This window comes from Pseudomonas sp. Irchel s3b6 (assembly GCF_900187415.1).
Classification (GTDB): Bacteria; Pseudomonadota; Gammaproteobacteria; order Pseudomonadales; family Pseudomonadaceae; genus Aquipseudomonas.
In genome coordinates this window covers 346,029-461,371 of the sequence record NZ_FYDM01000004.1, presented here as the reverse complement: position 1 = coordinate 461,371, position 115,343 = coordinate 346,029, and the positions used below count along the sequence as shown (strand labels likewise).

The following is a 115,343-nucleotide window of genomic DNA, read 5'->3' as shown; positions in this document are numbered from 1 at the left end:
TGTCGGCGGGCTTGATCGGTACATCGCTGCCCTTGAGTTCCAGGGCCAGGCGCTCGGGCAGGAAGTCTTCCACCAGGAACTCGTAGAGCTGCGGTTTGCCGTCACCCAGGTCGAACACCAATTGCCAGCGCCCGGTCGGTGCTTCAGCGGCCAGTTGCAGTTGATACTGATAGAGGCCAGACGCATCGGCATCCCAGACAAACTTGCGGCTGACCTGCTCATCCGGGCGCCGCACTTCAACGCTGACCGGCTGCGGCTTGACCGCGTTGCCGTCCTTGTCTCGCAACAAGGCATTGAGCAGTACGGTTTCGCCGGGACGGTAGAGGTCACGCGGGCCAAACACGAAAAACTGCAACGGGTGGGCCTGCGGGCCGGCAATGTTGAACTCGGCCAGATCCAGTGCTGCACTGTTGAGTCGCAGCAGGCTGGTCTGTTCGCCCTGATGGGCCAGCAGCACTTCGGCCTTTTTCGGCAGCGGCAACTCGGCATGGCCGCCCTGCCCGGTCTTGCCTTGGGCAACCATCCGGCCATCGGCGTCGAGCAGCTCCAGGCTGATGCCGTCGAGGGCCTTGCCGCCATCCAGCGCCTGGGTGAACACGTCCAGGCGATTCTGGTAACGGTGCACCGAGAGGCCAATGTCACTGAGGGTGAACAGGGTAGCCGGTTGCGAGTAGTTGTACGTACCGGAGGCACGCATCACCGCCAGATAGACGCCTGGCTGCTGCAACGGCTTGAGGCCGGAAATCGGCAGCAATAGGGTTTCGCGAGTGTTGCGTGCCGGGTTCAGGTCGAAACGACCGCCATACACTAGCTCGGCCATGGGCAGCAGTTCGCGGGATTCGTAGCTTTGCAGGCTGTTGTTGCGGCCCCACTGGGCGAGGAACGCCGGCAGCGATTCGGATTTGATACGGAAGAACTCGACATCGATCTTGTCGACGTTCAAGGCAATCACAGGTAACCCTTCCGCCAGGCGGGTCGGCAACAAGGTGCCACGACTGGCAAAGCCCACGGTCGGTTGCAGGTCACGGGTTTCCAGGCGGCTGACAAATTCGGCGGCCAGCTTCGCGTCGTTGACCCCCACCAGCCCGGCATCGACGGTGAGTACCAGTTTGCGCTGCGGCTCAAGGTGACGCAGGCGCAGTTCCATCAGGTTGTCGGCAAGCTCCCACGCGCCATCGACCTTGCCGCTCTTGCTGTCCACCAGGTGCAATTTGTCCGCGAATTTCTGCTGCGGGTCCAGCGGCACCGAGAAACTCACCGACAAGGTGCTGGCGCCATCGAGCTGGATTTCCGAGACATCCACCACGCTCAGTTCACGCCCGACATAACGCTGTTTCAGCACGGCCATGTCCTGCACGGCCTTGGGTGCCGTGGCCGTTGCAGCTGGCGCGGCGGGGGCCGCTGTCTTGTCGGGGGTCGATGAATCGCAGGCGCTGAGCAGTGTCAGTACACAAGCCAGGAACAATCCTTTGTTAAGCATGGGGCACTCGCGGGCAGGAGTATCGAAGGGGGTAACTATAGCCCAAGCGCTTGCAGAGCTGATCAGATTGACCGACGGCGGGGGAGATGGGTTCTCAAGCACGACCTGCCCCTTTCCGACTTCCACCCCCTTTCAGGATCTACCGCTACAATACCCGCTCTCGCAAGGAGCCTGAATGTCTACCCTGATCACCGACTGGCGCGATCGTGCCACCCATCGTCGTGTCTGGGCGCTGGCCGCGCCGATGATTCTTTCGAACATTTCCGTGCCGCTGGTGGCGCTGGTCGACAGCACCGTGATCGGCCACCTGCCCCATGCCCATCAATTGGGGGCGGTAGCGGTGGGTGCCAGCCTGTACACCTTCCTGGCCTGGGCCATGGGCTTTCTGCGCATGGGATCCACCGGCTTCGCCGCGCAGGCCGCGGGACGGGGCGACGGCGCGGCGTTGCGGCAGATCCTGCTACAGGGCTTGTTGCTGGCGCTGGGCCTGGCCTTGCTACTCGGTGCGCTGGGCGTGCCGCTCAGTGGCGTGGCGCTGCACTTCATGCAACCGTCCGCCGAGCTTGACCAACTGACCCGGGACTTTTTCCATACCCGTCTGTTTGGCCTGCCCGCCGCCCTCGCCAGCTATGCATTGGTCGGCTGGTTCCTCGGGACCCAGAACGCCCGTGCGCCGCTGGCGATACTGTTGACCACCAACCTGGTGAACATCGCCCTGAACCTGTGGTTCGTCATTGGCCTTGAGTGGGGTGTCGTCGGCTCGGCCCGCGCCTCGGTGATCGCCGAATGGACCGGCGCCCTGCTGGGCCTGGCCATGACCCGCAGCGCCCTGCGTGCCTACCCCGGGCACATCGCCTGGGCTGCACTGGCGCTCTGGCAGAGCTGGCGCCCCCTGTTGGCGGTCAACCGCGACATCTTCATCCGCAGCCTGCTGCTGCAATCGGTGTTCTTCATGGTCACGGTTCAAGGCGCGCGCCTGGGCGACGCGACGGTCGCCGCCAATGCCCTGCTGCTCAACGGTTTGCTCCTGACCGCCCATGCCCTGGATGGCCTGGCCCATGCCGTGGAAGCACTCTGTGGCCACGCCATCGGTGCCCGTGACCGTGAGACCTTGCGCCGTTCACTGGTCGTGGCCTGCGGCTGGTCATTGATCGCCAGCCTGGGCTTTGCCCTGCTATTCCTGTGCGCCGGCCATCTGTTCATTGCCCTGCAGACAGACATACCGAGTGTGCGCGACACCGCCTTCGTCTACTTGCCGTACCTCGCGGTATTGCCGTTGATTGCGGTCTGGAGCTACTTGCTCGATGGCCTGTTCATCGGCGCTACCCGCGCGCGGGAAATGCGCAACGGCATGCTCTTGACGGTCATCCTGCTGCTGCCATTTGCCTGGGCGCTGCAAGGGTTGGGCAACCATGGACTCTGGCTGACCTTCCTGCTGTTCATGGTGCTGCGCAGCCTCACCCTGGCTGCCTTCGCCTGGCACTTGCGCAAGCACGACGGATGGTTTGCCGGCCACGCCCACTGAGCCGGCCACAAATACCCGCCAGGGTCCGAGTTTCAGGATGGGCCGTTCTGCCAACGGTTGCGCAAACTGTCGAGCCGCTCCTGCTGAGTGCGTCCCGGCAACGGCGCATCCAGTGCAACTGACGGGTACTGCAAGCGCAGTCGCAGCCAGCCATCCAGCACGGCTCTGTCGCTGAAGCCCTGCTCGAGCCCTTCCTGCACACAGGACCAGATCAAGCCGTAGTCATACCCTGTAGTCTGGCTCCAGCACCAGGCGTGCCGTTCCAGCATGCACGCCTGCAATTGGCCCTGCTGACGCAAGCTGAGGTTGTCTTCGATCGCCAGTTCGCTGACCGACAAGGGCGGACGGCTCAATTGCTGCCACCCCAGGCAGCCCAGCGCCCGGTCCGCCCAAGTGCCGCCGTACCAGTACAGCTTGTCGATCGGCCCCAGCCAGCGGCTCAAATCGCGGGCATCGCAGCCATCAAAGAAGTAGCTGGCAGTGTAGGGGTTGTAGTAACTAAGCAGGCCTTTGTAGTGAAGCCCGAACGTGACCGTGAGCATCCGTCGCAGGTGTCCGAGCAACGGCTGCGCCGAGGCCGATGTCTCCAGCAACAGGCCCGGCCAGTCCAGCGGCGCCTCGTGAACGCATTGCGCCAGTGTCGGTTGGCTCGACAGTTCAACCAACTGCGGCCCCTGGTCACGCAAGTCATGCAGATCGGTGTTCTCGAACAACCCATGGCACGGCGCTTCGGCAAAGCACTGCTGCAGATTCCGCCCGGCGTCCGGCGCACCCGGGACATCCAGCAAAAACCATTGAGCCGCCTGGGGCGCACTCATGCCACACCACTTTGACCAAACCCGGTGGCCATGCGACAGACGCAGATCGTTAGCCGGCAATAGCGCAAGCTCCCCCCTCCCGGCAACAGGCAGAGCAGCACCAGCGGTTGACTGCACCGGACCTGTGCCAGCCAATCATGGTGCGCAGCCGGAGTTAGCGCCGCACTCTGCGCAGTCATTACCTTGACCGGTGCTGGCTTCGAAGCCTTGAGATGAATGTTCGGGCTGGACAAGCGAATGTCGGCACCGTCAAAACGCACCTCACTGCACCCTACCTTGAAGTGCCGCTGTGAGTGGGGATCAACAGTCAGCGCCTGACCACCGGAGAGCTGAACCTGCTGCTCGGTGCCCACAAACATCGCCGCGTTGATCTGGAGTTGCAGCAAGGCCTCGCTGCCTGAGGCCGGACGGGTTTCAGAAGGCAGCACTGCGTCCCCAGGTCGTATCGACGGCTGAAATATCCCCGTGATCAATGGCTGGTCAGGATCGCCATCGATGAAGCTCACACAGACCTCCACCCCAGCGGTGAGGCCTGCAACCGCCTCGTCCGACAACAGAGTGGAAACCGGTAGCCAGCAATGACTCGGGCTGGCGCCTTCGCCCTGATACAACCAGTCGAACTGCACCGCGACCCGCCTCGCCGAGTCGCTGTGCGCGCCCTCGACATCGACTATCCAGCCACGCTGGATGCTGCTCATTCGAGGTTTCGGGTGTGGCTCGCCAGGCTCGAACGGCCTGTCAGCAGGTATCGCCCACAGGCGGTTGCAGTAATGTGGCACCGGCATGGAGCGGCCGGTGTGCTCGACCCGGGTCAGCAACCACTGACCGTTCCACGCCGCACAGGGATGCTCCGACAACGCCAGAACCTGACCGCTGCGCAGCGTCGACAGGTCTGTTTCGGCTTCTGCGTGGATCGATGCAGGGTACTGCGGGTCACCCTCCCGTGTTTGCGCATGCACCTTGAAGTGCTTGACTGCAAGTGCGGCACCCTCGACATCAAAGGACTCGCTTGTAACAACGGGTTCGCGACTCAGGGTGTCGGTAAAGACCAGGCAATGACTACCCCTGCAATGCAGGAAGTAGTAATGAATCCGCGCCTGTTCGCACAGGCGCTGAACAAATGCCAGGTCGGACTCACGGTACTGCGTACAGAAATCCAGCGCCGGGTAATCGTCCTGAAGCACAAACCGACAGGCCTCCCCACCGATACCATGCTCCCTCAGGACCTGGGCAAGGATCTGCGGGACCGACTGCCGGCTGAAGATCCGTTGACTGAAACGTTGCCCCAGACAGGTCAGCTTCGGTCCAAGCGACACCCGCCAGAGTCCCGGATTCGCGCCGCTGTGAAGCTGCACCAGGTCATGAATCTGTCCGTGGATACCGACGCCCGCCTCCCCCAAGCACAGATAGGCCGGGCGATACATCAGGCTGGCAAGGTCCAGTTGCTTTTCATCGAGTTGCAATTCCAGCCTGAAAACAAAGGGCGTACTGATGGACTCGTAGCCGGTAAAGGCGACAACCGTAAAGGCTTGGGACTGGCCCGCTATCTCCAGGCGAAATGACGGCTCGTTGACTGGATCGGACATCGACGTATCTCTACAGGAGGGCGGCCGGGGATTCTCGCTGAGAGACATGGCCGAGTAGAGTGCCGAAATACAACTTGGGAAAAAGACTACGCGAAATGAAGAAGCGCCAACATTGATTGTGCGACGCAACTAAATATCTCTATAAAAATGAAGAACCGCCGCACCGGGCTATCTGAAACTTCCGTAGCGTACGGAAAACTTTCAGACAGCCTGGTCACAGCGGTGACTGACCTCAGGAAGACAGGTAAGACGAACGAGTCAGGCCCAGACGCAACGCGTCGAGGAACTGAGTGCGCTCGGAAGCACTGATTCGGGCGCTGGCTACCTTGTCGCGGTAGTGCGTCATCAGTTCTTCTGGCGACAAGTGCACATAACGCAGCATGTCTTCGATGGTGTCGTGGGTCTCGATACCGGCGTGGTAAACACTGCCATCGGCATTCTGGTAGATGTTCACCGAGTCGGTGTCACCGAACAGGTTATGCATATCGCCCAGGATTTCCTGGTAGGCGCCCACCAGGAAAATCCCCAGCAGGTAGTCTTCACCGTCGTTCAGTGCATGCACCGGCAAGCTGGTTTCAATGCTCTGCTCGTCGACGTACTGCTTGATCTTGCCATCGGAGTCGCAGGTCAGGTCTTGCAGCACGGCGCGGCGCAGCGGCTCTTCGTCGAGACGGTGCAGCGGCAGGATCGGCAGGACCTGGCCGATGGCCCAGGTGTCGGGCAGGCTCTGGAATACCGAGAAGTTGCAGATGTACTTGTCGGCCAGCTTGTCATTGAGTTCATCGAGCACCTGGCGGTGCGAGCGCTGACGTGCCTTCAACGAGTTGTGCAGGCGACGGCACACGGCGAAGTAGCATTGCTCGGCCAGGGCTTTTTCGGCCAGGGTCAGCTTGCCATCGGCGTACTGGGTCGCCACGTCGCTCATGTAGTGAGTCGCGCGCCAGTAGGTTTCGGTGACCATCTCGATGTCGGTCGGGCCCAGCAGGTCCACCAGCCACTGTACGGTTTCCGGCAGTTCCTCCTTGTTGGCGATCTTCGGCACGTCGTCGTTGTGCTTCTCGACGTCCGTCACTTGCACCACCAGCATGGCATGGTGAGCGGTCAGGGAGCGGCCACTCTCGGAGAAGATGTTCGGGTGCGGCAGGCTCTGCGCGTCGCAGAATTCCTTGAGCATACCGACCACGACACCGGCGTAATCGTCCATGTCGTAGTTGATCGAACTGGCGTTACGCGAGTGCGTGCCGTCGTAGTCCACGCCCAGCCCGCCACCGACGTCGATGTGATCGACCGGCAGGCCCAGATTGCGCAATTCACCGTAGTAACGGATCGCTTCCTTGAAACCGTGCTGGTAGTCCGCCAGGTTGGCGATCTGCGAGCCCATGTGGAAGTGCAGCAGGCGAATGCCCTGGTCCAGGCCCGCCGCGCGGAAGCGCTCGACCACCGACAGCAGCTGCGCCGCCGACAGACCGAACTTGGATTTCTCGCCACCGGTGTCGGCCCATTTGCTCGATGCCAGGGACGACAGGCGAACCCGCAGGCCGACCTGAGGCTTGACCTTCAGCGAGGCGGATTCCTCGATCACCAGGCCGACCTCGGATTCTTTCTCGATCACGATGAACACGTTGTGGCCCAGCTTCTGGCCCATCAGCGCCAGGCGGATGAACTCACGGTCCTTGTAACCGTTGCAGACGATGGTGCCGCCCTTCGGCGCCAGGGCCAGTACGGCCAGCAGCTCGGGCTTGGAGCCGGCCTCCAGGCCGATGGAAACGTTCTGGGTAGCGATGATGTTTTCGATCACCGCTTCCTGCTGGTTGACCTTGATCGGGTACAGCGCGGTGTACTTGCTCTGATATTCCAGGCGTTCGATGTTGGCATCGAAGGCACCGGTCAACTGGCGGACACGGTCTTGCAGGATGTCCGGGAAACGGACCAGCAATGGCAAGGACAGGCCGCTTTTACGCAGCTGGTCGACTTGCTCGAACAGGTCGATAGGCGAACTGGTCGGACCGTTCGGACGAACTTCGACGCGACCGGCGTCATTGATCGCGAAATACCCGGCCCCCCAATGGCGAATCCCGTAAACACTGCGGCTGTCCGCAACTGTCCATTGGCTGCCATCGTCTTTGCGTGTGCGTCGTACGGACATCGAAGTCCCCTATAAATAAAGTCAGAGAGCGCCTCCCGGGTTGAGGGCTGGCGCAGCTTAAAGAATGTAAATGACGATTAGCCTGCAACGAGGGAATAGACCCCGGATGCAGCGCTGAGTTTAGAAACCGGTCAGAACAGGCTCTGTGAAAACCCTGGAGACGACACCACACCTGAGTCGGATCAGGCCTGCATCAAGTCGGAGTGGTCTTCACAGAGGCTGCTAGCCGCCGGATTTCTTCGCTTTGAAACCGTGCTTGATCAGCTCAGCCAAGAGTAGCTCGACATGATCACCCTGGATTTCGATGACCCCGTCCTTCAACGCGCCACCGGTACCACAGCGTTTTTTCAACGTGGTGGCCAACTCCTTGAGCGCGTCTTCAGCCAACGGCACACCGCTGATGGTGGTCACCGTCTTGCCGCCACGGCCCTTGCTTTCGCGACGCACGCGCGCGATGCCGTCGCCGGCCGGGATAACGGTTTGTTTGCAGATGCAGGCTGCCACCGGCTGGCTACAGTCCGGGCAATGTCGACCTGCGTCGGTGGAAAATACCAAGCCACCAAGGGCGGCGAAGGATGCGGCTTTTTTGGCCACCGGCAATCCTCTTGGGAGGACAAAGACTGGTCGCAGCAACGTAGGCACGTGCTATCGACCGCGAAGCCCCACTCAGGCAGGGGCAGCGCTACTGGACCGGTACAACCCTGCAGGAGCGAGCTTGCTCGCGATGGACGTCAACAATAACGCGTGCACTCAGACAGCACCCGTCATCCTTGCGTTCTTCGCGAGCAAGCTCGCTCCTACAAAAAGCAACCCGGTCCAGCTTGAAAAGGTCGCGCAGTGTAACGACAAAAAGCGTACTTGCTAAGAGCCAATCGGCGCCAATTTATACATCTTTTGCGACGTCGGCCCCGATCGAGCGCAGATAGCGTTTCAAGGCCGCCAAAGAGTCCGGGCAGTAAGGCTTTTGGTGGATTTCCTGCATGACCTGTTCGATCGGAATAAAGCGCGCCTGGAGTACTTCCTCCGGCTGCAGGATCAAAGGCCCGTCCCAGACCGCCGAAAATGCCGAACACCAGAGCCGGTTACCGGTGTCTTCGAAGAAAAAGTGGTCGTGGGCGGTCAATGGCACACCACTCACACCCAGTTCCTCCGCCAGTTCCCTGGCCGCCGATTCGGCGTAGGTTTCCGTCGCCAACACCATGCCGCCCGCCGCCACATCCCAGAACCCCGGGTAGATGGCCTTGCTGTAGGTGCGCTGGTGCACACACAGGTCGCCCGCGGAGTTGAACAGCATGATGTAAGTGCCGCGCCCGATCAGGCCGCGCGCGCGCAAATCCGCACGCACCAGGGAGCCGAGCAGATTGTCCTGCTCGTCGACCCAGGCAATCTGCTCGGCATCCGAGGCCGCGCGATGGGCGGCCTCCCGGGAGTTATCGACCATGACTCAGCCCTGGTTGAGCAGTTGGCGCAGGTCGATCACCGCCGCATTGGCCCGCGAAATGTAGTTGGCCATGACCAGCGAGTGGTTGGCCAATGGACCGAAGCCGCTGCCGTTGAGGATCATCGGGCTCCAGAGTGTCTCCTGGGATGCTTCCAGCTCACGAATGATCTGTCGCACGCTGACGGTCGCGTTCTTCTTCGCCAGTACGTCGGCAAAGTCGACTTCAATGGCGCGCAACAAATGCGACAGCGCCCAAGCCTGGCCGCGCGCCTCGTAGAATACGTTGTCGATCTGCATCCAAGGGGTTTCCACCACCTCTTCATCCAGTTGTGGCACCTGGCCCGGGGCCACGACTTCGGTTTTCAACGCTGTGTTGAGTTTGACCCGGCCGACACTGGCCGACAGGCGTTGCGACAGCGAGCCCAAACGGGTGCCCACATCGCCCAGCCAGTTGTTCAGGTTATCGGCACGGGCGTAGAACAGCGCGTTCTTTTGCGTTGGGTCCGACAGGCGTGCCTGGTAGCGGCTCAGGGAGTTGATGCCCTCCTGGTACTCCGACTCACTGGACGGCAGCACCCAGCTCTTGTTGTCGAAGTTGAAGCGCGGCTCGGCCTTGGCCAGGTCGGCGTCTTCCGCCGATTGCGACTGCGAGCGGGCGAAGTCTTTACGCATGGCACGGGTCAGGTCGCGCACCTGCACCAGCACGCCGTACTCCCAGCTCGGCATGTTGTCCATCCACAGGCCCGGCGGGAAACGGTCGTTGGAGATATAGCCACCCGGCTTGTCGAGCAAGGTACCGGCAACGGTCTTGAGGGTTTCCACCGTGGTGTACCCGACAACCATCTGTTTGCCTTCTTTCTCGGCGGCGATTTGTGCGTTCTGCTGAACCGCAAACAAGGCCGGCTCCTTGCTCCAGTACCAACCCAGGGCAATGGTCACCACCAGGTAAAGGCCGATCAACGTGGCCAATGCGCGGCTGAACAGCAAACCACCAAAATAGCTGCGGGTTGCCGACTTGGGTTCGGCGGCACGTTCAGGCGCACTGCCTGCGCGGTTCTTCCAGTCCAGCATGGCGATATCCTTTCAATCACTTGAGTTCATCGGTTCGACCGCAACCCTGCGCCTTCGTGCCTGATGGTGAGCGGATCAATCCTGCCCCGGCACGGCGCTGCATGCATCACAGTCGAGCCGCCACTATAAAGGAAGCGCGGCTCAGAGCCTACGCGACCAGTCGGTCATAAACTGAATAACGTCGCTTTGCAGATTATTGACTTACGACACTCATGCCATCGAAAAGAGGTGCTAGCATAGAGCCACCAGTCGACCTCAGCATGCACCCTCACTAGTAGTCAGGATATGACCGAGCCAGAAGACCCCAGCCGTGAGCGCCTCAAGCAGCACTTTGCCCAGCGGGTAATTCATCAGGCACGTCAGATTCTTGAGATATGGCAGCGCCTGCAACGCAGCGAATGGTCGGCGACCGATCTGTCGGAGCTCAGTGAGGCGAACCTGCGCCTGTTGCGCTTTGCCGAGCGCTTCGAACAGACCGAACACACCCAACTGGCCCACAGCATCATCCAGTCACTGCAGGCCGTCGACGCCAACCGCGGACGCCTGAGCAGCGGGCTGATCACTGACCTGAATCGGTTGATGCAACGCTTGTCACGCACCGGCCTGCGCCAGGGCGACCAGCTCGAACAAACCTTCCTGCCGCCATTGCGCAAGCCAATCTATGTCTTGCTGCAGGATCACGACCGGGCCGAACGCCTGGCCAAACAACTGGAATTCTTTGGCCTCAGTGCCCAGTCCCTGGACAGTGTGGCGGCCTTTCGCTCATCCATGGTCGAGCGACTGCCGGCGGCGATTGTCATGGATGTCGACTTCGCGGGCCCGGGCCTGGGCCTGCAACTGGCGGCCGAAGCCCAGGCCGGGCTGGAGCATAAGCTGCCGCTGCTGTTTTTCAGCCTGCTGGAAACCGACACCCCGACACGCCTGGCGGCGGTACGCGCCGGCGGCCAGGAGTTCCTGACCGGCACCCTCGAAGCCTCGAGCCTGCTGGAAAAAATCGAGGTCCTGACCTGCGTCGCCCAGTACGAACCTTACAAAGTGCTGATCATCGATGACTCTCGCGCCCAGGCCCTGCACACCGAGCGCCTGCTCAACAGCGCCGGGATCGTCACCCGCACCCTGATCGAACCGATCCAGGCGATGGCCGAACTGGCCGACTTCCAGCCTGACCTGATCATCCTCGACATGTACATGCCGGCCTGCACCGGTACCGAACTGGCCAAGGTGATTCGCCACAACGACCGTTATGTCAGCGTACCGATCATTTACCTGTCGGCCGAAGACGACCAGGACAAACAGCTCGATGCCATGAGCGAAGGCGGTGACGACTTCCTGACCAAGCCGATCAAGCCCCGCCACCTGATCACCACCGTGCGCAACCGCGCCGCCCGGGCACGCAATCTCAAGGCGCGGATGGTCCGTGACAGCCTGACCGGCCTGTACAACCACACCCATATCCTGCAACTGCTTGAGGACTGCTCATTCCGCGCACGCCGCGAACAGAAGCCACTGAGCTTCGCGATGCTCGATATCGATCACTTCAAGCGGGTCAACGACAGCCACGGTCACCCCATGGGCGACCGGGTGATCAAGAGCCTGGCGCTGTTTCTCAAGCAACGCCTGCGCAAGACCGATTTCATTGGCCGATACGGCGGCGAAGAGTTCGCCATCGTCATGCCGGACACCGATATCGAATCGGCCTGCAAAGTGCTCGATGAAATCCGCCAGCGCTTTGCCGAGATTCACTACCCGGCCCAGCCGCAGGACCTGTGGTGCACCTTCAGCGCCGGCGTGGTCGACCTGCAGGAAGACTCCGACAGCCTGATAATGGCCAGCCAGGCCGACGCGGCGCTGTACCGCGCCAAGGACGCCGGACGCAATCGGGTTCAGGCGGCACGCCGATCAAGGCAAAGTGCTATCTTTTCATCCGAATCCACTGAATCGGTCATAACGCTGTAACGCAAGCGCAATAACTTCAGGCGCCTCCCTTCTGTCGTTGGTTGCCCACGATGCGTCTGAAGTTGCTGACCAATCTCAATACCCTGCTGTTAGTCGCGGTGTGCATCGCACTCGGCGCCACATTGTGGTGGTCGCAAAAGGCCCTGGAACGCCCTTATCTGTTGATGGAGCGTTACCTGGGCCTGTCGCAGCTGTTCCATAATCATGTGGCGCGCAATGTCGAAGACTACCTGGCCAGCGGCGATGCCCTGCGCCTGAGCGGCGCCAGCCAGGCCCTCGACACCCTGCAAAAAGAGCTGAACGAGATGCCGGTGGACCTGGCACAAAGCCTGCGTCCAAGCCTTGCCGACCTCGATGAATTCAGCAGGACCGAGCTGCTGGCCGCGGGCAAGCTGGCCGGTGACCCGCAAGCCCTACTGCTACAAGCCGAACGCGAACTGGGCGCGAGCCTGGAACAACTCAGCCAATACGCCACCGGCGCCAACACACCCGAGACCGCGGCTTACCTGGTGCCACTGCTGGCCGCCGCGCAGCACCTGGGCAAGCTCTCGCTGGCCCGCGACAAACTGGTCAGCAGCGGTCGTAGCGAACTGGCCGGCGACGTGGAGCGTGAACTCGCCAACATCCGCGCCCAGGCCGCATTGATCGATGCCTTGCCGTTGCTCGGCATCGCCACCCGTCAAGCCTCCAACTCCGATGACTTCGCCGCGATGATGGGCCTGGAAAGCAGCGAAAAAACCGTCGTCGAAGATGCCGGCCCTGGCTTCAAGCGTGAACTGTCCAGCCTGCTTGCCCGCTACCCCGCTGAACTGGCCCGCACCCGCGAGCAGATCCAGAAACGAGCCGACCTCAGCGCCGCCGCCCACGTGAAGCTGGACGCCGTGCAGCAAGCCATTGCGGCGCTGGAGCCGGCCGTCCGCGCACAGCATGGACAAATCCAGAGTGAAGTGCGGCTGATCCAGGGCGTGATGATTGGCCTTATCCTGTTGATTGCGCTGCTGATCGATACCTTGCAACGACGCCTTGCCCGGGTGCTGACCAACCTGGCTCCGGCGCTCTCGACCTGGGCTGAAGGCGACTTCAGCCGGGACATCCAGTTGGGCTCGACCAACCGCGAACTGCACGACATACAGGAGTCGCTCAATCGCCTGCGCGTGTATCTGGTGGACCTGGTGGGGACCATCCGGCAAAACGCCGAGCAAGTGGCGGGCAGCAGTCGCGTGCTGGCCGAACTGAGCCGCGACCTGCACAGCGGCGCCGAGCATCAGGCCGGCGACACCGCGCTGATCCGTGATTCCCTTGGCGAATTGGAGGCGACTATCCAGCAAGTGGTCGGCGATGCCAGCCAGGCTGCCGAAGCCAGCCGTCATGCCGGCCTTGCGGTCGAGCATGGGCAGCAGGTGATCGGCTTGAGCCTGACCGGGCTTCACGCCTTGGTCGGCGAAGTCCAGGGCAATGCCCAAATGATCGAGCACCTGGCCGAGGAATCGGCAACCATCGGCAGTGTGCTGACGGTGATTCGCTCGATTGCCGACCAGACCAACCTCCTGGCCCTGAACGCGGCCATCGAAGCGGCCCGCGCCGGAGAGATGGGCCGCGGCTTCGCGGTGGTCGCCGAAGAGGTTCGCTCGCTGGCGCAACGCACTGCCGGTGCCACGGCCGAGATCCAGACCTTGATTGGCGCACTGCAACTGGCGGCAAGGCAATCGGTGGAGGGCATGCGCGCGCAGGTCGAACACGCCGAGGCCACTGCCAGTCAGGCACAAGCGGCAGACGGCGCGCTGGATAAAATTGTCGGCGCGATCCAGACCATCGCTGACACCGCCGCACGCATCGCCGATGTCACCGCGCAACAAAGCGGCGCGGTCAGCGAAATCCGCGACCACAGCGAACGCATTCACCAACTGGGCGGGGAGAATCTGGTGCGCATCGGAGAGGGCCGCAGCCAGGGCGAGAATCTGCTGGCGCTGGGCGGGCAATTGCATACTGCCGTGCAGGCCTTTCGTGTCTGACGCCTGTTTCGTGGCAAGGGGCTTGCCCCCGTTGGCTCGCGAAGCGCGGCCAAAACCGGCAACCGCATTTCACCTGACAGGCCGCGAGTCCTGAATTTACGGTCGCTGCGCAACCGAACGGGGGCAAGCCCCCTCGCCACAAAGCTCATCGGCACACCCTGGCGCCGTCCGCTATCATGCCCACACTATCGATACGCGAGATTGTCATGCGCCGCCTGCTCTGCCTGATGCTGTTGATCCTGGCCCTACCGGTAAACGCTACCGGCCTGCTGGACAGTCGTCCCAGTTCGACCCTGGGCGCGATCAACAACAGCGCCGATTTCCTGCCAGTGCGCGAAGCCTTCCAACTGAGCCTGGTGGAAGCCACGCCGCAGTCGATCAAGCTGCGCTTCGTCGCCACCGAGGGGTACTACCTCTACCGCCATCGCTTCCAGTTTCGCAGCGAGCCCGCCGATATCGACCTTGGTGCCGTTCAACTGCCCCCGGGCGAGAAGAAGCACGACGAGTACTTCGGCGATGTCGAGGTCTACCACGGCATTCTCGACGTAGAACTGCCTCGCAACAGCGCCGACTCGCGCGCCTTCACCCTGGTCGTCACCTATCAGGGCTGCGCCGACAAGGGTTTGTGCTACCCACCGGAAACCGAACGCCTGCAGATCGATGGCGCAACCGGCAGCAACGCACCCGGCGCAGCCTGGAGCTGGCGTGAACTGGCGTTGTTCTTCCTCGCAGGCCTGGGCCTGACCTTCACCCCTTGTGTGCTGCCTATGCTGCCGATTCTCTCCGGCGTGGTGCTGCGCGGGCAGGTTGGCGGGCTGCGTGGTTTTAATTTGTCGCTGGCTTACATATTGCCGATGGCCGCCTGTTTCGCCCTGCTCGGGGCCTTGATGGGAATGTTCGGTGCCCAGTTGAACCTGCAGGCACGCCTGCAATCAGCCTGGGTGCTGGTGCCGTTCGCCCTGTTCTTCGCCATTTTTGCCCTGGCGATGTTCGGGGTGTTCGAACTGAAACTGCCCCATGCCATCAGCAGTCGCCTGGACCGCATTGCCGGTCGTACCGAGGGTGGATCGCTATGGGGCGCGGCGGTGCTTGGCGTGGTCTCGAGCCTGTTGGTCTCACCTTGCGTGTCGGCCCCCCTGGCCGGAGCGCTGCTGTACATCAGCGCCAGCGGTGACGCACTGGGGGGCGCGTTGAAGCTGTTCGTGCTGGGCCTGGGCATGGGCGCCCCCTTGTTGCTGGTGGCCACCGGTGGGGCCGCCTGGCTGCCGAAGAGTGGGCCCTGGCTGGTCTATGTGAAGAACGCGATCGGCGTTTTGCTGCTGGGACTGGCGATCGGGTTGCTCAGTCGCGTGCTGCCGGGGCAAGTCACCTTGCTGCTAATCGGCTTGCTGGCGGCGGGAGTTGGATTGTTTCTTGGGGCGCTGGAATTCGTCTACAAGCCACCGCGCAAACGCCTCGGCCAATTGCTCGGAATGTTCCTGATATTTTATGGCCTGGCCTGCTGGTACGGCGCCTTCAGCGGCCAGACCGATCCCTTCAACCCGATTGGCCAGCCCCGGGTCATCAACGCCTCCGGTAGCCCACAAGCACCAGATGCCGGCCAATGGCAGACCATCAGCACCCCGGCGGAACTCGACCAGGCCCTCGCCGAGGCGAAAGCCGCCAACACCCCGCTGCTGCTCGACTGGTACGCCGACTGGTGCATCAGTTGCAAAGTCATCGAACATGAGGTGCTCAACGATCCCATGGTCGTCGAACGCCTCAACGGCTACCGGCTGATCCGCTTCGATATGACAGCCAGCAACGCCGAACAACGCGCCCTGCTCGACCGCTACCGGTTGTTTGGGCCACCGGCCCTGATGTTTTTTGGCAAGGACGGCAACGAACGCACCAACGTGCGGGTGATTGGCGAGATCACGGCGCGGGAGTTCGCCGAACGTGTCGCCAGAGCGAATGACCAGATTTAATCAGTTGGTCATATAATTCGCGCAATCATCGGTCATTGTGCTGGCTATTGCAGAGAACTGGACAGTCACAAAGGCTTTGCGGCATAGTCGCCGGGTTCTGATAACTGCACATAGATAACAAGGAACAGCAGATGGCGACCCTTTTGGTGCTGCACGGACCCAACCTGAACCTGCTCGGCACCCGTGAACCGGGCGTCTACGGCGCAGTGACCCTGGCCCAGATCAATCAGGACCTGGAACAACGGGCCCGTAATGCCGGCCACCATTTGCTCTACCTGCAAAGCAACGCCGAGTATGAATTGATCGACCGCATCCACGCCGCCCGCGACGAAGGCGTGGACTTCATTCTGATCAATCCAGCAGCTTTTACGCATACAAGTGTCGCATTACGTGACGCGCTGCTGGCGGTGAGCATCCCATTCATCGAAGTGCATTTGTCTAACGTGCACAAACGCGAACCTTTCCGCCATCACTCTTACTTCTCCGACGTAGCGGTGGGAGTGATCTGCGGCCTTGGCGCCAGCGGTTATCGACTGGCCCTGGAGGCCGCACTAGAGCAGCTTGAAAGACCGGCAACGGCTTGAACAACAAGCGTTAAACGCCCCTGACCGACCCTTGGGAGTTGATGATTCATGGATATCCGTAAAGTTAAGAAACTGATCGAACTGCTGGAAGAGTCCGGCATCGACGAGCTCGAGATCAAGGAAGGCGAAGAGTCCGTACGCATCAGCCGCCACAGCAAGACCCCGGCCCAGCAGTACTACGCACCGGCTCCAATGGCAGCGCCTGTCGCCGCACCGGCCGCTGCTGCTCCAGCCGCTGCCGCTGCACCTGCCGCTCCAGCCGCGCCAGTGCTGAACGGCACCGTTGCCCGTTCGCCGATGGTAGGTACGTTCTATCGCAAATCTTCGCCTACCTCGCCGTCCTTCGTTGAAGTTGGCCAGAGCGTGAAGAAAGGCGACACCCTGTGCATCGTCGAAGCCATGAAGATGATGAACCACATCGAAGCTGAAACCAGCGGTGTGATCGAGTCCATCCTCGTCGAAGACGGCCAGCCGGTTGAGTACGACCAACCGCTGTTCACCATCGTTTGAACCGCGGAGAGCCTTTGATGACTGCGAAGTTGGAAAAAGTTCTGATCGCTAACCGCGGTGAGATCGCCCTGCGGATTCTGCGTGCCTGCAAAGAGATGGGCATCAAGACCGTCGCCGTTTACTCCAAGGCCGACAAAGAGCTGATGCACCTGGGCCTGGCAGACGAATCCGTCTGCATCGGTCCGGCATCGGCCGCCCACTCCTACCTGCACATCCCGGCGATCATCGCGGCTGCCGAAGTGACGGGCGCCACGGCCATTCACCCTGGCTACGGCTTCCTCGCGGAAAACGCCGACTTCGCCGAGCAGGTCGAGAACTCCGGCTTTGCCTTCATCGGCCCGAAAGCCGAGACCATTCGCCTGATGGGCGACAAGGTATCGGCCAAGCACGCGATGATCGCCGCTGGCGTTCCAACCGTTCCAGGCTCCGACGGCCCGCTGCCGGAAGACGAAGAAACGGCGCTGCGCATCGGCCGTGAAGTCGGCTACCCGGTGATCATCAAGGCCGCTGGCGGCGGCGGTGGTCGCGGCATGCGTGTGGTGCACAAGGAAGAAGACCTGATTTCCTCGGCGCAACTGACTCGCTCCGAAGCAGGTGCGGCGTTCGGCAACCCGATGGTCTACCTGGAGAAATTCCTGACCAACCCACGTCACGTGGAAGTCCAGGTACTTTCCGACGGTCAAGGCCATGCCATCCACCTGGGTGACCGCGATTGCTCGCTGCAACGTCGCCACCAGAAAGTCCTCGAAGAAGCGCCGGCACCGGGCATCGACGAGCAGGCTCGCCAGGAAGTCTTCGCCCGCTGCGTCAAGGCGTGCATCGACATTGGCTACCGTGGCGCCGGCACGTTCGAGTTCCTGTACGAGAACGGCCGCTTCTACTTCATCGAGATGAACACTCGTGTCCAGGTAGAGCACCCGGTATCGGAAATGGTCACCGGCATCGACATCGTCAAGGAGATGCTCAGCATCGCCGCCGGCAACAAGCTGTCGTTCACCCAGGATGACGTGGTCATCCGCGGTCACGCACTGGAATGCCGGATCAACGCCGAAGACCCGAAAACCTTCATGCCGAGCCCGGGCACGGTCAAGCATTTCCACGCACCAGGCGGCAACGGCGTTCGCGTTGATTCGCACCTGTACAGTGGCTATGCCGTGCCGCCGAACTACGACTCGTTGATCGGCAAGCTGATCACTTACGGGACCACCCGTGACGAAGCCATGGCGCGCATGCGCAATGCGCTGGACGAAATCGTGGTCGACGGCATCAAGACCAACATCCCGCTGCACCGCGACCTGACCCGCGACGAAGGCTTCTGCAAAGGGGGCGTGAACATTCACTACCTCGAGCACAAGCTGGCTGGCGAAAAGCACTAAGCTTTAGTCGGTACACGACAAGGCCGCCTTCGGGCGGCTTTGTTGTTTCTGGAGACATCACCCCCTGTAGGCGCGAGCTTGCTCGCGATGGTGGTCAACGATAACGAGGGTAGCTGAAGCATAGCGGCGTCTTGTCGATCATCGCGAGCAAGCTCGCTCCTACAAAGTGCCGCGCCAACCGGAAGGCCGTACGGCGAGCACCGAAGTCAACCCACTCCCACAAAACCTCCACTCTCGCGTAAACTTGCGCGCTTCTCGCAGCCCGCTAGGCTGCAATCAATATTTTTCAAAGGTGCCCGCCATGCCTTGGCTGCAAGTCCGTCTCGCCATCAGCCCAGAACAAGCCGAAACCTATGAAGACGCTTTCCTTGAAGTGGGCGCCGTATCGGTGACCTTCATGGACGCCGAAGATCAGCCGATTTTCGAGCCTGAACTCAACACCACCCCGCTGTGGTCGCACACCCACCTGCTGGCCCTGTTCGAAGGCGGCACCGAAGCCGCCGCAGTACTGGCCCATCTGGAGTTGCTGACTGGCAGTCCACTGCCTGAGCATCAGAGCGAAGTCATCGAAGACCAGGATTGGGAACGCAGCTGGATGGACGGCTTCCAGCCGATGCGTTTCGGCCAGCGCCTGTGGATCGTGCCGAGCTGGCACGCGGCCCCGGAGCCTGATGCCGTCAACCTGCTGCTCGACCCGGGTCTGGCCTTCGGCACTGGCACCCACCCGACCACCGCCCTGTGCCTGGAATGGCTCGACAGCCAGGACCTGAAAGACTGCAACGTGCTGGACTTCGGTTGCGGCTCCGGGATCCTTGCGATCGCCGCCTTGCTACTGGGCGCCAAACAGGCCGTCGGCACCGACATCGATGTGCAGGCGCTGGAAGCCTCCCGCGACAACGCCGGACGCAACAACATCGCCGAAGCGCTGTTCCCGCTGTACCTGCCAGAAGACCTGCCACAGGTTCCGGCCGACGTACTGGTGGCCAACATCCTTGCCGGCCCGCTGGTTTCCCTGGCGCCGCAACTGTCCAGCCTGGTCAAGGCCGGCGGTCGCCTGGCGCTGTCGGGCATCCTCGCCGAACAAGGCGAAGAAGTTGCAGCGGCTTACGCCAAGGACTTTGACCTGGATCCGATCGCCAATCGCGATGGCTGGGTGCGCATTACCGGTCGCCGGCGCTAAAATGAGCCTCTGCAGACTCCGGATGGCCGCATGACCGATAGCTTCGTCACCCAATGCCCGCATTGCAAGACCAGTTTCCGCGTCAGCCACTCTCAATTGAGCGTGGCCCGTGGCGTGGTGCGCTGCGGCTCGTGCCTGCAAGTGTTCAATGCTGCACGGCAGTTGCTCGAGCAGCGCATGGGCGAACAGGCAAGCGCGCTCAGCACGCCGCCATCGGTCGAACCGGCACCCGAGCAACGGGCCATTAGCCAGAAGCAGTGGACCGCCTCCGAGCTCGACCTGGACCACCTCGACCTCGACGAAGAACTCGCCAAGCTCGAACAGCGGGAAATCCAGCCCGCCAAGGAGTTTGGCCAGGAGCACAAGCCCCGGGAAGACTCGCTCAGCGCACACCGTGATTCCAGCGAAAGTGAAGCGCCGTGGCCCGACAGCTTGTTCAGCGAGCCCGCAGCCGAACGCGCCCTGTCCAGCGACACCTCCCTGACACCTGCGACAAGCGGGAGGCTGGACGAGGACGCGGGCGAATCGGCAAAACCTTCACGCACCGAACCTTCCCTGTCCCTGGAACTGGTCGACCTCGACGACGAACCCGAGACGCCGCCACTGCGCCTGGAACCCCAGGAAGAGGACGAGGAACTGAGCGCCTCGCACGAACGCTTCAGCGCAACCGACGACGATCCCGAACTCCCCCCGCAGACTGCCGAACCCGCACGCAAGCGACGCGCGCGAGGCGAATCGGCCAGGCACGACGACGTGCTGCAAGACCTGGTCGACGATCCGCTGCAACTGGACTGGCAGCAACGCCGCTCCCCCTGGGGACGCCGGCTGTTCTGGAGCCTGATGGTGCTACTGGCCGCCGCCGCCCTTGCCGGCCAGTACATCGCCCATCACTTCGACGAACTGGCTCGCCATGACCAGTACCGCCCCTGGTTCCAGCAACTGTGCCCGCAGATTGGCTGCAGCGTTCCGTCCAAGGTCGACATCGCGAAAATCAAGAGCAGCAACCTGGTGGTGCGCAGCCACCCGGATTTCAGTGGTGCCCTGGTCGTAGACGCCATCATCTACAACCGCGCGCCCTTCTCCCAGCCGTTCCCCCTGCTGGAACTGCGCTTCGCCGACCTCAACGGCCACTTGATCGCCAGCCGTCGCTTCAAACCGGGTGAATACCTCAATGGCGACTTGGCCGACCTTGCGGAAATGCCCCCGCAAACCCCTATCCATATTGCCCTGGACATCCTGGATCCCGGCCCGAAAGCAGTAAATTACAGCCTCAGTTTTCATTCGCCGGAGTGAATCGGTTCAGTCACGCCAGATGGATGGCGACCTTCCGAGCGCCTGTGAGCTGAGTCAAACTGCTGGCAATAACGGATTAACTGTTCAGATTTTATCCAGTTCAGCCTTTATCCAGTCATCGAGAGCGGGTATCATGCCAACCCTTTTTCGAACTCTCATGATCCTACCCCACAACAGGGAAGACCTATGTCGGCGGTACGCATCGGCCCATATACATTGCACAACGGCTTGATTCTCGCCCCCATGGCGGGTGTCACCGACCAGCCCTTTCGTCAGCTGTGCAAGCGACTGGGTGCAGGGCTTGTAGTCTCGGAAATGGTCACCAGTGACATGAGCTTGTGGAACACCCGCAAATCACGTCTGCGCATGGTCCACGAAGGTGATCCCGAGCCGCGCTCGGTACAGATCGCCGGCGGTGATGCGCAGATGCTGGCGGATGCGGCCCGGGCCAACGTCGAACTGGGTGCACAGATTATTGATATCAACATGGGTTGTCCGGCGAAAAAAGTCTGCAACAAAGCCGCCGGTTCTGCTTTGCTCAAAGATGAAGACCTGGTGACCGAGATCCTGCAGGCCGTGGTGGCTGCGGTTGATGTGCCGGTGACCCTGAAGATTCGCACCGGCTGGGACCGGGCGAACAAGAACGGCCTGACGGTGGCGAAGATCGCCGAACAGGCAGGTATCACGGCGCTGGCGGTGCATGGCCGCACCCGTGCCGACCTGTATACCGGTGAAGCCGAGTACGAGACCATTGCCGCGATCAAGCAGGCGGTGTCGATTCCGGTCTTCGCCAATGGCGATATCGACTCGCCTGAAAAGGCCCGGCACGTGCTTGACGCGACCGGGGCCGATGGCCTGTTGATAGGTCGGGCCGCCCAGGGGCGGCCATGGATTTTTCGTGAGATCGAGCACTACCTGCGTACCGGTGAAAAACTGCCGGCGCCGGAATTGATCGAGGTGGAACGTATTCTGCTTGAGCATCTGGCCGCGCTGCATGCCTTCTATGGGGATGTCATGGGTGTACGCATTGCACGCAAGCATGTCGGCTGGTATCTCGCAACCCTGCCGGGCGCCAGGGAGTTTCGCGCCCACTTCAATCGTTTGGATGGTACGGAAGCACAATGCGCCAACGTTCGGGAGTTCTTCGCCGAACGTTACAAGAGCCTGACAGGGGACGGAGAAGGGGTGGCCGCATGACGATGATGACCGAGACTTTAGTGAGTGGAACAACACCCGTGAGCGACAACGTGAATTTGAAACAGCACCTCAATACGCCGAGCGAAGAAGGCCAGACCCTTCGCGGGAGTGTCGAGAAGGCGCTGCACAATTATTTCGCCCACCTTGAAGGCGCCGCCGTCACGGATGTGTACAACCTGGTGCTCTCCGAAGTCGAGGCGCCCCTGCTCGAAAGCGTGATGAGCTACGTCAAGGGCAACCAGACCAAGGCCAGCGAGATGCTCGGACTGAACCGTGGCACCTTGCGCAAGAAACTCAAGCAGTACGATTTGCTGTAAGCATTCAATCAAACCAGAAAGGCGCCCGCGTAAAACCGGTCGCCTTTTTTGCTGACTTCCTTTGCTTTTGATGGAAATTGAGATGACCGACCAGACTACCCGCCTGCCGATCCGCCGCGCCTTGATCAGCGTTTCCGACAAGACCGGGATCCTCGAATTCGCCAGGGAGCTCGAAGCGCTCGGCGTCGAGATCCTCTCCACCGGCGGGACGTTCAAGCTGCTGCAGGACAATGGTGTAGCCGCTGTGGAAGTCGCGGATTACACCGGTTTCGCCGAAATGATGGACGGCCGGGTGAAAACCCTCCACCCGAAAATCCACGGCGGGATCCTGGGTCGTCGCGGCATCGACGATGCCATCATGAACGAGCACGGCATCAAGCCGATCGACCTGGTCGCGGTCAACCTGTACCCGTTCGAAGCCACCATCAGCAAGCCTGGCTGTGACCTGCCGACCGCCATCGAGAACATCGACATCGGTGGCCCGACCATGGTTCGCTCGGCAGCCAAGAACCACAAGGACGTGGCCATCGTGGTCAATGCCGGCGACTACGCCAACGTCCTGGATAACCTCAAGGCCGGTGGCCTGACCTACGCCCAGCGCTTCGACCTGATGCTCAAGGCGTTCGAGCACACGGCCGCCTACGACGGCATGATCGCCAACTACATGGGCACCGTGAACCAGGCCGCTGATACCCTCAGCACAGAAGGTCGCAGCGAATTCCCGCGCACCTTCAACAGCCAGTTCATCAAGGCCCAGGAAATGCGCTACGGCGAGAACCCGCACCAGAGCGCGGCGTTCTACGTGGAAGCCAAGCCTGCCGAAGTGGGCATCGCCACCGCGACCCAACTGCAAGGCAAGGAACTGTCGTACAACAACGTGGCCGACACCGACGCGGCGCTGGAATGCGTGAAGAGCTTCGTCAAGCCGGCGTGCGTGATCGTCAAGCACGCCAACCCGTGCGGCGTTGCGGTCAGCCCTGACGCCGAAGGCGGCATCCGCCAGGCCTACGAACTGGCCTACGCCACCGACACCGAGTCGGCTTTTGGCGGCATCATCGCGTTCAACCGCGAACTGGACGCTGAAACGGCCAAGGCCATCGTCGAGCGTCAGTTCGTCGAAGTGATCATCGCCCCATCGGTCAGCGAAGAAGCTCGCGCCATTGTGGCGGCGAAAGCCAACGTGCGCCTGCTGGCGTGCGGCGAGTGGTCGGCTGACCGCGCCGCTGCCTGGGACTACAAGCGCGTCAACGGCGGCTTGCTGGTGCAGAGCCGTGACATTGGCATGATCGGCAGTGAAGACCTGAAGGTCGTGACCCAGCGTGCACCGACCGAGCAAGAGATCAACGACCTGATCTTCGCCTGGAAAGTGGCCAAGTACGTCAAATCCAACGCCATCGTCTACGCCAAGAACCGTCAGACCATCGGTGTCGGCGCCGGCCAGATGAGCCGCGTGAACTCGGCACGTATTGCCGCGATCAAGGCTGAACACGCCGGCTTGCAGGTAGTCGGCTCGGTGATGGCTTCCGATGCGTTCTTCCCGTTCCGCGACGGCCTGGACAATGCGGCCAAGGCCGGCGTGACGGCGGTAATCCAGCCAGGCGGCTCGATGCGTGATGCGGAAGTCATTGCAGCGGCTGATGAAGCCGGCATCGCGATGGTATTCACCGGCATGCGCCACTTCCGTCACTAATATGACAACGGCCGCACTGAAGCCGGCATCTGCTGCGTTGGAGCCGACCTCGATGATGCTCATTGCCAGAAGGCAACTCCGCTCATCGAGGCCGACTCCGCCTTGCATCTACCGACTTCAGTGCGCCCTCCTACAGCGTAAAGCGCTTTAGGCTCTAAACAGCATTAGCGTCATCCGAGGTTTTTGAAATGAATGTTTTGATCATTGGCAGCGGTGGCCGTGAACACGCCCTGGCCTGGAAAGTGGCTCAGGATCCGCGCGTGCAGAAAGTTTTCGTTGCCCCGGGCAACGCCGGTACGGCCATTGAGGCCAAGTGCGAGAACGTCGCCATTGACGTCCTGGCGCTTGAGCAACTGGCCGACTTTGCCGAGAAGAATGTCTCCCTGACCATCGTCGGGCCGGAAGTCCCGCTGGTGGCTGGCGTGGTCGATCTGTTCCGCGCCCGTGGCCTGGACTGCTTCGGTCCAACAGCCGGCGCTGCCCAGTTGGAAGGCTCCAAGGCCTTCACCAAGGACTTCCTGGCTCGCCACAAGATCCCGACCGCCGATTACCAGAACTTCACCGAGATCGAGCCAGCCCTGGCTTACCTGCGTGAAAAAGGTGCACCGATCGTGATCAAGGCCGACGGCCTGGCCGCCGGTAAAGGCGTGATCGTTGCCATGACCTTGGCTGAAGCCGAAGATGCCGTACGCGACATGCTCGCCGGCAACGCCTTTGGTGACGCTGGTTCGCGCGTGGTGATCGAAGAGTTCCTCGACGGCGAAGAAGCCAGCTTCATTGTCATGGTCGACGGCAAGAACGTATTGCCGATGGCCACCAGCCAGGACCACAAACGTGTTGGCGACGCCGACACCGGCCCGAACACCGGCGGCATGGGTGCTTACTCCCCTGCCCCGGTCGTCACCAGCGACGTTCACCAGCGCGTCATGGACCTGGTGATCTGGCCAACCGTGCGCGGCATGGCCGAAGAAGGCAACGTCTACACCGGCTTCCTCTATGCCGGCCTGATGATCGACAAAGCGGGCAACCCGAAAGTCATCGAGTTCAACTGCCGCTTTGGTGATCCGGAGACCCAACCGGTGATGCTGCGCCTGCAGTCGAGCCTGGTGTTGCTGGTCGAAGCGGCACTCGCCCAGGCGCTGGACAAGGTCGAAGCGCAATGGGATCCACGCCCAAGCGTCGGCATCGTACTGGCCGCCGGCGGTTATCCGGGCGACTACGCCAAGGGTGCCGCCATCGAAGGCCTGGATGCAGCCGCAGCACTGGAAGGCAAAGTGTTCCATGCAGGCACCGCCCTGAAGGACGGCAAGGTGGTGACGGCCGGTGGTCGGGTGCTGTGTGCTACCGCCATGGGCGCGAGCGTCGATGCGGCCCAGCAACAGGCTTACAAGCTGGCCGCGAAGATCGACTGGCAAGGCTGCTTCTATCGCAAGGACATTGGCTACCGCGCCATTGCCCGCGAGCGTGGCGAAAATCAGGAATAAGCCAGCCATTCGGCCAGGCAAGGGCCCAGGGCCCTTGCCTGATTATTCCAACGCCGCGCATAGTTATAATCTGGCATCAATCTACGAAGGGATTTCGCCTTGCGCTGGCTCAGGATCGCCATAGGACTCACCGTCACATTGTTGACCCTGCTCTGCATGCTCCCGGCCCAGGCCGTCGCGCAAGGCAGTGGCTGGGCGGTATTGCTCGACGAACAGGGCACCCTGCAACTGGGCGACATTCGCTCGGCGCGCTACACCAACCAATTCAGCCCGATTGAACCCGACCAGATCACCGCCGCCGATCCCGATGGCGCATTGTGGCTGCGCTTTCGGCTCAATCCTGGCAAACACGAACAACTGCTGCGTATCTTTGCCCCCGACCTGTTGCATCTGGATCTCTACGTTCTGGACGGTGACACACTGATCGACCAGACCACCAGCGGCAACGATCAACCACTGGCCGAACGTCCGCTGCCCAGCACCGACTTCATGGTGCCGCTGCCTCAGAGCAGCAAGCCCCTTGACGTGTATCTGCGGCTGGTTTCCGAACACCAGTTACGACCCTACATCACCCTGCAATCAGCCGTACTGACCGCCGCCAATCAGACCCAGACACTGATCTACGGCTTGCTGTTCGGTTGTATTGCGATGCTGATCCTGCACAACCTCACGCGCTATGCCTATACCCGCTCGCGAAGCTGCCTGTGGCTGGCGGCCTGTGAAGGCTTGTTGTTGCTCGGGGTGCTGTTGCTCCTGAACCTGGCAGGGCCATGGTTACCCGACTGGAATGCCGTACAAGCCCCTGAAGCCTACCTGGCCCTGCTGCTGACGGCGCCTTGCGGCCTGATGTACACCTACTGCTTCTTCAGCCGGCTTGGGCCACACCCGCTCAACAAACTGCTGATGGGCGACATCCTGTTCATTGTCGCCTGCTGCCTGCTGCTATTGTTCGTCGACACCCTGCCGCTGAACATCATGACCTATGGGCTGGTCGCTCTGGCTGGGCTGAGCATGCTCTTCGTCGGCGCCTATCACTGGCATAAAGGCTATCGCCCGGCACGCCTGTTCGTGGCGGCCATGGTGGTGTTCAACGCCGGTACGCTGATCATCCTGCCCGCATTGCTGGGGCTGACTCTCGTCGCGCCACAAGGCCTGATCATGGCCTTGCTCGCGTTCATCTGCCTGAGCGGCCTGTTGATGGGCATCGCCTTGAGCGAACGCCAGCGCAGCATTATCGAGAGCCGCTTCAGCATCAGCCGTGACCTGGCGGCGAGTAATGCCGAGATCAACGCCAAGGCCGAGTTCCTGGCAAAAATCAGCCATGAAATCCGCACCCCCATGAACGGTGTACTGGGCATGACCGAACTGTTGCTGGGCACGCCGCTGTCGGTCAAGCAACGCGACTACGTGCAAACCATCCACAGCGCCGGCAACGAACTGCTCACGCTGATCAATGAAATCCTCGACATCTCAAGGCTCGAGTCAGGGCAGATCGAACTGGACGACGTGCAGTTTGACCTCAATGCGCTGATCGAAGACTGTCTGAGCATCTTCCGCGCCAAGGCCGAACAACAGAACGTCGAACTCATCAGCTTCATCCAGCCCCAGGTTCCCCGGGTGATCAGCGGTGACCCGACGCGCCTGCGCCAGACGCTGTTGAGCCTGCTGGAAAACGCCATGAAGAAGACCGAGGAAGGCGAGATCCTGATCGTCGTGGCCCTGGATGACCTGAGCGATACAGCGCGCTTGCGCATTGCCGTGCAAGACAGCGGGCAACCCATGGAAGCCGAAGAACGTGAGGCCTTGCTGCACGCTGAACTCAATAGCAAGAACGTCCTCTCCGCCACTCGCCTGGGGGGCAATCTGGGGCTGGTGATCGCACGCCAGCTGATCCTGTTGATGCACGGTGAGTTTGGCATCAAGAGCGGCAGCAGCCAGGGCAGCACGCTGTGGCTGACCTTGCCACTGGACCCTGACCGCCTGGAACATCCAACCTGCGACCTGGACGGCCCACTGCAAGGTGCACGGGTACTGGTCGTGGACGACAACGACACCTGCCGCAAAGTCCTGGTCCAGCAATGCAGCGCCTGGGGCCTGAACGTCAGCGCGGTGGCATCCGGCAAGGAGGCCCTGGCCTTGCTGCGCACCAAGGCGCACCTGCGGGACTACTTCGACGTGGTCCTGCTCGATCAGAACATGCCCGGCATGACCGGCATGCAACTGGCGGCCAAGATCAAGGAAGACCCGAGCCTGAACCACGATATCCTGCTGATCATGCTCACGGGCATCAGCAATGCGCCGAGCAAGATCATCGCGCGCAATGCCGGTATCAAAAGGATCCTGGCCAAACCCGTGGCCGGCTATACCCTCAAGACCACCCTGGCGGACGAGTTGAACCAGCGCAGCAAAGGGCAGGCCACCGCTACGCACATGCCCTCCCCGGTCCCCGCCGCGATCAACGTCCCCTGCGACTTCCGTATTCTGGTGGCAGAAGACAACAGCATCTCGACCAAAGTCATTCGGGGCATGCTCGGCAAACTCAATCTGTCGCCCGACACCGCGAGCAATGGCGAAGAGGCCTTGAAGGCGATGAAGGCTCAACGTTATGACCTGGTGTTGATGGATTGCGAAATGCCGATCCTCGACGGTTTCTCGGCCACGCAGCAATTGCGGGCCTGGGAAGTCGGCAATCAACGCTCCCGCACGCCGGTAGTCGCACTGACCGCGCACATCCTTGCCGAACACAAGGAGCGCGCACGTCAGGCCGGCATGGATGGGCACATGGCCAAGCCGGTCGAACTGTCGCAGTTGCGCGAGCTGATCGAGCACTGGGTCGCCCAGCGCGACCAACTGGATCGGACCTCGGCCCAACCTTCCTGAGCCGACTGTCCTAACCCCTGATAGACTCCTGACGACTTCCATCGCCAGTGAGCTCGCATCATGCTCCACGTGTTGTTCAGTGTTTACCTGAAGATGCTGGTGCTCTACAGCCCGTTCTTCGTGCTGTCCTGCTTCATCAGCCTGACCCGTGGCTATTCCAACAAGGAACGCCGACGACTGGCCTGGAAGGTCGCTTTCGCGACGCTGATCTCCAGTGTCCTGCTGTACCTGTTCGGTCGAGTGATTTTCAGCGTGTTCGGCATCACCGTAGACGCCTTTCGCATCGGCGCCGGCAGCGTACTGTTCATCTCGGCGCTGGGCATGGCCCAGGGTAAATCGGCGGTGCAGACCGATAACGTGCAGCAGGACGTGACCATCGTTCCGCTGACCATCCCGCTAACCGTCGGCCCCGGCACCATTGGTGCCCTGTTGGTCATGGGCATCGGCCAGCCGCACTGGGATGACAAACTGACCGCCATCCTCAGTATCGCCCTGGCCAGCTTCACGGTCGGCGTGGTGTTGTACCTGTCCAACCGCATCGAGCAGATTCTCGGCGACCAGGGGCTGCAGATCGTCAGCCGGTTGATGGGGTTGTTCGTGTGTGCGCTGGCGGCGCAGATTATCTTTACCGGGGTCAGAGGGTATCTGGTGCCGTAATTCATTGCGCTTGCTCGCGAAAAAAACAAGGCCTTGTGTGTCACTCACAAGGCCTTGCCGTTTTGCTGCAAACCCCATCATTCAAAAAACCAAAGTTCATTCCAACCGTCACGACACCTTCAACGCACACACTTTGTTGTGCGCTGCGTAGCAAAACGTCTATTGCGCGACCTGATCATGCGGCCTCCAGAGGAGGCCGCAGTTATTCAGGAAGCCGGCTTGGTGCCGTACCAGCGCGGTGTATAGACCCAGTCACCGCCTTCGACGCGCGGAAACACGCAGGTCGTGGACGAGCCAATCAATACCATCGTGCGCATGTCCACCTGATCAGGTGTCAACGCACCGAGCGTGGTGACACGCAGTGTCTGTCCGGGACGGCCGATATCACGCCCCAACACCACCGGAGTTTCCGGCGTGCGGTGCTGGGCGACGATCTCCAGCGCACGGCCCAACTGCCAAGGCCGCGAACGGGAAATCGGATTGTAGAAGGCCAGCGCAAGGTCAGCCTGGGCGGCCAGGTCCAGACGTTTCTCGATGATCGACCAAGGCTTGAGGTTGTCCGATAGCGACATTACGCAGAAGTCATGCCCCAACGGCGCACCGGCCTGGGCGGCGGTCGCCAGCGAGGCCGAAACCCCCGGCAAGATCTCCAGATCGACGCGGTGCCACATCGGGTCGCTGGATTCGTGCAAGGCTTCGAGCACCGCGGCCGCCATGGCGAACACGCCCGGGTCGCCGGACGACACCACGATCACTGAACGTCCCTGGGCGGCCAATTCAAAGGCGTGGCGGGCGCGCTGCATTTCTTCGCGGTTGTCAGTGCAGTGCAGCACCTGATCGGGACGGAAAGGACCTGCCATGCGCACGTAGGTTTCATAACCGAGTACGTCGGTGGCCCGTGCCAGTTCGGCTTTCACCGCCGGCACCATCAGTTCGGCAGCGCCAGGACCGAGGCCGATCACCGCCAGACGCCCGCGAGGGCGGCCGATCTGCGCAACATCCAGTGGCTGATCGGCAACGGCGATGGCGATGTCGTGCGTCGTCGCACTGATCGTCGCATCAGGCACCGCGCTACGCGCCAATGCGCCGATGTCGCTCGCCGCCGCGACAAAGCGCAAAGGCACACCCAACTCAAGGGCTGCTTCACGCAAGGCCGGACAGGCCATCCCGGTGTCAGCCGCGACCAGACAGGCCAACGCCTGCACCGCCACTTTCGCTTGTTGCAGCGTCGCACGAATGGTGTCCGGCAAATCCGCCACCCCGGTACTCACCGCCACCGCGACGCTGCGTGGATAGATCTGCAATTCATTGGCGCTTGCCTCACGCTCGCCACTGCCGACATGGATCGAACGCTGCGCCTGCGGATTTTCCGGCAACTGCGCCTGATCCAGCCACGGCGCGACGCCGTCAATGCGCACGCTGTGCCCGGCCAGCAGATCGGACACAAAACGCTTGCCCAGTTCCAGATCACCGAGGGCGTAACCGCTGGGCGGGTTGAGCAGGCAAGTGCCGAAGCGCAGTTCGCCGCTGGTGGTGATGGCTGCTGCGACTTCAAGCGCCGCAGCGATCTCACGGGCCATGACATTCACCCCGCCGAGACCGCCGAGCAATGGCACCACGGCGCTGCCGTCTTCGGCCACGGCCAGCACCGGGGGTTCGGCGCCTTTTTCCAGCAGCAGCGGCGCCAGGGTGCGGATGACAATGCCTGCCGCGCACAAGGCAATGATCGGCGTGCCTTGCTGATAGAGCTGACGCAGGGTCGCGCCGAACTCATGGTAACGACGATCCACGTCCTCGACCCGCTCGGCCAGACCGTGGATCAGTGCATCGGGATAGCGCTGCTGGATCTTGCGCGCGGTTGCAAGGCTGCCATTACCGAGAATGACAATCGCCGGAACGGGACGTGTCATCAACCTTGCCACCTCTCACCGGGAACGATGATCAATGAGAAATATGGCGAAGACATCGGCTCGACCTGATCCAGGGGCACGATCTTCTGATTGGCCATGGTGGCGCGCTCGACGTACAACGCCCGCTGCGCCAGACCGAGTTCTTCCAGCACCTGCCGGACCTTCGCAAAGTTACGCCCCAGCTTCATCACCACCGCAGCATCGGCATCGGCCAGGCGTCGTTTGAGCTCTTCATGAGGCAGCACACCGGACAGCACCGACAGGCTCTGATTGCGATACACCAGCGGCGCGCCAAGCACCGACGCACCGCCAAGCATCGAGCACACACCCGGCACCACTTCGGCCTCATAACGCTCGGCCAGGCGATCATGCAGGTACATGTAGGAGCCGTAGAAGAACGGGTCGCCCTCACAGATCACCGCGACATCGCGACCGGCGTCCAGATGCGCGGCGAGTTCCTGGCCGGCGGCGTCGTAGAAGTCGCTGATCACTTGCTCGTAGGACAACGGTGGCGCCAGGGTCTCGGTGGTCACCGGGTACACCAGTGGCAGCAAGGTTTGTGCGTCCTGCAAATGCGCCTCGATGATGCCGAACGCATTGCCCTTTTTACCTTTGGCCACGAAGTACGCCACCACCGGCGACTCGCGCAGCAGGCGCAGGGCCTTGACGGTAATCAGCTCCGGGTCACCGGGGCCCACGCCAAGACCGATCAAACGTCCAGGTTGCTGCATCATTCAATCTCCGTGGCGAGGGCATTGATCGCTGCGGCGGCCATGGCGCTACCGCCCAACCGGCCTTGCATGATCACAAATGGCACGCCACGGCTGTCCGCCGCGAGCATGGCCTTGGATTCGGCGGCACCGACAAAGCCCACCGGGAAGCCGAGGATCAGCGCCGGCTTGGGCGCACCGGCATCCAGCATTTCCAGCAGGTAGAACAACGCGGTCGGCGCGTTGCCAATCACCACCACGCTGCCTTCCAGGTGCGGGCGCCACAGCTCCAGCGCCGCCGCCGAACGGGTGTTACCCAGTTCACGGGCGAGGTCCGGGACACTGTCGTCACGCAGGGTGCAGATCACCTCGTTATTGGCCGGCAAACGGGCGCGGGTCACGCCTTCGGAGACCATGCGCGCATCACACAAAATCGGCGCACCGGCCGCCAGTGCATCGCGCCCGGCCTTGCCCGCCCCTTCGGAAAACTGCAAACCATCGATGGCCTCGACCATGCCACAGGCATGGATCACGCGCACCGCGAGCTTTTCCAGATCGGCGGGAATCCGCTCAAGGTTGGCCTCGGCGCGAATGATCGCAAAGGAGTTGCGATAGATCTCCTGACCGTCGCGGATGTAATCAAGCATCAAGGGGGCTCCGTGGGTGGGCATCAAGCAATGCGCCGACCGCTTCAATAGTGAGGTTGCGTGCTTGCAGGGCGCCGAAACCCGGCTGCCCCGCATCGCGAAAATAGAGGTCGTAGTGACCGGGGGACACAGCCAGCAAGGTGGCCGGGGCAATGTGGGCCGCCGCGCAGGACCGCGGGCAACCGGACAGGTGAACCTGCAGTGGATCGCCCTTGCCTTGCCGTTGCCTGGCCAGGAGCCGCGCATCCGCCTTGGTATCCGCCAGGCCTTTGCCGCACCCGGCAGAGCCGGTGCAGGCAACCAACTGGGTCAACGCCTGGTCGGCACTCAGCAAAAAGCCCAGGTCTTGCAGGCGCAGGCTGAGCACGGGGGCATCCGCGGCCTGGATGTTCGGCAGCAGCAGGCTTTGCCAAGGGGTCAGCCGCAGGCTGGCGTCACCGAACGCTTCGGCCAGACGCGCCGCGCCTTTGAGCATGGAAGGGTCAAGACGCCCCAGAGGCGGGACAGCCCCCACATAGACCTGACCGTCCTGGCGCTGTGGATAAGTGCCGATAGGCGAACTGGAATACGACAAGGCACGCTGCCGGCCGCAGAACGGAGTCAGGGCCACACGCGTGGCCAAGGCCAGCAGGAACGACTCCTGCGAATGCTCGTCCAACAAATGACGCATGCGGGTTTGATCCGGGCGGGCGAGCTCAAGAAACAGCTCCAGCACCGCCACCACCAAGGCATGCCCATCGCTCAACAGCACAGCCCCGGCGGGCGGGTCTAGCGGGCATCCCGCCAGACCGAACGCCAACTGTTGCTCACCCTCGCCCTCGACAACGCTCAGCCATAGGTCATGGGGGTGCTCAAGCATGGCCAGGGCCTCGCCACCGTCCAGTTGTACCGCGAACTTGGCCGACAAGTCGTGAAAACGGGCGTTGCTCTCCAGCGTATTGAGGATCTGCGCAGCCAATGGGCGAGTGTCGATGCGCAGGTGGCGATCAATCCCCGCCGTCGGACTGAGCATCAGGTTGCGCACATCGTCACCCGCCGCCGAGCGCGGGCCCAATCCAGCCGCCAACAGGCTGTCGATCAGCGCCCCGTGTTGGTTGCCGACCCCGCGTATCTGCAGGTTGGCGCGATTGGTCGCCTCGATCACCCCGCCGGCGAAACGCTCGGCAGCATCGGCGACCGTCACGGCCTGGGCGGTGCTGATCGACCCACCATTCAACTTGATCCGGCAGATACCGCCGTCCAACGCCTGCACGATACGCAGCAACCCCGGGCAGGCCGAGGGGCGTAAGGCAGTATGCTGTTGACGTTTGTTCAAGGGGGCGACCGGTTCAAGAGGTAGAAGCGCTTCGCGGACAAAGGCGCGGTATTATGCCTGCTTTGTCTGACAGCATGAAAAGCCTGCCTGTCGGAACATTCATGTTTGAGGAATATAGATGGCTCCCTGGCTGACAGTAGTAGGCATCGGTGAAGACGGCTTCCAGGGTCTGGGCAAGCAGGCTCGGCGCGCGTTGCTGGGTGCCTCGCGAATTGTCGGGGGCCAACGGCAACTCGATCTGCTGCCGGTGTGCATTCGCGGCGAGCGTCAGTCCTGGCCCAGTCCTTTTTCCCTGGAACCCCTGCTGGCGCGGCGTGGCGACCCCGTCTGCGTGCTGGCCAGCGGCGACCCCATGCTGTTCGGCGTGGGCGCCAGCCTGGCGCGGCAAGTGGCGTGTGACGAGATGCGAGTCCTGCCGGCACCCTCTTCCTGCTCACTCGCGGCCGCGCGGATGGGCTGGCCGTTGCAGGATGTGGTGACGCTTTCGGTGGTCGCCCGCCCGGTCGCCGCCCTCAATGCCCAGCTGTTCAGTGGCGTTCGCCTGCTGGTGCTGAGCAACGACCGGCACAGCCCGGCGGCGATAGCCGCCCTGTTGCGCGAGCGCGGCTTCGGGCCGAGCAGGATCAGCGTGCTGGAACACTTGGGGGGCGAGGCGGAGCGGCGCCTCGAGGGTCTCGCCAGCGACTGGAACGAGCCGTCGGTGGCCGACCTGAATGTGGTGGCCATCGAATGCATCGCCCAGCGGGATACTCCGCGCTGGTCACGCCTGGCCGGCCTGCCGGACTCAGCCTTCAAGCACGACGGCCAGTTGACCAAACGTGACGTGCGCGCCATCACCCTGGCCCGTCTGGCCCCGGTGCCCGGCGAGTTGCTGTGGGACGTTGGCGCGGGCTCTGGCTCGATCGGCATCGAATGGATGCGCGCGCACCCGAGCTGCCGCACGCTGGCCATTGAAGCCGATGAAGGCCGTCAGCAACTGATCGAGCACAACCGCGACGCACTCGGCGTACCGGGCCTGCAATTGATCCGCGGCAGTGCACCGCAGGCGCTGGCCGGACTGGAACGACCCGACGCGATTTTCATCGGTGGCGGGGTCACCCGTGACGGCGTACTGGACAACTGCTGGGAACAGCTCAAGCCCGGTGGACGGCTGATTGCCAATGCGGTCACCCTGCAAAGCGAAATGACCCTGATGGCCTGGCGCGAAAAACACGGCGGCGAACTGACGCGGATTCACATTGCCCAGGCGCAGCCGCTGGGTGACTTCGACACCTGGCGCCAGGCGCTGCCCATCACCTTGCTGGACGTGGTCAAGCCCTTCGATGCGTGACGAAACCGCCGAACAACCCGCCCCTCTGCGCAGCGGCCTGACCACCGGCAGCTGCGCCACGGCCACCAGCCTCGCGGCGGCGCGCTTGCTGCTCGGCGGCGTGAGCAGCGATGCGGTAGAAATCGTCTTGCCCAAAGGCAAGCAAGTGCAGATGCGCCTGGAGTTTTGCCGGCTCACGACCGAAGGCGCCGAAGCCGGGACCTTCAAGGATGCCGGCGACGACCCCGACGTGACGCACGGCGCGCTGCTCTACAGCCAGGTCCGTCTGACCCCTGAGCCCGGCGTTCTCTTTAGCGCCGGCCAAGGCGTCGGCACCGTCACCCGTCCGGGGCTGGTGCTGGGCGTCGGGGAACCTGCGATCAATCCGGTGCCGCGCAAGATGATGACCGACCACCTGTCATCGTTGGCACTGGAGCTGGGCTACAGCGGCGGTTTTGCGGTGACGGTCAACGTCGAAAATGGCGAAGCCCTGGCGCTCAAGACCATGAACCCGCGCCTGGGCATTCTGGGCGGGCTGTCCATACTCGGTACCAGCGGTATCGTGCGCCCCTTTTCCTGCGCGGCGTACATCGCCTCGATCCACCAGGGCATCGACGTCGCCAGGACCAACGGCTACCTGCACATCGCCGCATGCACCGGCAATGCCAGCGAAGACACCATGCGCCGGGTCTATGACCTGCCGGAAATCGCCCTGATCGAAATGGGTGACTTCGTCGGTGCCGTGCTCAAGCACCTGCGCAAAGTGCCTGTGGATAAACTCAGCCTGTGCGGTGGCTTTGGCAAAATCAGCAAGCTCGCCGCCGGGCACATGGACCTGCACAGCCGTCATTCGAGCATCGACCTGCCACAACTGGCCGAATGGGCTGCGGCCATCGGGGCCGACGAGGCGTTGCAGCAGAGCATTCGCGAGGCCAATACCAGCCAGCAGGCCCTGGCGATGGCCAGCGCCGCCGGTATCGCCCTGGGTGATGCGGTCTGCCAGCACGCGCTGGATTTCGCCCGCAGCGTGGTGCCCCGACAGGTACAGGTCGAGGTGTTTGCCATCGATCGTCAGGGCGGCATCGTCGGCCATGCGGGAGCATTGCAATGAAACGTCTACTGCTGCTCGGTGGCGTCACCGAAGCCTTGGCGATTGCCCGCACCCTGGGCCCGCGCCACCTCTACAGCCTGGCCGGTGTGGGCAGGGTGCCCACCGACCTGAACTGTCAGGTGCGGGTGGGTGGCTATGGCGGCGCTGAAGGCCTGGCGCGCTTCATCCAGGAGCAAGGCATCGACTTGCTGCTCGACGCCACTCACCCCTACGCCGCGCAGATCAGCCAGAACGCCGCGACTGCCGCGCAACACAGTGGCATCCCGTGCTGGGCCTTGCGCCGTCCTGCGTGGCAAGCGCAGGCCGGGGACGATTGGCGGGAAGTCAGCGACTGGGCCGAACTGGTCAAGGCGCTGGAACCCTTCAAGCGCCCGTTGTTCACCCTGGGTCGCGAGCCGCTGCAGCACCTGGATGAAATCCCGCCCGAACAGTTCTGGACCCTGCGCGCGCTGGAGGTTTACCCCGGCAATGAACGCTGCGAAGTGATCGGAGCCCGCGGGCCGTTCCACATTGAAGACGAACGCGCGCTGTTCGAACGTCGACAGATCGACGTGCTGATCAGCAAGAACAGCGGCAGCAGCGCCACCGAACCCAAGCTTGAAGTGGCGCGTGAGTGTGGCGTACCGGTGTTGATACTCAAGCGACCGGTGCTGCCGGAGGTTGAGCGGGAGTTTGATTGCGTAGCGCAGGTACTGGAAGCACTGTCGCTGTCAGACCGTTCCTGACATTACCTCACATGAAAGAACAATCAGGCAAAACACCCAGAAAGGGCTGTCTGGCCTGACTTAACACGCCTGTTCTACATTGCTGCACCCTCTCGAAACACCTCAGGCTCTCAAACAGCATGAACTCTCTGCGATGGGCAACCGTGATTGCCCAGAGAAAAGTGTCGCTTGCCAACCTGTATCCCAAGGAATACGATCCAGCATGATCGACTTCGAACAGTCACAAGCATTTTCCGACTGGCTTGACTCAATCAAGGACACCATCGGCAAGGCCCGTCTTCTTGCCAGGCTTCGAGCCGCCGAACACGGAAACTTCGGCGATTGTGAGGCAGTCGGCGAAGCTGTTCATGAAATGCGTGTTCATTACGGTCCCGGCTACAGGATGTACTTCACCCGTAAGAACAAGGTGATTTACCTGTTGCTGGCGGGAGGTGACAAGTCGACGCAAAAACGTGACATCAAGCGCGCACAACATATGGCGCGAAACATCGGTAGTGAGGAGTAAGCCATGGCCGAACAATTTACCCGCTTCGACGCCGCCGAATATCTCAAGACACCAGAGGACATGGCGGCCTACCTGGACGCTTGCTTCGAAGAGGATGCAGGCGACGGCGTGTTGATACGGGCCGCACTCAATGACATTGCGCGAGCAAAGGGCATGACACTGGTTGCCCGTGATGCCGGACTGGGCCGAGAAAGCCTGTACAAGGCATTGGGCAGCACTGGCAATCCGGAATTCGCGACTATCATGAAGGTCATGAAAGCCTTGGGCCTCAAGCTTCACGCTACAGCCATCTGAGTGAGCTGCGACACCACACCGCACAACGGATTTTTACTTATCAATCCCGATCAGGCTAAATACGCCACCTGATCTCCCACTCGACCGGATATGACCATGTCCCGACAACGGCTCGCATTTGCCTGGATCGCCTGCTTCGCAGTGCTGTTCAACATGCTTGCCATGCCGATGTCCGGTGCGATGAGCAAAGCGTCCGGCCAGTCGACGACCGAGCAGTTGTTGTGGGGCAGTTTCTGTTCGTCCAGCGGCACCAAGCTGGTGGCGATATCCCTCGGTGATCTCGAGCAAAAAGCCCCGCAAAACGACGACCACTCCAACATGCAGCATTGCTGGTGCTGCTCCGGCTCGGCGCCCTTGATGGCGCTGCCGGGCCATGCGCCACACCTGTACTTCGCGCACTTCGAGAGCAATCGAAGCCTGCCGCCGCCGACCCTCGACACTCCCACGCCTCGCCAGCAATGGCCCAGTCTCAACCCGCGCGCCTCTCCCCTGGTCTGATTCGATTCGCAATTGACCTGCGTTTTAAATCGTTCTGGAGAACTGCCATGTTGAAACTATCCCTGGTCAAGCAGTCGCTACTGCTGGCCGCGTTGCTGTTGCCTGCCTGCTTTGCCAATGCGCACGAATACACCGTCGGCGACCTGCAGATCGCCCACCCCTGGTCGCAAGAGTTGCCACCCAATGCACCGAACGTGGCGGCCTACTTCGTGATTCAGAACCACGGTAAAACCGCTGATCGCCTGCTCAGCGTCGCGTCGCCGATTGCCGGCAAGGCCGAGCTGCACGAGCACGTGATGCAAAACGACCTGATGAAAATGCAGCAGGTCCCGAGTGTCGAAATCCCGGCTGGCGGCACCGTCACCTTCGCGCCAATGGCGTACCACGTCATGTTGCTGGAGCTCAAGGACCGTAGCCTGCTCACCGACGGCAAGCGCTTCGCGCTGACCCTGCATTTCGAAAAATCCGGCGACGTGACCGTTGAGGTCGCGGTGCAGAAGCAACCGCCTGCCGGCAGCCAAGTGCACCAGCACGCCCAGTAGTCGCCGCCCGGGTTTCCCGTGAACGCATTGCGCTCACGCGGCCGCAGGCGATCCGTGCCACGCAAGACCTCGTTGACGGTCGCGCGCGGCAGCTGGATCAGCCTGTTCGCCATGCTGATGATCTTTATCGGTCCACTGATCTCTCAGTCGATGCCGATGGATCAACGCGCGCCGATGTCCATGAGCATGTCGATGGACATGAGCATGGACATGTCGCCCACCGCCCATGCCGGGCATGACGTACAACCGGCCGCCGAACACTGCCCGCCGCAATCCGACCATCACGCCATCTGGGAAAAGTGCGGCTATTGCAGCCTGCTCTTCAACTGCCCCGCCCTGCCCGGCAGCCTGTCGCTGGCGCTCTTCGACACACCACCCGACCCTCACTTCATCAGCCCTTCCCCACGCCTGGGCCATGCCCGGCAAACCGTCTTCCCCGGTGCCCGCACCCGCGCCCCGCCCATCGTCACGTAAACCCCTTCACCACAACCGACACGGCCGACTGTCCAGTTCGACAGCCTAAGGCGGCTGGCCGTGTGTTTACGACCGATTGATGGAACCTTTATGTCCAGGTTTTCTGCTGACACACGCTTGAGCGCTGCTCAAGCATCCTTCACCCCGAACCCATGCCGGGTTCGTATCAAACAGGCCGTCACCGTGCTCTGCGGTGCCCTGCTCGCGCCAATGGCCGGTGCCGCCGAGTCAGCGACCGATCACAGCCAGCACGCCGAAGAGCTGAGTCCGACGGTGATCACCGCCATCGCCCCCAGTTCGCCGCTGACCATCGTCACCAACCCCAAGGACCCGCGCCAACCGGTGCCGGCCAGTGACGGCGCTGACTACCTGAAAACCATTCCCGGCTTTGCCCTGGTGCGCAATGGCGGCACCAACGGCGATCCGGTGTTGCGCGGCATGTTCGGCTCGCGGCTGAACATCCTCACCAACGGCAGCACACTGCTGGGTGCCTGCCCAGGTCGAATGGACGCACCGACCTCGTACATCTCGCCAGAGACCTACGACAAGCTGACGGTCATCAAGGGCCCGCAAACCGTGCTCTGGGGCCCTGGCGCTTCGGCTGGCACCATCCTGTTTGACCGTGAGCCAGAAAGCTTCGGCGAGCTCGGCAGCCGGGTGAACGCCAGCGTGCTGGGCGGCTCCAACGGGCGCTTCGACAAAGTAGTGGATGCCGCCGCCGGTGGCCCGCAGGGCTATGTACGAGTGATCGGCAACACTGCCCACTCCGACGATTACCGCGACGGCAACAACGACACCGTGCCGTCGCGCTACGACAAGTGGAACGGCGATGTGGCCGTGGGCTGGACCCCGAGCGCCGACACACTGCTGGAGCTGACCGCTGGCAAGGGTGACGGTGAGGCGCGTTACGCTGGACGCGGTATGGATGGCTCGCAGTTCAAGCGCGAAAGCCTCGGCCTGCGTTTCGAGCAGTCGAACCTCAGCGACGTGCTGGAAAAACTCGAGGCACAGGTCTACTACAACTACGCCGACCACGTGATGGATAACTACACCCTGCGCTCACCGTCCGGTACCGGGATGATGGCGGGGCCCATGGCCTCGAACGTCGACCGTCGCACCCTCGGCGCGCGTATCAAGGCCACCTGGCGCTGGGCCGACCTGCAACTGATCAGCGGCCTCGACGCCCAGACCAACGAACATCGCCAGCGTAAGGCGATGGGCATCGACACCTACAAGGACGTGCCACGCAACAAGGATGCGGACTTTCACAACTATGGCGCGTTCGGCGAGCTGACCTGGTACGCCGCCGACCGTGATCGCCTGATCACCGGCGCACGACTGGACCGCGCTTCGGCCAAGGATTTTCGCCAGACCCTCGGCTCGGGAATGACCACCCGGCCCAACCCGACCGCTGACGACACCCGTGCCGACACCCTGCCCAGCGGCTTCGTGCGCTATGAACACGACCTGGCAGACAGCCCGACCACCCTGTACGCCGGGCTGGGTCATGTCGAGCGCTTCCCGGATTACTGGGAGCTGTTTTCGCCCAAGTCCGGCCCGGTCGGCTCGCTCAATGCCTTCGATTCGATCCAGCCGGAAAAAACCACTCAGCTCGACGTCGGCCTGCAATACAAGACCCAGGACCTCGAAGCCTGGGCGTCGGCCTACATCGGTGAAGTACACGACTACATCCTGTTCGACTACACCCCGACCCCGATGGGCACGACCTCACGGGCCGAGAACGTCAACGCCCGGATCATGGGCGGTGAACTCGGTGCGGCGTACAACCTGACCGCCAACTGGAAAGCCGACGCGACCCTGGCCTACGCCTGGGGCAAAGACACCACCCACGACACGGCATTGCCGCAGATGCCACCACTGGACGCACGCTTCGGCCTGACCTACAGCGAAGACAAGTGGAGCACCGGGGCCTTGTGGCGCGTGGTGGCGGCACAGAACCGCATCGACCTGAACAAGGGCAACGTGGTGGGCAAGGACTATGGCAAGAGCTCGGGCTTCGGGGTGTTCTCGCTCAATGGCAGCTACCGGGTCAATCAGCACTGGAAGGTCAGCAGCGGCGTCGACAACCTGTTCGGCAAAAACTACGCCGAGCACCTGAACCTGGCCGGCAATGCCGGGTTCGGCTATCCGGCCAATGACCCGCAAGCGATCAACGAACCGGGGCGCACGCTCTGGACCAAGGTGGACATGAGCTTCTGACGCATCGCGGACAAGCCCGCGCATGAACACTGCCCTTGTGGCGAGGGCGCCTGCTCCCTCGCCACAGGTGTGCAGTTCGAGAACAACGAAAAGATCCAAGCCCAGCGGAGCACATGTAATGAAGCAACCCACACCGAACTTCTACAACCTGGCCTGGCGCTGGCATTTTTATGCCGGACTGTTCGTCGCGCCGTTCATGGTGATGCTGGCCCTGACCGGCATCATTTACCTGTTCAAGCCGCAACTCGACCCACTGATGTACGGCAGCCTGATGAATGTGCCGGCCGGCCATCACAGCCTCAGCGCCGACACGCTGCTCAACCGTGTGCAATCGGCTTATCCACAAGGCCAGGTCACCCAGTACCTGCCGCCGATCAACGCCGAACGCAGCGCGCAATTCGTCGTGAAAAACGCTGGCAGCGAACTGAACGTGTTCGTCGACCCGTATCAGGGCGATGTCCTGGGCGAGCAGGACGCGAAGAACAACCTGCAAGCCATCGCCCGGGCCATTCATGGCGAGCTGATGATCGGCACCGTCGGCGATCGATTGATCGAGATGGCGGCGGGCTGGGGCATCGTGCTGGTAGTGTCCGGCGTCTTCCTGTGGTGGCCACGAGGCAAGGGTGGCGCCGGAATTCTGTGGCCACGGTTGAGCAGCAAAGGCCGCGTGCTCTGGCGTGACCTGCACGCGGTCACCGGATTCTGGGGCGCCGCACTGCTGCTGGTGATGCTGCTCAGCGGCATGACCTGGACCGGTTTCTGGGGCGCGAAATACGCTGAAGTCTGGAACCGCTTCCCTGCCGCGATGTGGGACAACGTGCCCAAGTCCGACGAACAAGCGCGCAGCCTCAACACCGCCACCCGCCAGACCGTACCCTGGGCCATGGAAAACACGCCGATGCCGATGTCCGGCGACCATGCCGAACACATGGCCCACGGCGGTGCCAGCACTGCACCGGCAGCACCAACCATCAGCCTGCAGGATGTGCAGGACATTGCCGGGCAACGCCAGGTCGAACCGGGTTACAGCATCACTTTCCCGAGCACCGCCAGCGGCGTGTTCACCATCGCAGTGTTTGCCGACGACCCGCGCAACGACGCCACCCTGCATGTCGACCAGTACAGCGGCGAAGTCCTCGCCGATGTGCGCTGGGAGCACTACGGCAACGTCGCACGCGCCACGGAACTGGGAGTGATGCTGCACGAGGGCAAAATGTTCGGCCTGTTCAACCAGATCGTCATCCTGCTGATCTGCCTGATGATCCTGCTCAGCGCCATCAGCGGTGTGGTGATCTGGTGGAAGCGTCGTCCCCTGGGCAAGTTCGGGGTGCCGCCGCTGCGCCATGACCTGCCGACCTGGAAAACCGGAGTGCTGATCATGCTGGCCCTGGCCGTGATGTTCCCGTTGGTGGGGGCATCGCTGGTGGTGGTGTGGCTTCTGGACCGTGTGCTGCTGATGCGCGCTGGTCACCAGACTGAATCGGCTTCATCTTCATCCTGAACACCGCGAGATGCGCGCGGCGGCCGGAGCTGTAGAATGCCCGGCTGCAGAGCGGTTGCTTGATCGTTCCCATGCTCCGCGTGGTAATGCAGCCCGGGACGCTCCGCGTCCCAAAGGCGGACGCAGAGCGTCCATAGAAGCGTTCCCACGCGCGAGCGTGGGAACGATCATAGGGAAATGGCATGACCTCGCTGAACCTCACCCGACTGGCCTGGACACCCCTGGGCCATGGCCACTGCCATCACCAGTTCCAGCTGCGAGAGGCCAGTCTGCACGTGGGTGCCGGGGAATTCGTCGGCCTGATCGGGCCCAACGGCAGCGGCAAGACCAGCCTGCTGCGTTGCGCCTACCGTTTCACGAAACCGGAGTCCGGTGAGGTTGAGCTGGCCCATCACAACGTATGGAAGCAGTCGTCACGCTGGTGTGCGCAACGCATCGCCGTAGTGCTGCAGGAATTTCCCGATACCTTTGGCCTGACGGTCGATGACGTGGTCGCCATGGGACGTACCCCGCATAAGGGTCTGTTCGATGGCGATACCCTTGAAGACCGGCGCATCGCCGAACAGGCATTGGCATCGGTGGGCCTCAAGGGCTTTGAAGACCACGCCTTCGCCACACTGTCCGGAGGTGAAAAACAGCGGGTGATTCTCGCCCGCGCCCTGGCCCAGCAACCGCAACTGCTGATCCTCGACGAGCCGACCAACCACCTTGATCCACGTTATCAGCTGGAGCTGCTGCAACGGGTCAAGCGCTTGCAGATCGGCGTCCTGGCCAGCATCCATGACCTGAACCTGGCCGCCGCATTCTGCGATCGGTTGTACGTGATGAACCACGGACGCATCGTCGCCAGCGGTACGCCCAAAGACGTGCTGACTGCCACCCTGCTGCGAGACGTGTTCGGGGTCGAGGCGCTGATCGATGAACATCCGCTGTCCGGCTACCCGCGAATCACCTGGATAACCCAACCATGACCCTGCCTACCCTGCTCCGCTCCAGCCTCTTCGTCGCCCTGCTGCTGGGCAGCGCCCAGGCGTTCGCCGAAGCGACGCACTATCCGTTGACCATTCAGAGCTGCAACCGCGAAGTGATCTTCGAGCAAGCCCCCAGGCACGCCCTGAGCCACGACATCAACATGACCCAGATGATGCTCGCCCTGGGCCTCAAGCCGCGCATGGTCGGCTACAGCGGTATCAGTGGCTGGAAAGCCGTCACGCCCCCGATGCAGAGCATCCTCGATGACCTGCCGGAGTTGGCGGCCAAGTACCCGTCCGTGGAAACCCTGCTCAACGCCAATGTCGACTTTCTCTTCGCCGGCTGGGATTACGGCATGCGCATCGGCGGCGACCTGACCCCACACACCCTCGGCCCGCTGGGCATCAACGTCTATGAGCTGACCGAGTCCTGTGCCTTTGTGATGAAGCGCCCGGCGGCCAGCCTCGACGACACCTACAACGACCTGCGCAACCTCGGCAAAATCTTCGACGTGCAGGACCGCGCCAACCAGTTGATCGCCGACATGCAGGCGCAAGTGGCTGCGGCGCGCAAACACCTGCCTGCCGAAAAGCCTCGGGTGTTCCTCTACGACAGCGGTGAAGACCGCGCCATGACGTCGGGCCGCCTGGGCATGCCACAAGCGCTGATCGACGCGGCCGGCGGGCAAAACATTCTCGACGACGTTGACGCGAGCTGGACCCGGGTCAATTGGGAAACCGTGGTGGAGCGCAATCCCCAGGTCATCGTGATCGTCGACTATGGCGAAGTCACCGCCGAACAAAAACAGCAGTTCCTGCTCAACAACAAAGCCCTGCAATCGGTGGACGCGATCAAGCACAAGCGCTTCATCGTCATTCCTTATGTGCAAGCCACGCCGGGGATCGACAACGTGCTGGCGGTGGAAACCCTGGCCAAGGGTTTCCTGGGCACATGATCAACCATCGTTATGCCTGGCTGCTCACCGCGCTGGGCGCGCTGTTGCTGGTCTCGTGCGTGGTGTCGCTGGGCTTTGGCTCGGCACGGGTGCCGGTGGACGTGGTCTGGGGGATCGTGCTGCACAAGGCGTTCGGTATCGGCGAGGTGGACTGGAGCGCCGGTCACGAACACATCGTCTGGCTGATCCGCGTACCGCGCATGCTGCTCGGCGCCTTGGTGGGCGGCGGCCTGGCGCTGATCGGCGCGGTGCTGCAGGCGGTCACGCGTAACCCGCTGGCCGACCCGCACTTGCTGGGCGTGACCTCCGGCGCCACTCTGGGTGCCGTGATCGTGATCCTCCATGTGGGTGAGATCGTCGGCCTGCTGACCTTGCCCATTGCTGCGTTCGCCGGCGCACTGCTGAGCATGCTGATGGTACTGGCCATCGCTAATCGCAACGGCCGGCTCGACAGTGACCGCTTACTGCTGTGCGGAGTGGCGGTGTCGTTCGTGATGATGGCCGTCGCCAACCTGCTACTGTTTCTCGGCGATCACCGCGCAAGCTCGGCCGTGATGTTCTGGATGCTCGGCGGCCTGGGCCTGGCACGCTGGGAACTGCTCCCCTTGCCCGCCGCCTGCGTAGCGCTCGGGCTGACACTGCTGGTGGGCATGGCCCGGCCACTGAACGCCTTGATGGCCGGCGAACAGACTGCCGTGACCCTGGGCCTGAACGCTCGCACGGTGCGTTTACAGGTGTTCTTGATTGCCTCGCTGATGACCGGGGTGCTGGTGTCCATCAGCGGTTCCATCGGTTTTGTCGGACTGATGGTGCCGCACATCGCCCGGCGCCTGGTCGGCGCCGAACACCGGCGTTTACTGCCGGTATGCGTATTACTGGGCAGTGTATTTCTGGTCTGGGTCGACGTCGCGTCGCGCACCTTGATCGCCCCCGAGGACTTGCCCATCGGCGTGGCCACGGCGGCGATTGGCGGACTGTTCTTCATCGGGTTGATGCGCAGGCGCTAACGCCACACATCACCACTGCCCGATTGCACGACCGGATGACAACTCATCCCGGCAAAAAAATGATCGATCCGAAGGGATACTCCTGGAGTGCCATCCACCATTTGTTGTGGCAAACAATCACCTCGCAACCACGAAAAATCTTGTGTTAAGTCAACACTAAACAATTAAAAAGTTAAAACTCATAATCCGACTATTTAAACGAATACTTAGTTACATCCACACACCAAAAAACAACTTCCTACAACTTAATAATCATATTCCCTACAAAAACAACGCGAGATCAACATGCTCAAGAAAATCATCGTATCCATCGCATTCCTTTCGGCACCCGCCTGGGCGGAACAGCCGCCCTTCACCGGCACTGATTACAGCGGTCGATATGAATGCACCGGCATGGACAGTCATGTCGGCGAATACAAAGGTGTTGTCGAGATGAAACTCGATCCGAGGCAAAGTACGGGTGAACACGGAGCGTATGGTTTTACTTTGACCCTGGTCGACAACTCCAGATACGACGGTTTTGCTATCGCCAACATGAACGCACTGGCGACCTACTTTGCATATACGGATCCGATACCAAAAGATTATGCAGTCGGTATCGCCAAGATCACTTCGACTCCTAACGGAAAAGTCTCCTTCACCAAACACTACTACGCCCCCGAGTACCAAGGCGGCGGTTACGGCGTGGAAACCTGCGTCAAAGGTTAATCACTTATAGCTCCCGCGCCAGTATGGAGTGCCATGAACAGCACCAATCTGGCGCACCTCGCTGCACCCGCACACTCGACACGTCCTCTCATGGTGCGCCCATTTAACGCATAGACGCTCTAACCCGACATTTACCTGCCTTTGCCCGACCGGGCACAGCCTTTGCTAAAGACCCTTCAGTCGTCCGCATCTGCCCACCAAGAAAACTCAAGAGTTCATGGAGATCGCACAATGAAGCGTCGTAGCTTGATCAAGGCTTTCACACTATCGGCAAGCATTGCCGCGATGGGTATGACCTGGAGCCTCCAGGCCGCCGAGACCATCAAGGTCGGGATCCTGCACTCGTTGTCAGGGACCATGGCGATCTCTGAAACGTCGCTCAAGGACATGGCGCTGATGACCATCGACGAGATCAACGCCAAGGGCGGGGTCAATGGCAAGCTGCTGGAAGCGGTGGTGGTGGATCCTGCATCGAACTGGCCGTTGTTCGCCGAAAAGGGCCGCCAGTTGCTGACCCAGGACAAGGTCGCGGTGGTGTTCGGCTGCTGGACATCGGTGTCGCGCAAGTCGGTGTTGCCGGTGTTCGAAGAGCTCAATGGTCTGCTGTTCTATCCGGTGCAGTACGAAGGTGAAGAGATGTCGCCAAACGTCTTCTACACCGGCGCCGCGCCAAACCAGCAAGCGATCCCGGCCGTTGAATACCTGATGAGCGAAGAAGGCGGCAGTGCCAAGCGCTACTTCCTGTTGGGTACCGACTACGTCTACCCGCGTACCACCAACAAAATCCTGCGCTCGTTCCTGCACGCCAAGGGTGTTGCCGACAAGGACATCGAAGAGGTCTACACCCCCTTCGGTCACAGCGACTACCAGACCATCGTCGCCAACATCAAGAAATTCTCGGCCGGCGGCAAGACGGCGGTTATCTCCACCGTCAACGGCGACTCCAACGTGCCGTTCTATAAAGAGCTGGCCAACCAGGGCCTGAAAGCCACCGACGTCCCGGTCGTGGCCTTCTCCGTCGGCGAAGAAGAACTGCGCGGCATCGACACCAAACCACTGGTGGGCAACCTCGCGGCGTGGAACTACTTCGAGTCGGTGGAGAATCCGGTGAACCAGAAGTTCGTCGCCGACTGGAAAGCCTACGCCCAGAAACACAACCTGCCGGGCGCCGACAAAGCGGTGACCAATGACCCGATGGAGGCCACCTACGTCGGCATCCACATGTGGGCGCAAGCGGCGCAGAAAGCCAAGTCCACCGATGTCGACAAAGTCCGCGAAGCCCTGGCTGGCCAGACCTTCGCCGCGCCGTCCGGCTACACCCTGACCATGGACAAGACCAATCATCACCTGCACAAGCCGGTGATGATTGGCGAGATCCAGGCCGACGGCCAGTTCAACGTGGTGTGGCAGACCGAAGGGCCGATCCGTGCCGAGCCGTGGAGCCCGTTCATTGTCGGTAACGACAAGAAGCCGGATTACGCGGTCAAGAGCAACTAAGCCACTGGATGTCGGGCCTGAACACCACGCCAGGACCCGACACAACCCCTGTGGGAGCGAGCTTGCTCGCGAAGTCGGCGGCACATCCAGCAACGATGTGACTGACACACAGCATTCGCGAGCAAGCCCGCTCCCACAAAGTCCGCGCAAGGCCACTGATATGCCCACCCCTCTTTACCGCTTGATCCTCGCTTGCCTGCTGTTGCTGTCTCTGGCGGTACAGGCTGGCGACGCTGAGGATTTCGCCGCGGCCAATCCCGCACAGCAGGCCAGGCTGCTGGAAGCCTGGGCCGCGCAACCCGATCCGGCACGTATCGAGTTGATCAACGCCCTGCAACAAGGGCAGTTGATGGTCGATGGCCAAGCCAAAACGTTGCGCCTGAACAACCGCCTGCGAGGTCTGATCGACACCGCGCTGGCCAGCCATCAATTGCTCTCCCTCGACGGCAGAGTCCGTCTGGCGGCCGCGCAACACCTGCAAAAAAGTGCCAAACCGGCGCAACTGAAATTCCTCGACCAGCGACTGGCGGGCGAACACGATGAATCGGTTAAAGCCGCGCTGAGCCTGGCCCTGGCCAACCTGCAACTGGTGGACAGCGACCCGACCGTGCGTCTGGCCGCCGTCCGACTGCTCGGTGAAACAGGCGATCCGCTGGCCCGCACCCGTCTTGAAGGCTTGCTCGAACCCGGCGTCGAAGCCGATGCCGCCGTGCTCACCGCCGTGCAAACCAGCCTGGGCCAGGTCAAGCGCAAGCTGTTGATGGGTGAACTGCTTGGCCAAGCCTTCAGCGGCCTGTCACTCGGCTCGATCCTGCTGCTGGCGGCCTTGGGACTGGCCATCACGTTCGGTCTTCTGGGGGTGATCAACATGGCCCACGGCGAGATGCTGATGCTGGGCGCCTACTCCACGTACATGGTGCAGATACTGCTCCAGCGCTTCGCCCCGAATGCCATCGAGTTCTACCCGCTGATCGCTCTGCCCGTGGCGTTTTTCGTCACCGCCGGGATCGGCATGGCGCTGGAGCGTACGGTGATTCGCCATCTCTACGGCCGCCCGCTGGAAACCCTGCTCGCCACCTGGGGCATCAGCCTGATGCTGATTCAGCTAGTGCGTCTGATGTTCGGTGCGCAGAACGTCGAAGTCGCCAACCCGGCGTGGCTCTCGGGGGGCGTTCAGGTTTTGCCCAACCTGGTGCTGCCGTACAACCGTATCGTGATCATTGCCTTTGCCCTGTTTGTCGTGGTGCTGACCTGGCTGCTGCTGAACAAGACCCGCCTGGGTCTGAACGTGCGTGCGGTCACCCAGAACCGCAACATGGCTGCTTGCTGCGGCGTGCCCACCGGACGCGTCGACATGCTCGCCTTCGGTCTCGGCTCGGGCATCGCCGGCCTGGGTGGCGTGGCGCTCAGCCAGATCGGCAACGTCGGTCCTGACCTCGGCCAGAGCTACATCATCGACTCATTCCTGGTGGTGGTGCTGGGTGGTGTCGGCCAGTTGGCCGGCAGCGTGTTCGCCGCCTTCGGCCTTGGCATCGCCAACAAGATTCTCGAGCCACAGATCGGCGCCGTACTCGGCAAGATCCTGATCCTCGCGCTGATCATTCTGTTCATCCAGAAACGTCCGCAAGGCCTCTTCGCACTCAAAGGACGGGTGATCGACTGATGAACCAGCCCCTGCTCGTTACCGCCACACAAAAAGCCGGTCCCGGCGTGACGATTGCCGTCGGCGCAGTGATTTTCGGACTGCTGCTCGCGCTGCCATTGCTCTCGCTGTTGCCCGCCGACAATACGCTGCACGTCTCGGCCTACACCCTGACCCTGGTGGGCAAAATCCTTTGCTACGCCATCGTCGCCCTCGCGCTGGACCTGGTCTGGGGCTACGCCGGCCTGCTATCGCTCGGGCACGGCCTGTTCTTCGCCCTCGGTGGTTACGCCATGGGCATGTACCTGATGCGCCAAGCGTCGGGCGATGGCCTGCCGGCATTCATGACCTTCCTGTCGTGGACCGAACTGCCCTGGTACTGGACCGGTACCAGCAGCTTTATCTGGGCCCTGTGCCTGGTGGTGCTGGCACCGGGTCTGCTGGCGTTGGTGTTCGGTTTCTTCGCCTTCCGCTCGCGGATCAAGGGTGTGTACTTCTCGATCATGACCCAAGCCCTGACCTTCGCCGGGATGCTGCTGTTTTTCCGCAACGAAACCGGCTTTGGCGGCAACAACGGCTTCACCAACTTCCGCACGATCCTGGGCTTCGGCATCACCGAACCCGGGACGCGCGCCGTGTTGTTTCTGGCCACGGTGCTGTTGCTGGTGGCCAGCCTGTACATCGGCTGGCGCCTGGCACGGAGCAAATTCGGCCGGGTGCTGACCGCCCTGCGCGATGCGGAGAACCGCCTGATGTTCTGCGGCTACGACCCGCGCGGTTTCAAGCTGTTCGTGTGGGTGTTGAGCGCGGTGTTGTGCGGTCTGGCCGGTGCACTGTATGTACCGCAAGTCGGGATCATCAACCCGAGCGAGATGTCGCCCACCAACTCCATCGAAGCGGCGGTCTGGGTGGCCCTTGGAGGGCGCGGCACACTGATCGGGCCGTTGCTCGGTGCCGGTGTGGTCAACGGCATGAAGAGCTGGTTCACCGTGGCGTTCCCCGAGTACTGGCTGTTCTTCCTCGGTGCGCTATTCATCATCGTGACCCTGTACCTGCCCAAAGGCGTGATCGGTCTGTTGAAGAAAAGAGGTGAGCAATGAGAGTGACAGCGAGCGCCGAATTCATGCTGGAACCAGCCTTCTTCCCGCCCCTGGAGCCGAACAAGGACGCCGGCAGCAGCCGTGACGCCATCGGCCTCGGCCAGCGTGTCGGCCCCGGCCTCAACACACGCCACGGCACAATCCTGACCCTGGAAGACATCAGCGTCAGCTTCGACGGCTTCAAGGCACTCAACGCACTGAACCTGTACATCGGCGTCGGTGAACTGCGCTGCATCATCGGCCCCAACGGCGCCGGCAAAACCACACTGATGGACGTGATTACCGGCAAGACCCGTCCCAGCCACGGCAAGGCCTGGTTCGGTGAAACCCTGGACCTGACACGAATGAACGAAGTGCAGATCGCCCAGGCCGGGATCGGCCGCAAGTTCCAGAAGCCGACGGTGTTCGAGGCCTTGAGCGTGTTCGAGAACCTGGAGCTGGCGCAGAACACCGACAAGTCGGTGTGGGCCAGCCTGCGGGCCAGGCTCACGGGCGAGCAGAAAGACCGCATCAGCGAAGTGCTGGACACCATTCGCCTGACGGCTTCAGTCAATCGCCCGGCCGGCTTGCTGTCCCACGGTCAGAAGCAGTTTCTGGAAATCGGCATGCTGCTGATGCAAGACCCGCAACTGCTGCTGCTCGATGAGCCGGTAGCCGGCATGACCGACGCCGAAACCGAATTCACCGCCGAACTGTTCAAACGCCTGGCCGGCAAGCATTCGCTAATGGTGGTGGAACACGACATGGGCTTCGTCGGCTCGATTGCCGACCACGTCACCGTGTTGCACCAGGGCAGCGTGCTGGCCGAGGGGTCGCTGGCGCAGGTGCAGGACAACGAGCGGGTGATCGAGGTGTACCTGGGCCGCTGATGGCTAACGGTAGGCGCGAGCGTGCCCGCGCCTACAGGGAATTGAGGAGAATTCGAACATGCTCCACGTCGAAAAACTGCACCAGTACTACGGCGGTAGCCACATCCTGCGGGGCCTGACGTTTGAGGCGAAGGTCGGTGAGGTCACCTGCCTGCTCGGACGCAACGGCGTGGGCAAGACCACCTTGCTCAAATGCCTGATGGGCCTGCTGCCGGCCTCGGACGGCTCCGTGAACTGGGAAGGCAAGACCATCACCGGGTTCAAGCCGCACCAGCGGGTACATGCCGGCATCGCCTACGTGCCGCAAGGCCGGGAGATCTTTGGTCGCCTGACCGTGGAAGAAAACCTGTTGATGGGGCTTTCTCGCTTCGGCGCCAAAGAGGCCCGGGAAGTACCGGCGTTCATCTACGAGTTGTTCCCAGTGCTGCTGCAAATGAAGCAACGCCGGGGGGGTGATCTCTCGGGTGGCCAGCAACAACAACTGGCTATCGGCAGGGCACTGGCCAGTCGGCCGCGCCTGTTGATCCTCGATGAGCCCACCGAAGGCATTCAGCCGTCGGTGATCAAGGAGATCGGCGCGGTGATCAAGCAGCTCGCGGCTCGCGGTGACATGGCGATCTTGCTGGTGGAGCAGTTCTACGATTTCGCCGCCGAACTGGCCGATCAGTACCTGGTGATGTCCCGGGGTGAAATCCTCCAGCAAGGTCGCGGAGCAAACATGGAAACCGAGGGTGTACGCGGGCTGGTAACGATCTAACCTGAAGCCTCCTGACGATAATGAGAAATGATGACTGCCGCTGCCCCTGACACCGTGTTCACCCCCAACTGGCACGCCGAGCTGGAGCTCGGCTACGCCCGACTCGGCGACAGCACGCGCCCGGTTCAACGCCGTCACAAAGGCCCGCTGCGGGTGCAAAAACACCTGTACGCCGAGGGCCCGCAAGTATGCCAGCACATCATCGTGCACCCGCCGGGCGGAATTGCCGGCGGTGATCGACTGGATGTCAGCGTCAACGTCGGTACCGACGCCTGGGCGCAACTGACCAGCCCCGGCGCCGCCAAGTGGTATCGCGCCGCTACCCCCGCCTATCAGCAGCTCGACGTGAAGGTGGCCGCTGGCGCCACACTGGAATGGCTGCCGCAGGAAACCATCGTCTTCAGCGCCGCCCAGGCCGAACTCGCCGCCCGGATCGATCTGCAAGGCGATGCCCGGTTGTTCTATTGGGATGTGGTCGCTCTGGGGCGTCCGGCCAGTGGCGAACGCTTCGCGTGCGGGCACTTTCAATCACGACTCGATATCCGCCGCGACGGCCAGTTGCTCTGGCATGAACGTCAGCGCATTGTCGGCGGGGATGGACTGCTCGATTCGCCGATCGGGCTGGACGGCTCACCGGTTTGGGCGACCTTGCTGGTGACCGGAGAGATTGACACTGAACTGCTCGAACAATGCCGCTCGCTGGCCAGCGACGTGCGCGGCGATCTGACCCAGCTGCCCGGGCTGTTGGTCGCCCGCTGCCTGGCCAGTGAGGCACTGCTGGCACGGAACTGGCTAATTGCATTATGGACGTTGCTTCGCCCGGCCCTGCTCGGCCGCGAAGCGGTGCCGCCAAGAATATGGAGCACCTGACTCATGCTGTTGCCTGCATTTGCAGACCACCATTTTTTATCTGCCCTGACGGATTGCCCATGGACCTGACCCCACGCGAAAAAGACAAGTTGCTGATCTTCACGGCCGGCCTGGTTGCCGAACGACGATTGGCCCGTGGCGTGAAACTCAACTACCCGGAAGCCATGGCCTACATCAGCGCGGCGCTGCTCGAAGGCGCACGTGACGGCCAGACAGTCGCCGAGCTGATGCATTACGGCACCACCCTGCTGACCCGCGAACAGGTGATGCAAGGCATCCCGGAAATGATCCCGGAGATCCAGGTCGAAGCCACCTTTCCCGACGGCACCAAACTGGTCACCGTCCACCAACCCATCGCCTGAGACCGCGCCATGACTTTTCACATCCGCGACGCCCTGCATGACGACCTGCCGGCGATCCGTGACATCTACAACGATGCGGTCCTGAACACCACGGCCATCTGGAACGAACAGGCCGTGGACCTGGACAATCGCCAGGCCTGGTTCGTCGCCCGCCAAGCCCAGGGCTACCCGGTCCTGGTGATCGTCGACGCCGACCACAACGTACTCGGCTATGCCTCATTCGGCGACTGGCGGCCCTTCGACGGATTCCGCCACACCGTCGAGCATTCGGTGTACGTACGCAGCGACCAACGCAGCAACGGTCTTGGCCCACGCCTGATGGAAGTGCTGATCGAGCGGGCCAGGGACTGCGGCAAACACGTGATGGTCGCCGCCATCGAAAGTGGCAACGCCGCTTCGATTCGCCTGCATGAGCGGGCAGGCTTCGTCATCACCGGGCAAATGCCCCAAGTGGGCACCAAGTTTGGTCGTTGGCTGGACCTGACCTTCATGCAATTGACCCTCGACCCCGGTGCCCAGCCACCGGTCTTTCACAAGGAGTGAAACACCATGAACGCCGCCCAACTGCGACACGTCAATGCCGAGAGTTTTGCCCACTACCGCCAGGGCCTGACCGAGCTGCTGTTCGATGCCGTCAATCACGGCGCCTCGATTGGCTTCATGGCCGACCTCGACGACAACCAGGCCCGCGCCTACATCAAGGCGCTGCAGGCTGACCTTGAGAGCGGCAGCCTGTTGCTGTGGGTGGTGGTGGATGAAGAGAAGGTCCTGGCCAGCGTGCAACTGGGGCTGTGCCAGAAAGCCAATGGTCGCAACCGCGCCGAGGTGCAAAAGCTGCAAGTGCTGTACGAGGCGCGGCGCCGTGGTCTTGGTCAACAGCTGATGAGCACCCTGGAGCTCGCTGCACGCCAGCACAAACGCGGCCTGCTGTACCTCGATACCGAAGCCGGTTCGCCGGCCGAGGCGTTTTATCAGTCTCTGGGGTACACCCGTGTCGGTGAACTGCCCAACTACTGCCAAAGCCCGGACGGTCGCTACACCCCGACCGCCATCTACTTCAAGACCCTGGGGCAACCTGAATGATTCCTGGCCAATATCAGATCGCACCCGGTGACATCGAGCTCAACGTCGCTCGTCGCACCCAGAGCCTGACCGTCGCCAACAGCGGCGACCGGCCGATTCAGGTGGGTTCGCACTTCCACTTTTTCGAAACCAACGACGCCCTGACCTTCGACCGCGCCGCCAGCCGCGGCATGCGCCTGAACATCCCCGCCGGCACTGCCGTGCGCTTTGAGCCGGGACAAAGTCGGGAAGTCGAACTGGTGGACCTGGCCGGTCATCGGCGGGTGTTCGGTTTTTCCGGGCAGATCATGGGTGACCTCGACTGACAGACCTCCCTCGCCACCATGGACGCGGACTGCCGCACCTCACTTTCAAGGCAAGCACATGAAAATCTCAAGACAAGCCTATGCCGACATGTTCGGCCCCACCGTAGGTGACAAGGTCCGCCTGGCCGATACCGAGCTGTGGATCGAGGTCGAAAAGGACTTCACCACCTACGGCGAAGAAGTGAAGTTCGGCGGCGGCAAGGTGATCCGCGACGGTCAAGGGCAAAGCCAGTTACTGGCTGCCGATGTCGTCGACACCCTGATCACCAATGCGCTGATCATCGACCACTGGGGCATCGTCAAGGCCGACGTCGGCCTCAAGGACGGACGCATCGCGGCAATTGGCAAGGCGGGCAACCCGGATATCCAGCCCGACGTCGACATCTCCATTGGCGCCAGCACCGAAGTGATCGCCGGCGAAGGCATGATCCTCACGGCGGGTGGCATCGACACCCACATCCACTTCATCTGCCCGCAACAAATCGAAGAAGCGCTGATGAGCGGCGTCACCACCATGATCGGCGGCGGCACGGGGCCCGCGACCGGCACCAACGCCACCACCTGCACCCCGGGCCCCTGGCACCTGGCGCGGATGCTTCAGGCGGCCGATGCCTTCCCGATGAACATCGGCCTCACCGGCAAGGGCAACGCCAGCCTGCCGGAGCCGCTGATCGAGCAGGTCAAGGCCGGCGCCATCGGTCTCAAGTTGCACGAAGACTGGGGCACCACCCCGGCCAGCATCGACAACTGCCTGAGCGTCGCCGACCGGTACGACGTGCAAGTGGCGATTCACACCGACACCCTCAACGAATCGGGCTTCGTCGAGACCACCCTCGCCGCCTTCAAGGGCCGGACCATCCACACCTACCACACTGAAGGTGCCGGTGGCGGCCACGCGCCGGACATCATCAAGGCCTGCGGTTTCACCAACGTGTTACCAAGCTCGACCAACCCGACCCGACCGTTCACCCGCAACACCATCGACGAACACCTCGACATGCTCATGGTCTGTCACCATCTGGACCCGAGCATTGCCGAAGACGTGGCCTTCGCCGAAAGCCGCATCCGCCGTGAAACCATCGCCGCCGAAGACATCCTCCACGACCTCGGCGCGTTCTCGATGATCAGCTCCGACAGCCAGGCCATGGGCCGGGTCGGCGAAGTCATCACCCGCACCTGGCAGACCGCCGACAAAATGAAAAAACAGCGCGGCCCGCTACCGGGAGATGGCGAGGGCAACGACAACTTCCGCGCCAAACGCTACATCGCCAAGTACACCATCAACCCGGCGATCACCCACGGCATCAGCCATGAAGTCGGCTCGATCGAAGTGGGCAAGTGGGCCGATCTGGTGCTGTGGCGACCGGCGTTTTTCGGGGTGAAGCCGACGCTGATCCTCAAGGGCGGCGCCATCGCCGCCAGCCTGATGGGCGACGCCAACGCCTCGATCCCGACGCCGCAACCGGTGCACTACCGCCCGATGTTTGCAAGCTTTGGTGGCTCGCTGCACGCCACCTGCCTGACCTTCATCAGCCAGGCAGCCCACGACGCCGGCCTCCCCGAAGCGCTGGGCTTGAAGAAGAAAATTGCCGTGGTCAAGGGATGTCGCGACGTGCAGAAAACCGACCTGATCCACAACGACTACCTGCCGAGCATCGAGGTCGATCCGCAGACTTATCAGGTCAAGGCTGACGGTGAGTTACTGTGGTGTGAGCCGGCAGAGACCTTGCCGATGGCGCAGCGGTATTTCCTGTTCTGAGGTGGTCTTCCTGCGCAGTGCCATCGGCGAACCATCCAGCGGGTTCTGGCGTTCCCGCTTATGTGGCGGAGAGGGCTTGGCCCTCCCCCTTGCTCAGGCGTCGCGATGGGCGGCTATTCGACGACCAACCGCCCCAACCGCTGCTTGAGCATCCGGTTCTCGGCACGCAACTGCTGCACTTCTTCAAGCAGGTCCAGCGCCAGGGCGACGCCTTCCCATTCCAGCTCCAGGTCGCGCCGCAATTTCGCGGCGCGTTTGGCCAGGGCCAGTTCGACGTCGTTGAAACGCCAGTCCCCGGGCTGTGCGCCCTGAGGTTCGAGGATGCCGTGCTCGACGATTTCGATCACGTAGACGTCGGGTAAACCGGTCGCCTCACAGAATTCTGCCATGTCCAGTTGAACGATCAGGGGACTGCTCATAGTCAATGACTCCATTGCTCAGGCGCTGGAATATGCGCCGATCAAAAGTGTTCTCGCGGATTGAACGCCGCCTTCTTCGCCAGTTCCTGCCACAAGGCCTTGACCTCGTCGTCACTGTGCTTGGGCATCACCGCCTTCAGCTGCACGAACAGGTAACCGCGTTCGCCCGCCTTGTTCAGCAGGCCATGGCCCTTGGCGCGCATGCGCTGGCCGTTCTGGCTACCGGCCGGGACCTTGAGGTTGATCTTGCCCGTCAGGGTCGGCACTGCCACCTCGGCACCCAGCGCCAGTTCCCATGGCGCCAACGGCAAGGTGATGATCAGGTTTTCGCCTTCCACATCAAATTTCGGGTGCGGTGCAAAGCGAATGGTCAGGTACAGGTCGCCATTGGCGCCACCACCGATACCCGGTGCGCCCTGGCCCTTGAGCCGGATGCGCTCGCCATCGGTGACACCGGCCGGGATCTTCACGTTCAGGCTCTTGCTGGTGTTGCTGACGTGCTGACCGGCAGCGTTGTACTGCGGCACCTGGAAGCTGATCTTCTTCGACTCGCTCGACAGGGTCTCTTCAAGAAAGACCGCCAATTCCATTTCCACGTCCTGCCCTCGCCGACCGGCGCTACGGCCAGGCTGTCCACCACCGAAGCCCGGGCCACGGTTACCGAAGATCGAACTGAAGAAGTCCGAGAAGTCACCTGCGTCCTGACCGCCGCCAAAACCACCACGGCTCTGCCAGCCCGGCGGCCCCTGGAACGGCTGGCCATGCTGGCCGTAACGGCGCAACTCATCGTATTCGGCGCGTTTGTCGGCGCTTTTCAGCGCCTCATACGCCTCCGAGGCGTCCTTGAACTTGGCTTCAGCGTCCTTTTCCTTGCTGACATCGGGGTGGTACTTGCGCGCCAGCTTGCGATAGGCGGCCTTGATCGCCTTGTCGTCAGCGGTCGGCTCCACACCGAGTATCTTGTAATAGTCTTTGAAGTCCATCGCTCGAATCACCATCCGTTATCGATACGCGCCGCCTGCCAGCTTGCACCGATGGGTCGCAGCAGGCTTGACCGATCTCAAGGTTGTGACCGGACAGCGCGTCAGAAGTTTATCGGCAGCCGGGCGAATCCGTTGATCGCGCCGTGGCTGCCAAGCCATGCCTGTAAGTTTGGGGAACAAGGATAGTCTTTCAAGGCGCGGAAAGCTGAGATTTAGCGGATAGTCGGCCTTCGGTTCTGTGCCGCACTGGCATACACTGCGCGGCCGTTTTTTAACCGGAACTCGAAAGACATGAAAAACGCATCTGCGGCCCGTGCCTGCGGTATCGACTTCGGCACGTCCAACTCCACTGTCGGCTGGCTGCGCCCCGGCATGGAAACGCTGATCGCGCTGGAGGACGACAAGATCACCCTGCCTTCGGTGGTCTTCTTCAACATCGAAGAACGCCGCCCGGTGTACGGCCGCCTGGCGTTGCACGAGTACCTGGAAGGCTATGAAGGCCGCCTGATGCGCTCGCTCAAGAGCCTGCTGGGTTCCAGGCTGATCAAGCACGACACCAGCGTGCTGGGCACGGCCATGCCGTTCAAGGACCTGCTGGGGCTGTTCATCGGCCAACTGAAGCAACGCGCCGAGGCCGCCGCCGGTCGGGAGTTCGAAGAAGTGGTGCTGGGTCGTCCGGTGTTCTTCGTCGACGACGACCCGGTCGCCGACAAGGAAGCCGAAGACACGTTGGTGGAAGTGGCGCGCAAGATCGGCTTCAAGGAAGTGTCGTTCCAGTACGAACCGATTGCCGCGGCATTCGACTACGAGTCGACCATCGAGAAAGAAGAGCTGGTACTGATTGTCGACATCGGCGGTGGTACCTCCGACTTCTCGCTGGTGCGCCTGTCGCCTGAGCGCCGTGGCCTGGACCAGCGCCAGGACGACATCCTCGCCACCGGCGGCGTACACGTCGGCGGGACCGACTTCGACAAACAGCTGAGCCTGCAAGGCGTGATGCCGATGTTCGGCTACGGCAGCCGGATGAAAAGCGGCGCCTACATGCCCACCAGTCACCACATGAACCTGGCGACCTGGCACACCATCAACTCGGTCTACTCGCAAAAATCCCAGATTGCCCTGGGCAGCATGCGTTACGACATCGAGGACACCGGTGGCATCGACCGTCTGTTCAAGCTGATTGAGCAACGCGCCGGGCACTGGCTGGCGATGGAAGTCGAAGAAACCAAGATCCAGCTGACCCACGCGGACAACCGTCATGTGCCGCTGGATCGCATCGAATCGGGTCTAAGCGTGGAGCTGAGCCGGGCACTGTTCGAATCGGCCATCGATGGCTTGCTCGAGCGCGTGCGCAATAGCGTCACCCAACTGCTGAACGACGCCAACGTGGGTGTCGAGCAAGTCGACACGGTGTTCTTCACCGGCGGTTCGAGCGGGATCCCGGCCTTGCGCAATAGCGTCTCGGCCATGCTGCCGAACGCGCGCCATGTGGAAGGGAACATCTTTGGCAGCATTGGCAGCGGTCTGGCGATTGACGCCATGAAGCGGTATGGCTGAGGGGCAGCTACAAGTTGCAAGCTTCAAGCGGCAAGCAAGAGCAAGTGCGGTGTTCGCAAGCTACTTGCAGCTTGAAGCTTAAATCTTGCAACTGCTCTTATACCAATCCCGCCTGCTTCAATTCGCTCTTCAGGTACGCGTAGTAAATCGGCCCTGCCACCACCCCCGGCAGGCCGAACGCGGCCTCGAACACCAGCATCGCCAGCAGTAACTCCCACGACTTGGCACTGATCTGCCCACCGACGATCCGCGCGTTGAGGAAGTACTCCAGCTTGTGGATAACAATCAGGTAACCCAGCGCCGCGACGGCCACCCAGATCGACAATGACAAACCGACGATGGTGATCAGTGTGTTGGAGATCAGGTTGCCGATCACCGGCAGCAGGCCCAACAGGAACGTCAGCACGATCAGGGTCTTGGTCAACGGCAGCTGGATCCCGAACATCGGCAGCACCACCGCCAGGAAGATCCCGGTGAAGACCGTGTTGAGCAGGGAGATCTTGATCTGGGCGAAGACGATATTGCGAAAGGCTTGCACCAGCAGATGCAGGCGATCGAACAGGGCGGCGGCTAAAGGTTTGCGCTTGGTGACATCCGGTATGCTCTGCAAGGCAATGATCGCCCCCAGCACCATGCCAATCAGCAACGTGACGAACATATGCGCAGCGTCCTTGCCCACCAGTTGCAGATCACTCAGGTGTTTGCTCAGCCATTCACCGATCGCCACGCGAAACTCCGCGGCACTGGCGGGCAGGTAGGCGTCGACGAACGGTGGTAGTTGCCCGCGCGCCTTGTCGACCACGCCCATGAATTTGTCCAGGGAGGCCCCGGGATTTTCCGCCTCATGCAACAAAAAGCTGAACGCACCGGCAAAGATCAACGCCAGCACACTGACCACCAGGGTGCCAAGCAACGCCACGGCGAGCCAGCGTGCTCGCCGCCCTTCTATCAGCCGTTGCAGCTGTGGCGTGAGCATGTTGACCAGCTCGAACACCAGTAATCCGGCCAGCAGGCTCGGCAGAAGTCGCAACGGCAATACCAGCAACAAACCACCAAAAATGATTACCCAACTGACTGACAGCAACACGTGACGCTGAGAAAACGTTGGCATACAGCCTCAAAACAAACGGCGTGAAAGGATCGGCAGTCTGCCAGCGTTCGGATGTCAGCACTAGGTATTGTGTCGGCAGACTTTTGGGCCTTAGTGTAGATAAAGCCTGCAACAGGTTCATCAACTATCCAGGCTGGTACGGCGATAGTGCTCGGGGGTGCAACCGGCCTGGCGCTGAAACATCGCAATAAACGCCGAGGCTGTGCTGTAGCCCATGTCAAAGGCGATTTCCTGAATGCTGCGAGGACTGTCCAGCGCCTCGATCGAGGCCAGGAACCGCAGGCGCTGACGCCATTCGCCGAAGCTCATGCCCAGCTCACGCACACACTGGCGCGCCAGGGTTCGCTCACTGACGTGGATCTGCTCAGCCCATTGCGCCAATGGCCGGTTGTCCCCAGGGTCGGCCTGCAAGGCTTCCAGTATGCCCAGCAGTCCGGCGCTGCTGGCGTAAGGCAAGTAACACTCATGCACCGGCGCCAGGTGCAACTGGTCCACCAGCACCTGGGCCAGGCGAACGTCGGCTGGGTGCTGCGCGATCTTCACGTCACGGGCGGCAAAGTCCTTGAGGATCGCCTTGAGGATGTCGCTGATCGCCAGGGTGCAGGCCTGCTGCGGCAGATCACGGCAGATCTCCGGTGCCAGGCACACCGCGCGGTAGGTGATCGGTTGAGCACTGTAAAAGCTGTGCTCGGTGTGCGGAGGCACCCACACCGCGTATTGAGGGGGCGACATGAAGCGACTGCCGGCGATGTCCATGTGCATTACGCCGTGCGCCGAATACTCGAGGGTGCCCCAGGGGTGGCGATGGGCCAATGCGTGGCTGTGGGCGTCGAAGTCGGCGTAGCGGAAGTACACCGGCGCCGGTAAACCGCTGAAATCCAGCAGATCGATAGGCTTTCTGTTCATGCTGTCCGGATTCAAGGGCGGGTTGTCTGGATCGAAGTATAGGCATTGATCCAGACAGGGGATAATCGCGCTTCATCAACGTTCTGGTTTTTCCCATGCAATACGCTTATCCCCTGCTGGCCATTTTCATCTGGGCCGGTAACACCGTGATCACCAAAATGTCGGCCGGTGCGATTTTCCCCGCCGAGATCGGTTTCTATCGCTGGCTGCTCGCCGGGATACTGTTCACGCCCTTCATGCTCAAACCGGTGATCAACCATTGGCCAGTGATTCGCCCGAACCTGACGAGGATCTTCATCCTCGGCGTACTGGGCATGGCGATGTATCAAAGCCTGGCGTACTTCGCCGCCGCCCTGACCACCGCCACCAACATGGGCATCATCCTGTCACTGATGCCGTTGATGTCATTGGCCATGGCGATCGTCAGTCTTGGCCAACGGCTGACGGCCGGTGCGCTGGCGGGGGCGGTATTGTCCTTGGCCGGGGTGCTGGTGGTGATCTCGTCCGGCAGCCTCGGCGCGCTGCTGGAGCACGGGGTCAATCTCGGTGATGCGATGATGCTGATCGCGACCCTGGCCTACGCGATCTACAGCACCCTGCTGAAGAAATGGCAGCTGCGCCTGCCGCCCCTGGTGCTGCTCTACCTACAGGTGCTGGTGGCGGTGGTGGTGCTGTTTCCGCTGTTCGTGGCCTCGCCCAAGGTCGGCCCGACCTTGCAGAATATTCCGCTGGTGCTCTACGCCTGCCTGCTCGCCTCGATGGTCGCCCCCCTGGCATGGATGCAGGCCGTGGTGCGCCTGGGGCCGAGCCGGACCACGCTGTTTTTCAACTTGCTGCCATTGATCACCGCCCTGATTGCCGCCGTGGTCCTGCATGAGCAGTTGGCGCTATACCACCTGGTGGGCGGGCTGATGACATTGGGTGGGGTGCTGCTGTCCGAGCGCTGGACCACTGTGCTCGGTCGCGCATGATCTTCTGTGGCTATATACCCGCTGCTTTCAACCGCTGCGCATGCTCGACAAACAGGCGCACCGGATCGGCGCCTTTGCCCACCAGCCCCAGCGACTGGTTAACAATGTCGAAATGATCCAGCGGGTAGTCATCGCCGATCACCGTCCCCAGGTGCGAGCTGTAACGCCCGACCATGCCGTCGCACTGCCCCGCCTCGCGGACAAAGGTGTGAGCGAACAAGCGGCAGCTACGGTTGGTGCCGTCCAGCAGATTGCCGCCCCGATCGGTCTTGCCGGGTTGCAAGGTGCCGGACCAGGAGTAGTAGCGCACACCGTTGACCCACTCAGGCCCCTGTCCGCCCCACGCTTCAGGCAAGCCCTGTGGATAACGCTGGTTGAACAGGGCAACGCCTTCGCCCGTCAGGGAGTTGTGCGAGGCGTCTAAGTCCACCGGCCATTTGCGCACGTGATGACCGGTTTCCAGTACCCCCATCACCCACGCGACCATGCGCAGTAGCGCACTCAGTACACGGCCTTTCGCACTGTCGGGCGGGTAGTGCCGGTGCAGGTAATCCGCCAGTTCCGAGCCATGGTTGGGGCCGGCAACCGACGTCACCGAGGCCACCAGATCCGGACGCTTGGCCGCAGCGTATCGGGCGGTCAGCGCACCCTGGCTGTGGCCAATCAGATTGACCTTGCCGGCTCCGGTTTCACGCACGATGTCCTCGATTTGCATCAGCAGTTCTTCGCCGCGGACTTCATTGGAGTTCACCGGCGAAACCTGCACGGCGAACACCAAAGCCCCACCCCGGCGCAACGCCGGGATGATCCCGTACCAGTACGGGTACACCAGCAAACGAACAAAACCGAGCATGCCCGGGACCAATACCAAGGGGTAGCGCGTGGCGGTTTCCTGCGACATGGGCAAACATCCTTGTGATCGTTGGGAAGGTCCAGGCTGGGAAGCAAGACGTCGGCCACCCGCCTCGCCATCGAAGATGACACCTTTACCCTGCGTCTATGACATTCCCCGACGCCTATTTCAAGCCTGCCACCCCCGCCACGATCAAGGCAACCGACACCAGCTTGACCGGCGTCAGGCTTTCGCCCAACAAGGCGAAGCCCAGGAACACCGTGCCCAGCGATCCGATGGCCGTCCAGATCGGGTAGGCAATGCTCACCGGCAATTCGCGCATGGCCAGGGTCAGGAAGTAGATCCCGCCCACGGCCGCCGCCACGGTGATCAGCGACGGCCACAACCGGGTGAAGCCTTCGGCGTATTTCATGCCCATGGCGAACGTCACTTCGAACCCGGCAGCGACCAGCAGGAACAACCAGGCCACTTCAAAACACCCGGGCCAGCGCCCGCAGGCGTTGCTCGGCCTCGGCGACTGACACGGCAAAAGTGCGTTCGGCGGACTCTTCACCTTCGGCCGCAACCACCGTGACCTCGTCGAGGCCGATAAACCCCAGCGCCGTGCGCAGCAAGGGATCGGCGTGGTTCATGGCCTCGTTCTCGCCACCGGGGCCGAAACCGAAACCGCCACGGCTGGTGACAATCAGGGCTTTCTTGCCCTTCACCAGCGGTTCGTACTGGGCGATGCCGTTGTCCAGCGAGTGGTTGAAGGTCAGGCCCAGGCGCACGATCTGGTCGATCCAGGCCTTGAGACCGCTGGGCACGCTGAAGTTGTGCATGGGCGTGGAAATCACCAGCCCATCATGCTCGAGCAACTCGGCGACCAACTGATCGCTGAGCGCCAGATCGGCCTGCATCGACAGGGACCGGGCCTCGGGGTCAGGATGAAAGGCCGCAGCGATAAACGCTTCGTTTACCGGCGGAATCAACGCCCGCCCCACTTCTCGACGGGTCAACTGCGCGTAAGGATGTTGTGCCTGCCAAGCCGCTAAAAACACTTCGGCCAAGCGCCGGGAATGGGAGCGGTCGCCACGGGGGCTGGCGTGAACCACAAGAATTTTACTCATCTCAATCTCCCGAAGACTAAACTTGAATAGCTTTCGGCTTGCAGCTTGAAGCTCGCAGCCGGCCTTCTTCAAATGAGTAAAAATCAGTCCGGATGAATTGATCTCATCCATGGAGTCCCACGATGTTCGCTTCGCTCCCCTTGACCGCCCTGCGTGCGTTCGAATCAGCCTCGCGCCTGCTGAGTTTCAAGGCGGCCGCCGAGGAGCTGTCAGTGACGCCAACCGCGATTTCCCACCAGATTCGCGCACTGGAAACCTGGCTCGGCGTGCCCCTGTTCGAACGCCTGCCACGCCGCGTGCAACTGACCGACGGTGGTGAGCGCTTGTTTCGTAGCCTGCATGGGGCCTTGCTGGAAGTGGCGCAGAGCGTCGACACCCTGCGCCCCCAACGCAGCGGCACCACGCTGATGATTTCCACCACCGCGGCCTTCGCTACTCTATGGCTGGTGCCACGCCTGGGGCGGTTCTACGCCAGCCATCCGAACATCAAGCTGCGCCTGGACACCCATTGCGAAGTGATCGACCTGCATCAGGACGCCAGCGTCGACCTGGCCATCCGCTATAGCCTGGAGGACTACCCGAACCTCTACGGCCAATGCCTGTTCGACGAACAATTCGGCGTCTACGGCTCCCCCGGGCAAGTGGCGCTGGCCAGTCGTCGACCACCGACATTGATCAGCGTGAATTGGCACAACGCCAAACTCTATGCTCACGGCTGGGCAGCCTGGTGCGCCCAGGCCGGGGAAACCTGGCTGAGCAACCACCCGGTCACCCGCGAATACGATGAAGAGCATTACGCCCTGCAAGCCGCGATAGCCGGCCAAGGTCTGGTGCTGGCCAGCAACATTCTGGTATCGGAAAGTGTCGCCAGTGGCTTACTGGTGGGTTATCGCCCAGAGGTTCAGGTCAATGGTGCCGGTTACAGTGCACTGTGCGTGCCGGGGCGCGAGCGGCATCCGTCAGTTCGGGCGTTTTTTCAGTGGTTGGAAGAGGAAGCACGACTGTCAGACCCACTACAGTCGATGTAACGAACATTGGGTCGATCTTCGAACCTATTCTGTCTTGGGAAGAAAAACACGCAGTAGGCATGACCGGTTTTCTAAAAGACCTGAAACGCCAACCCAATCCAATTGAAATCAGGATCGATCAAGCTCGCACATAAAACATAAACCATTTCACACAACAAAAACCCAAACCCATTTGTTTCACATCAATCCGCCTGCCACCACCGAATGAGATCTGAATATCCGCAAGCATGCATCCTGCCTACACAGCACCAATGGAGTATCAAACCCCATTAGCGCTCAACACCGACAACGGTGTAGTTCTCAACCCTTCACCGTCTTCGGCGCCTTACCCAACTTCATCTGCTCCAGCAACGGCGCACACTGGTTCGGCGCGTCCTCGCTCGGCGCCACCAGTGCCAGCAAGCCCGCTGCGGGGCCCGCAAGCACCCCCAGCGCCACCATCCCCGCGCCGCGCAGCATCAACGGCACGCCCTTGACCCCGGCTTCCGGCTTTATGAACGTGCCGCGAACATACAGCGGCGAACGCAGGGAAATCAGGCGCCAGCCCTTGGACTCGGGGGATATGGTCAGGTCCAGCTGTTCAGTGGCCATGTTGGCCGTGCCGTCGATGTAGACGATCGCGTTCTCGGTGTCGAACACAAACAGACGCGACGTCGCCAGGCCACTCTTGATACCGAAGTCGGCGGCGGCGCAGTTGATCTTCACATCTTGGTCACCAAAGATTTTGCCAACCACATAGTTGCCGATGTTCAGCCCCGCCAGTTCCATCAACTCACGACTGATTGCGCCATCGTTGATCAGTAGTTTCAGGTCGCCGTTGGCGCTGCCCAGCAACGCCGCCACCGAGTTGCCATGCCCCGCGATGTCGGCGTCACCGTTAAGCTCGCCCAAACTGGTCTTCATCAGCTCGAAGGTCGGGAACAACTGCTTGAGTTTGAAACCACGGGCGCTCAGTTTTGCCCGCCCTTCCAGTGGCGTGGTTCGACCGTCGAGGCGGACCTGCGCATCCAGCTTGCCGCCCGCCACGCCAAAACGCAGCGGCTCCAGATTCAGCTGACCGTCGGTGAGCACCACATGGGCAAACAGGTCGTTGAACGGTAGTTTCTCGCTGTGCACGATGTGCTTGCCGGTGAACTCGACGTCGGCATCCATGTCACGCCAACGCTCGGTACGAAACGCCTCGACCGGCAGTACCTTGTCTGCTGGCTGCTTGCTGTCACCGCCGCGTGCCTTTTGCTTGGCATTGGAGTCGGCGCCGATCAACGGTGCAAGGTCCGCGAACAGCAGTTGATTGGAGACCAGCGCACCACTGAGTTTGGGTCGTGGCTGACGGGCCACGTAAACCAGGTTGCCATGAATGTCGCTGCCGCCGATGGTGCCATTGAAGTCCTCATAGCGGAACGTCGCACCCTCTCGCGCGCGCAGGTTGGCGATCAGGTGACCGTCCGTGGCATAGGGTGAGGAGTCCGGCAGGGTGACGCCGGTCAACGGATAGAGATTGCCCAGGCTGGTACCGGCCAGCTTCAACCGCAGGTCCAGTGCACCGAGGCTCAGTGGGTCGGTGAGAGTCCCCGCCAGCTCGACCCGGGTATCGGCAATCCGGGCCTGTACCTGTAGCGGGAACGGTCTGGCCGCGTCCTGCAATGCCAATAGCCCGCCAATCTTGCCCTCGCCTGAAAGCACCTGGCCGTGATACAGGCCTTTGACCTTGAGCGCAAATGCATAGTCCTGCGGCGCCGCCCCCTTCTCCCGAGCTTTTTTGGCGGTCTTGTCCCCGACGATATCGCTGAACGGGATCGGTTTGCCCAACGGATCGATCAGCAGGTCGAGCGAGGTTTTCAAGTGCTGATCGTCGAGGGTGACATGCCCCTTGTCGAAGCCGATTGCACCGATTTCCACCCCCCAGCGGGACGGTTCGGCATTCGGATCCTTGGGATCGAAGGTGAACGTCCAGTTGGCGCGACCGTCCTCCAGTCGTTGCAGGCGTGCAACGGGTTCGGTGAGATCGATGCGCGGAATCACCACTCGCTGCACCAACAGGGCCAACGGCGAGATGCGCAACTCGACCCGCTTGAGATTGACCATTTGCGGCTGCTTCGACCAATCCGGGTTGCCCAGGCTCAGGTCCTCGGCCACCACATGGGGCCAAGGCACCCAGGCGCGCCAGCCTCCCTCGTCGACATCACGCTGCCAGACCACCGACAGGTTGCCGTTGATCGCGAAGGAACGATGCAACTCTTCGGACACCTTGGCATTGAGGTCGGGTTTGATCCGGTTCCAGTCAAAGAACAGGATGATCACGACCAGCGAGGCCATCAGCAGCGCCAGACTGGTGAAGGCCCAGGTGAATATTTTACGGGTGCGCGTCATTGCACAGGACTCCTGATGACCACTCGGCGCCCGTACTGCGGCGCACGCAAGAAACGCCAGGCCATGAATCGCCCGGGCATAAACACTACGACTGGCAAATGGCCCGCAGGTTTAACGACAAAGTCGGGGGGCGCGCAAAAAGGCCCAGCTTTCTCCCCGACGCACCCTCCTGGCAGCGGTCCATCGCCCGCCATTTTCGGCCCGCCTGCGGGTCGCAAACAACTACCTCGGTGCCAGAGCACTCTGCGCAAACGCCCGGTCTAGAGGCGCTCAGCAGAACAATCAATTCTGTTGATTATTACCATTGTCCTTATGAACTTTTGTATCGACTTATCGAGCGTAGCATTGGCTCCGTACCCACTTTACCGCCCACCCACGGAGCACTCGATCATGAAACGCCAATTACTGCTTAGCCTTACCCTTTCGATCCTGGCCGCTAATGCGTTTGCCCTGCCAGCGGCCGAACAAGCCACTCCGCAAGTCAAAGGCAACCACTCGGCGTTCAGCCAGACCGTAGCTGAAGGTGGATCTGACCGCTTGCTGGAACGCAACAAAATCGCCGCCGATGGCTACGACCGTACCCCACAAGGCCAGACCGTTGCCGAAGGTGGTCGTGATCGCCTGGAAGAAAAAGGCCTGGTTGAGGATGGCTACAACCGCACCCCACAAGGCCAGACCGTTGCCGAAGGTGGTGGTGACCGCGTTATCGAACGCAACAGCGCTGTGAGCTAAGCCCATGGTGGCCCTGGAAAAAAGCCCGATCCCAGGATCGGGCTTTGACATTGTGTAATGTTGCTCCCGCTACGCCCCGCCTGATTACACCCCACTCAAGATCGACGCCGGCAAAGCTGATTTGCTAGAGTGCGCCGCTGTCCTTGATTAGAAGTCAGCCGCCTGATGCTGCCCCGCGCCGAACAGAAACAACAGACCCGCAACGCCCTGATGGACGCTGCCCGCCACCTGATGCAGTGCGGCCGAGGATTCGGCAGCCTGAGCCTGCGCGAAGTAGCGAAAACCGCAGGTATTGTCCCGACCGGTTTCTACCGGCATTTTGCCGATATGGATCAACTGGGCCTGGAGCTGGTCAGCGAAGTCGGCCAGACGTTCCGGGAAACCATCCGCCTGGTGCGCCACAACGAGTTCGTCATGGGCGGGATCATCGACGCCTCGGTGCGGATCTTTCTCGACGTCGTGGCCGCCAACCGCTCGCAGTTTCTGTTCCTGGCCCGCGAGCAATACGGCGGCTCACTGCCCGTACGCCTGGCCATCGGCAAGCTGCGCGAGAACATCAGCTCAGACCTGGCGGCCGACCTGTCATTGATGCCCAAGCTGCAACACCTGGACTTTGCCGGTTTGTCGGTGATGGCGGACCTCATCGTCAAGAGCGTATTCGCCACCCTCCCGGACATCATCGACCCACCCGCCGAGGCGCTCCCCGCTCACCTGACGCCCCAGGCAAAGATCACCCAGCAGCTGCGCTTTATCTTTATTGGTCTCAAGCATTGGCAGGGGTTGGGCAGCACGGAGTAACCCTCTGTGCTTGTTCGTCCGCGCCGTGATTTGGTGCGCCACGGAAGTTTTTTGCACCAAATCACACCATACCCCTCTCCGGTTTCCCGCACCACCTTCTAGCATTCCCTAGGCAATAGCTGAAATCTCCTACAGCTCGCGCTATTGGCAAGCCCCTTGCTCTAGCCATTGCATAGTCCTTTGCTGGAAGCCTTCCAATGCTGGTGATTCATCGCCGAATCGACCCTCAACCCGCCTGGGTCGCAGAGCTGCACTTGAACTTCGAGGCGCGCAGTAAAAGCCGTCTGCGCTGCTTCAGTGCCGAGGGTGAAGACGTCGGGTTGTTTCTAGAGCGCGGACAACCGCCGCTGCACGACGGGGAATGCCTGGAAGCCGAAGACGGCCGTATCGTGCGCGTCTGCGCCCGCCCCGAACAGCTGCTGCATGTCACCTGCGCCAACCCCTTCGAACTGACCCGCGCCGCCTACCACCTGGGTAATCGCCATGTGGCCCTGCAAGTCGGTGACGGCTGGCTGCGCCTGCTCGACGACTACGTACTCAAGGCCATGCTCGAACAACTGGGCGCCAGAGCAGACCCCATCGAAGCGCCGTTCCAGCCGGAACACGGTGCCTATGGCGGCGGCCATCATCACTCGCGACACGGTGACGAGGCGTTCAACTATGCGCCCAGGCTCCATCAGTTTGGCGTGCGCCTGTGAACCCGGCCTGGGCGCTGTTGCGACTGGCCAGCCCACAGCTGCCGATCGGTGGCTACAGCTATTCACAGGGCCTGGAAATGGCCGTGGAGAACGGCCGCGTGAGCGACCCGCTATCGGCCAAACGCTGGATCAGCGACCAGTTGCTGCTCAACCTCGCGCGCTTCGAAGCGCCGCTGTTGCTCGCCCATTGCCTCGCTGCTGCCGGGCAGGACTGGGCGCAGTTGTCGCAACGGTGCGAGGAGCATCGCACCAGCCGGGAAACCCGCGAGCTACATCAGGAAAGCCGGCAGATGGGTTATTCCCTGCAGCAACTGCTCAACGGTTTGCCGGAACTGGATGAGGCCGCGCGCCACTTCCTCGAACAACACCCCGAACCGCACCTGGCCCTGGGCTGGGCACTGGCCGCCCGCGCCTGGCAGATCAGCCCGCACGATGCCCTGGCCGCCTGGCTCTGGAGCTGGCTGGAGAATCAATTGGCAGTGCTGATGAAAACCCTGCCGCTGGGCCAGCAAGCGGCGCAACGGCTGACCAGCGAACTGCTACCGCTGCTGCAACAGGCTCAGCAGAGCGCTTCAAGCATTGAACCCAAACACTATGGCAGCGCCGCCTTCGGCCTGTCCCTGGCGTGCATGGCCCATGAGCGCCAGTACAGCCGTCTGTTCCGATCCTAGGAGAAACACATGAACGCACAACCTCTGCGCGTCGGCATTGGCGGCCCGGTCGGTTCCGGTAAAACCGCGCTGACCCTGGCCCTGTGCCTGGCGCTGCGCGAGCGCTACAACCTGGCGGTGGTCACCAACGACATCTATACCCGCGAAGACGCCGATTTCCTGGTGCGCAATCAAGCCCTGGCGCCCGAGCGGATCATCGGCGTGGAAACCGGCGGCTGCCCGCACACGGCGATTCGCGAAGACGCCTCGATCAACCTCGAGGCGGTGGATCAGTTGAACCGACGTTTTCCCGACCTGGACCTGATTCTGGTGGAGTCTGGCGGTGACAACCTGTCGGCCACCTTCAGCCCGGAACTGTCGGACCTGACCCTCTACGTCATTGATGTTTCCGCGGGCGACAAGCTGCCGCGCAAAGGCGGGCCGGGCATCTGCAAATCAGACCTGCTGGTGATCAACAAGATCGACCTGGCGCCGCTGGTAGGTGCCTCGCTGTCGATGATGGACAGCGACACCCGGCGCATGCGCAACGGCAAGCCGTTTGTCTTCAGCAATCAGAAGACCGGCCAGGGTCTTGAGGAAATCATTGCCTTCATCGAGCGCCAGGGGCTGCTGAGCGCGGCCTGAAGTTATCCACACGTCTTTTCAACAAGGAAGCTCAGTCATGACACTCCATCGCCTTTTTGCCACCGCAGCCCTGCTGCTCACACCGACCCTGGCCTTCGCCCACCCCGGTCATGGCGACAACGGCTTGCTGGCCGGCATCAGCCATCCGATCGGTGGCCTGGACCATTTGCTGGCAATGCTTGCCGTGGGGTTGTGGGCCGCGCAACAGCGAGGCGCCGCGCGCTGGGCACTGCCGGGTACCTTCGTCGGCACCCTGCTGATGGGCGGGCTGCTGGGTTTTGAAGGCCTGAGCCTGCCGGCACTGGAAAGCGGGATTGCCGCCTCGGTGCTGGCCCTGGGCCTGGCCGTGGCCTTGGCAGTGCGCCCGCCACTGAGCCTGGCAGTCGGCGCGACCGCCTTGTTTGCCCTGTTCCACGGCGTGGCCCATGGCCTGGAGCTGCCGGCCATGTCCAGCCCCTGGACCTACGCCATCGGCTTCGTCATTGCGACTGCCGCCTTGCATATCGCAGGTTACGCGGTGGTGCGGGTGTTGCCGCAAGCCGCCGCGCCGCTGGTTCGCATGGCCGGAGCGGCATCGGCGGCGACCGGGGCCTGGTTGCTCGCAGGCTAAGTCGCAAGCTGCAAGCTGACCGGCTCTTGCTTGCCGCTTGAAGCTTGCAGCTTGCCCCCCGCCCCTCTGCTACCATGTCGCGCAAACACTCCTGCCGTGACGACGCCAGCCAATGCCCCATGCTCCCCGCTCTGCCTCCCAGCCCGAACTGACCGCTCTGTTTGCCACCGTGCAACAGCATTTCCGGGACGTGATCGTGCCGCTCTGGCAAGGCCCCGGCTGGAACAGCGACATGGCGCTGCCCTATGAGGCCCTGGATGCCGAGCACCGGCCATTACCGCCGCAGCGCTACCGGGCCATGGCCTGTGCACGGCAGCTGTACCTGTTCGCCAGCCTGATCGGTGAGGTGCCGGCGGCCGAAGCGCGCGCAGCGGCCTTGTTCCGCTCGTTGCAACGGCACTTCCACGATGCCGAGCATGGCGGTTGGTTCTACAGCATTGACCCCCACGGCGCGCCGCTGGATCAACGCAAGGACCTCTACACCCACGCCTTCATCCTCTTTGCCTGCGCCCACTACTGGAGCAAGGTCCGCGAGCCCTTGGTGGAGTCGGTGCTCAATGCCGCCCTGGAAGTACTCGCTCAACGCTTTGCCACAGACGACGGCCTGTACGAAGCCAGCCTCGACCGTGACTGGTCTTCGCTCGGCTCCGGCCCCTTGCAGAACCCGCTGATGCACTTGGCCGAAGCGTTTCTGGCGACCCTGTCGGTACGCGATGATGCCCCGGTCCAGGCGGCACTCACGGCTCTGTGCGAGGCCATGCAGCAGCAGTTCATCGACCCGCAGCACGGGGTGATGATGGAGAAGCCGCTCAAGGCTGTGGATAACTGGTTTGAGCCGGGGCACCAGTTCGAATGGTTCTTCCTGCTCGACTCATCGCCAGTCCTGCATGGCTCCACCCTGCATGCCTCCCTGAACCGCGCCTTCGCCGTCACCGAACAGTGGGGGGTCGATCCGCAGACAGGCGCCGTGGGCGCCATGCTTGACCTTGAACAGGGTGGCAGGCCTCGCGATGCCACACAGCGTATCTGGGCACAAGCGGAATACCTGCGCGCCCTGACCCTGCGCCCAGGCAGCGAAGCCTCGCTGCTGCGCCAACTGAACGCCTTGGCCGACCGCTTCCTGCATGCCGGAGGCTGGTACGAATGCCTGGATACCAGCGGCACGGTCAGTCGCCGGGACATGCCCTCGACCACGCCTTACCACCTGGCCACCTGCTACAGCGGGCTAGCCGAGTATTTTGGCTGAGCCTTGGGTGATGAGGAGGGCAAGCCTCCTCGCCACACTTACGCCTTGCTGCTGCGGTCGATCGCGAACCCGCCCCAGGTCTGGCTGACCGGCATCAGCTCCAGGCGGTTGATGTTGATGTGCGCCGGGGCGTTGAGCACCCAGAAGATGGTCTCGGCAATGTCCTGCGGTTGAATCGGCTCGGCGCCCGCATACGTTGCGTCATAACGCGCCTGGTCACCGGCAAAACGCACCAGCGAGAACTCGCTCTCGCACAGGCCCGGCTCGATGTTGCTCACACGCACGCCGGTACCCTGCAGGTCGCAACGCAGGTTCAACGAGAACTGTTGGACGAACGCCTTGCTCGCGCCATACACGTGGCTGCCCGGGTACGGGTAGTTGCCGGCGATGGAGCCGAGGTTGATGATCCCGGCGCCGCGGCCATGGGCGATCAGCCGTGGCAACAGCAGGCGAGTGCTGTACATCAGCCCCTTGATGTTGGTATCGACCATGGTGTCCCAGTCATCCAGGTCACACTTGGGCGCCGGGTCCACACCCAGGGCCAGGCCGGCGTTGTTGATCAGTCCGCGCAAGGTGGCAAACGACGGCGGCAGGTTGGCAATTGCCGCCTCCATCGCCTTGCGGTCACGCACGTCGAGCACCAGGCCATGGACCTCGGTCTGCTTCGACAGCTCGGCACACAGGGCATTCAAGCGCTCTTCACGGCGCCCCGTCAGCACCAGCTTCCAGCCAGCCTCGGCAAAACGGCGGGCGCAGGCTTCACCAAAACCGGAGGTCGCGCCGGTAATAAACAGGGTGTTGGACATCGTGCTCTCCTGACTTGGGCTGATACACAGCCATTGGAATGGGAAATCAGCCGGCAGCATGCCCGGCCACGTTCCTAGCAGCAACCTCGGGTTTACTGTACAAAAAACAGCCAACTCTTGCAGGGCCACGCCCGCCGCGGCTCACAGCCTGTTGCACGCACCTTATCCACAGCCCCTTCCACAGTCTTTGGGGGCAAGTACAAAACCCTGAACACCGCTATCCACAAGGCTTTGCGGGCAGATTGAAAAGTTTTTTGCTTGACCCGGCGGGCCTCACGTGTAGCCCTCCCCGCTTAACGCGACCGATCAGTCAGACAGGCGATGGCGCCAAGCCAGCAATTGCGCTGCTTTGCGCAGTCTTTCCAGAGTTTAACCACAGACTTATCCACAGGCTGTTCGAAGGCTTTCGGGGTGCAACTGCCTGCCAATAAAAAGGTTGACAAGACAGGCTCGGGGTCGCGTAAAAGCACCTGATCAAAAAACAACCAACAACCTGCAAGCCACGTAGATAAAGGCCTGCAACGAGTTGCACCCACGTTACCCACAGCCAGCTCCACAGCAAACGGGGACAAGTCAAAACTGTGGGAAAACAGCTGTTTGCAGCGGCTTTATGTCGCGCTTTGACAGGTTACGAAGATTGTTTTCCACATTTTCATGATTGAGGCCATGTATAGCGCCTACGCTGGAGCGGAAACGCAAAAAGCCCCGACGATTGCTCGTCGGGGCTTGTGCATGACCACGTTGACTCAGTGCCCGCCGAGATAGGCGTTGCGCACGTCCTCGTTCACCAACAACTCCTTGCCGGTGCCGCTGAGGCGGATCTCGCCATTGACCATCACATAGGCCCGGTCCGACAAGCGCAACGCATGGTTGGCGTTCTGCTCTACCAGGAAGATGGTCATGCCGGTCTTGGCCAGTTCGCGCAGGGTGGCGAAGATCTGCTTCACCACGATCGGCGCCAGCCCCAGGCTCGGTTCATCGAGCAACAGCAGCTTGGGTCGGCTCATCAAGGCACGGGCGATGGCCAGCATCTGCTGCTCACCACCGGACATGGTCATCGCCCGCTGGTTGCGGCGCTCCTTGAGCCGTGGAAACAGCTCGAACATGCGCTGCATATCCTCATCGACGTACTTGTCACCGATCGGGATGGTGCCCATCTGCAGGTTCTCCTCGACCGTCATGTCGGGAAACACCCGCCGCCCTTCCGGCGACTGCGCGATGCCGTTGGAGGCGATGTAATGGGACGACTTGTGGGTGATGTCTACGCCCTGATAGATGATCTGCCCGTCAGCCGCCCGGGGCTGGCCGAAGATCGACATCAGCAGCGTCGACTTGCCGGCACCGTTGGAGCCGATCAGGCTCACGGTTTCTCCTTCGTTAATGTGCAACGAGACTTTCTTCAGGGCCTGGATCGGCCCGTAGAACACGTCCAGCGCCTTGAGTTCGAGGATCGCACCCTTGGTCATACGAGCTCCTCTTCGTCAGCACCCAGGTAGGCGGCGATCACTTTCGGGTCGTTGCGGATTGCCTCGGGCCCACCCTCGGCGATCACGTTGCCGTGGTCCAGCACCACGATGTGGTCGGAAATACTCATTACCATGCCCATGTCGTGTTCGATCAGCACCACGGTCAGATCGTGCTCGTCGCGTAGCAGACGGATCATCGCGCTCAGCGCTTCGGTTTCCTGCGGGTTGAGGCCGGCGGCCGGTTCGTCGAGGCAGATGATCTGCGGCCGCGTGCACATGGCCCGGGCGATTTCCAGACGGCGTTGCTGGCCGTAGGACAGTTCACCGGCCAGGCGGTTGGCACAGTCCACCAGGTCGACCACCTCCAGCCAGTAGAACGCGCAGTCCAGTGCGTCGCTTTCGGCCTTGCGATAGCCCTTGGTGTTGAGGATGCCGGCCAGCATGTTGCGGTTGACCCACATGTGCTGGGCCACCAGCAGGTTCTCCAGCACCGACATTTCCCGGAACAGGCGAATATTCTGGAAAGTCCGTGCCAATCCGGCGCGGTTGATCAGGTGCGTACCACCGAACATCTTGTAGTAGAGCCGACTGGCGAAGCTTTTCGGCGAAACGAAATCGGTCGCCTTGAACGACTCCCCAAGCATTTTGATGACGTTGGTTTTCTCGCCACGGGTATTGAGTTCGATCTTGCCACCGGAGGCTTTGTAGAACCCGGTCAGGCAGTTGAACACCGTGGTCTTGCCCGCGCCGTTGGGGCCGATCAGGGCGAAGATCGAGTTGCGTTCGACCTTCAGGCTGACGTCACTCAGGGCCTTGATGCCGCCGAAGTGCATCATCAGTTTCTCTACCGAGAGTACGACTTCACTCATGACGTTTTCCTCTCATAGGCAATGGCACCTTTACGCGGCGTCACGCCGGTACGGCTGATGCGAATCAGGCCGCGTGGTCGCCAGATCATCATCAACACCATCAGGATGCCGAACAGCAGTACGCGATATTCGGCGAAGCCGCGCAGCAGTTCCGGGGCGACAGTCAGCACGAACGCCGCGATCACCACGCCAATGGTCGAGCCCATGCCGCCGAGCACCACGATGGCGAGGATCAGTGCCGATTCGAAGAAGGTGAACGAGGTCGGGTTGACGAAGCCTTGATAGGTGGCAAAGAACACCCCGGCCAGACCGGCAGTCGAGGCACCGATGGTGAACGCGGAGAGTTTCACCAGTACGTGGTTCAGGCCCATCGAACGGCAGGCGATTTCATCTTCGCGCAAGGCTTCCCAGGCACGACCGACCGGCATGCGAGTCAGGCGGTCCTTGATGTACAACACCGCCAGCACGACGAGGAACAGCACGGCGTAGATGAAGTAGTACTTCACGTCAGGGTTGTAGGCGATACCGAAGAACTCATGGAACGGCACACCGCCCTCCTTCGCCCTTTTGCCGAACTCAAGACCGAAGAACGTCGGCAAAGGCGCCGCCATACCGTTCGGGCCGCCCGTCAGCGACAGCCAGTTGTTGAGGATCAGGCGAATGATTTCACCAAAGCCCAGTGTCACGATGGCCAGGTAGTCGCCATGCAGACGCAGCACCGGGAAACCGAGGATGCAACCGGCCAGCCCGGCAGTGATGGCCGCCAGCGGCAACACCGTCCAGAACCCCAGCCCGAGGTATTGATAACCCAGCGCCAGGCCGTAGGCGCCGATGGCGTAGAACGCTACGTAACCCAGGTCCAGCAGCCCTGCCAGACCGACCACGATGTTCAGGCCCAGGCCGAGCAACACGTAGATCAACCCAAGGATCACCACCCCCAGCAGGTACGAGTTGGAGAAGAACGGGAAGACCACGGCGATCACGATCAGCAGCGGGATGATCCAGCGCAGCTGCGATTTGTAGTCCGGCGCCAGCACATGCACGCCAGAGCCGGTGCTCTCGAAGCCTTCGAGAATCTGCAGGCCCTTGGTGGTTTGCAGAAACAGGCTCAGAGCGAAGCGACCGGCCATTACCACGGCAACGATCCAGGCAACACGCGTGGGTTCCAGAATAAAGCTGTAACCATCCAGCACGACCCCGACAATCGGGCCGAACACAATCAGGGCAATGAGGCCGGCAAGAATCGCGTCGACCAGGCTTTGTTTGATATCGATCGATTTATTATGGGTTGAAGACATTGCTTACACCTTCGACACAAGAGGACGGCCGAGCAGGCCTTGAGGCCGAAAGACCAGAACAAGAACGAGCAACGAAAAGCTGAAAACGTCTTTGTAGTCCGAGTTGACCAGGCCGGAGAACAGCGACTCGGAGATCCCCAGAATGATCCCCCCGAGCATCGCGCCTGGCAGCGAGCCGATACCACCCAGAACCGCAGCGGTGAAGGCCTTGATACCGATGACGAAGCCTGCGTAGAAGTCGAAGGTGCCGTAGTTCATGGTGATCAGCACACCGGCCAGCGCGGCCATGGCGGCACCGATGATGAACACGTAGGAAATCACCCGGTCGGTGTTGATGCCCAGGATCGAGGCCATCTTGCGGTCTTGCTGGGTGGCACGGCACATGCGGCCGAGCTTGGTGTACTTGATGACGTAGGTCAGCAGCGCCATGCCGGCGAATGCCGCGACCAGAATGAAGATCTTGGTGTAGGTGAGCTGGACGAAGCCAGTGCCGATATCAACCCGCCATGCACCGGTGAGCAGCGTCGGGACCCCTTGCTGGCGGGCGCCCTGGCTGATCTGTGCATAGTTTTGCAGGATCAGGGAAATACCGATGGCGCTGATCAGCGGTGCCAGGCGAGTCGAGTTGCGCAGCGGTTTGTAAGCAATACGCTCGATGACCCAGCCATACACCCCGGTGACGATAATGGTGAAGACCAGTGTACCGAGCATCAACAGCGGGAAGGATTCAATACCGAAGTAAGCCAGCAGTGCCAGACTGATTGCCGCGAGGTAAGCGGAAATCATGTAAACCTCGCCGTGGGCGAAGTTGATCATGCCAATGATGCCATAGACCATTGTGTAGCCGATGGCGATCAGGCCATAGACCGACCCGAGGGTCAGGCCATTGACCAGTTGCTGCAGGAAAATACCATCCATAACGCAATCTCACGCATTTGAGAGACTGCACAAGCACCCGCTGCCACGGCCTGGGGTTCAGCCAACCGAAATACAGAGGCGTGTGCAGCTCTCCGAGAAAAGACAGGTACTGCACGGACACGTTGCAGCCGGCCGCTCCATCGGGGCGACCGGCTCAAACGCTCAGGTCACTTCTGTTTTTCGAGCTGGTGGTATTTGCCGTCCTTGTCCCACTGGTAAACCACATAGTCGGAGATTTTCAGGTCGCCCTTGCCATCCCAGGTCTTCTCGCCCATCACGGTTTTGACCGGGTTGGCTTTCAGCCATTTGGCAGCGTCTTCGCCCTTGTTGGACTTGGCACCGTTAAAACCGGCGGCCAGTGTCTGGACCGAAGCGTAGGCGTACAGGGTGTAGCCCTCAGGCTCGGTGCCGGCCTTGCGGAACGCATCCACCACGGCCTTGCTCTCTGGCAGCATGCGCGGGTCGGCGCCGAAGGTCATCAGCACGCCATCAACGTATTGCGCGCCGCCGGCAGTGGTGACCAGCTCGTCGGTGACAATGCCGTCATCGGACATGAACTTGACGTCCTTGAGGCCTTGTTCACGAATCTGGCGAACCAGCGGGCCGGCTTCCGGATGCAGGCCACCGAAATACACCACATCGGCACCCGCGCCACGGATCTTGGTGACCACAGCGCTGAAGTCTTTCTCGCCGCGGGTCAGGCCTTCATATAGGACAGGTTCCACACCGCGCTTGACCAGTTGAGCCTTGGTGGCGTCCGCCAGGCCCTGACCGTAGGTATCCTTGTCATGCAATACGACGACTTTCTTGCCCTTGAGCACATCGACGATGTAGTCGCCGGCAACGATGCCCTGCTGGTCGTCACGACCGCACATACGGAACATGGCGCTCAGACCGCGCTCGGTCACCTTGGGGTTGGTGGAGCCCGGAGTAATCGTAATGATCCCGGCCTCGTCGTAGATCTCGGACGCTGGAATGGTCGAAGACGAGCAGAAGTGACCGACGACACCGGCGACTTTCTGATTGGTGAGGTCCTTGGCGACCGTCACTGCCTGTTTTGGCTCGCAGGCGTCATCGCCTTTGACCAGAACGATTTTCTCCCCGTTGACACCGCCCGCTGCGTTCACCGCATCGGCCGCTGCCTGTGCACCCTTCATGTACTGCTCGCCAAATGCCGCGTTGGCGCCCGTCATTGGACCCGCTACGCCGATCTTGATGTCAGCCTGAGCAAACGCAGAAACACCCAATGCAGCTGCCACTGCGAGGGCCAGAAAACCTTTCTTGTAAAACGTCTGGGACATGAGGTGGTGCTCCAAGGTTTTTTTATAGTTGGCACTGCGACTTCACTGAATGCTCAGAGCAAGGGGCGTGCCATCGGTTTTTTATTCTTAGAAAAGTCGCTGCTTGATTGTTATTTAGACTGACTCGGACCCTTTTTCATTGGGCGTGCAACCGTCTAAACCGCAGAAGGTGAAACCAATATTTTTTAAAGGCGCAACCTCTACGTGCCAGTATTGCAACCATCAGCAGAAACGACGTGCAACCAGCCTGTAACAGCCCGCGTCACCGAACTGCACACTGCTGGTGCGCCACTGCTACAACGCGCACCACTACAGGCTAGTCGCTGCGCCGAAAAGCGCCGCGTCCGGGAGCAAATTCACCGGGTCAAATGACAATCCGCAGGCACTGCCCCGCGTGATAGAGGGAGAAACCCGCTTCGTACAAACAACTGCGCAAGCCCACCCCGGCCAATGGCTGCATGGGGGCGAAAGGAATCGGCAAGGCTTGAGGATTTCCGTTACACAGGTAATCGGCGAAGGCTTTGCCGACCACGGTGCCTGTGGTGACGCCACGACCGTTGTAACCGGTGACAGCTACCAAACCGGGTGCAGGCTCGAACAGTCGCATCAAATGATCGGGCGTGAACGCGATGCAGCCGGTCCAGGTGCACTCCCAATCCACCGGTTCAAGGTACGGGAAATAGTGCTGCTGAACCCGGTCGGCCCAGGCCTTGAGAAACCACGCCGGTTTCTGGCTGCCGTTGCCCAGACTGCCGAGCAACAGCCGGCCGTCTTGGTCACGACGAATGCTGCTGAGCACCTGACGGGTATCCCAGGACCCCTGCCCTCCGGGCAGAATCTGCTGTGCCGCCTCCTCGGTCAGCGGCGCGGAAGCCACCTGGTAGTAATAACCCGGGAAGAAGTTACGGCGCAGCTCGGTCCAGTCGCCTTCGGTGTAGGCGTTGGAGGCAATCACCACTTGCTCGGCCATGACCGAACCCTGGGCGGTTTGCACCGACCAGCGCTGGCCCTGGCGCTCCAGCCGGGTGACTGCCGAGTGGTCAAACAACTGGCCGCCCAGGTCCGCCGCGGCCTTGGCCAGACCACTGGTGTAGGCCATCGGGTTGAGAGTGCCGGCACGGCGATCGAGCAACGCGGCCGCGATCTTTTTAGTTCCGGTGGCCTGTTCGCAGGCAGCGCCAGTGAGCAGCTCGACGGGGGCGCCGCGGCGTTTCCATTGCTCCTCGCGACTGCGCAGATCAGCTTCGCCACGGGCGTTATGCGCCATGTGCAGGGTGCCTTCACGGCGTAGCTGGCAATCGATGTTGTACTTGTCGATCAGGCTGAACACCAAGGCAGGTGCCGCACCGAGCATCCGGTTGAGCTGGCTGCCCACCGCCTCGCCGAACCCGGCCTCGATCTCGTCCGGGGGGATCCACATGCCCGCGTTCACCAAGCCGACATTGCGCCCGGAACCACCCTGGCCGCAGCGTTGGGCCTCCAGTACGCAGACGCTTTTGCCCTGCTCCAGCAAATGCACCGCCGCCGACAAACCGGTGAAGCCGGCGCCGATGACGCAGACATCCGCCGTCACTTCGCCCTTGAGCGCCGCACGGTCAGGCCGTTGCGGCGTCAGTTTTTCCCATAAGCACTCTTCGCGTAACGGCATTGCCAGACTCCAACAGAAACCTAACCAACACACAGTTCACCTGTAGGAGCGAGCTTGCTCGCGATGGACGTTAACGATAACGCGTGCTTGCTGATTAAACGCGCTGCCTTTGAGTTCATCGCGAGCACGCTCGCTCCTACAAGGGGGTCACGGTTCGACTCGAGAACTAGTCGAACGTGATGCCCTGTGCCAACGGCAGCTCCAGCGAGTAGTTGACCGTATTGGTCTGCCGGCGCATGTAGCCACGCCAGGCATCGGAGCCCGATTCGCGACCGCCGCCGGTTTCTTTTTCGCCGCCAAACGCGCCGCCGATTTCTGCCCCGCTCGGGCCAATGTTGACGTTGGCAATGCCGCAGTCACTGCCCACCGCCGACATGAATTGTTCGGCTTCACGCACGTCAGTGGTGAAGATGCACGACGACAAGCCTTGCGGTACCGCGTTGTTCAGGCGCAGTGCTTCGGCAAAGTCGGAGTAGCCGACCACATACAGAATCGGAGCGAAGGTCTCGCTGCACACCACGTCGCTCTGCTCCGGCATTTCCACGATGGCCGGCGATACGTAGTACGCATTCGGGAACTGGCCTTCGAGCTGACGCTTGCCGCCAAACACCCGGCCGCCTTCACTCAAGGCCTGTTCCAGCGCGTCCTGCATACTCTCGAAACTCTGTTTGTCGATCAGCGGCCCCACCAGGTTGCCTTCCAGCGGGTGGCCGATACGCACCTTGGAGTAAGCCGCCTTGAGGCGGGTGACAATCTCTTCCTTGACCGACTCGTGGGCGATCAAGCGACGCAGGGTAGTGCAGCGCTGGCCGGCGGTACCGACCGCACTGAACAGGATGGCTCGCACCGCCATGTCCAGGTCAGCGCTTGGGCCGAGGATCATCGCGTTGTTGCCCCCCAGTTCCAGAATGCTGCGGGCGAATCGCGCAGCAATTTTCGGCGCCACTTCACGTCCCATGCGGGTGCTGCCGGTGGCGCTGATCAGGGCCACACGCGGGTCGTCCACCAACGCTTCGCCGGCATCACGGCCACCGATAATCACCTGGCTCAGGTACGGCGGGGCATCACTGAAGTTTTTCACTACGCGCTCGAACAGTGCCTGGCAGGCCAGCGCGGTGAGCGGGGTCTTCTCCGACGGCTTCCAGATCACCGAGTTGCCGCAGACCAGCGCCAGGGTGGTATTCCAGGCCCAGACCGCGACCGGGAAGTTGAAGGCGCTGATCACCCCCACCACACCCAGTGGATGCCAGGACTCGCGCATGTGGTGGCCCGGACGTTCGGAGGCGATGGTCAAGCCGTACAACTGGCGCGACAGGCCGACGGCGAAATCACAGATATCGATCATTTCCTGTACTTCACCCAGGCCTTCCTGAGTGATCTTACCGGCTTCCCAGGACACCAGTTCGCCCAGGTCGGCCTTGTATTCACGCAGTACTTCGCCGAACTGGCGCACCAGTTCACCGCGACGCGGTGCCGGGACCTTGCGCCACAGGTCGAACGCATGCTCGGCGCGACTGACCTGCTGCTCGACTTCGGCGGCACCTTCCCAGTTCACCGAGGCAATCTGGCTGCCGTCGATCGGTGAATGCACGGGCTGTTTGCCGTTCTGGTACAGGGCCGGGTTCACCCCCAAACGATCAAGCAATGCGGCAACCATGGGTTACTCCTTCAAGGTGAAAAGCAGAAAATTCACAGCCCGCTGACAAGGGGCTACAGGCCTTTAGTTGTAGCCGGCCCGAGACTTGCCAACAAACGACGATTAGGCGAGATATCATTCCGTTTATTCATGCAAAGCGTTGCAACAAGAACAAGGGACCTCCCATGCTGAATAAACGCCACCTGCCCTCGATCACCGCCCTGCAGTGCTTCGAGGCGGTCACCCGTCACCTGAGCTTCACCCGCGCCGCTGAAGAGCTGAACCTGACGCAGAGCGCCGTCAGCAAACAGGTCGCCCAACTGGAAGAGCTGCTGCAGCACCTGCTGTTCCGCCGGGTGCGCCGACGCCTGCAAATGACCCCCGCTGGGGATTTGTATCTGGTTGAAGTCCGAAAAATCCTCACGCAGGTCGAGATGTCGACGCATTACCTGCGCTCCTACGGCGGCGAGACGGAAGTCCTGCGGGTATCCACGCCTTCTACCTTCGGCGCGCGCTGGCTGGTGCCACGCCTCAAGGGCTGGCGCCTGCGTCATCCGCAGATTCACCTGGACCTGTGCAATGAGCAGGAGGCTGACGACCTGCTGCAAGGGCGCAGCGACCTGGCGTTCTACTTCGGCCAAGGCTCACGGCCCGGCACCGAGAGCCTGAAACTGTTCGGCGAAGAACTGGTGCCGGTGTGCGCACCCGGCAGCTTGCCGGATCAGCCGTTCACCGACCCGACCCAGCTCACCGACCTGGTGCTGCTGCAAAATGCCTCGCGGCCACAAGCCTGGCACGACTGGTTCGACAGCCAGGGTTACCAGACTGAGCACAGCTACCACGGCCCGCGCTTCGAAACCTTCTACATGTGCATCCGTGCGGCGCAAGTCGGCTGCGGTGTCGCCCTGTTGCCCCGGTTCCTGGTGGAGGAGGAACTGGCTGACGGCAAACTGGTCATTCCCTGGCAGCATGCAATGCCCAGCAGCGATGCCTATTACCTGGCTTACCCCGAACACTCGGCGGAAGTGCCCAAGGTGCGTGATTTCGTGAAGTGGATGCTGGAGCAGATCGATAGCCCGGAGTTGCTGCGCAACTAATGCATTGCGCAAGACCTGTGGCAAGGAAGCCATCGTCTAAAAAATCGCTGGCACTACCCACCGCGGATATGCGCCACTAGTCCCTTTCATTGATACCGCTGCAACGTCGCCGCCACAGGCTGCGGCCCGCCTGGAGATACCCGTTATGAGCGAGAGTGTGTTTGCCGATCGCATCGTGCAGAACCTGCTCGACACCGACTTCTACAAGCTGACCATGATGCAGGCGGTGCTGCACAACTACCCCAACGTGGAAGTCGAATGGGAATTTCGCTGCCGCAACAGCGAGGACCTGCGCCCCTATCTGGCGGAGATCCGTTTTCAGTTCGAACGCCTCGCCGAGTTGAGCCTGAGCGCCGACCAGCTGGGTTTCCTGGAGCGTATCAGCTTCCTCAAGCCGGACTTCCTACGCTTTCTCGGGCTCTTTCGCTTCAACCTGCGCTACATCCACACCGGCATCGAGAACGGCGAACTGTTTATCCGCCTGCGCGGGCCGTGGCTGCATGTGATTCTGTTCGAGGTGCCACTGCTGGCGATTGTCAGTGAGGTACGCAACCGCTATCGCTACCGTGAAATTGTCATGGAGCAGGTGCGCGAACAGCTGTATCGCAAATTCGACTGGTTAAGCGCCAATGCCAGCGCCGATGAACTCGCGCATCTGCAGGTCGCCGACTTCGGCACCCGTCGACGCTTCTCCTACCGCGTGCAGGAAGAAGTGGTGAACGTGCTCAAGCACGATTTCCCCGGGCGCTTCGTCGGCACCAGCAATGTGCATCTGTCCCGCGAGCTCGACATGAAGCCACTGGGCACCATGGCCCACGAATGGATCATGGCCCACCAGCAACTGGGCCCGCGCCTGATCGACAGCCAGATCGCCGCGCTGGATTGCTGGGTGCGCGAGTACCGTGGGTTACTGGGTATCGCCCTGACCGACTGCATCACCACCGATGCCTTCCTCAACGATTTCGACCTGTATTTCGCCAAGCTGTTCGACGGCTTACGCCACGATTCCGGCGACCCGATCATCTGGGCCGAAAAAGCCATCGCCCACTACCATAAGCTCGGTATCGAGCCGATGAGCAAGACACTGGTATTCTCCGACAGCCTGACACTGCCCAAGTCGCTGGAGATATTCCGGGCGCTGCGCGGTCGGATCAATGTCAGCTTCGGCATTGGCACCAACCTGACGTGCGACATTCCGGGTGTCGACCCGATGAGCATCGTGCTTAAAATGGCAGCCTGCAATGACCAGCCCGTCGCCAAGATCTCCGACGAACCTGGGAAGACACACTGCAAAGACCCGAATTTCGTCGCCTATTTGCGACATGTGTTTCAAGTACCTGCCGCCCTATCTGGCATTTCAAGCAAGGAGTGAATTCATGCAAGCCGTACAGCGTGAGATTGCTGAACAGCTCAAGGTCCAACCGCCATTCGCCGACCAGGCCGCCCTGGAAGCTGAAATCGCGCGGCGGATCCGCTTCATACAGGACTGCCTGCTCAATTCCGGGCTCAAGACTCTGGTGCTCGGTATCAGCGGCGGCGTCGATTCGCTGACCGCGGGCCTGCTGGCGCAGCGTGCCATGCGTGAGCTGCGTGATCGCACCGGTGATGCGAGCTACAAATTCATCGCCGTGCGCCTGCCGTACGAGACCCAGTTCGATGAGCACGAAGCCCAGGCCTCGCTGGACTGCATCGCCCCGGATGAGCGCCACACGGTCAACATCGGCCCGGCGGTCAAGTCCCTGGCCAATGAAGTCGCGGCCTTCGAAGGCAAGCAGGCGGTGTCCGTGGATTTCGTGCTGGGCAATACCAAGGCGCGGATGCGCATGGTTGCCCAGTACACCATTGCCGGTGCCGCCCATGGCCTGGTGATTGGCACCGACCACGCCGCCGAAGCGGTGATGGGGTTCTTCACCAAGTTCGGGGATGGCGCCTGCGATCTGGCCCCCTTGAGCGGCCTGGTGAAAAACCAGGTCCGGGCGATTGCCCGCAGCTTCGGCGCACCGGAGTCGCTGGTGGAAAAAATCCCGACCGCCGATCTCGAAGACCTGGCACCCGGCAAGCCGGATGAAGCGTCCCACGGTGTGACCTACGCCGAGATCGACGCCTTCCTGCATGGTGAGCCGGTACGCGAGGAAGCGTTCAAGATCATTTGTGACACGTACAGAAAGACCCACCACAAGCGTGTGATGCCGTTCGCGCCTTGATCGGTGGGGTGCCTGAGCCGACGCCATCGCGAGCTTGCTCGCGATGAACGATCAGGAGGTCAAACGCCAGGCACAAAAAAAGCGTCCCGAGTGGACAATGCCAATCAGTTAAGCGAACGCCGACCTGTGTAGGAGCGAGCGTGCTCGCGATGGACGTTAACGATTACGCGTATTTTCTGAGTAATCGCGTAGCTCTTGAGTTCATCGCGAGCACGCTCGCTCCTACACATTCGACCTCATCTCCTTAACTGATCGGCATTATCCCGAGTGGACGCTTTTTTATGAGCCGGAATCGATTACTTCAGGGTGATCGTGCCTTTCATCATCGAGATGTGGCCCGGGAACGAGCAGAAGAAACCGTATTTTTCGGCAGCGTTGAGTTTCGACACATCGAAGGTCACGGAGTCCTTCTCGCCAGCACCAATGATTTTGGTGTGGGCGATGATGCGTGCATCACCTTCTTTCAGGTAGTTCTTGTCGATGCCGGCGCTCAGGCCATCAGTGGCGATCGGTTGCATGTCCGCATCTTTGCTCACCACAATGTTATGGCCCATGACGTTCTTCGGCAGGCTGCCGGAGTGGCCCAGGTTGATGGTGAATTCCTTGCAGCTCTTGTCGATGGTGATGTCCTTGGTGTTGAAGGACATCTGATCAGTAGAATCGACGTCGATCGAGCACTTTTCAGCCGCCATCAATTGGCTGCTGGCCAGCGTCAACAGGGATACCGCAACAAGTTTGGCAAACATGGTGAATCTCCAAGGCAGGGTTATCAAAATCCGTATGGCGTAAAGACTGCCTGAATTTACTGAAAGTTCATATGTCTTGAGTCAACAATTGTATACATGTTTCAGGCTATGACACTCATCGAAACAATCTACCAGCCAGACAGCGCGCCCAGGCCTAAGATCGCCTCATTGTTCCTCCTGCGGAGTACCTGCCATGTCCATCGATAGCCTGTTGTACAGCCTGCTGGCCGCCTACGCCTGTGGTGCCAGCGGCACCTGTGAAGCTCCTCGTCGCGAGGATTAGCCCTTGGAGCGACACGCCCCAGCCATTACTCTGCGCTCGTCACTGACCATGGAGTAAGGCATGTCTTTAGCGTCTGTTTGTGTGTTCTGTGGTGCCAGCACCGGCACCAACCCCGCCTATCGGGAGGCGGCCATCGCGCTCGGCCAGGAGCTTGCCCGACGCAAGCTGACTCTGGTGTACGGTGGCGGCGCGGTCGGCCTGATGGGCATCGTCGCCGATGCTGCGCTGGCGGCGGGTGGCGAGGTGATCGGGATCATTCCCGAAAGCCTGAAGAGCAAGGAAATCGGGCACAAGGGCCTGACACGCCTGGAAGTGGTCGACGGCATGCACGCCCGCAAGGCGCGCATGGCCGAGCTGAGCGACGCCTTCATCGCTCTGCCTGGCGGCCTGGGGACGTTCGAGGAGCTGTTCGAAGTCTGGACCTGGGGCCAACTCGGCTATCACGGCAAACCGCTGGGTTTGTTGGAAGTGAACGGTTTCTACAGCAAACTGACCGCTTTTCTTGATCATGTCGTCGGCGAAGGCTTCGTTCGCGAGCAGCACCGTGACATGCTGCAAACGAGCGAATCGCCGGCGAATCTGCTGGACGCGCTGGATGCCTGGCAACCGGTAGTCGCGCCAAAATGGGCCGGGCAAAAACCCGGCTAACCCATGGCCCCGGTTTAAAGGCAGAATACGCGCCGCTCAACCTCACCTTCGACCCCAGAGGATCGCCCATGGCCAAACCCAATTATTCCTTCGCCAAACGTCAGAGAGACTTGGCCAAGGAGCAGAAGAAAGAGGAAAAGCTTCAGCGCAAGAAAGCAACCGCTGAAGACGCTGCACTGAACCCTGAGGGTGAAGTGACGGCAACAGACGATGTTGATGCACCGAAAGACCAGGCGCCCGACGCCTGAGCCCCTCAGGGCCTGATGATCTGATCAGGCCCACCAGGATCTGCGTCCGGGGTCGGCAGTGACGTTGCCGACCCTCGCAGCCCTCTCCCACTGCCTACCCACCTGTAAAGCATTCGGCAATGGCCGATCACGGACCTGTGACAAGGCCGGTGACTCGCGCTGTCACACGACACACTCCTGACACCGGCTTCCGCACTTTATCAGGCCCGGCGCGCTCATCGATTTTGCGCCCGCTGCATCCGAACGCCGGCCGGTCAACGGGAGCAAGCCCCCTCGCCACGACAAAAGCACGATCAGAACGCAAAACGCCAACCCGAAGGTTGGCGTCTTGCTTGGAGCACGCGCGGCTTAGCGCGGCACGACCGGCTTACGGGCGGGTTTGGGGCCCTTGCCTTTGGCTGCGTCCTTGCGCTCCTTGGCGGCCTGCTGGTTGCGGGCAAATGCCGCGGCCTTGGCCTGTTCACGCTTGTCCCACGGATTGCCACCATCGCTGGCACGCGGCGGCAGGCCGGTGTGCTGGGTGAGGATCTTGGTGGTTTGCTCTTTCGCCACTTTATGGCTACCGGCTGGCGTCGAGTTCTTGCGACGGGCGCTCTGGTAGCTGTCGGTGGCCGGCTGGTGCAGCGGGATCAACTGGTTCTTGCCCGGCCCGATCAGGTCGGCGCGACCCATGCGGATCAGCGCCTCACGCAGCATCGGCCAGCCTTTCGGATCGTGGTAACGCAAGAACGCCTTGTGCAGACGACGCTGCTCTTCGCTCTTGACGATGGTCACGCCGTCGCTCTTGTAGGTGACCTTGCGCAACGGGTTCTTGCCCGAGTGGTACATCGCGGTGGCGGTGGCCATCGGCGACGGGTAGAACGCCTGCACCTGGTCCGCGCGGAAACCGTTGCCCTTGAGCCACAGGGCCAGGTTCATCATGTCTTCGTCGGTGGTGCCCGGGTGGGCGGCGATGAAGTACGGAATCAGGTACTGCTCCTTGCCCGCTTCCTTGGTGTACTTCTCGAACATGCGCTTGAACTTGTCATAGCTGCCGATGCCCGGTTTCATCATCTGGTTGAGCGGACCTTCCTCGGTGTGTTCCGGGGCGATCTTCAGGTAACCACCGACGTGGTGGGTCACCAGCTCCTTGACGTACTCCGGCGACTCGACCGCCAGGTCATAGCGCAGGCCTGAAGCAATCAGGATCTTCTTCACACCCGGCAAGGCACGGGCGCTGCGGTACAGCTGAATCAGCGACGAGTGGTCGGTGTTCAGGTTCGGGCAGATACCGGGGAACACGCAGGATGGCTTGCGGCACGCGGATTCGATTTCCGGGCTCTTGCAGGCAATGCGGTACATGTTCGCGGTCGGGCCACCCAGATCGGAAATCACCCCGGTAAAACCTGGCACCTTGTCGCGGATCTCTTCGATTTCGCGAATGATCGACTCTTCGGAACGGTTCTGGATGATCCGGCCTTCGTGTTCGGTAATCGAGCAGAACGTACAGCCACCGAAGCAGCCACGCATGATGTTCACCGAGAAGCGGATCATGTCGTAGGCCGGGATCTTCTCCTTGCCATACGCCGGGTGCGGAACACGGGCGTAAGGCATGCCGAATACGTAGTCCATCTCTTCGGTGGTCATCGGAATCGGCGGCGGGTTGAACCAGACGTCGACTTCGCCATGCTTCTGTACCAATGCGCGAGCGTTGCCCGGGTTGGTTTCCAGGTGCAGCACGCGGTTGGCGTGAGCATAAAGCACCGCGTCGCCACGGACTTTTTCCACCGAAGGCAGGCGAATCACGGTCTTGTCGCGGGTCATGCGCGGGCTGGCCAGGATCTGCACGACCTTGGCTTCCTGCGGATCCTCGACCGGTCCCTTCTCCTGCTCGATGGCGCAAGCCTGGGTGTCCTGAGTGTTGACGTACGGGTTGATGATCTTGTCGATCTTGCCCGGACGGTCGATACGGGTGGAGTCCACTTCGTACCAGCCTTGCGGCGTGTCGCGACGAATGAACGCGGTGCCGCGCACATCGGTGATGTCTTCGATCTTGTGCCCGTAGGACAAGCGCTGGGCAACTTCGACAATGGCCCGCTCGGCGTTGCCGTACAGCAGGATGTCGGCGCAGGCGTCAATCAGGATCGAGTTGCGTACCCGGTCCTGCCAGTAATCGTAGTGGGCAATGCGGCGCAGGGACGCTTCGATGCCGCCGAGGACGATCGGCACATGCTTGTAGGCTTCCTTGCAGCGCTGGCTGTACACCAGGCTCGCGCGATCCGGACGTTTGCCCGCCATGCCACCGGGGGTGTAGGCGTCATCGGAACGGATTTTCTTGTCGGCGGTGTAGCGGTTGATCATCGAGTCCATGTTGCCGGCCGCGACACCGAAGAACAGGTTCGGCTCGCCGAGCTTCATGAAGTCGTCTTTGGACTGCCAGTTCGGCTGGGCAATGATCCCGACGCGGAAGCCCTGGGACTCCAGCAGCCGGCCAATGATTGCCATGCCGAACGACGGGTGGTCGACGTACGCATCACCGGTGACGATGATGATGTCGCAGGAATCCCAGCCAAGCTGATCCATCTCCTCCCTGCTCATTGGCAGGAATGGCGCTGGACCGAAGCATTCGGCCCAGTACTTGGGATAGTCAAATAACGGCTTGGCTGTTTGCATGACGGTGACCGGTGTTGAGATGAAAAATCGCGGGCGCGGAATATAGCACAAATTTTGACCAATTCCGACGGCTATGGTCGGAAATTGCGGTGACTGCTTGCAGTAGGGTCCCGAGCAAAAGGAATGCCCTCGCCACAAGGCCCCTGCACAACTTATTCGTCGTCGTCGAAGTTATAGCTGCCCGGCGCCAGGTTTTCGAATCGGGTGTATTTGCCGATGAAGGCCAGGCGGATGAAGCCGATCGGGCCGTTCCGCTGCTTGCCGATAATGATCTCGGCAATGCCTTTGTGCTCGGTTTCCGGGTGATACACCTCGTCGCGGTACACGAACATGATCACGTCGGCGTCCTGCTCGATCGCACCGGATTCGCGCAAGTCGGAGTTCACCGGACGCTTGTTCGGACGCTGCTCCAGGGAGCGGTTGAGCTGGGACAGCGCCACCACCGGGCAGTTGAATTCCTTGGCCAGGGCCTTCAAGGAACGGGAGATCTCGGAAATCTCGTTGGTCCGGTTGTCGCCGCTGGAGCCCGGGATCTGCATCAGCTGCAGGTAGTCGATCATGATCAGGCCGATGTCGCCGTGCTCACGTACCAGACGCCGGGTCCGCGCCCGCATTTCCGAAGGGCTGATACCCGCGGTGTCGTCGATGAACAGCTTGCGGTCATTGAGCAGGTTGACCGCCGAGGTCAGGCGTGGCCAATCGTCATCTTCCAGGCGGCCGGCACGGACCTTGGTCTGGTCGATCCGACCCAGGGAAGACAGCATACGCATGATCAGCGATTCACCTGGCATCTCCAGGGAGTAGACCAGGACGGCTTTCTCGCTGCGCAATACGGCGTTTTCCACCAGGTTCATCGCGAAGGTGGTTTTACCCATCGACGGACGGCCGGCGACAATGATCAAGTCCGACGGCTGCAGGCCGCTGGTCTTCTCGTCGAGGTCGGTGTAGCCGGTGGACAGGCCGGTGATGGCGTTATCGGTGTTGAACAAGGTGTCGATACGGTCGATGGCCTTGGTCAGCAGCTCGTTCACACCCACCGGGCCGCCAGTCTTCGGTCGCGCCTCGGCGATCTGGAAGATCTGCCGTTCGGCTTCGTCGAGGATCTCGGCCGCGGTACGACCTTCCGGGTTGAACGCCGAGTCGGCGATTTCAGTGCTGATACCGATCAGTTGGCGCAGGGTCGCCCGCTCGCGAACGATCTGGGCATAGGCCTTGATGTTGGCGACCGACGGCGTGTTTTTCGCCAATTCGCCCAGATAGCCGAGGCCGCCGACTTGCGAGGTCTGACCTTCCTTGTCCAATTGCTCGGCCAGGGTCACAACGTCGATCGGCGAGTTCTGATCGGCCAGCTTGGCGATCGCACGGAAGATCAGGCGGTGGTCATGACGATAGAAATCACCGTCCGAGACCTGATCGAGCACGCGTTCCCAGGCGTTGTTGTCCAGCATCAGACCACCGAGCACAGCCTGTTCGGCCTCGATGGAATGGGGCGGCACTTTCAGCGCGGCGGTTTGCAGATCGTATTGCTCAGGAGCGGAGATATCGTTCATGGCCACTTGGAATTAGTTGTAGAAAATCAGGAACCGCAGAAAGACAAAGGGCACGACCTGTAAACAGGATCGTGCCCGATGTTACCGGCAAGTACCCAAGGGTACCAGCCGACAAGTGCTGCTTAAGCTGCTACCACGACAACGCGTACGGTGGCTTCAACTTCAGCGTGCAGGTGCACGGCTACGTCGAATTCACCTACGTTGCGGATGGTGCCGTTCGGCAGACGAACTTCGCTTTTTGCAACTTCAACGCCAGAGGCGGTCAGTGCATCAGCGATGTCGTGAGTACCGATCGAACCGAACAGCTTGCCTTCGTCACCGGCGGTGGCAGTGATGGTCACTTCCAGCTCAGCCAGTTGGGCAGCGCGGCTTTCAGCCGAAGCTTTCTTGTCTGCTGCAGCTTTTTCCAGCTCAGCGCGACGCTCTTCGAACGCAGCCAGGTTGGCAGCGGTCGCAGCGGTAGCTTTGCCGTAAGGCAGCAGGTAGTTACGGCCGTAACCAGCCTTAACGTTCACTTTGTCGCCCAGGTTGCCCAGGTTGGCGACTTTTTCCAGAAGGATCAGTTGCATGTGAAAATCCTCTTAACTTTTAACCTTCACCGTTCGCGTTATCGGCGTCTTTCGGCGTCGAACGACCGCGAAAATCAATCAGGCTGTCGACAATGGCCAGGACCACCAGCAACGGATAGATCAGTTGCATAAACAGCAACAGCGTTACGTACAACCCCACCAGCCAAAACTTGGCCAGTCGCTTTTCAGCCACCAGCCCATGAATCAGGGCCAGCCCGGCGAACACCAGCGGTACGCTGCACAACGGCGTCAACATGGCCATCTGGGTACCGAAGTTCGGCCCCACAAGCATGCACGCCAGCAGCAACATCGCCGGCCCCAGCGGGATCCGGATGGCGCGAAATTCGCGACCAAAACCACCGGGGTTGTACAACAACGCCTGCCAGTAGCGCCCGACAATCAGGCTCAGCAAACTGACGATTTGCAGCAAGGCCGCTATCAGGCCGGTCAGGACTGGGGCAATCAGGGCGGCAAGACGCGCTCGCTCCTCTTCCGACAATTGTTGGTAGAGGTCACCAAGGGCCATCGGCAGGATCTTTACAAGCTCCTGCGACAGCAACTCGATGTGAGGGCGGAAAACCGCACCCAGCACCACTGAAAACACCACTCCTATCGCTACGCTGGCCAGCAGCGTGCGGTTCCAGGACTCACTTGCGCGCAAAACCAACGCAAGGCCCGAAGACCCCAGCAGCACCATGAGTGCGCGTGGATCATCGGAATACAGCCACCAGATCAAGGCCGGCAGTATCCCCAGAGCAAGAACGCCCAGGGCGTCCTTCAATCCGCGCCGCAGCAGCACAAGGCTCCCGGCGGCAGCACCCAACCAATACAACAACGGCAATGCCGCGCATCCAGCCACTACCAGAGTGGCCTGCATACGGCCGCGCATGATGAACTCTGCTATGGCGCGCATGCATTCAATCCTTTGCTACGTGTCGACTGCCCGGTCTCAGCGGCCGTGGCTGTCGGTGTAGGCCAGCAGGGCCAGGAAGCGGGCGCGCTTGATAGCGGTGGCCAGCTGACGCTGATAACGAGCTTTGGTACCGGTGATACGGCTTGGAACGATTTTGCCGGTCTCGGATACATAAGCTTTCAGAGTGTTGAGATCTTTGTAATCGATCTCTTTCACGTCTTCAGCGGTGAAGCGGCAGAATTTACGACGACGGAAGAAACGTGCCATGTAATTGGCTCCTCAAAAGGTCCGTGGATTACTCGTCAGCGTTATCGCTGGCGTCGCTGTCATCACCCTCAACGCCTTCGGCGTCGGAGTGCTCAGGACGGTCGCGACGCTCACGGCGCTCACTGCGGTTTTCTTCAGCCTTGAGCATCTCGGATTGGCCGGTAACGGCTTCTTCGCGACGGATGACCAGGTTACGGATCACTGCATCGTTGTAGCGGAAGTTGTCTTCCAGCTCGGCCAGGGCCTTGCCAGTGCACTCAACGTTCAGCATCACGTAGTGAGCCTTGTGAACATTGTTGATTGCGTAGGCCAGTTGACGACGGCCCCAATCTTCCAGACGGTGGATTTTGCCGCCGTCTTCTTCGATCAGCTTGGTGTAACGCTCAACCATGCCGCCGACTTGCTCGCTCTGGTCAGGGTGGACCAGAAAGATGATTTCGTAATGACGCATGAATGCTCCTTACGGGTTGTAGCCTGCCGCTCAAAAGCGGTCAGACAAGGAGTGAATGACACTTATGGACTTGCCGGCGATAGACACATGCGTGCCTGCCGTCACAGCAAGGGGCGCAATTGTAGAGAAGGGACAGGAGAGGCGCAAGACAATTGGCGATTATTTGAGCAACCACCGACACTACAAGGCACTGTAGGAGCGGGCTTGCTCCGGGCGGCGTTCCGACGAAGGTTGTCAACGAAAACACGGGGAAGCTGATGCCCCACGGTGATCTTGAGTTCTTCGCGAGCAAGCTCGCTCCTACAGTAGGTCGTGCGCTAATCAAGGCTTTTTGGTGGCAGCCTTGGCTTTGACACTGCGCTGGCGCTGCGCCTCGAACAGGCACACGCCAGTCGCCACGGACACGTTGAGGCTACTGACGCTACCGGCCATCGGCAGATTCACCAGATAGTCGCAATGCTCGCGAGTCAGGCGGCGCATGCCCTTGCCCTCGGCACCCATGATCAGGATGGTCGGGCCGGTCAGGTCCTGGTCATACAGGCTGACCTCAGCCTCCCCCGCCGTACCGACAACCCACAGACCACGCTGCTGGAGCTTCTCCAGGGTACGCGCCAGGTTGGTCACGGCGACCAACGGAATCACTTCCGCGGCACCGCATGCGACTTTTCGTACAACCGGGGTCAAGGTGGCGGACTTGTCCTTTGGCACGATCACTGCCAGTGCACCCGCCGCATCGGCAGAGCGAAGGCAGGCGCCGAGGTTGTGCGGGTCGGTCACGCCGTCCAGCACCAGCAACAGTGGTGCGCCTTCGGTGCGATCCAGCAGCTCATCGAGCATCGCCTCGCCCCAGACCTGGCTCGGACTCACCTCCGCCACCACGCCCTGGTGCACGCCCTCGACCCAGGCATCCATTTCGCGGCGCTCGGCCTGGCCGACCTGGACACGGTTTTCGTTGGCCAGTTCGATCAGGGTCTGCACCCGCGGATCACCGCGACCTTCGGCCAGCCAGATCTGCTTGACGCGCTTGGGGTGATGACGCAGCAACGCTTCTACAGCATGCACGCCGTAGATTTTTTCCAACTGACTCATGACTTGGCCTTAGGTTTACGCGCCCCGCCACTTTTGGCTGGGGCCGAGCCCGCTTTTGGCGGACCTTTACGGTGTTTACTCGGTTTGGCTGGCTTGCCGCCGGAGGCCTTTTCAGGCGCCGACCGTCCGGTCTTTCCCCCAGACGCCGCTTTACCGCCGCTTTTCGCTTCGGCCAGCAATGCTTGCTTCATTTCACGACTTTTGCGCACTTCGGCGTTTTTCGCCGCGGCATCGCTTGGGCGATAGGCTTCGACCGCCTTTTCCTTCGCAGGACGGCGACCGGCTTTTGCCGGAGCAGGTTCTGCAGCAGTCTTGGCCGCCGGCGCCGTGGTCTCTGTACCACGCTTCTTGCGACCAATCGGTGCGCTGATGGTTTTTTCAGCCATCTCGAAGTCGATCTTGCGCTCGTCCAGGTCAACCCGCATCACACGCACTTCGACGGTATCGCCGAGGCGGAAGCTGCGACCGGTGCGCTCACCGGCCAGGCGGTGATGGACAGGGTCGAAGTGGTAGTAGTCGCCCGGCAAGGCGGTCACGTGGACCAGGCCTTCGACGTAGATGTCGGTCAGCTCGACGAACAGGCCGAAACCGGTCACGGCGGTGATCACACCCGGGAACGACTCGCCCACGCGATCCTTCATGAACTCGCACTTGAGCCAGTTCACCACGTCGCGAGTGGCTTCGTCGGCACGGCGCTCGCTCATCGAGCACTGCTCGCCCAACTGCTCCAGCGTCGCTTCGTCGTATGGATAGATACGCGCTTTCGGGATGCTCATCGCACCGGCACGCTTGACGTGCGGGGTATCCATTTTGGAGTGGATAACGCTGCGAATCGCCCGGTGCGTGAGCAGGTCCGGGTAACGACGAATCGGCGAGGTGAAGTGGGTATAGGCTTCGTAATTCAGGCCGAAGTGACCCTGGTTATCCGCGCTGTACACCGCCTGGCTCAACGAGCGCAGCATGACGGTCTGGATCAGGTGGAAATCCGGACGATCCTTGATACCGGCCAGCAATGCCTGATAGTCCTTCGGCGACGGGCCGTCCTTGCCTTTGTGCAGGGACAGGCCGAGCTCACCCAGGAAGGCGCGCAGTTTTTCCAGACGCTCCGGCGGCGGACCATCGTGAACGCGATACAGCGCAGGAATTTCGTGCTTTTTCAGGAATTCAGCGGTGGCCACGTTGGCCGCCAGCATGCATTCCTCGATCAGCTTGTGCGCATCGTTGCGAACCGTCGGACGGATTTCGGCGATCTTGCGCTCGGTACCGAAGATGATCCGGGTTTCCTGGGTCTCGAAATCGATCGCGCCACGCACGTGACGGGCAGCCAGCAATACCTTGTACAGCGAGTAGAGCTGCTTGAGGTGCGGCACGACGTCGGTGTATTCGCCACGCAGCTGACGGGCCTCGGTGGATTTCGGCTGTTCCAGCATCGCGCTGACCTTGTTGTAGGTCAGGCGGGCGTGGGAGTGAATCACCGCTTCGTAGAAGCAGTAGTCGGTCATTTCGCCAGACTTGGAGATGGTCATCTCGCAAACCATGGCCAGACGATCGACATGCGGATTCAGCGAGCACAGGCCATTGGACAGTTGCTCAGGCAGCATCGGCACCACGCGCTCGGGGAAGTACACCGAGTTGCCACGGACCTGGGACTCGGCATCCAGCGCCGAGCCGATCTTCACGTAGCTGGAAACGTCGGCGATCGCCACGTACAACTTCCAGCCGCCGGAGAACAGGCGCAGCTTGCCCGGCTTGGCTTCGCAGTACACCGCGTCGTCGAAGTCGCGGGCATCTTCGCCGTCGATGGTGACGAACGGCAGATGGCGCAGGTCGATGCGCTTCTCTTTGTCTTTTTCTTCGACTTCCGGCTTGAGCTTGGCAGCTTCCTTGAGCACCGCGTCAGGCCAGACGTGAGGAATGTCGTAGGTGCGCAGGGCGACGTCAATCTCCATGCCCGGCGCCATGTAGTTACCTACGACTTCCACCACATCGCCCTGCGGCTGGAAGCGTGGCGTCGGCCAGTGAGTGATCTTCACTTCAACGAATTGGCCGATCTTGGCATTGGCGTTACGGCCCGGGGTGACCAGCACTTCCTGCTGGATCTTCGGATTGTCGGCAACGACGAAGCCGATACCGCCCTCTTCGAAGTAACGACCGACGATCGTCTCGTGGGCACGGGACACCACTTCGACGATCATGCCTTCGCGGCGACCACGACGGTCCAGGCCGGAAACCCGCGCCAGGGCACGGTCGCCATCGAACACCAGGCGCATCTGCGCCGGGCTCATGAACAGGTCGTCACTGCCGTCGTCCGGCACCAGGAAGCCGAAGCCGTCACGGTGGCCGCTGATGCGGCCCAGGATCAGGTCGAGCTTGTCCACCGGCGCGTAAGTGCCGCGACGGGTGTAGATCAGTTGAGCGTCGCGCTCCATGGCGCGCAGGCGGCGGCGCAGGGCTTCGATCTGGTCTTCTGTGGTCAGACCAAACTCTTCGACCAGTTGCTCGCGGTTAGCAGGCGAGCCTCGATCAGCAAGGTGCTGAAGGATCAGTTCGCGGCTAGGAATAGGGTTTTCATATTTTTCCGCTTCACGAGCGGCCTCGGGATCGAGGGACTGCCAATCGGCCATTAGAGAGTTTTCACCTTGTCTATATGCGGGTTAGTTTGGCATACGCGTATTGAAACGGGAAATTTCAGGCTCTAGAAGCCTCTAAAAGCCCCTTCCGGGCTCCGGAATAATACCGCCGAGCACCATTCGCGAAATTTTCCAGGTTTTTTTGAAATCAGGGGTTTACAGTTAAATGGACGCTCCGTATAGTGCGCGCCATCGACGACGCACAACGTTGCCGATACTGCCCAGATGGTGAAATTGGTAGACACGCCAGCTTCAGGTGCTGGTGACCGCAAGGTCGTGGAAGTTCGAGTCTTCTTCTGGGCACCAATTCAGAGCTTGAGATTAGTTCAATTTCAAGGCTCACACAAAAACCCGCGAAAGCGGGTTTTTGCATTCTAAGCGTTTGATTTAATTTTATTAAATCAGGGGTTTACAGATCAAACGGCGCTCCGTATAGTGCGCCACATCAACAGCGGCAACGTTGCTGATACTGCCCAGATGGTGAAATTGGTAGACACGCCAGCTTCAGGTGCTGGTGACCGCAAGGTCGTGGAAGTTCGAGTCTTCTTCTGGGCACCAATTCAAATTCAAGGTCACGATCTTGAATTTCACAGAAACCCGCGAAAGCGGGTTTTTGCGTTTCTGGCATCTGAAAACTCTAGGCACCTCCTCTCCACAGAGTTCAGCACAAGCCCATTAGCAAACCCTCACCCTCCCCCGCAAGACGCACTTGAGAAACAATATCGCTTATCATTGTTGCAAGATTTTGCAATGCGACAGTGAGGAACCCTGCGAATGATGCTTCGAAATACCCTGCGCCGCGGCCTGACCATCACCCTGCTGGGGCTGACCCTGACCTCCCCGCTCACCCAGGCCGCCGACCCGGTTTCCCTGACGCTGTACAACGGCCAGCACAAGGAAGTCGGTGACGCTGTCGCCAAAGCCTTCGAAGCCAAGACCGGCATTCACGTCAACGTACGCAAAGGCAGCAGCAACCAGCTCGCCAGCCAGATCGTCGAAGAAGGTGATCGCTCGCCGGCCGATGTGATCTACACCGAAGAATCCCCACCCCTGAACAAACTGGGCGAACAAGGCCTGCTGGCCAAGACCAACGACGCCACCCTTGCCGTTCTGCCCAAGGAATACGTTGCCAGAAATGGCACCTGGATCGGTGTCACGGCCCGGGTTCGGGTGGTTGCCTACAATCCGAAACTGATCGACGAAAAAGACCTGCCCAAATCGGTCATGGAATTCTCCGACCCGCAGTGGCAAGGCAAGCTCGGCTTCGTCCCCACCAGCGGTGCGTTCCAGGAACAAGCGGTCGCAATCATCAAGATGCACGGAATGGACGCCGCCGAAGAATGGCTGACCGGCCTGCGCGCGTTCGGCAAGACCTACAGCAACAACATGGTGGCCTTGAAGGCGGTGGAAAACGGTGAAGTCGCCACCGTACTGGTAAACAACTACTACTGGTTTGCCCTGCAACGGGAAAAAGGCCAGCTCGACTCAAAACTGCATTACTTCACCGGCGGCGATGTCGGTGGCCTGATAACCGTCTCCAGCGCAGCGGTACTCAAGTCCAGCAAACATCCGGAGCAAGCCCAGCAACTGCTGGCATTCATGGCCAGCGAAGAAGGCCAGCGCGTGATCACCCAGACCACCGCCGAGTACCCACTGCACACTGGCATGGAATCGAATCGCGGGCTCAAGCCGTTCAGCGAACTGCAAGCGCCAAAGGTCACCCCAGCCGACCTGGGTAACGCCGAAGAAGCCCTGGAGCTGGAACGTGAAGTTGGCTTGAACTGATGAGTCTGTCGCTGCCCGCCCCTGCTACCCGCGCAGGCTATGTGCCCCGGCGCAAACGACCATCGATCGGGTTGTTGCTGCCGGTTCTGCTGCTGGTCTGCCTGAGCCTGCTGCCCTTGCTGTATGTCGGCCTTAAGGCCTGGCAGGCCGGCTGGGCAGAGGCGGTGCATTTGTTATGGCGCCCCTACGTGTTTGGCCTGCTGCGCAACACGCTGCTGTTGATGATCGGCGTGACGATGGCCTGCGCCATCATCGGCCTGTCGCTGGCCTGGCTACTGGAGCGCAGCAACTTGCGCGGCCGGCGCTTGTGGGGGGTGATCCTGTGCCTGCCATTCGCGGTTCCGGCATTTGTCAGCAGCTTCACCTGGGTTTCCCTGAGCGCGAGCTTCGAAGGACTGGGCGGGGCGATCCTGGTGATGACCCTGTCCAAGTACCCGCTGGTGTTCCTGCCGGTGGCGGCCACGTTGCGCAATCTCGACCCGTCACTGGAAGAGTCGGCTCGCACCCTGGGACTGAACCGCTGGGGGGTATTTTTCAAGATCACCTTGCCGCTGCTTTGGCCATCCCTGCTGGCCGGCTCGCTGCTGATTGCCCTGCACATGCTGGTGGAGTTCGGCGCACTGTCGATCATCGGCCTGCAAACCTTCACCACGGCAATCTACCAACAGTTCGAACTGGAGTTCAGCAACGCCAACGCAGCGATGCTGTCAGCGGTACTGCTGGCGCTGTGCCTGATGTTGTTGTGGCTGGAGTTGCGGGTACGCGGCAAAGGCCGGCACGTGCGGATCGGCCAGGGCGCGGCCCGGCATGCCGAGCAAGTGCGACTGGGCGGCTGGGCTGTCGGCGGGCAGCTCTATTGCTTGTTACTGGCGGTTATCGGCAGCGGGGTCCCATTGGGCATGCTGGCGTACTGGCTGGCCGACGGCTCATCCGCAGCGTTCCCGGTGGCCGCGATCAGCGAAGCCTTGCTGTCGTCGCTGGCACTGTCCCTGGGTGGCGCAGCGCTGTGCCTGGTGCTGGCGGTGCCCTTGGGCCTGCTGGTGGTTCGCTACAAGGGTCGCCTGGCGCTGTGGGCCGAGCGCCTGCCGTATCTGCTGCATGCACTGCCTGGCCTGGTGATCGCGCTGACGCTGGTGTACTTCGCCTTGCACTATGTGCCGGCGCTGTATCAGACCTCGGGATTATTGCTGATTGCCTATGCGTTGCTGTTCCTGCCCCTGGCTCAGGCGCCGATACGCACGGCACTGAACAAGGCAGCCCCTCAGCTGGAGGAAGCGGCAAGAACCCTCGGCGCATCCTCATTGACCGCGTTCGTGCGGGTGACGCTGCCGATCATCTTTCCGGCGCTGGGCGCAGCCTTTGCCCTGGTGTTTCTGGATGCGATGAAGGAACTGACGGCGACCTTGCTGTTGAGCCCGACCGGACTCAACACCTTGGCCACAGAAGTATGGGCACACACCGCAAATGTCGAGTTTGCCGCCGCGGCGCCTTATGCGGCGTTGTTGATCCTGGTGTCAGGGCTCCCCGTATATCTACTGACGACGCGGATGTATTTGAGCCGCTAAGACCGCCATCGCGGGCAAGCGGAGCGCCGCCCGCGATGACGTCAGCCCTGACAACCCATTACGCCCTGAACTGCCCCAGGCTCGCTTTCAACTGGGCGGCCAGGCCGTCCAGCACCTTGCCGCTGACCGTGGTCTCTAGCACCGCCTGAGCCGCTTTCTCGGCCTGCGCATGAATGGTCTCGACCCGCCCCCGCACCGCTTGCGCCCCCTGGGCCTGATGAGCCGCTGCCTGAGTTGCCAGGCCGATGGCCGCATGGACCTGCTCGACGGACACTTGCACCGACTGCTGCAAACGCGCGCTGTCGCGCAATACCAGCAGCCCCTCGCTGGCCTGACGCCCCGCCTGCCCAATCGCCGCCACGGCCTCACGAGCGCCCTGCTGCAAGGCGCCAATGTGTGCCTGGATGTCGCCGGTCGAGCTTTGCGTCTTGCTGGCCAAGGCCCGCACCTCGTCCGCTACCACCGCGAATCCGCGCCCGGTTTCACCGGCACGCGCCGCTTCGATGGCGGCGTTCAGCGCCAACAGGTTGGTCTGCTCGGCAATCCCGTGGATCACCTCCAGCACCACCTCGATCTGCTCGCTCTGTTGCGCCAGCCGCTCGATGACCTTGGCCCCGGTGTCGACCTGCCCGGCCAACGCCTCGATCAGGCTGCCGACCTGCGCCGAGGTCCGGGTGTTTTCGTCCGTCGCCTGGCGGATGTCCACCACCTGCTGCAAGGCCGCCTGCATGGCCTGGCTTTCGGCCTGCGCCTCATCCGCCATTTGCGACAGTGCCCGCAGGCTCTCTGCCACTTCATCACGCTGGGAGGCCGCCGCCGCGTCCGCACCGGCATTGCGCTGCGTCATGGCGCCGATTTCAACGCCCGTGCGCTGAGCCACATCACCGGCCTCACGCACGATGGGCTGCAACTTATCCACAAAGCGGTTGACCGCCGATGCCATGTCGCCGATTTCGTCCTTGCTGCTGATCCTCACTCGCTTGGTCAGGTCCCCCTCTCCCGCCGCCAGGTCGTCCATGGCGGCAATCAACAGCTTCAAACGATTGACCACGCGCCGCCCGAGCACCACTGCCAGCAGCAGCAAGACACCACAACCGACCAGCGCCAGCGCCATGCCGATCCGCCAGCGCAAGGTCGCAGCGGCTTCTTGCACGGTACTGGTGGTATTGGCCTTCATCTCGCCGGCGGTGGCTTGCGCCGACTGCAGGCGCGAACGCATGGCCGTGGCACTGTCGGCCGCCGCCCCCTTGAGGCTGTCGCCAACCAACTGGTCGCTGCTGGCTATCAACGCCGAGAAGCGCTTGTCGAGGGCGGCCAGGTTACTTTCCACCGAAGCCGTGGAGACGCCCATCAGCACCTTGCCGATTTCCACGCCATTGGGATTGATCGAGGCTTCGACGTAGTAAACCGAAGGATCGTTTTTCGCCGCGTCCAGGACTTTGTCCAGCGCCCGCTCACCTTGGCCCTTTTCCAAAAGGACCTTGTTGATCGGGTTTTCCCGGTTCAGATACCGCGTCAGGTGCTGGCCGGTGGCATCGTCGTAGACCACGAACAACACGCTAGGATTGCGCTGGGCACGCCGGGCAAACTCCGACAGGGTCGGAACGTCGCTGTCCCACATGGCGCGCGGCGCAACCGAGGCCAGGAGCTGAGCCATGTCATTGGCCGAATCCTTCAGGTCCTTTTCCAGGGTGGCGCGCAACTGCGCCTGCTCGTCCTCGAGCCGCGAGGACAAGCCGCTCGTCAGGCGCTGGCGAGTGCTGGTGGACAGGCTGTCGAGACTTGAGGTGACCTCACGTCCGGCCTGCTCGAGTTCGCCAGACAGCTTCTGACTATCCGCGCCCAGGCGAGCCCCCAGATCCGCCTCCAATGCCGTCACGGTGCTCCGGGTCAGCGCAACAGCCACCAGGACTTGCACCAAAAGAGCGATACCAAGGGTAACGAACACCGGCCGCAACAACCGGCTTTGTAACAGTGAGAGAACGGCCGACACTTAAAATCCCCCTGCTTGACGCCATTAATATGATGGCACGCTGAAAGCGGTGCGCTTAATGGACTTCACAGCAAAGGTCATGCCGTCCGGCAGGCAGAAACGACAAAGGGCCCTATCAAGGGCCCTTTGTTTTTTACATCAACGACTTATTAAGCGAACGGGTGACGCAAAACGATGGTTTCGTTGCGGTCCGGGCCCGTCGAAATAATGTCGATCGGTGCGCCGATCAGCTCTTCAACGCGCTTGATGTAAGCACGAGCGTTAGCTGGCAGCTCTTCCAGGGTTTTGGCACCCACGGTCGACTCGGTCCAGCCCGGCACTTCTTCGTACACAGGCTGCAGGCCCACGTAGCTGTCAGCGTCAGTCGGGGCAATGTCCTTACCTTCTGCATCTTTGTAGCCGACGCAGATGCTGATGGTTTCCAGACCGTCGAGTACGTCCAGCTTGGTCAGGCAGATGCCCGAGATGCTGTTCACATCGATAGCGCGACGCAGGATAACAGCGTCGAACCAGCCACAACGACGAGCACGGCCGGTAGTCGCGCCGAACTCGTGACCTTGTTTAGCCAGGTGCGCACCGACTTCGTCGAACAGCTCAGTCGGGAATGGACCCGAACCTACACGCGTGGTGTAAGCCTTGGTGATGCCCAGGATGTAGTCCAGGAACATAGGGCCAACACCCGAACCGGTAGCAACGCCGCCAGCGGTGGTGTTAGAGCTGGTCACGTACGGGTAGGTGCCGTGGTCGATGTCCAGCAACGAACCCTGGGCGCCTTCGAACATGATGTCTTTGCCGGCGCGACGCAGGTCGTGCAGCTCGGCAGTCACATCCAGCATCAGCGGCTTGAGCAGCTCAGCGTATTCCTTGCACTCGGCCAGGGTCTTGTCGAACTCGATGGCTGGCTCTTTGTAGTAACCCACCAGCATGAAGTTGTGGTAATCCACCAGTTCACGCAGTTTGTCTTCAAAGCGCGGCATGTTGAGCAGGTCGCCCACACGCAGGCCACGACGCGCAACCTTGTCTTCGTAGGCTGGGCCGATGCCGCGACCGGTAGTACCGATCTTCAGCTCGCCACGGGCCTTTTCACGGGCCTGGTCCAGCGCCACGTGGAAGGACAGGATCAGCGGGCAGGACGGGCTGATACGCAGGCGCTCGCGCACCGGTACGCCTTTCTCTTCCAGCTTGGTGATCTCGCGCAGCAGGGCGTCAGGTGCAACCACCACGCCGTTGCCGATCAGGCACTGCACGCCTTCGCGCAGCACGCCCGACGGGATCAGGTGCAAGACGGTTTTCTCACCGTCGATCACCAGCGTGTGGCCAGCGTTGTGGCCACCCTGGTAGCGCACTACGGCGGCAGCATGTTCGGTCAGCAGATCAACGATCTTGCCTTTGCCCTCATCACCCCATTGGGTGCCCAGGACTACGACATTCTTACCCATAACACTTGTCCTCATTCGCGCAAACTTGGTGCCGGCAACGCCGGCAGGAAAACTCAAGAGGCCAACGGCAATACTTGCCAAAGCCCGTTCTGCTGAATCAATTGCCGGTCGCAGTCCGCATCACGGGCGGCGGCCAATGGTTGCCCAGGCAAAGCCTGGACGACACGCTGACCCTCACTGCGCAACTGGCAAACCTGCTGCCAGAGTGCTGCATCCGTACTGTCAGGCATCCAGATACCGCCAGACGGTAGCTCGATTTCAGCACGCCCCAGGGTCACCAGGGTTTTCAAATCGGTAGAGAAGCCGGTTGCCGGACGGGCACGACCGAAGTCGGCGCCGATGTCGTCGTAACGACCGCCCTGGGCGATAGACTGCCCCACGCCCGGCACGAACACCGCGAACACTACACCGGTGTGGTAGTGATAACCGCGCAACTCGCCCAGGTCGAAGTACAGCGGCAGCTCCGGGAAACGCAGGGACAGACGCTCGGCAATCGCCAGCAAATCGTCCAGCGCCGCCAGCACTGGTGCCGGCGCATTGGCCAGGCGCTCGCGGGCAGCGTCCAGCACTTCGCGGCCACCACACAGGTCGACCAACGCCCGCAGCATGCCCGACAGTTCGGCAGGCAGGCCTTCGGTCAAGGTAATGACCTCATCGACGGCCTTGCGCTGCAAGGCATCGAACAACTGTTGCTCGACTTCACCGGACAAACCGGCCGCACGCGCCAGACCACGATAGATGCCAACATGACCGAGGTCCATGTGCACATCCGGTACGTCGGCCAGCTGCAGCATCGCCAGCATCAGGCTGATGACTTCAACGTCACTGCTCGGACTGGCATCGCCGTACAGCTCGGCGCCCAACTGGATCGGGCTGCGCGAGGACGACAAGGCACGCGGCTGCGCATGCAGCACGCTGCCGGCGTAGCACAGGCGGCTCGGGCCTTCATGACGCAAGGTGTGCGCATCGATGCGCGCCACTTGCGGCGTGATGTCGGCACGGAAGCCCATCTGGCGGCCCGACTGCGGGTCGATGACCTTGAAGGTGCGCAGATCCAGGTCCTGGCCCGCGCCGGTCAGCAGGGATTCCAGGTACTCGATATGGGGAGTCACGACAAACTCGTAACCCCAGCTCTGGAACAGATCCAACACCTGACGACGCGCCACTTCAATGCGCGCCGCTTCTGGTGGCAGTACTTCTTCGATGCCATCTGGCAGCAGCCAGCGGTCTACCGTTGCCATTACGCCATTCCCCTATGATCCGGGCGGCCAGCCCTCGGGCCGACCTTGAGTGAAGCAGAAAATGTCTGACCCATTCGCATAAGTCGCGCCCATGAACGACGCGGCGATCGGCCTGAATCCGGCCTCGCCAAACACTTTCCTCGAAAAACCTGTCGAGTTGTTCAACCCGATTGCACGCAATCAAACGTGCAGACGCAAAAAAGCCGGGAATTTCCCGGCTGCCGCATCATACACACGTTTTCCCAAAGGATCACCCCGCGAGAGGCTTTAGCCGCCCGGCGGGGTTCCTTCAGGATCAGTGTTGGATCAAGGTTTGGCTTTTTCCAGGTAACGGAAGAAGTCGCTGCTTGGGTCCAGAACCATGACGTCGGTTTTGTTCGCGAAGCTTTCACGGTAGGCACGCAGGCTACGGTAGAAACCGTAGAACTCCTGGTCCTGGCCGTAGGCCTTGGAGTAGATCGCAGCGGCCTGGGCATCACCATCACCGCGAACCTCTTCAGATTCACGATAGGCTTCAGCCAGCAGTACACGGCGCTGACGATCGGCATCGGCACGAATGCCTTCTGCCAGTTCGTTACCCTTGGCGCGGTGCTCGCGCGCTTCACGCTCACGCTCGGTGCTCATACGCTCGAACACGCTGCGGTTCACTTCCTTCGGCAGATCGATGGTTTTGACCCGAACATCGACCACTTCGATGCCCAGCTCTTTTTCCGCCATCTTGTTCAGCGAAGCCGTGATATCCGCCATCAGCGCATCACGCTCACCGGAAACCACCTCATGCAGGGTGCGTTTACCAAACTGGTCACGCAGGCCCGATTCCAGACGACGCGACAAGCGCTCGTCAGCAATCTGCTTGAGGCCGGAGGTCGCGGTGTAGAAGCGCTCGGCATCTTTCACGCGCCACTTGGCGTAGGCATCCACCATGACCGCTTTCTTTTCCAGCGTCAGGAAACGTTGTGTCGGCGCATCCAGCGTCATCAGGCGTGCGTCAAATTTACGCACCTGGTTAACGTAAGGCACTTTCACATGCAGGCCTGGCTGAACATCAGTCTGAACCACGCGACCGAACTGCAGCAGCACCGCACGCTCGGTCTGAGCCACGATGTAGAAGCAGTTCCAGGCAGCGATCGCCACGACGACGCCGACAATAAGGGCGATCAGCGATTTATTGCTCATCAGCGACTCTCCCTGGTACGTGCCGGTTGCTGCAGATCTGCTGCCGCACGCGTATTCGCTTCATTGCTGCTGGCTGCAGCACTGGTCGCCGGAGCGATAGTGGTGCGACCACTGTCGATCATCTTGTCCAGCGGCAAGTACAGCAGATTGCTCTGGCCGTCCTTGTTGCCGGTCACGAGAACCTTGCTGGTGTTGCTGAAGACTTCCTGCATGGTGTCCAGGTACAGACGCTGACGCGTGACTTCAGGAGCCTTGCGGTACTCGGCAACCAGTTTGGTAAAGCGATCAGCCTCACCCTTGGCGCGTGAGACCGTTTCGTCGCGGTAACCGTTGGCATCTTCAATGAGGCGCTGGGCCTGACCACGAGCTTCCGGTACAACACCGTTGGCGTAGGTTTCAGCCTGGTTGCGCGAACGCTGCTCATCTTCACGAGCGCGGATCACATCGTCGAAGGCTTCCTGGACTTCACGCGGTGCGGCTGCGCTCTGTACGTTGACCTGGGTCACGGTGATACCGGTGCGATAGGTATCCATGAAGCGTTGCAGACGCTCCTTGATCTCGCTGGCCATCAGTTCACGACCTTCGGTCAGCACCTGGTCCATCGCGGTGGAACCCACCACATGGCGCAAGGCACTTTCGGTCGCGTGCTGCAGGCTGATTTCCGGCTGATCGACGTTCAGCACGAAATCCTGCAGGTTGCTGATCTTGTACTGCACGGTCAGCGGCACTTCGACGATGTTTTCGTCTTCAGTCAGCATTTGACCCTGCTTGGTGTACGCACGCTCACGCGTGACGTTTTCCATGTACTTTTTATCGATCGGCGGGAAGTAAATGTTCAGGCCCGGGCCGACAGTCTCGTAGTACTTGCCGAAGCGCAGCACCACAGCCTGCTCCTGCTCGTCGACGACGTAGACCGCGCTGTACAGCCAGACGGCCGCCAGCACCACGAGGCCGATGCCGAGCAGGCCGTAACCGCCGCCCTTGCTCGAACCACCGCCGTCGTCACTGCGTTTTTTACCACTACCGAACAACCCGTTCAGGCTTTCCTGCAGCTTTCGGAAGGCCTCGTCGAGATCCGGTGGCCCCTTGCGGTCGCCATTATTGCGGCGCTTACCACCCCAAGGATCCTGATTATTCGAGTTGCCACCCGGCTCATTCCAAGCCATAGCGCTCTCCATCTGATAAAGCAAAGACGCACCCACGGCGCGCCGACCAATGCTACAGAATGCCTGCCACCGCGGCACAACCGCTTTTTCAGGCTTTTATTGCAAAGTGTGTTGCTCGATGAATTCCAGCGGCTGCAAACCTTCGCGACTCACCAGTCGATTGAGCTCGACCCGTGGCAAACGAACAGCCAGCAAACTGATGCCTTCTTCGTCGTGTTCTTCTTTCTGTACCGCGCCCAGTTCGAAGAACTGTGCACGCAGTCGAGCAAAACGCTGTGGCAAGCGCAAGGTGCCGACGAACAAATCATCGCCGAGCAGTTCCGCGATTGCCTGCTTGAGCAGGTCCAGACCCTGGCCATCGCGCGCCGACAACCAGACCCGTTGCGGCTTGCCATCGGCATCGCGCTGGATCTGCGGCTCTACGCCCTCGAGCAAATCGAGTTTGTTGTATACCTCCAGGATCGGCAAGTCTTGCGCACCGATCTCGCCCAGCACCACCATCACCTGTTCAACCTGCGCCATGCGCTCAGGTTCATGGGCGTCGATCACGTGCAGCAGCAAGTCCGAGTTGCTCGACTCTTCGAGCGTAGCCCGAAATGCCTCAACCAGCTTGTGCGGCAAGTGACGAATGAAACCCACGGTGTCGGCCAGCACAATCGGACCAAGGTCGTTGAGCTCAAGCCGGCGCAAAGTCGGGTCGAGGGTGGCGAACAGTTGGTCGGCGGCGAAAACGTCGGACTGGGTCACCGAGTTGAACAACGTCGATTTGCCGGCGTTGGTATAGCCAACCAGTGACACCGAGGGGATATCCGCACGCTTGCGGCCGCGACGAGCCTGCTCACGCTGGCTGCGAACCTTTTCCAGGCGGCCTTTGATCTGCCGCACGCGAACCCGCAGAAGACGCCGGTCGGTTTCCAACTGGGTTTCACCTGGGCCGCGCAGACCGATACCACCCTTCTGCCGTTCAAGGTGAGTCCAGCCGCGAACCAGCCGCGTACTCAAGTGATCAAGCTGGGCCAGTTCGACCTGGAGCTTGCCTTCATGGGTGCGGGCGCGTTGGGCGAAGATATCGAGGATCAGTCCCGTACGGTCAATCACGCGACACTCGAAAACACGTTCGAGGTTACGCTCCTGACTAGGCGTGAGGGTGTGATTGAAAATCACCAGATCGACCTGCTCGGCTTTGACTTGGTCGCGCAACTCCTCGACCTTGCCGCTGCCAATCAGGTATTTGGCGGATGGCCGATGACGCGGCACGTTAACAAACGCGACGGTCTCGGCGCCGGCCGAAATTGCCAACTCCTGAAACTCCTGCGGATCTTCGCGCGCCTCAGGGTCCTGACCATCCAAGTGAACGAGAATGGCCCGTTCACCACCACCGTGGCGCTCAAAGAACAAAGGAGACTCCTATCAGGCGTTACCTGGCTCAGCGTCACCCTGTTCGGATTCGGTTGCGCTTGGCAGACGAATTGGACGAACCGGTACCACTGTAGAGATAGCGTGCTTGTAAACCATCTGGCTGACGGTGTTTTTCAGCAGGATGACGAACTGGTCGAAGGACTCGATCGTGCCTTGCAGTTTGATCCCGTTGACCAGATAGATGGAAACCCCCACCTTCTCTTTACGCAAAGTATTCAAGTAAGGGTCTTGTAGCGAATGCCCTTTTGACATGTGCCGCACTCCTTTAAGGATTCAATAATAAAAAATAGGTAAACAGATGGCTTGAGCCGTCACACCCCCAAGGATAGACGGCAATTGCAAGGACTCAGCTCAATATGGAGGCCGTTCCCAGGTATTTCAAGGCGCGTGGCAGATTGTCGCAATCCAGGCTATCCAGCCAGTGCAGGTCAGCCCAACTGCGCAACCAGGTGAACTGGCGCTTCGCCAATTGGCGCGTGGCAATGATCCCACGCTCCTGCATCTCGGCTGACGTCAGCTTGCCATCCAGGTAATCCCAGACTTGTCGGTAGCCCACAGCGCGTATAGACGGCAACCCCGAGTGCAGGTCACTTCTTTTACGCAGGGCTACGACCTCGTCAATGAATCCCTGTTCCAACATTTGTGTGAATCTTTGTTTAATACGCTCGTGCAGTACCTGACGATTTGCCGGGGCAATCGCCAAGTTTGCAACAGTATAGGGCAATTGTGGGCGACCCGAAGCGCCTGCTTCAGTACTTTGCGCAGATTGTCGCGCACGAAGCTCGGTCATGCTCTGGCCGCTGACCCGATAAACTTCCAGCGCCCGACTGAGCCGCTGGGGATCATTGGGGTGAATGCGCGCCGCCGACACCGGGTCGATCACCGCCAATTGATCATGCAGGGCTTGCCAGCCAAGGCGTGTCGCTTCTTCTTCGATCTCTGCGCGGACCTGCGGATCAGCCGCCGGCATATCCGCCAACCCTTCGACCAGCGCCTTGTAATAGAGCATGGTGCCGCCGACCAGCAGCGGGATCTTGCCGCGCGCGGTGATTTCCGCCATGGCCTCCAGGGCATCTCGACGAAAATCAGCCGCCGAATAGGCCTCCACCGGATCCAAAATATCGATCAGGCGATGGGGAAATTCGGCCAACAGTTCTTTCGAAGGCTTGGCAGTGCCGATGTCCATGCCGCGATACACCAGCGCCGAATCGACACTGATCAGCTCGCACGGCAGGACCTTGGTCAGCTCGATGGCCAGATCGGTCTTGCCCGCAGCGGTCGGGCCCATCAGGAAAATCGCTGGAGGAAGCTGGTTCATCAACGACCGCGCAAGAACAGTTTGTCCAGATCGTCCAGGCCCAATTGGGTCCAGGTCGGTCGGCCATGGTTGCATTGACCGCTGCGCTCGGTGTTTTCCATGTCCCGCAGCAGGCCGTTCATTTCCGGCAAAGCCAGGCGCCGATTGGCGCGAATGGCGCCATGGCAGGCCATGGTGCCCAACAATTCGTTCAGATGAGCCTGAATCCGATCGCTGGTGCCATATTCCATCAGGTCCGCCAGTACATCCTGAACCAGGCGATTGGCCTCGGCCTGCTTGAGCAAGGCCGGAATCTGGCGAATCGCCAGGGTTTCCGGGCCCAGGCGCTGCAACTCGAAGCCCAGGCGCTGGAACCAGCTGCCATGCTCTTCGGCGCAGTCGGCCTCACGCTGACTGACGGCAAGCGATTCCGGCACCAGCAACGGCTGACCGCTCAGACCTTCGCTGGCCATCGCCACCTTCAGGCGTTCGTACATGATGCGCTCATGGGCGGCATGCATGTCCACCAGCACCAGCCCTTGGGCGTTCTCCGACAGAATGTAGATACCCTTGAGCTGCGCCAGGGCATAGCCCAACGGTGGGACATCACCCTGACCGTCCGGCAGCGCCGTCGCATTGGCTTCGGGCAAGGGTGCAAAGAATTCGCGATAGGCGGCCTGGGCTTCAGCCACCGGCACACCCGGTGATTGCGCACGTGGCGAGTACTGGTACTGATAACCGGCACCCGCGCCCGATCCTGGCGCATTGAACGTCGGCGCGCCCTGCGGCTGCTCTAGCAGCGCATTGGCGGCCAGGCGCATTTCGCCTTGCGGGCCGAACTCCCCCGCCTCGATACCGGTCGGGCGGACCATGGTGGTCACTGCCGCCGGCGCGGCCAACTGGTCTTCCGGGCGCACATCACCCAAGGCGCGGTGCAAGGTCCCGTAGAGGAAATCGTGAACCATACGCCCGTCGCGAAAGCGCACTTCGTGCTTGGTCGGGTGCACGTTCACGTCGACCGCAGCCGGGTCAACTTCAAAAAACAGCGCAAAAGTCGGGTGACGCCCGTTGAACAGCACGTCGCGATAAGCCTGGCGCACCGCGTGGGCCACCAGTTTGTCGCGCACGGCACGACCGTTAACGAAGAAGTACTGGAGATCTGCCTGGCTGCGGTTGAACGTCGGCAGCCCGACCCAGCCCCACAGATGCAGGCCATTACGCTCGATTTCGATTGGCAACGCCTGCTCAAGGAAACCTGAGCCGCAGATCGCTGCCACACGTCGTGCACGCGCTGCGTCATCATGGGCTTCGTGCAGGCTGAGAATGGTCTTGCCGTTGTGGCGCAGGTGAAAGGCCACATCAAAACGCGCCAACGCCAGGCGCTTGATCACTTCTTGCAGGTGATCGAATTCGGTTTTTTCGGTCTTGAGAAACTTGCGGCGCGCCGGGGTATTGAAAAACAGGTCGCGCACTTCCACCGACGTACCCACCGGGTGCGCCGCCGGCTGTACCCGGGGCGCCATGTCGCGGCCTTCGGTTTCAACCTGCCAGGCCTGATCGGCGTCACGGGTGCGGGAAGTCAGGGTCAGGCGCGCCACGGAACTGATGGAAGCCAGGGCCTCACCACGAAACCCCAGGCTCATGACCTGCTCGAGGTCTTCCAGGTTGCGGATCTTGCTGGTGGCGTGACGGGCCAGGGCCAGGGGCAAGTCATCGGCCGGGATGCCACTGCCATCGTCGCGAACCCGGAGCAACTTGACGCCGCCCTGCTCGACATCGACGTCGATGCGCCGGGCGCCGGAGTCGAGGCTGTTTTCCAGCAACTCCTTGATCACCGACGCCGGGCGCTCAACCACTTCACCGGCGGCAATCTGGTTCGCCAGGCGCGGGCTGAGCAGCTCGATACGCGCCGAGTTGTTCACGATGTCGTTCATTCCTTGGCCGCCAGGTCGGTACCCGGAATATTCAGGTGCTGGCCGATTTTCAGCTCATCGGTCTTCAGCCCGTTGGCACTGCGCAGCGACGCTGCCGATACCTGGTAGCGCACCGAAATCATGGCCAGGGTTTCACCCGGGCGCACGGTATGATCGCGAGGCCCTTGGGCGATCTTGCCGGAATCACGCAGCCAGGCAATGTAGGTGCCCGGTGGCGGGTTTTGCTGGAAGAACTGCCGCACGCCGCTGCTGATGGAGCGCGCCAGCGCTTGCTGGTGGCTCGCCGCAGCCAGTTTCGAGGCCTCGTTGGCGTTGGAGATGAACCCGGTTTCCACCAGGATCGATGGAATGTCCGGCGATTTCAGCACCATGAACCCGGCTTGCTCGACGCGCTGCTTGTGCAACGGCGTGACCCGGCCAATATTGCTCAGGACCTTTTGCCCGACGTTCAGGCTGGAGGTCAGCGAAGCGGTCATCGACAGATCGAGCAATACACCGGCGAGCATGCGGTCCTTGTCATCGAGGCTGACGTTGCCGGCACCACCGATCAGATCGGAACGGTTTTCGCTGTCGGCCAGCCACCGCGCGGTCTCGGAGGTAGCGCCACGATCGGACAGTGCAAACACCGAGGCACCAAAGGCCGCCTTCGAAGGCGCGGCATCGGCGTGAATGGAGACAAACAAGTCGGCGCCCTTCTTGCGGGCGATCTCAGTCCGGCCGCGCAGCGGGATGAAGTAGTCACCGGTCCGGGTCAGTTCGGCACGGAAGCCTTTCATGCCGTTGACCTGGCGCTGCAACTCGCGCGCGATCGCCAGCACCACGTCTTTCTCGCGCTGGCCACGGGACCCGGAGGCCCCCGGGTCTTCGCCGCCGTGACCGGCATCGATGACCACGATAATGTCGCGTTTGCCCGCCGGGGCCGGCGGCAGCTTGATCGCCGGCTCAGTCGGAGTCACCGGCACCGCAGGGGCAGTGGCAACGCGCGGGGCAGGCGTCGACACTGGCGCAGGCGCGGCATCGGACGGGTTATCGAAGAGATCGACCACCAGTCGGTTGCCGTACTGCGCGTTCGGCGGGAGCACGAAGCTCTTCGGGGTCACGGCCTTTTTCAGGTCGATGACCACCCGCAGGTCGGTCGGCGTGCGCTGCGCCGAACGCATGGCGGTGATCGGCGTATTGGCGGTGGCGACGTTCAGCGGCGCACCCAGCGTTGCGCCATTGATGTCGATCACCAGGCGATCAGGGGCCGTCAGGGTAAAGACGCTGTGCTGAACCGTGCCAGACAGGTCGAACACCAGTCGCGTGTTGTCCGGCGCCCGCCACAGGCGAACGCTGTTCACCTTTGTCGCAGCCACGGCGTCGACGGCCAGTGCCGTAAGCAGCATTCCTACGACAGCAACCAACGCGCGAAAGCGCATACCTAACCCCATCATCTATTTGAATTCCAATGCCAAAGCGGCACACCACGACTCGCCACGCGCGCCTTGGGGCAATAATCTCAGCGAACGTCCGCTGCCATGCGGGCTAATGGTAATG

103 protein-coding genes, 2 tRNA genes and 1 pseudogene (2 of these 106 cut by a window edge) are annotated in these 115,343 nt (G+C 61.4%); 59 read left to right on the top strand and 47 right to left on the bottom strand.

Annotated elements, in window-relative coordinates:
* Positions 1 to 1,480, bottom strand: partial view of an alpha-2-macroglobulin gene (locus tag CKW07_RS10485; RefSeq protein ID WP_095144830.1) — the 5' portion only. It extends 3,416 nt beyond the left edge of the window; 1,480 of the gene's 4,896 nt are visible here — the first part of the coding sequence; its start codon is at positions 1,478 to 1,480; its stop codon lies off the left edge, out of view.
* Positions 1,481 to 1,655: 175 nt separating this feature from the next.
* Here CKW07_RS10485 and CKW07_RS10480 point away from each other — a divergent pair, with 175 nt between their 5' ends.
* Positions 1,656 to 3,005, top strand: a complete 1,350-nt coding sequence (locus CKW07_RS10480) for an MATE family efflux transporter (RefSeq protein WP_095144829.1) — start codon at positions 1,656 to 1,658, stop codon at positions 3,003 to 3,005.
* Positions 3,006 to 3,037: 32 nt separating this feature from the next.
* On the opposite strand, the gene CKW07_RS10475 is transcribed toward CKW07_RS10480, so the two are convergent.
* The 6 genes from CKW07_RS10475 to CKW07_RS10450 all read right to left on the bottom strand — a co-directional run bounded on the left by CKW07_RS10475 (position 3,038) and on the right by CKW07_RS10450 (position 10,067).
* Complete coding sequence (locus CKW07_RS10475; RefSeq protein ID WP_095144828.1) at positions 3,038 to 3,823, bottom strand: DUF4123 domain-containing protein; 786 nt, start codon at positions 3,821 to 3,823, stop codon at positions 3,038 to 3,040.
* Complete coding sequence (locus CKW07_RS10470) at positions 3,820 to 5,409, bottom strand: type VI secretion system Vgr family protein (protein WP_095144827.1); 1,590 nt, start codon at positions 5,407 to 5,409, stop codon at positions 3,820 to 3,822. The genes CKW07_RS10475 and CKW07_RS10470 overlap by 4 nt, the downstream gene beginning before the upstream one ends.
* A gap of 232 nt (positions 5,410 to 5,641) precedes the next feature.
* Positions 5,642 to 7,555 (bottom strand): arginine decarboxylase, encoded by a 1,914-nt coding sequence (gene speA / locus CKW07_RS10465; protein ID WP_095144826.1) that lies wholly within the window; start codon positions 7,553 to 7,555, stop codon positions 5,642 to 5,644.
* Between the two features lie 222 nt (positions 7,556 to 7,777).
* Positions 7,778 to 8,149, bottom strand: coding sequence for a translation initiation factor Sui1 (locus CKW07_RS10460; RefSeq protein ID WP_095144825.1), 372 nt, complete (start codon positions 8,147 to 8,149; stop codon positions 7,778 to 7,780).
* 289 nt (positions 8,150 to 8,438) lie between these two features.
* Positions 8,439 to 8,996 (bottom strand): NUDIX hydrolase, encoded by a 558-nt coding sequence (locus CKW07_RS10455; RefSeq protein ID WP_095144824.1) that lies wholly within the window; start codon positions 8,994 to 8,996, stop codon positions 8,439 to 8,441.
* Between the two features lie 3 nt (positions 8,997 to 8,999).
* A complete protein-coding gene (locus CKW07_RS10450; RefSeq protein ID WP_095144823.1) occupies positions 9,000 to 10,067 on the bottom strand; it encodes a DUF2333 family protein in 1,068 nt (355 codons plus the stop codon).
* 285 nt (positions 10,068 to 10,352) lie between these two features.
* Between CKW07_RS10450 and CKW07_RS10445 the strand changes: the two genes are divergently transcribed.
* The 14 genes and pseudogenes from CKW07_RS10445 to CKW07_RS10380 all read left to right on the top strand — a co-directional run bounded on the left by CKW07_RS10445 (position 10,353) and on the right by CKW07_RS10380 (position 29,170).
* Positions 10,353 to 12,023, top strand: a complete 1,671-nt coding sequence (locus tag CKW07_RS10445) for a PleD family two-component system response regulator (protein ID WP_095144822.1) — start codon at positions 10,353 to 10,355, stop codon at positions 12,021 to 12,023.
* Positions 12,024 to 13,528: 1,505 nt separating this feature from the next.
* Positions 13,529 to 14,035 (top strand): annotated as a pseudogene (locus CKW07_RS25960) (methyl-accepting chemotaxis protein); the annotation flags it as partial.
* Between the two features lie 206 nt (positions 14,036 to 14,241).
* Complete coding sequence (locus CKW07_RS10435) at positions 14,242 to 16,002, top strand: protein-disulfide reductase DsbD (RefSeq protein ID WP_095144820.1); 1,761 nt, start codon at positions 14,242 to 14,244, stop codon at positions 16,000 to 16,002.
* A 131-nt stretch (positions 16,003 to 16,133) separates the two neighbouring features.
* Positions 16,134 to 16,586, top strand: a complete 453-nt coding sequence (gene aroQ / locus CKW07_RS10430; protein WP_095078237.1) for a type II 3-dehydroquinate dehydratase — start codon at positions 16,134 to 16,136, stop codon at positions 16,584 to 16,586.
* 48 nt (positions 16,587 to 16,634) lie between these two features.
* On the top strand, positions 16,635 to 17,096 hold the full coding sequence (gene accB / locus CKW07_RS10425) for an acetyl-CoA carboxylase biotin carboxyl carrier protein (RefSeq protein WP_095144819.1): 462 nt from the start codon (positions 16,635 to 16,637) through the stop codon (positions 17,094 to 17,096).
* A gap of 17 nt (positions 17,097 to 17,113) precedes the next feature.
* On the top strand, positions 17,114 to 18,472 hold the full coding sequence (accC, locus tag CKW07_RS10420; protein ID WP_095144818.1) for an acetyl-CoA carboxylase biotin carboxylase subunit: 1,359 nt from the start codon (positions 17,114 to 17,116) through the stop codon (positions 18,470 to 18,472).
* 301 nt (positions 18,473 to 18,773) lie between these two features.
* The gene (gene prmA / locus CKW07_RS10415; protein WP_095144817.1) at positions 18,774 to 19,652 is read left to right on the top strand and encodes a 50S ribosomal protein L11 methyltransferase; all 879 of its coding nucleotides are present in this window, start codon (positions 18,774 to 18,776) and stop codon (positions 19,650 to 19,652) included.
* A gap of 30 nt (positions 19,653 to 19,682) precedes the next feature.
* Entirely contained in the window at positions 19,683 to 20,945 is a 1,263-nt protein-coding gene (locus CKW07_RS10410) for a DUF3426 domain-containing protein (protein WP_095144816.1), read from the top strand.
* Positions 20,946 to 21,131: 186 nt separating this feature from the next.
* A complete protein-coding gene (dusB, locus tag CKW07_RS10405) occupies positions 21,132 to 22,142 on the top strand; it encodes a tRNA dihydrouridine synthase DusB (RefSeq protein ID WP_095144815.1) in 1,011 nt (336 codons plus the stop codon).
* Positions 22,139 to 22,459: a DNA-binding transcriptional regulator Fis gene (gene fis / locus CKW07_RS10400; protein WP_095078231.1), complete on the top strand. Its 321-nt coding sequence runs from the start codon at positions 22,139 to 22,141 to the stop codon at positions 22,457 to 22,459. The genes dusB and fis overlap by 4 nt, the downstream gene beginning before the upstream one ends.
* 82 nt (positions 22,460 to 22,541) lie before the next feature.
* Complete coding sequence (gene purH, locus CKW07_RS10395; protein WP_095144814.1) at positions 22,542 to 24,149, top strand: bifunctional phosphoribosylaminoimidazolecarboxamide formyltransferase/IMP cyclohydrolase; 1,608 nt, start codon at positions 22,542 to 22,544, stop codon at positions 24,147 to 24,149.
* A 188-nt stretch (positions 24,150 to 24,337) separates the two neighbouring features.
* Positions 24,338 to 25,633 carry a phosphoribosylamine--glycine ligase gene (purD, locus tag CKW07_RS10390; protein WP_095144813.1) on the top strand — a complete coding sequence of 432 codons (1,296 nt, stop codon included), beginning with the start codon at positions 24,338 to 24,340 and terminating at the stop codon, positions 25,631 to 25,633.
* A gap of 99 nt (positions 25,634 to 25,732) precedes the next feature.
* Positions 25,733 to 28,513, top strand: coding sequence for a hybrid sensor histidine kinase/response regulator (locus CKW07_RS10385; RefSeq protein WP_095144812.1), 2,781 nt, complete (start codon positions 25,733 to 25,735; stop codon positions 28,511 to 28,513).
* A gap of 60 nt (positions 28,514 to 28,573) precedes the next feature.
* Positions 28,574 to 29,170 carry a MarC family protein gene (locus CKW07_RS10380; RefSeq protein ID WP_095078224.1) on the top strand — a complete coding sequence of 199 codons (597 nt, stop codon included), beginning with the start codon at positions 28,574 to 28,576 and terminating at the stop codon, positions 29,168 to 29,170.
* 206 nt (positions 29,171 to 29,376) lie between these two features.
* Here CKW07_RS10380 and cobJ read toward each other — a convergent pair whose 3' ends face one another.
* Genes cobJ through cobG form a run of 4 tightly spaced genes read right to left on the bottom strand, consistent with a single transcriptional unit; the run spans position 29,377 to position 33,752 of the window.
* Entirely contained in the window at positions 29,377 to 31,080 is a 1,704-nt protein-coding gene (gene cobJ / locus CKW07_RS10375; RefSeq protein ID WP_095144811.1) for a precorrin-3B C(17)-methyltransferase, read from the bottom strand.
* Positions 31,080 to 31,811 carry a precorrin-2 C(20)-methyltransferase gene (locus CKW07_RS10370; RefSeq protein ID WP_095144810.1) on the bottom strand — a complete coding sequence of 244 codons (732 nt, stop codon included), beginning with the start codon at positions 31,809 to 31,811 and terminating at the stop codon, positions 31,080 to 31,082. The genes cobJ and CKW07_RS10370 overlap by 1 nt, the downstream gene beginning before the upstream one ends.
* Positions 31,811 to 32,437, bottom strand: coding sequence for a precorrin-8X methylmutase (locus CKW07_RS10365; RefSeq protein ID WP_095144809.1), 627 nt, complete (start codon positions 32,435 to 32,437; stop codon positions 31,811 to 31,813). The genes CKW07_RS10370 and CKW07_RS10365 overlap by 1 nt, the downstream gene beginning before the upstream one ends.
* A complete protein-coding gene (gene cobG, locus CKW07_RS10360; protein WP_095144808.1) occupies positions 32,430 to 33,752 on the bottom strand; it encodes a precorrin-3B synthase in 1,323 nt (440 codons plus the stop codon). Before cobG ends, CKW07_RS10365 begins: the two co-directional genes overlap by 8 nt.
* Positions 33,753 to 33,870: 118 nt before the next feature.
* Here cobG and cbiE point away from each other — a divergent pair, with 118 nt between their 5' ends.
* From cbiE to ureC, 25 genes are all read left to right on the top strand, one after another.
* Entirely contained in the window at positions 33,871 to 35,082 is a 1,212-nt protein-coding gene (cbiE, locus tag CKW07_RS10355; protein ID WP_095144807.1) for a precorrin-6y C5,15-methyltransferase (decarboxylating) subunit CbiE, read from the top strand.
* Entirely contained in the window at positions 35,075 to 36,172 is a 1,098-nt protein-coding gene (locus CKW07_RS10350) for a cobalt-precorrin-5B (C(1))-methyltransferase (protein WP_095144806.1), read from the top strand. The genes cbiE and CKW07_RS10350 overlap by 8 nt, the downstream gene beginning before the upstream one ends.
* Positions 36,169 to 36,897 carry a cobalt-precorrin-6A reductase gene (locus tag CKW07_RS10345; protein ID WP_095144805.1) on the top strand — a complete coding sequence of 243 codons (729 nt, stop codon included), beginning with the start codon at positions 36,169 to 36,171 and terminating at the stop codon, positions 36,895 to 36,897. The genes CKW07_RS10350 and CKW07_RS10345 overlap by 4 nt, the downstream gene beginning before the upstream one ends.
* A 202-nt stretch (positions 36,898 to 37,099) precedes the next feature.
* Complete coding sequence (locus CKW07_RS10340) at positions 37,100 to 37,402, top strand: type II toxin-antitoxin system RelE/ParE family toxin (RefSeq protein ID WP_095144804.1); 303 nt, start codon at positions 37,100 to 37,102, stop codon at positions 37,400 to 37,402.
* Positions 37,403 to 37,405: 3 nt separating this feature from the next.
* The gene (locus CKW07_RS10335) at positions 37,406 to 37,696 is read left to right on the top strand and encodes an addiction module antidote protein (RefSeq protein ID WP_095144803.1); all 291 of its coding nucleotides are present in this window, start codon (positions 37,406 to 37,408) and stop codon (positions 37,694 to 37,696) included.
* Between the two features lie 96 nt (positions 37,697 to 37,792).
* Positions 37,793 to 38,194, top strand: a complete 402-nt coding sequence (locus CKW07_RS10330) for a DUF2946 domain-containing protein (RefSeq protein WP_095144802.1) — start codon at positions 37,793 to 37,795, stop codon at positions 38,192 to 38,194.
* 62 nt (positions 38,195 to 38,256) lie between these two features.
* A complete protein-coding gene (locus CKW07_RS10325) occupies positions 38,257 to 38,736 on the top strand; it encodes a copper chaperone PCu(A)C (protein WP_176465305.1) in 480 nt (159 codons plus the stop codon).
* A gap of 27 nt (positions 38,737 to 38,763) precedes the next feature.
* Complete coding sequence (locus CKW07_RS10320; RefSeq protein ID WP_371850652.1) at positions 38,764 to 39,210, top strand: DUF2946 domain-containing protein; 447 nt, start codon at positions 38,764 to 38,766, stop codon at positions 39,208 to 39,210.
* A gap of 90 nt (positions 39,211 to 39,300) precedes the next feature.
* Positions 39,301 to 41,430, top strand: coding sequence for a TonB-dependent copper receptor (locus tag CKW07_RS10315; RefSeq protein WP_095144799.1), 2,130 nt, complete (start codon positions 39,301 to 39,303; stop codon positions 41,428 to 41,430).
* 118 nt (positions 41,431 to 41,548) lie between these two features.
* Positions 41,549 to 42,931, top strand: coding sequence for a PepSY domain-containing protein (locus tag CKW07_RS10310; protein ID WP_095144798.1), 1,383 nt, complete (start codon positions 41,549 to 41,551; stop codon positions 42,929 to 42,931).
* Between the two features lie 182 nt (positions 42,932 to 43,113).
* Complete coding sequence (locus CKW07_RS10305; protein ID WP_095144797.1) at positions 43,114 to 43,902, top strand: ABC transporter ATP-binding protein; 789 nt, start codon at positions 43,114 to 43,116, stop codon at positions 43,900 to 43,902.
* Entirely contained in the window at positions 43,899 to 44,858 is a 960-nt protein-coding gene (locus CKW07_RS10300) for an ABC transporter substrate-binding protein (RefSeq protein ID WP_095144796.1), read from the top strand. Before CKW07_RS10305 ends, CKW07_RS10300 begins: the two co-directional genes overlap by 4 nt.
* A complete protein-coding gene (locus CKW07_RS10295) occupies positions 44,855 to 45,865 on the top strand; it encodes an iron ABC transporter permease (RefSeq protein WP_095144795.1) in 1,011 nt (336 codons plus the stop codon). The genes CKW07_RS10300 and CKW07_RS10295 overlap by 4 nt, the downstream gene beginning before the upstream one ends.
* A 285-nt stretch (positions 45,866 to 46,150) precedes the next feature.
* Positions 46,151 to 46,573: a hypothetical protein gene (locus tag CKW07_RS10290; RefSeq protein WP_095144794.1), complete on the top strand. Its 423-nt coding sequence runs from the start codon at positions 46,151 to 46,153 to the stop codon at positions 46,571 to 46,573.
* 231 nt (positions 46,574 to 46,804) lie between these two features.
* Positions 46,805 to 48,070, top strand: a complete 1,266-nt coding sequence (gene urtA, locus CKW07_RS10285; protein WP_095144793.1) for an urea ABC transporter substrate-binding protein — start codon at positions 46,805 to 46,807, stop codon at positions 48,068 to 48,070.
* A 160-nt stretch (positions 48,071 to 48,230) separates the two neighbouring features.
* Positions 48,231 to 49,733 (top strand): urea ABC transporter permease subunit UrtB, encoded by a 1,503-nt coding sequence (urtB, locus tag CKW07_RS10280; protein WP_095144792.1) that lies wholly within the window; start codon positions 48,231 to 48,233, stop codon positions 49,731 to 49,733.
* Positions 49,733 to 50,812 (top strand): urea ABC transporter permease subunit UrtC, encoded by a 1,080-nt coding sequence (urtC, locus tag CKW07_RS10275; protein WP_095144791.1) that lies wholly within the window; start codon positions 49,733 to 49,735, stop codon positions 50,810 to 50,812. The genes urtB and urtC overlap by 1 nt, the downstream gene beginning before the upstream one ends.
* Positions 50,809 to 51,681, top strand: a complete 873-nt coding sequence (gene urtD, locus CKW07_RS10270; RefSeq protein ID WP_095144790.1) for an urea ABC transporter ATP-binding protein UrtD — start codon at positions 50,809 to 50,811, stop codon at positions 51,679 to 51,681. The genes urtC and urtD overlap by 4 nt, the downstream gene beginning before the upstream one ends.
* Positions 51,682 to 51,739: 58 nt before the next feature.
* Positions 51,740 to 52,438: an urea ABC transporter ATP-binding subunit UrtE gene (gene urtE, locus CKW07_RS10265; protein ID WP_095144789.1), complete on the top strand. Its 699-nt coding sequence runs from the start codon at positions 51,740 to 51,742 to the stop codon at positions 52,436 to 52,438.
* A gap of 30 nt (positions 52,439 to 52,468) precedes the next feature.
* Entirely contained in the window at positions 52,469 to 53,308 is an 840-nt protein-coding gene (locus CKW07_RS10260) for an urease accessory protein UreD (RefSeq protein WP_095144788.1), read from the top strand.
* Positions 53,309 to 53,367: 59 nt separating this feature from the next.
* Complete coding sequence (gene ureA, locus CKW07_RS10255) at positions 53,368 to 53,670, top strand: urease subunit gamma (protein WP_095144787.1); 303 nt, start codon at positions 53,368 to 53,370, stop codon at positions 53,668 to 53,670.
* A 9-nt stretch (positions 53,671 to 53,679) separates the two neighbouring features.
* Positions 53,680 to 54,213 carry a GNAT family N-acetyltransferase gene (locus CKW07_RS10250; RefSeq protein ID WP_095144786.1) on the top strand — a complete coding sequence of 178 codons (534 nt, stop codon included), beginning with the start codon at positions 53,680 to 53,682 and terminating at the stop codon, positions 54,211 to 54,213.
* Positions 54,214 to 54,219: 6 nt separating this feature from the next.
* On the top strand, positions 54,220 to 54,753 hold the full coding sequence (locus CKW07_RS10245; protein ID WP_095144785.1) for an N-acetyltransferase: 534 nt from the start codon (positions 54,220 to 54,222) through the stop codon (positions 54,751 to 54,753).
* Complete coding sequence (locus CKW07_RS10240; protein WP_095144784.1) at positions 54,750 to 55,058, top strand: urease subunit beta; 309 nt, start codon at positions 54,750 to 54,752, stop codon at positions 55,056 to 55,058. The genes CKW07_RS10245 and CKW07_RS10240 overlap by 4 nt, the downstream gene beginning before the upstream one ends.
* Before the next feature lie 58 nt (positions 55,059 to 55,116).
* A complete protein-coding gene (ureC, locus tag CKW07_RS10235; RefSeq protein WP_095144783.1) occupies positions 55,117 to 56,817 on the top strand; it encodes an urease subunit alpha in 1,701 nt (566 codons plus the stop codon).
* 113 nt (positions 56,818 to 56,930) lie between these two features.
* On the opposite strand, the gene CKW07_RS10230 is transcribed toward ureC, so the two are convergent.
* Positions 56,931 to 57,236, bottom strand: coding sequence for a chaperone modulator CbpM (locus CKW07_RS10230; protein WP_095144782.1), 306 nt, complete (start codon positions 57,234 to 57,236; stop codon positions 56,931 to 56,933).
* Positions 57,237 to 57,277: 41 nt separating this feature from the next.
* Positions 57,278 to 58,219, bottom strand: a complete 942-nt coding sequence (locus tag CKW07_RS10225) for a DnaJ C-terminal domain-containing protein (protein WP_095144866.1) — start codon at positions 58,217 to 58,219, stop codon at positions 57,278 to 57,280.
* A gap of 291 nt (positions 58,220 to 58,510) precedes the next feature.
* On the opposite strand from CKW07_RS10225, the gene CKW07_RS10220 reads away from it, so the two are divergent.
* The gene (locus tag CKW07_RS10220) at positions 58,511 to 59,776 is read left to right on the top strand and encodes an Hsp70 family protein (protein WP_095144781.1); all 1,266 of its coding nucleotides are present in this window, start codon (positions 58,511 to 58,513) and stop codon (positions 59,774 to 59,776) included.
* Between the two features lie 97 nt (positions 59,777 to 59,873).
* Here CKW07_RS10220 and CKW07_RS10215 read toward each other — a convergent pair whose 3' ends face one another.
* Both CKW07_RS10215 and CKW07_RS10210 read right to left on the bottom strand, forming a co-directional pair.
* Positions 59,874 to 60,887, bottom strand: coding sequence for an AI-2E family transporter (locus CKW07_RS10215; protein WP_095144780.1), 1,014 nt, complete (start codon positions 60,885 to 60,887; stop codon positions 59,874 to 59,876).
* Positions 60,888 to 61,007: 120 nt separating this feature from the next.
* Entirely contained in the window at positions 61,008 to 61,793 is a 786-nt protein-coding gene (locus CKW07_RS10210) for a helix-turn-helix transcriptional regulator (protein WP_095144779.1), read from the bottom strand.
* Between the two features lie 95 nt (positions 61,794 to 61,888).
* Between CKW07_RS10210 and CKW07_RS10205 the strand changes: the two genes are divergently transcribed.
* A complete protein-coding gene (locus CKW07_RS10205; RefSeq protein ID WP_095144778.1) occupies positions 61,889 to 62,764 on the top strand; it encodes a DMT family transporter in 876 nt (291 codons plus the stop codon).
* A 10-nt stretch (positions 62,765 to 62,774) separates the two neighbouring features.
* Here the strand turns inward: CKW07_RS10205 and CKW07_RS10200 are convergent, their stop codons facing one another.
* The 3 genes from CKW07_RS10200 to CKW07_RS10190 all read right to left on the bottom strand — a co-directional run bounded on the left by CKW07_RS10200 (position 62,775) and on the right by CKW07_RS10190 (position 64,726).
* Positions 62,775 to 63,665 (bottom strand): triacylglycerol lipase, encoded by an 891-nt coding sequence (locus CKW07_RS10200; protein ID WP_095144777.1) that lies wholly within the window; start codon positions 63,663 to 63,665, stop codon positions 62,775 to 62,777.
* A 115-nt stretch (positions 63,666 to 63,780) separates the two neighbouring features.
* Positions 63,781 to 64,086: a multidrug efflux SMR transporter gene (locus CKW07_RS10195; protein WP_095144776.1), complete on the bottom strand. Its 306-nt coding sequence runs from the start codon at positions 64,084 to 64,086 to the stop codon at positions 63,781 to 63,783.
* Between the two features lies 1 nt (position 64,087).
* Positions 64,088 to 64,726: an FMN-dependent NADH-azoreductase gene (locus CKW07_RS10190; protein ID WP_095144775.1), complete on the bottom strand. Its 639-nt coding sequence runs from the start codon at positions 64,724 to 64,726 to the stop codon at positions 64,088 to 64,090.
* A gap of 122 nt (positions 64,727 to 64,848) precedes the next feature.
* Between CKW07_RS10190 and CKW07_RS10185 the strand changes: the two genes are divergently transcribed.
* A complete protein-coding gene (locus CKW07_RS10185; protein WP_095144774.1) occupies positions 64,849 to 65,754 on the top strand; it encodes a LysR substrate-binding domain-containing protein in 906 nt (301 codons plus the stop codon).
* Positions 65,755 to 66,054: 300 nt separating this feature from the next.
* On the opposite strand, the gene CKW07_RS10180 is transcribed toward CKW07_RS10185, so the two are convergent.
* Positions 66,055 to 68,124 carry an AsmA family protein gene (locus CKW07_RS10180; RefSeq protein ID WP_095144773.1) on the bottom strand — a complete coding sequence of 690 codons (2,070 nt, stop codon included), beginning with the start codon at positions 68,122 to 68,124 and terminating at the stop codon, positions 66,055 to 66,057.
* A gap of 390 nt (positions 68,125 to 68,514) precedes the next feature.
* Here CKW07_RS10180 and CKW07_RS10175 point away from each other — a divergent pair, with 390 nt between their 5' ends.
* The 7 genes from CKW07_RS10175 (at position 68,515) to CKW07_RS10145 (ending at position 73,503) form a co-directional block, all read left to right on the top strand.
* A complete protein-coding gene (locus CKW07_RS10175; RefSeq protein ID WP_095144772.1) occupies positions 68,515 to 68,856 on the top strand; it encodes a hypothetical protein in 342 nt (113 codons plus the stop codon).
* A 165-nt stretch (positions 68,857 to 69,021) separates the two neighbouring features.
* A complete protein-coding gene (locus tag CKW07_RS10170) occupies positions 69,022 to 69,654 on the top strand; it encodes a TetR family transcriptional regulator (RefSeq protein WP_095078180.1) in 633 nt (210 codons plus the stop codon).
* Positions 69,655 to 69,851: 197 nt separating this feature from the next.
* Positions 69,852 to 70,352, top strand: a complete 501-nt coding sequence (gene ureE / locus CKW07_RS10165; RefSeq protein WP_095144771.1) for an urease accessory protein UreE — start codon at positions 69,852 to 69,854, stop codon at positions 70,350 to 70,352.
* Positions 70,349 to 71,023: an urease accessory protein UreF gene (locus CKW07_RS10160; protein WP_095144770.1), complete on the top strand. Its 675-nt coding sequence runs from the start codon at positions 70,349 to 70,351 to the stop codon at positions 71,021 to 71,023. Before ureE ends, CKW07_RS10160 begins: the two co-directional genes overlap by 4 nt.
* A gap of 9 nt (positions 71,024 to 71,032) precedes the next feature.
* Complete coding sequence (gene ureG, locus CKW07_RS10155) at positions 71,033 to 71,647, top strand: urease accessory protein UreG (RefSeq protein WP_095144769.1); 615 nt, start codon at positions 71,033 to 71,035, stop codon at positions 71,645 to 71,647.
* Between the two features lie 37 nt (positions 71,648 to 71,684).
* On the top strand, positions 71,685 to 72,257 hold the full coding sequence (locus tag CKW07_RS10150; protein WP_095144768.1) for a HupE/UreJ family protein: 573 nt from the start codon (positions 71,685 to 71,687) through the stop codon (positions 72,255 to 72,257).
* 112 nt (positions 72,258 to 72,369) lie between these two features.
* On the top strand, positions 72,370 to 73,503 hold the full coding sequence (locus CKW07_RS10145) for an AGE family epimerase/isomerase (RefSeq protein ID WP_095144767.1): 1,134 nt from the start codon (positions 72,370 to 72,372) through the stop codon (positions 73,501 to 73,503).
* A 38-nt stretch (positions 73,504 to 73,541) separates the two neighbouring features.
* On the opposite strand, the gene CKW07_RS10140 is transcribed toward CKW07_RS10145, so the two are convergent.
* The 8 genes from CKW07_RS10140 to CKW07_RS10100 all read right to left on the bottom strand — a co-directional run bounded on the left by CKW07_RS10140 (position 73,542) and on the right by CKW07_RS10100 (position 83,466).
* On the bottom strand, positions 73,542 to 74,309 hold the full coding sequence (locus tag CKW07_RS10140) for an SDR family oxidoreductase (protein WP_095144766.1): 768 nt from the start codon (positions 74,307 to 74,309) through the stop codon (positions 73,542 to 73,544).
* A gap of 746 nt (positions 74,310 to 75,055) precedes the next feature.
* A complete protein-coding gene (locus tag CKW07_RS10130) occupies positions 75,056 to 75,775 on the bottom strand; it encodes an ABC transporter ATP-binding protein (RefSeq protein WP_095144764.1) in 720 nt (239 codons plus the stop codon).
* Positions 75,772 to 76,644 carry an ABC transporter ATP-binding protein gene (locus tag CKW07_RS10125; protein WP_095144763.1) on the bottom strand — a complete coding sequence of 291 codons (873 nt, stop codon included), beginning with the start codon at positions 76,642 to 76,644 and terminating at the stop codon, positions 75,772 to 75,774. Before CKW07_RS10125 ends, CKW07_RS10130 begins: the two co-directional genes overlap by 4 nt.
* On the bottom strand, positions 76,641 to 77,942 hold the full coding sequence (gene livM / locus CKW07_RS10120; protein WP_095144762.1) for a high-affinity branched-chain amino acid ABC transporter permease LivM: 1,302 nt from the start codon (positions 77,940 to 77,942) through the stop codon (positions 76,641 to 76,643). Before livM ends, CKW07_RS10125 begins: the two co-directional genes overlap by 4 nt.
* Before the next feature lie 3 nt (positions 77,943 to 77,945).
* Positions 77,946 to 78,860, bottom strand: a complete 915-nt coding sequence (locus CKW07_RS10115; protein ID WP_095144761.1) for a branched-chain amino acid ABC transporter permease LivH — start codon at positions 78,858 to 78,860, stop codon at positions 77,946 to 77,948.
* 167 nt (positions 78,861 to 79,027) lie between these two features.
* The gene (locus CKW07_RS10110; RefSeq protein WP_095144760.1) at positions 79,028 to 80,161 is read right to left on the bottom strand and encodes a branched-chain amino acid ABC transporter substrate-binding protein; all 1,134 of its coding nucleotides are present in this window, start codon (positions 80,159 to 80,161) and stop codon (positions 79,028 to 79,030) included.
* 364 nt (positions 80,162 to 80,525) lie between these two features.
* Complete coding sequence (locus tag CKW07_RS10105) at positions 80,526 to 81,809, bottom strand: FAD-binding oxidoreductase (RefSeq protein ID WP_095144759.1); 1,284 nt, start codon at positions 81,807 to 81,809, stop codon at positions 80,526 to 80,528.
* Positions 81,810 to 81,975: 166 nt separating this feature from the next.
* Positions 81,976 to 83,466 carry an aldehyde dehydrogenase family protein gene (locus CKW07_RS10100; protein WP_095144758.1) on the bottom strand — a complete coding sequence of 497 codons (1,491 nt, stop codon included), beginning with the start codon at positions 83,464 to 83,466 and terminating at the stop codon, positions 81,976 to 81,978.
* Between the two features lie 164 nt (positions 83,467 to 83,630).
* Between CKW07_RS10100 and CKW07_RS10095 the strand changes: the two genes are divergently transcribed.
* The 3 genes from CKW07_RS10095 (at position 83,631) to nadE (ending at position 86,746) form a co-directional block, all read left to right on the top strand.
* Positions 83,631 to 84,542, top strand: coding sequence for a LysR family transcriptional regulator (locus CKW07_RS10095; protein WP_095144757.1), 912 nt, complete (start codon positions 83,631 to 83,633; stop codon positions 84,540 to 84,542).
* Positions 84,543 to 84,687: 145 nt separating this feature from the next.
* Positions 84,688 to 85,914, top strand: a complete 1,227-nt coding sequence (pncB, locus tag CKW07_RS10090) for a nicotinate phosphoribosyltransferase (protein WP_095144756.1) — start codon at positions 84,688 to 84,690, stop codon at positions 85,912 to 85,914.
* A gap of 4 nt (positions 85,915 to 85,918) precedes the next feature.
* Positions 85,919 to 86,746: an ammonia-dependent NAD(+) synthetase gene (nadE, locus tag CKW07_RS10085; protein ID WP_095144755.1), complete on the top strand. Its 828-nt coding sequence runs from the start codon at positions 85,919 to 85,921 to the stop codon at positions 86,744 to 86,746.
* A 296-nt stretch (positions 86,747 to 87,042) separates the two neighbouring features.
* Here the strand turns inward: nadE and azu are convergent, their stop codons facing one another.
* Positions 87,043 to 87,492, bottom strand: a complete 450-nt coding sequence (azu, locus tag CKW07_RS10080; RefSeq protein ID WP_095078162.1) for an azurin — start codon at positions 87,490 to 87,492, stop codon at positions 87,043 to 87,045.
* Positions 87,493 to 87,835: 343 nt separating this feature from the next.
* Between azu and CKW07_RS10075 the strand changes: the two genes are divergently transcribed.
* Positions 87,836 to 88,423: a TIGR00730 family Rossman fold protein gene (locus CKW07_RS10075; protein WP_095144754.1), complete on the top strand. Its 588-nt coding sequence runs from the start codon at positions 87,836 to 87,838 to the stop codon at positions 88,421 to 88,423.
* Between the two features lie 68 nt (positions 88,424 to 88,491).
* Positions 88,492 to 88,671, top strand: coding sequence for a hypothetical protein (locus tag CKW07_RS10070; RefSeq protein WP_095144753.1), 180 nt, complete (start codon positions 88,492 to 88,494; stop codon positions 88,669 to 88,671).
* Between the two features lie 348 nt (positions 88,672 to 89,019).
* Here CKW07_RS10070 and CKW07_RS10065 read toward each other — a convergent pair whose 3' ends face one another.
* The 8 genes from CKW07_RS10065 to rnr all read right to left on the bottom strand — a co-directional run bounded on the left by CKW07_RS10065 (position 89,020) and on the right by rnr (position 98,786).
* Positions 89,020 to 91,323, bottom strand: a complete 2,304-nt coding sequence (locus tag CKW07_RS10065; RefSeq protein WP_095144752.1) for a YgiQ family radical SAM protein — start codon at positions 91,321 to 91,323, stop codon at positions 89,020 to 89,022.
* 152 nt (positions 91,324 to 91,475) lie between these two features.
* Positions 91,476 to 92,873 carry a replicative DNA helicase gene (gene dnaB, locus CKW07_RS10060; protein ID WP_095144751.1) on the bottom strand — a complete coding sequence of 466 codons (1,398 nt, stop codon included), beginning with the start codon at positions 92,871 to 92,873 and terminating at the stop codon, positions 91,476 to 91,478.
* Positions 92,874 to 92,995: 122 nt separating this feature from the next.
* Positions 92,996 to 93,442 carry a 50S ribosomal protein L9 gene (gene rplI / locus CKW07_RS10055; protein ID WP_027617542.1) on the bottom strand — a complete coding sequence of 149 codons (447 nt, stop codon included), beginning with the start codon at positions 93,440 to 93,442 and terminating at the stop codon, positions 92,996 to 92,998.
* A 19-nt stretch (positions 93,443 to 93,461) separates the two neighbouring features.
* Positions 93,462 to 94,355, bottom strand: a complete 894-nt coding sequence (locus CKW07_RS10050) for a hypothetical protein (protein ID WP_095144750.1) — start codon at positions 94,353 to 94,355, stop codon at positions 93,462 to 93,464.
* 36 nt (positions 94,356 to 94,391) lie between these two features.
* A complete protein-coding gene (gene rpsR / locus CKW07_RS10045) occupies positions 94,392 to 94,622 on the bottom strand; it encodes a 30S ribosomal protein S18 (protein ID WP_002551829.1) in 231 nt (76 codons plus the stop codon).
* Positions 94,623 to 94,650: 28 nt separating this feature from the next.
* Positions 94,651 to 95,073 carry a 30S ribosomal protein S6 gene (gene rpsF, locus CKW07_RS10040; protein WP_095078155.1) on the bottom strand — a complete coding sequence of 141 codons (423 nt, stop codon included), beginning with the start codon at positions 95,071 to 95,073 and terminating at the stop codon, positions 94,651 to 94,653.
* Positions 95,074 to 95,394: 321 nt separating this feature from the next.
* Complete coding sequence (gene rlmB / locus CKW07_RS10035; RefSeq protein ID WP_095144749.1) at positions 95,395 to 96,162, bottom strand: 23S rRNA (guanosine(2251)-2'-O)-methyltransferase RlmB; 768 nt, start codon at positions 96,160 to 96,162, stop codon at positions 95,395 to 95,397.
* On the bottom strand, positions 96,159 to 98,786 hold the full coding sequence (gene rnr, locus CKW07_RS10030) for a ribonuclease R (RefSeq protein WP_095144748.1): 2,628 nt from the start codon (positions 98,784 to 98,786) through the stop codon (positions 96,159 to 96,161). Before rnr ends, rlmB begins: the two co-directional genes overlap by 4 nt.
* Positions 98,787 to 99,011: 225 nt before the next feature.
* Between rnr and CKW07_RS10025 the strand changes: the two genes are divergently transcribed.
* From CKW07_RS10025 to CKW07_RS10010, 4 genes are all read left to right on the top strand, one after another.
* A tRNA-Leu gene (locus CKW07_RS10025) sits at positions 99,012 to 99,098 on the top strand.
* Between the two features lie 165 nt (positions 99,099 to 99,263).
* Positions 99,264 to 99,350 (top strand) — tRNA-Leu (locus CKW07_RS10020).
* A gap of 216 nt (positions 99,351 to 99,566) precedes the next feature.
* On the top strand, positions 99,567 to 100,577 hold the full coding sequence (locus CKW07_RS10015; RefSeq protein WP_095144747.1) for an extracellular solute-binding protein: 1,011 nt from the start codon (positions 99,567 to 99,569) through the stop codon (positions 100,575 to 100,577).
* Positions 100,577 to 102,142 carry an iron ABC transporter permease gene (locus CKW07_RS10010; protein WP_095144746.1) on the top strand — a complete coding sequence of 522 codons (1,566 nt, stop codon included), beginning with the start codon at positions 100,577 to 100,579 and terminating at the stop codon, positions 102,140 to 102,142. Before CKW07_RS10015 ends, CKW07_RS10010 begins: the two co-directional genes overlap by 1 nt.
* 58 nt (positions 102,143 to 102,200) lie before the next feature.
* On the opposite strand, the gene CKW07_RS10005 is transcribed toward CKW07_RS10010, so the two are convergent.
* The 11 genes from CKW07_RS10005 to tsaE form a co-directional block, all read right to left on the bottom strand.
* Positions 102,201 to 104,135, bottom strand: a complete 1,935-nt coding sequence (locus CKW07_RS10005) for a methyl-accepting chemotaxis protein (RefSeq protein ID WP_095144745.1) — start codon at positions 104,133 to 104,135, stop codon at positions 102,201 to 102,203.
* 149 nt (positions 104,136 to 104,284) lie between these two features.
* On the bottom strand, positions 104,285 to 105,574 hold the full coding sequence (locus CKW07_RS10000) for an adenylosuccinate synthase (protein ID WP_095144744.1): 1,290 nt from the start codon (positions 105,572 to 105,574) through the stop codon (positions 104,285 to 104,287).
* Positions 105,575 to 105,627: 53 nt separating this feature from the next.
* A complete protein-coding gene (locus CKW07_RS09995) occupies positions 105,628 to 106,815 on the bottom strand; it encodes an ATP phosphoribosyltransferase regulatory subunit (RefSeq protein ID WP_095144743.1) in 1,188 nt (395 codons plus the stop codon).
* A 306-nt stretch (positions 106,816 to 107,121) separates the two neighbouring features.
* Positions 107,122 to 107,991: a protease modulator HflC gene (gene hflC / locus CKW07_RS09990; protein WP_095144742.1), complete on the bottom strand. Its 870-nt coding sequence runs from the start codon at positions 107,989 to 107,991 to the stop codon at positions 107,122 to 107,124.
* Positions 107,991 to 109,157 carry an FtsH protease activity modulator HflK gene (hflK, locus tag CKW07_RS09985; RefSeq protein WP_095144741.1) on the bottom strand — a complete coding sequence of 389 codons (1,167 nt, stop codon included), beginning with the start codon at positions 109,155 to 109,157 and terminating at the stop codon, positions 107,991 to 107,993. Before hflK ends, hflC begins: the two co-directional genes overlap by 1 nt.
* A 96-nt stretch (positions 109,158 to 109,253) precedes the next feature.
* The gene (hflX, locus tag CKW07_RS09980; protein ID WP_095144740.1) at positions 109,254 to 110,555 is read right to left on the bottom strand and encodes a ribosome rescue GTPase HflX; all 1,302 of its coding nucleotides are present in this window, start codon (positions 110,553 to 110,555) and stop codon (positions 109,254 to 109,256) included.
* A gap of 12 nt (positions 110,556 to 110,567) precedes the next feature.
* A complete protein-coding gene (gene hfq / locus CKW07_RS09975; protein WP_010221594.1) occupies positions 110,568 to 110,828 on the bottom strand; it encodes an RNA chaperone Hfq in 261 nt (86 codons plus the stop codon).
* A gap of 94 nt (positions 110,829 to 110,922) precedes the next feature.
* The gene (gene miaA / locus CKW07_RS09970) at positions 110,923 to 111,894 is read right to left on the bottom strand and encodes a tRNA (adenosine(37)-N6)-dimethylallyltransferase MiaA (protein ID WP_095144739.1); all 972 of its coding nucleotides are present in this window, start codon (positions 111,892 to 111,894) and stop codon (positions 110,923 to 110,925) included.
* The gene (gene mutL / locus CKW07_RS09965; protein WP_095144738.1) at positions 111,894 to 113,807 is read right to left on the bottom strand and encodes a DNA mismatch repair endonuclease MutL; all 1,914 of its coding nucleotides are present in this window, start codon (positions 113,805 to 113,807) and stop codon (positions 111,894 to 111,896) included. The genes miaA and mutL overlap by 1 nt, the downstream gene beginning before the upstream one ends.
* The gene (locus tag CKW07_RS09960) at positions 113,804 to 115,237 is read right to left on the bottom strand and encodes an N-acetylmuramoyl-L-alanine amidase (RefSeq protein ID WP_218192032.1); all 1,434 of its coding nucleotides are present in this window, start codon (positions 115,235 to 115,237) and stop codon (positions 113,804 to 113,806) included. The genes mutL and CKW07_RS09960 overlap by 4 nt, the downstream gene beginning before the upstream one ends.
* Before the next feature lie 3 nt (positions 115,238 to 115,240).
* Positions 115,241 to 115,343, bottom strand: partial view of a tRNA (adenosine(37)-N6)-threonylcarbamoyltransferase complex ATPase subunit type 1 TsaE gene (gene tsaE / locus CKW07_RS09955; RefSeq protein WP_095078141.1) — the 3' portion only. The gene runs 368 nt beyond the window's last position; the window shows 103 of its 471 coding nt (coding positions 369-471); its start codon lies off the right edge, out of view; it ends in the stop codon at positions 115,241 to 115,243.

Bases quoted from the DNA above. Each gene is read 5' to 3' on its own strand.
- CKW07_RS10480 (WP_095144829.1), top strand. From the start codon at position 1,656: ATGTCTACCCTGATCACCGACTGGCGCGATCGTGCCACCCATCGTCGT.
- CKW07_RS10475 (WP_095144828.1), bottom strand. From the start codon at position 3,823: ATGAGTGCGCCCCAGGCGGCTCAATGGTTTTTGCTGGATGTCCCGGGT.
- CKW07_RS10470 (WP_095144827.1), bottom strand. From the start codon at position 5,409: ATGTCCGATCCAGTCAACGAGCCGTCATTTCGCCTGGAGATAGCGGGC.
- speA (WP_095144826.1), bottom strand. From the start codon at position 7,555: ATGTCCGTACGACGCACACGCAAAGACGATGGCAGCCAATGGACAGTT.
- CKW07_RS10455 (WP_095144824.1), bottom strand. From the start codon at position 8,996: ATGGTCGATAACTCCCGGGAGGCCGCCCATCGCGCGGCCTCGGATGCC.
- CKW07_RS10450 (WP_095144823.1), bottom strand. From the start codon at position 10,067: ATGCTGGACTGGAAGAACCGCGCAGGCAGTGCGCCTGAACGTGCCGCC.
- CKW07_RS10445 (WP_095144822.1), top strand. From the start codon at position 10,353: ATGACCGAGCCAGAAGACCCCAGCCGTGAGCGCCTCAAGCAGCACTTT.
- CKW07_RS10435 (WP_095144820.1), top strand. From the start codon at position 14,242: ATGCGCCGCCTGCTCTGCCTGATGCTGTTGATCCTGGCCCTACCGGTA.
- aroQ (WP_095078237.1), top strand. From the start codon at position 16,134: ATGGCGACCCTTTTGGTGCTGCACGGACCCAACCTGAACCTGCTCGGC.
- accB (WP_095144819.1), top strand. From the start codon at position 16,635: ATGGATATCCGTAAAGTTAAGAAACTGATCGAACTGCTGGAAGAGTCC.
- accC (WP_095144818.1), top strand. From the start codon at position 17,114: ATGACTGCGAAGTTGGAAAAAGTTCTGATCGCTAACCGCGGTGAGATC.
- prmA (WP_095144817.1), top strand. From the start codon at position 18,774: ATGCCTTGGCTGCAAGTCCGTCTCGCCATCAGCCCAGAACAAGCCGAA.
- CKW07_RS10410 (WP_095144816.1), top strand. From the start codon at position 19,683: ATGACCGATAGCTTCGTCACCCAATGCCCGCATTGCAAGACCAGTTTC.
- dusB (WP_095144815.1), top strand. From the start codon at position 21,132: ATGTCGGCGGTACGCATCGGCCCATATACATTGCACAACGGCTTGATT.
- fis (WP_095078231.1), top strand. From the start codon at position 22,139: ATGACGATGATGACCGAGACTTTAGTGAGTGGAACAACACCCGTGAGC.
- purH (WP_095144814.1), top strand. From the start codon at position 22,542: ATGACCGACCAGACTACCCGCCTGCCGATCCGCCGCGCCTTGATCAGC.
- purD (WP_095144813.1), top strand. From the start codon at position 24,338: ATGAATGTTTTGATCATTGGCAGCGGTGGCCGTGAACACGCCCTGGCC.
- CKW07_RS10380 (WP_095078224.1), top strand. From the start codon at position 28,574: ATGCTCCACGTGTTGTTCAGTGTTTACCTGAAGATGCTGGTGCTCTAC.
- cobJ (WP_095144811.1), bottom strand. From the start codon at position 31,080: ATGACACGTCCCGTTCCGGCGATTGTCATTCTCGGTAATGGCAGCCTT.
- CKW07_RS10370 (WP_095144810.1), bottom strand. From the start codon at position 31,811: ATGCAGCAACCTGGACGTTTGATCGGTCTTGGCGTGGGCCCCGGTGAC.
- CKW07_RS10365 (WP_095144809.1), bottom strand. From the start codon at position 32,437: ATGCTTGATTACATCCGCGACGGTCAGGAGATCTATCGCAACTCCTTT.
- cbiE (WP_095144807.1), top strand. From the start codon at position 33,871: ATGGCTCCCTGGCTGACAGTAGTAGGCATCGGTGAAGACGGCTTCCAG.
- CKW07_RS10350 (WP_095144806.1), top strand. From the start codon at position 35,075: ATGCGTGACGAAACCGCCGAACAACCCGCCCCTCTGCGCAGCGGCCTG.
- CKW07_RS10345 (WP_095144805.1), top strand. From the start codon at position 36,169: ATGAAACGTCTACTGCTGCTCGGTGGCGTCACCGAAGCCTTGGCGATT.
- CKW07_RS10340 (WP_095144804.1), top strand. From the start codon at position 37,100: ATGATCGACTTCGAACAGTCACAAGCATTTTCCGACTGGCTTGACTCA.
- CKW07_RS10335 (WP_095144803.1), top strand. From the start codon at position 37,406: ATGGCCGAACAATTTACCCGCTTCGACGCCGCCGAATATCTCAAGACA.
- CKW07_RS10330 (WP_095144802.1), top strand. From the start codon at position 37,793: ATGTCCCGACAACGGCTCGCATTTGCCTGGATCGCCTGCTTCGCAGTG.
- CKW07_RS10315 (WP_095144799.1), top strand. From the start codon at position 39,301: ATGTCCAGGTTTTCTGCTGACACACGCTTGAGCGCTGCTCAAGCATCC.
- CKW07_RS10310 (WP_095144798.1), top strand. From the start codon at position 41,549: ATGAAGCAACCCACACCGAACTTCTACAACCTGGCCTGGCGCTGGCAT.
- CKW07_RS10305 (WP_095144797.1), top strand. From the start codon at position 43,114: ATGACCTCGCTGAACCTCACCCGACTGGCCTGGACACCCCTGGGCCAT.
- CKW07_RS10300 (WP_095144796.1), top strand. From the start codon at position 43,899: ATGACCCTGCCTACCCTGCTCCGCTCCAGCCTCTTCGTCGCCCTGCTG.
- CKW07_RS10295 (WP_095144795.1), top strand. From the start codon at position 44,855: ATGATCAACCATCGTTATGCCTGGCTGCTCACCGCGCTGGGCGCGCTG.
- CKW07_RS10290 (WP_095144794.1), top strand. From the start codon at position 46,151: ATGCTCAAGAAAATCATCGTATCCATCGCATTCCTTTCGGCACCCGCC.
- urtA (WP_095144793.1), top strand. From the start codon at position 46,805: ATGAAGCGTCGTAGCTTGATCAAGGCTTTCACACTATCGGCAAGCATT.
- urtB (WP_095144792.1), top strand. From the start codon at position 48,231: ATGCCCACCCCTCTTTACCGCTTGATCCTCGCTTGCCTGCTGTTGCTG.
- urtC (WP_095144791.1), top strand. From the start codon at position 49,733: ATGAACCAGCCCCTGCTCGTTACCGCCACACAAAAAGCCGGTCCCGGC.
- urtD (WP_095144790.1), top strand. From the start codon at position 50,809: ATGAGAGTGACAGCGAGCGCCGAATTCATGCTGGAACCAGCCTTCTTC.
- urtE (WP_095144789.1), top strand. From the start codon at position 51,740: ATGCTCCACGTCGAAAAACTGCACCAGTACTACGGCGGTAGCCACATC.
- CKW07_RS10260 (WP_095144788.1), top strand. From the start codon at position 52,469: ATGACTGCCGCTGCCCCTGACACCGTGTTCACCCCCAACTGGCACGCC.
- ureA (WP_095144787.1), top strand. From the start codon at position 53,368: ATGGACCTGACCCCACGCGAAAAAGACAAGTTGCTGATCTTCACGGCC.
- CKW07_RS10250 (WP_095144786.1), top strand. From the start codon at position 53,680: ATGACTTTTCACATCCGCGACGCCCTGCATGACGACCTGCCGGCGATC.
- CKW07_RS10245 (WP_095144785.1), top strand. From the start codon at position 54,220: ATGAACGCCGCCCAACTGCGACACGTCAATGCCGAGAGTTTTGCCCAC.
- CKW07_RS10240 (WP_095144784.1), top strand. From the start codon at position 54,750: ATGATTCCTGGCCAATATCAGATCGCACCCGGTGACATCGAGCTCAAC.
- ureC (WP_095144783.1), top strand. From the start codon at position 55,117: ATGAAAATCTCAAGACAAGCCTATGCCGACATGTTCGGCCCCACCGTA.
- CKW07_RS10230 (WP_095144782.1), bottom strand. From the start codon at position 57,236: ATGAGCAGTCCCCTGATCGTTCAACTGGACATGGCAGAATTCTGTGAG.
- CKW07_RS10225 (WP_095144866.1), bottom strand. From the start codon at position 58,219: ATGGACTTCAAAGACTATTACAAGATACTCGGTGTGGAGCCGACCGCT.
- CKW07_RS10220 (WP_095144781.1), top strand. From the start codon at position 58,511: ATGAAAAACGCATCTGCGGCCCGTGCCTGCGGTATCGACTTCGGCACG.
- CKW07_RS10215 (WP_095144780.1), bottom strand. From the start codon at position 60,887: ATGCCAACGTTTTCTCAGCGTCACGTGTTGCTGTCAGTCAGTTGGGTA.
- CKW07_RS10210 (WP_095144779.1), bottom strand. From the start codon at position 61,793: ATGAACAGAAAGCCTATCGATCTGCTGGATTTCAGCGGTTTACCGGCG.
- CKW07_RS10205 (WP_095144778.1), top strand. From the start codon at position 61,889: ATGCAATACGCTTATCCCCTGCTGGCCATTTTCATCTGGGCCGGTAAC.
- CKW07_RS10200 (WP_095144777.1), bottom strand. From the start codon at position 63,665: ATGTCGCAGGAAACCGCCACGCGCTACCCCTTGGTATTGGTCCCGGGC.
- CKW07_RS10190 (WP_095144775.1), bottom strand. From the start codon at position 64,726: ATGAGTAAAATTCTTGTGGTTCACGCCAGCCCCCGTGGCGACCGCTCC.
- CKW07_RS10185 (WP_095144774.1), top strand. From the start codon at position 64,849: ATGTTCGCTTCGCTCCCCTTGACCGCCCTGCGTGCGTTCGAATCAGCC.
- CKW07_RS10180 (WP_095144773.1), bottom strand. From the start codon at position 68,124: ATGACGCGCACCCGTAAAATATTCACCTGGGCCTTCACCAGTCTGGCG.
- CKW07_RS10175 (WP_095144772.1), top strand. From the start codon at position 68,515: ATGAAACGCCAATTACTGCTTAGCCTTACCCTTTCGATCCTGGCCGCT.
- CKW07_RS10170 (WP_095078180.1), top strand. From the start codon at position 69,022: ATGCTGCCCCGCGCCGAACAGAAACAACAGACCCGCAACGCCCTGATG.
- ureE (WP_095144771.1), top strand. From the start codon at position 69,852: ATGCTGGTGATTCATCGCCGAATCGACCCTCAACCCGCCTGGGTCGCA.
- ureG (WP_095144769.1), top strand. From the start codon at position 71,033: ATGAACGCACAACCTCTGCGCGTCGGCATTGGCGGCCCGGTCGGTTCC.
- CKW07_RS10150 (WP_095144768.1), top strand. From the start codon at position 71,685: ATGACACTCCATCGCCTTTTTGCCACCGCAGCCCTGCTGCTCACACCG.
- CKW07_RS10145 (WP_095144767.1), top strand. From the start codon at position 72,370: ATGCCCCATGCTCCCCGCTCTGCCTCCCAGCCCGAACTGACCGCTCTG.
- CKW07_RS10140 (WP_095144766.1), bottom strand. From the start codon at position 74,309: ATGTCCAACACCCTGTTTATTACCGGCGCGACCTCCGGTTTTGGTGAA.
- CKW07_RS10130 (WP_095144764.1), bottom strand. From the start codon at position 75,775: ATGACCAAGGGTGCGATCCTCGAACTCAAGGCGCTGGACGTGTTCTAC.
- CKW07_RS10125 (WP_095144763.1), bottom strand. From the start codon at position 76,644: ATGAGTGAAGTCGTACTCTCGGTAGAGAAACTGATGATGCACTTCGGC.
- livM (WP_095144762.1), bottom strand. From the start codon at position 77,942: ATGTCTTCAACCCATAATAAATCGATCGATATCAAACAAAGCCTGGTC.
- CKW07_RS10115 (WP_095144761.1), bottom strand. From the start codon at position 78,860: ATGGATGGTATTTTCCTGCAGCAACTGGTCAATGGCCTGACCCTCGGG.
- CKW07_RS10110 (WP_095144760.1), bottom strand. From the start codon at position 80,161: ATGTCCCAGACGTTTTACAAGAAAGGTTTTCTGGCCCTCGCAGTGGCA.
- CKW07_RS10105 (WP_095144759.1), bottom strand. From the start codon at position 81,809: ATGCCGTTACGCGAAGAGTGCTTATGGGAAAAACTGACGCCGCAACGG.
- CKW07_RS10100 (WP_095144758.1), bottom strand. From the start codon at position 83,466: ATGGTTGCCGCATTGCTTGATCGTTTGGGGGTGAACCCGGCCCTGTAC.
- CKW07_RS10095 (WP_095144757.1), top strand. From the start codon at position 83,631: ATGCTGAATAAACGCCACCTGCCCTCGATCACCGCCCTGCAGTGCTTC.
- pncB (WP_095144756.1), top strand. From the start codon at position 84,688: ATGAGCGAGAGTGTGTTTGCCGATCGCATCGTGCAGAACCTGCTCGAC.
- nadE (WP_095144755.1), top strand. From the start codon at position 85,919: ATGCAAGCCGTACAGCGTGAGATTGCTGAACAGCTCAAGGTCCAACCG.
- azu (WP_095078162.1), bottom strand. From the start codon at position 87,492: ATGTTTGCCAAACTTGTTGCGGTATCCCTGTTGACGCTGGCCAGCAGC.
- CKW07_RS10075 (WP_095144754.1), top strand. From the start codon at position 87,836: ATGTCTTTAGCGTCTGTTTGTGTGTTCTGTGGTGCCAGCACCGGCACC.
- CKW07_RS10070 (WP_095144753.1), top strand. From the start codon at position 88,492: ATGGCCAAACCCAATTATTCCTTCGCCAAACGTCAGAGAGACTTGGCC.
- CKW07_RS10065 (WP_095144752.1), bottom strand. From the start codon at position 91,323: ATGCAAACAGCCAAGCCGTTATTTGACTATCCCAAGTACTGGGCCGAA.
- dnaB (WP_095144751.1), bottom strand. From the start codon at position 92,873: ATGAACGATATCTCCGCTCCTGAGCAATACGATCTGCAAACCGCCGCG.
- rplI (WP_027617542.1), bottom strand. From the start codon at position 93,442: ATGCAACTGATCCTTCTGGAAAAAGTCGCCAACCTGGGCAACCTGGGC.
- CKW07_RS10050 (WP_095144750.1), bottom strand. From the start codon at position 94,355: ATGCGCGCCATAGCAGAGTTCATCATGCGCGGCCGTATGCAGGCCACT.
- rpsR (WP_002551829.1), bottom strand. From the start codon at position 94,622: ATGGCACGTTTCTTCCGTCGTCGTAAATTCTGCCGCTTCACCGCTGAA.
- rpsF (WP_095078155.1), bottom strand. From the start codon at position 95,073: ATGCGTCATTACGAAATCATCTTTCTGGTCCACCCTGACCAGAGCGAG.
- rlmB (WP_095144749.1), bottom strand. From the start codon at position 96,162: ATGAGTCAGTTGGAAAAAATCTACGGCGTGCATGCTGTAGAAGCGTTG.
- rnr (WP_095144748.1), bottom strand. From the start codon at position 98,786: ATGGCCGATTGGCAGTCCCTCGATCCCGAGGCCGCTCGTGAAGCGGAA.
- CKW07_RS10015 (WP_095144747.1), top strand. From the start codon at position 99,567: ATGATGCTTCGAAATACCCTGCGCCGCGGCCTGACCATCACCCTGCTG.
- CKW07_RS10010 (WP_095144746.1), top strand. From the start codon at position 100,577: ATGAGTCTGTCGCTGCCCGCCCCTGCTACCCGCGCAGGCTATGTGCCC.
- CKW07_RS10000 (WP_095144744.1), bottom strand. From the start codon at position 105,574: ATGGGTAAGAATGTCGTAGTCCTGGGCACCCAATGGGGTGATGAGGGC.
- CKW07_RS09995 (WP_095144743.1), bottom strand. From the start codon at position 106,815: ATGGCAACGGTAGACCGCTGGCTGCTGCCAGATGGCATCGAAGAAGTA.
- hflC (WP_095144742.1), bottom strand. From the start codon at position 107,991: ATGAGCAATAAATCGCTGATCGCCCTTATTGTCGGCGTCGTCGTGGCG.
- hflK (WP_095144741.1), bottom strand. From the start codon at position 109,157: ATGGCTTGGAATGAGCCGGGTGGCAACTCGAATAATCAGGATCCTTGG.
- hfq (WP_010221594.1), bottom strand. From the start codon at position 110,828: ATGTCAAAAGGGCATTCGCTACAAGACCCTTACTTGAATACTTTGCGT.
- miaA (WP_095144739.1), bottom strand. From the start codon at position 111,894: ATGAACCAGCTTCCTCCAGCGATTTTCCTGATGGGCCCGACCGCTGCG.
- mutL (WP_095144738.1), bottom strand. From the start codon at position 113,807: ATGAACGACATCGTGAACAACTCGGCGCGTATCGAGCTGCTCAGCCCG.
- CKW07_RS09960 (WP_218192032.1), bottom strand. From the start codon at position 115,237: ATGGGGTTAGGTATGCGCTTTCGCGCGTTGGTTGCTGTCGTAGGAATG.